At 56.8% G+C, this 115,343-nt stretch carries 109 protein-coding genes, 6 tRNA genes and 2 pseudogenes (1 of these 117 running past the window's edge); 48 read left to right on the top strand and 69 right to left on the bottom strand.

The window, feature by feature from the left end:
* From nuoL to EDC26_RS15765, 14 genes are all read right to left on the bottom strand, one after another.
* Positions 1–1,640 carry the 5' portion of an NADH-quinone oxidoreductase subunit L gene (gene nuoL, locus EDC26_RS15830; protein ID WP_132584384.1) on the bottom strand. Its footprint begins 373 nt before the window's first position, so 1,640 of the gene's 2,013 nt are visible here — the first part of the coding sequence; it begins with the start codon at positions 1,638–1,640; its stop codon lies off the left edge, out of view.
* Between the two features lie 11 nt (positions 1,641–1,651).
* Positions 1,652–1,960 carry an NADH-quinone oxidoreductase subunit NuoK gene (nuoK, locus tag EDC26_RS15825; RefSeq protein WP_132584382.1) on the bottom strand — a complete coding sequence of 103 codons (309 nt, stop codon included), beginning with the start codon at positions 1,958–1,960 and terminating at the stop codon, positions 1,652–1,654.
* The gene (locus tag EDC26_RS15820; protein ID WP_132584380.1) at positions 1,957–2,601 is read right to left on the bottom strand and encodes an NADH-quinone oxidoreductase subunit J; all 645 of its coding nucleotides are present in this window, start codon (positions 2,599–2,601) and stop codon (positions 1,957–1,959) included. The genes nuoK and EDC26_RS15820 overlap by 4 nt, the downstream gene beginning before the upstream one ends.
* A gap of 16 nt (positions 2,602–2,617) precedes the next feature.
* Positions 2,618–3,106: an NADH-quinone oxidoreductase subunit NuoI gene (nuoI, locus tag EDC26_RS15815; RefSeq protein WP_132584378.1), complete on the bottom strand. Its 489-nt coding sequence runs from the start codon at positions 3,104–3,106 to the stop codon at positions 2,618–2,620.
* A gap of 17 nt (positions 3,107–3,123) precedes the next feature.
* Positions 3,124–4,197: an NADH-quinone oxidoreductase subunit NuoH gene (nuoH, locus tag EDC26_RS15810; protein WP_132584376.1), complete on the bottom strand. Its 1,074-nt coding sequence runs from the start codon at positions 4,195–4,197 to the stop codon at positions 3,124–3,126.
* A complete protein-coding gene (gene nuoG / locus EDC26_RS15805; RefSeq protein ID WP_132584374.1) occupies positions 4,198–6,525 on the bottom strand; it encodes an NADH-quinone oxidoreductase subunit NuoG in 2,328 nt (775 codons plus the stop codon).
* A 14-nt stretch (positions 6,526–6,539) separates the two neighbouring features.
* Entirely contained in the window at positions 6,540–7,907 is a 1,368-nt protein-coding gene (gene nuoF / locus EDC26_RS15800; RefSeq protein WP_132584372.1) for an NADH-quinone oxidoreductase subunit NuoF, read from the bottom strand.
* Complete coding sequence (nuoE, locus tag EDC26_RS15795; protein WP_132584370.1) at positions 7,904–8,398, bottom strand: NADH-quinone oxidoreductase subunit NuoE; 495 nt, start codon at positions 8,396–8,398, stop codon at positions 7,904–7,906. The genes nuoF and nuoE overlap by 4 nt, the downstream gene beginning before the upstream one ends.
* Before the next feature lie 36 nt (positions 8,399–8,434).
* On the bottom strand, positions 8,435–9,691 hold the full coding sequence (locus tag EDC26_RS15790) for an NADH-quinone oxidoreductase subunit D (protein ID WP_132584368.1): 1,257 nt from the start codon (positions 9,689–9,691) through the stop codon (positions 8,435–8,437).
* Between the two features lie 3 nt (positions 9,692–9,694).
* The gene (locus EDC26_RS15785) at positions 9,695–10,312 is read right to left on the bottom strand and encodes an NADH-quinone oxidoreductase subunit C (protein WP_132584366.1); all 618 of its coding nucleotides are present in this window, start codon (positions 10,310–10,312) and stop codon (positions 9,695–9,697) included.
* A 45-nt stretch (positions 10,313–10,357) separates the two neighbouring features.
* Entirely contained in the window at positions 10,358–10,834 is a 477-nt protein-coding gene (locus tag EDC26_RS15780) for a NuoB/complex I 20 kDa subunit family protein (RefSeq protein WP_132584364.1), read from the bottom strand.
* 75 nt (positions 10,835–10,909) lie between these two features.
* The gene (locus EDC26_RS15775) at positions 10,910–11,269 is read right to left on the bottom strand and encodes an NADH-quinone oxidoreductase subunit A (protein ID WP_132584361.1); all 360 of its coding nucleotides are present in this window, start codon (positions 11,267–11,269) and stop codon (positions 10,910–10,912) included.
* Positions 11,270–11,915: 646 nt separating this feature from the next.
* Positions 11,916–13,046: a porin gene (locus EDC26_RS15770; RefSeq protein ID WP_132584359.1), complete on the bottom strand. Its 1,131-nt coding sequence runs from the start codon at positions 13,044–13,046 to the stop codon at positions 11,916–11,918.
* 773 nt (positions 13,047–13,819) lie between these two features.
* A tRNA-Leu gene (locus EDC26_RS15765) sits at positions 13,820–13,904 on the bottom strand.
* 276 nt (positions 13,905–14,180) lie between these two features.
* Between EDC26_RS15765 and EDC26_RS20595 the strand changes: the two genes are divergently transcribed.
* Positions 14,181–14,495, top strand: a complete 315-nt coding sequence (locus EDC26_RS20595; protein WP_425012779.1) for a type II toxin-antitoxin system HigB family toxin — start codon at positions 14,181–14,183, stop codon at positions 14,493–14,495.
* Positions 14,483–14,905, top strand: a complete 423-nt coding sequence (locus EDC26_RS15755) for a helix-turn-helix domain-containing protein (RefSeq protein ID WP_132584355.1) — start codon at positions 14,483–14,485, stop codon at positions 14,903–14,905. The genes EDC26_RS20595 and EDC26_RS15755 overlap by 13 nt, the downstream gene beginning before the upstream one ends.
* 164 nt (positions 14,906–15,069) lie before the next feature.
* Here EDC26_RS15755 and secG read toward each other — a convergent pair whose 3' ends face one another.
* The 3 genes from secG to EDC26_RS15740 all read right to left on the bottom strand — a co-directional run bounded on the left by secG (position 15,070) and on the right by EDC26_RS15740 (position 17,609).
* Complete coding sequence (gene secG, locus EDC26_RS15750) at positions 15,070–15,636, bottom strand: preprotein translocase subunit SecG (RefSeq protein WP_132584353.1); 567 nt, start codon at positions 15,634–15,636, stop codon at positions 15,070–15,072.
* 16 nt (positions 15,637–15,652) lie between these two features.
* Complete coding sequence (gene tpiA, locus EDC26_RS15745; protein ID WP_132584351.1) at positions 15,653–16,414, bottom strand: triose-phosphate isomerase; 762 nt, start codon at positions 16,412–16,414, stop codon at positions 15,653–15,655.
* A 217-nt stretch (positions 16,415–16,631) separates the two neighbouring features.
* Complete coding sequence (locus tag EDC26_RS15740; protein WP_132584349.1) at positions 16,632–17,609, bottom strand: NAD(P)H-quinone oxidoreductase; 978 nt, start codon at positions 17,607–17,609, stop codon at positions 16,632–16,634.
* Positions 17,610–17,838: 229 nt separating this feature from the next.
* Here EDC26_RS15740 and EDC26_RS15735 point away from each other — a divergent pair.
* Both EDC26_RS15735 and EDC26_RS15730 read left to right on the top strand, forming a co-directional pair.
* A tRNA-Ser gene (locus EDC26_RS15735) sits at positions 17,839–17,928 on the top strand.
* Positions 17,929–18,128: 200 nt separating this feature from the next.
* A tRNA-Leu gene (locus EDC26_RS15730) sits at positions 18,129–18,214 on the top strand.
* A 198-nt stretch (positions 18,215–18,412) separates the two neighbouring features.
* Here the strand turns inward: EDC26_RS15730 and pnp are convergent.
* Together pnp and rpsO are read right to left on the bottom strand one after the other, a co-directional pair.
* Positions 18,413–20,566 (bottom strand): polyribonucleotide nucleotidyltransferase, encoded by a 2,154-nt coding sequence (gene pnp / locus EDC26_RS15725; RefSeq protein ID WP_132584347.1) that lies wholly within the window; start codon positions 20,564–20,566, stop codon positions 18,413–18,415.
* A gap of 91 nt (positions 20,567–20,657) precedes the next feature.
* Positions 20,658–20,927: a 30S ribosomal protein S15 gene (gene rpsO, locus EDC26_RS15720; protein WP_132584345.1), complete on the bottom strand. Its 270-nt coding sequence runs from the start codon at positions 20,925–20,927 to the stop codon at positions 20,658–20,660.
* Between the two features lie 267 nt (positions 20,928–21,194).
* Here rpsO and EDC26_RS15715 point away from each other — a divergent pair, with 267 nt between their 5' ends.
* Positions 21,195–21,731 (top strand): hypothetical protein, encoded by a 537-nt coding sequence (locus tag EDC26_RS15715; protein WP_425012777.1) that lies wholly within the window; start codon positions 21,195–21,197, stop codon positions 21,729–21,731.
* A gap of 153 nt (positions 21,732–21,884) precedes the next feature.
* Here the strand turns inward: EDC26_RS15715 and pssA are convergent, their stop codons facing one another.
* The 5 genes from pssA to EDC26_RS15690 all read right to left on the bottom strand — a co-directional run bounded on the left by pssA (position 21,885) and on the right by EDC26_RS15690 (position 26,864).
* Positions 21,885–22,688: a CDP-diacylglycerol--serine O-phosphatidyltransferase gene (pssA, locus tag EDC26_RS15710; protein WP_132584343.1), complete on the bottom strand. Its 804-nt coding sequence runs from the start codon at positions 22,686–22,688 to the stop codon at positions 21,885–21,887.
* Between the two features lie 4 nt (positions 22,689–22,692).
* Positions 22,693–23,355: a phosphatidylserine decarboxylase gene (locus EDC26_RS15705; protein WP_132584401.1), complete on the bottom strand. Its 663-nt coding sequence runs from the start codon at positions 23,353–23,355 to the stop codon at positions 22,693–22,695.
* A gap of 179 nt (positions 23,356–23,534) precedes the next feature.
* Positions 23,535–24,551, bottom strand: a complete 1,017-nt coding sequence (ilvC, locus tag EDC26_RS15700; RefSeq protein WP_132584341.1) for a ketol-acid reductoisomerase — start codon at positions 24,549–24,551, stop codon at positions 23,535–23,537.
* Positions 24,552–24,638: 87 nt separating this feature from the next.
* Positions 24,639–25,130, bottom strand: a complete 492-nt coding sequence (gene ilvN / locus EDC26_RS15695) for an acetolactate synthase small subunit (RefSeq protein ID WP_132584339.1) — start codon at positions 25,128–25,130, stop codon at positions 24,639–24,641.
* 12 nt (positions 25,131–25,142) lie between these two features.
* Entirely contained in the window at positions 25,143–26,864 is a 1,722-nt protein-coding gene (locus EDC26_RS15690; protein ID WP_132584336.1) for an acetolactate synthase 3 catalytic subunit, read from the bottom strand.
* A 452-nt stretch (positions 26,865–27,316) separates the two neighbouring features.
* Here EDC26_RS15690 and EDC26_RS15685 point away from each other — a divergent pair, with 452 nt between their 5' ends.
* A complete protein-coding gene (locus tag EDC26_RS15685) occupies positions 27,317–29,545 on the top strand; it encodes an FUSC family protein (protein ID WP_132584334.1) in 2,229 nt (742 codons plus the stop codon).
* A gap of 131 nt (positions 29,546–29,676) precedes the next feature.
* Here EDC26_RS15685 and yaaA read toward each other — a convergent pair whose 3' ends face one another.
* Together yaaA and EDC26_RS15675 are read right to left on the bottom strand one after the other, a co-directional pair.
* A complete protein-coding gene (gene yaaA, locus EDC26_RS15680) occupies positions 29,677–30,444 on the bottom strand; it encodes a peroxide stress protein YaaA (RefSeq protein ID WP_132584332.1) in 768 nt (255 codons plus the stop codon).
* A 53-nt stretch (positions 30,445–30,497) separates the two neighbouring features.
* Positions 30,498–31,280 (bottom strand): 3-hydroxybutyrate dehydrogenase, encoded by a 783-nt coding sequence (locus EDC26_RS15675; RefSeq protein WP_132584330.1) that lies wholly within the window; start codon positions 31,278–31,280, stop codon positions 30,498–30,500.
* 160 nt (positions 31,281–31,440) lie between these two features.
* On the opposite strand from EDC26_RS15675, the gene EDC26_RS15670 reads away from it, so the two are divergent.
* A tRNA-Ser gene (locus EDC26_RS15670) sits at positions 31,441–31,530 on the top strand.
* A gap of 62 nt (positions 31,531–31,592) precedes the next feature.
* Here EDC26_RS15670 and EDC26_RS15665 read toward each other — a convergent pair.
* Positions 31,593–32,297 (bottom strand): SDR family NAD(P)-dependent oxidoreductase, encoded by a 705-nt coding sequence (locus tag EDC26_RS15665; RefSeq protein WP_132584328.1) that lies wholly within the window; start codon positions 32,295–32,297, stop codon positions 31,593–31,595.
* 175 nt (positions 32,298–32,472) lie between these two features.
* Here EDC26_RS15665 and EDC26_RS15660 point away from each other — a divergent pair, with 175 nt between their 5' ends.
* The 3 genes from EDC26_RS15660 (at position 32,473) to EDC26_RS15650 (ending at position 34,076) form a co-directional block, all read left to right on the top strand.
* Complete coding sequence (locus EDC26_RS15660; protein WP_132584399.1) at positions 32,473–33,393, top strand: LysR family transcriptional regulator; 921 nt, start codon at positions 32,473–32,475, stop codon at positions 33,391–33,393.
* 85 nt (positions 33,394–33,478) lie between these two features.
* Positions 33,479–33,757 carry a type II toxin-antitoxin system RelE/ParE family toxin gene (locus EDC26_RS15655; RefSeq protein WP_132584326.1) on the top strand — a complete coding sequence of 93 codons (279 nt, stop codon included), beginning with the start codon at positions 33,479–33,481 and terminating at the stop codon, positions 33,755–33,757.
* A 13-nt stretch (positions 33,758–33,770) separates the two neighbouring features.
* Complete coding sequence (locus tag EDC26_RS15650) at positions 33,771–34,076, top strand: HigA family addiction module antitoxin (protein ID WP_132584324.1); 306 nt, start codon at positions 33,771–33,773, stop codon at positions 34,074–34,076.
* Between the two features lie 61 nt (positions 34,077–34,137).
* Here the strand turns inward: EDC26_RS15650 and EDC26_RS15645 are convergent, their stop codons facing one another.
* The 4 genes and pseudogenes from EDC26_RS15645 to EDC26_RS15630 all read right to left on the bottom strand — a co-directional run bounded on the left by EDC26_RS15645 (position 34,138) and on the right by EDC26_RS15630 (position 35,729).
* Entirely contained in the window at positions 34,138–34,617 is a 480-nt protein-coding gene (locus EDC26_RS15645; RefSeq protein WP_132584322.1) for a VOC family protein, read from the bottom strand.
* Between the two features lie 47 nt (positions 34,618–34,664).
* Positions 34,665–35,111, bottom strand: a complete 447-nt coding sequence (locus tag EDC26_RS15640; RefSeq protein ID WP_132584320.1) for an SRPBCC family protein — start codon at positions 35,109–35,111, stop codon at positions 34,665–34,667.
* A 254-nt stretch (positions 35,112–35,365) separates the two neighbouring features.
* Positions 35,366–35,473, bottom strand: a pseudogene (locus EDC26_RS20415) (AraC family transcriptional regulator); the annotation flags it as partial.
* A 58-nt stretch (positions 35,474–35,531) separates the two neighbouring features.
* Positions 35,532–35,729, bottom strand: a complete 198-nt coding sequence (locus tag EDC26_RS15630) for a hypothetical protein (RefSeq protein WP_132584318.1) — start codon at positions 35,727–35,729, stop codon at positions 35,532–35,534.
* 407 nt (positions 35,730–36,136) lie between these two features.
* On the opposite strand from EDC26_RS15630, the gene EDC26_RS15625 reads away from it, so the two are divergent.
* From EDC26_RS15625 to EDC26_RS15610, 4 genes are all read left to right on the top strand, one after another.
* Positions 36,137–36,454, top strand: coding sequence for a virulence factor (locus EDC26_RS15625; protein WP_132584316.1), 318 nt, complete (start codon positions 36,137–36,139; stop codon positions 36,452–36,454).
* A 457-nt stretch (positions 36,455–36,911) separates the two neighbouring features.
* Positions 36,912–37,304 (top strand): outer membrane protein assembly factor BamE domain-containing protein, encoded by a 393-nt coding sequence (gene bamE, locus EDC26_RS15620; RefSeq protein WP_132584314.1) that lies wholly within the window; start codon positions 36,912–36,914, stop codon positions 37,302–37,304.
* Between the two features lie 64 nt (positions 37,305–37,368).
* Positions 37,369–37,752: an MDR/zinc-dependent alcohol dehydrogenase-like family protein gene (locus tag EDC26_RS15615; protein ID WP_132584312.1), complete on the top strand. Its 384-nt coding sequence runs from the start codon at positions 37,369–37,371 to the stop codon at positions 37,750–37,752.
* Positions 37,753–37,959: 207 nt separating this feature from the next.
* Positions 37,960–38,271 (top strand): virulence factor, encoded by a 312-nt coding sequence (locus EDC26_RS15610; protein ID WP_132584310.1) that lies wholly within the window; start codon positions 37,960–37,962, stop codon positions 38,269–38,271.
* A gap of 170 nt (positions 38,272–38,441) precedes the next feature.
* Here the strand turns inward: EDC26_RS15610 and serS are convergent, their stop codons facing one another.
* From serS to EDC26_RS15590, 4 genes are all read right to left on the bottom strand, one after another.
* Positions 38,442–39,788, bottom strand: a complete 1,347-nt coding sequence (gene serS / locus EDC26_RS15605) for a serine--tRNA ligase (RefSeq protein ID WP_132584308.1) — start codon at positions 39,786–39,788, stop codon at positions 38,442–38,444.
* A gap of 162 nt (positions 39,789–39,950) precedes the next feature.
* Positions 39,951–41,288 carry a replication-associated recombination protein A gene (locus tag EDC26_RS15600; protein WP_165931052.1) on the bottom strand — a complete coding sequence of 446 codons (1,338 nt, stop codon included), beginning with the start codon at positions 41,286–41,288 and terminating at the stop codon, positions 39,951–39,953.
* 5 nt (positions 41,289–41,293) lie between these two features.
* On the bottom strand, positions 41,294–41,914 hold the full coding sequence (gene lolA / locus EDC26_RS15595) for an outer membrane lipoprotein chaperone LolA (protein WP_132584304.1): 621 nt from the start codon (positions 41,912–41,914) through the stop codon (positions 41,294–41,296).
* Positions 41,904–44,261 carry a DNA translocase FtsK gene (locus EDC26_RS15590; RefSeq protein ID WP_132584302.1) on the bottom strand — a complete coding sequence of 786 codons (2,358 nt, stop codon included), beginning with the start codon at positions 44,259–44,261 and terminating at the stop codon, positions 41,904–41,906. The genes lolA and EDC26_RS15590 overlap by 11 nt, the downstream gene beginning before the upstream one ends.
* Positions 44,262–44,305: 44 nt before the next feature.
* Here EDC26_RS15590 and trxB point away from each other — a divergent pair, with 44 nt between their 5' ends.
* Positions 44,306–45,265, top strand: coding sequence for a thioredoxin-disulfide reductase (trxB, locus tag EDC26_RS15585; RefSeq protein WP_132584300.1), 960 nt, complete (start codon positions 44,306–44,308; stop codon positions 45,263–45,265).
* Complete coding sequence (locus EDC26_RS15580; protein WP_132584298.1) at positions 45,252–45,917, top strand: Smr/MutS family protein; 666 nt, start codon at positions 45,252–45,254, stop codon at positions 45,915–45,917. Before trxB ends, EDC26_RS15580 begins: the two co-directional genes overlap by 14 nt.
* A 211-nt stretch (positions 45,918–46,128) precedes the next feature.
* Here EDC26_RS15580 and EDC26_RS15575 read toward each other — a convergent pair whose 3' ends face one another.
* The 4 genes from EDC26_RS15575 to icd all read right to left on the bottom strand — a co-directional run bounded on the left by EDC26_RS15575 (position 46,129) and on the right by icd (position 50,747).
* A complete protein-coding gene (locus EDC26_RS15575; RefSeq protein ID WP_132584296.1) occupies positions 46,129–47,289 on the bottom strand; it encodes an acyl-CoA dehydrogenase family protein in 1,161 nt (386 codons plus the stop codon).
* A 24-nt stretch (positions 47,290–47,313) separates the two neighbouring features.
* Positions 47,314–48,480: an acyl-CoA dehydrogenase family protein gene (locus EDC26_RS15570; RefSeq protein ID WP_132584294.1), complete on the bottom strand. Its 1,167-nt coding sequence runs from the start codon at positions 48,478–48,480 to the stop codon at positions 47,314–47,316.
* 246 nt (positions 48,481–48,726) lie between these two features.
* On the bottom strand, positions 48,727–49,395 hold the full coding sequence (locus EDC26_RS15565; RefSeq protein WP_132584292.1) for a PA3715 family protein: 669 nt from the start codon (positions 49,393–49,395) through the stop codon (positions 48,727–48,729).
* 95 nt (positions 49,396–49,490) lie between these two features.
* The gene (gene icd / locus EDC26_RS15560) at positions 49,491–50,747 is read right to left on the bottom strand and encodes an NADP-dependent isocitrate dehydrogenase (protein WP_132584290.1); all 1,257 of its coding nucleotides are present in this window, start codon (positions 50,745–50,747) and stop codon (positions 49,491–49,493) included.
* 175 nt (positions 50,748–50,922) lie between these two features.
* On the opposite strand from icd, the gene EDC26_RS15555 reads away from it, so the two are divergent.
* Positions 50,923–51,351 carry a DUF1841 family protein gene (locus EDC26_RS15555; RefSeq protein ID WP_132584288.1) on the top strand — a complete coding sequence of 143 codons (429 nt, stop codon included), beginning with the start codon at positions 50,923–50,925 and terminating at the stop codon, positions 51,349–51,351.
* A gap of 122 nt (positions 51,352–51,473) precedes the next feature.
* Here the strand turns inward: EDC26_RS15555 and EDC26_RS15550 are convergent, their stop codons facing one another.
* Together EDC26_RS15550 and EDC26_RS15545 are read right to left on the bottom strand one after the other, a co-directional pair.
* Positions 51,474–51,836: a c-type cytochrome gene (locus EDC26_RS15550; RefSeq protein ID WP_132584286.1), complete on the bottom strand. Its 363-nt coding sequence runs from the start codon at positions 51,834–51,836 to the stop codon at positions 51,474–51,476.
* Positions 51,837–51,848: 12 nt separating this feature from the next.
* Positions 51,849–52,205, bottom strand: a complete 357-nt coding sequence (locus EDC26_RS15545) for a c-type cytochrome (protein ID WP_132584284.1) — start codon at positions 52,203–52,205, stop codon at positions 51,849–51,851.
* 141 nt (positions 52,206–52,346) lie between these two features.
* Here EDC26_RS15545 and EDC26_RS15540 point away from each other — a divergent pair, with 141 nt between their 5' ends.
* From EDC26_RS15540 to EDC26_RS15525, 4 genes are read left to right on the top strand one after another with little or no spacing between them, the layout of a single operon-like run.
* Positions 52,347–53,219: an AAA family ATPase gene (locus EDC26_RS15540; protein WP_132584282.1), complete on the top strand. Its 873-nt coding sequence runs from the start codon at positions 52,347–52,349 to the stop codon at positions 53,217–53,219.
* A gap of 18 nt (positions 53,220–53,237) precedes the next feature.
* The gene (locus EDC26_RS15535) at positions 53,238–53,858 is read left to right on the top strand and encodes a GNAT family N-acetyltransferase (RefSeq protein WP_132584280.1); all 621 of its coding nucleotides are present in this window, start codon (positions 53,238–53,240) and stop codon (positions 53,856–53,858) included.
* Positions 53,848–55,020 (top strand): vWA domain-containing protein, encoded by a 1,173-nt coding sequence (locus EDC26_RS15530; RefSeq protein WP_132584278.1) that lies wholly within the window; start codon positions 53,848–53,850, stop codon positions 55,018–55,020. Before EDC26_RS15535 ends, EDC26_RS15530 begins: the two co-directional genes overlap by 11 nt.
* A gap of 18 nt (positions 55,021–55,038) precedes the next feature.
* On the top strand, positions 55,039–57,786 hold the full coding sequence (locus EDC26_RS15525) for a M16 family metallopeptidase (protein ID WP_132584276.1): 2,748 nt from the start codon (positions 55,039–55,041) through the stop codon (positions 57,784–57,786).
* 151 nt (positions 57,787–57,937) lie between these two features.
* Here the strand turns inward: EDC26_RS15525 and dnaJ are convergent, their stop codons facing one another.
* From dnaJ to hrcA, 7 genes are all read right to left on the bottom strand, one after another.
* Entirely contained in the window at positions 57,938–59,056 is a 1,119-nt protein-coding gene (gene dnaJ, locus EDC26_RS15520) for a molecular chaperone DnaJ (RefSeq protein ID WP_132584274.1), read from the bottom strand.
* 105 nt (positions 59,057–59,161) lie between these two features.
* Complete coding sequence (gene dnaK, locus EDC26_RS15515; RefSeq protein ID WP_132584272.1) at positions 59,162–61,087, bottom strand: molecular chaperone DnaK; 1,926 nt, start codon at positions 61,085–61,087, stop codon at positions 59,162–59,164.
* A 155-nt stretch (positions 61,088–61,242) separates the two neighbouring features.
* Positions 61,243–61,641, bottom strand: coding sequence for a thioredoxin family protein (locus tag EDC26_RS15510; protein WP_132584270.1), 399 nt, complete (start codon positions 61,639–61,641; stop codon positions 61,243–61,245).
* Between the two features lie 3 nt (positions 61,642–61,644).
* Complete coding sequence (gene grpE, locus EDC26_RS15505) at positions 61,645–62,232, bottom strand: nucleotide exchange factor GrpE (protein WP_132584268.1); 588 nt, start codon at positions 62,230–62,232, stop codon at positions 61,645–61,647.
* A gap of 90 nt (positions 62,233–62,322) precedes the next feature.
* Complete coding sequence (locus EDC26_RS15500) at positions 62,323–62,883, bottom strand: LbetaH domain-containing protein (protein WP_132584266.1); 561 nt, start codon at positions 62,881–62,883, stop codon at positions 62,323–62,325.
* A gap of 214 nt (positions 62,884–63,097) precedes the next feature.
* Entirely contained in the window at positions 63,098–64,222 is a 1,125-nt protein-coding gene (gene hemH / locus EDC26_RS15495; RefSeq protein WP_132584264.1) for a ferrochelatase, read from the bottom strand.
* A gap of 60 nt (positions 64,223–64,282) precedes the next feature.
* Positions 64,283–65,293 carry a heat-inducible transcriptional repressor HrcA gene (hrcA, locus tag EDC26_RS15490; RefSeq protein ID WP_132584262.1) on the bottom strand — a complete coding sequence of 337 codons (1,011 nt, stop codon included), beginning with the start codon at positions 65,291–65,293 and terminating at the stop codon, positions 64,283–64,285.
* Between the two features lie 112 nt (positions 65,294–65,405).
* Between hrcA and EDC26_RS15485 the strand changes: the two genes are divergently transcribed.
* Entirely contained in the window at positions 65,406–66,305 is a 900-nt protein-coding gene (locus tag EDC26_RS15485) for an NAD kinase (RefSeq protein ID WP_132584260.1), read from the top strand.
* A 4-nt stretch (positions 66,306–66,309) separates the two neighbouring features.
* A complete protein-coding gene (recN, locus tag EDC26_RS15480) occupies positions 66,310–67,956 on the top strand; it encodes a DNA repair protein RecN (protein ID WP_132584258.1) in 1,647 nt (548 codons plus the stop codon).
* On the opposite strand, the gene fur is transcribed toward recN, so the two are convergent.
* On the bottom strand, positions 67,949–68,386 hold the full coding sequence (fur, locus tag EDC26_RS15475) for a ferric iron uptake transcriptional regulator (protein ID WP_132584256.1): 438 nt from the start codon (positions 68,384–68,386) through the stop codon (positions 67,949–67,951). The two genes, recN and fur, sit on opposite strands and share 8 nt — an antisense overlap.
* Positions 68,387–68,597: 211 nt before the next feature.
* Here fur and EDC26_RS15470 point away from each other — a divergent pair, with 211 nt between their 5' ends.
* Complete coding sequence (locus EDC26_RS15470; RefSeq protein ID WP_132584397.1) at positions 68,598–69,059, top strand: outer membrane protein assembly factor BamE; 462 nt, start codon at positions 68,598–68,600, stop codon at positions 69,057–69,059.
* 9 nt (positions 69,060–69,068) lie between these two features.
* Entirely contained in the window at positions 69,069–69,860 is a 792-nt protein-coding gene (dapB, locus tag EDC26_RS15465; protein WP_132584254.1) for a 4-hydroxy-tetrahydrodipicolinate reductase, read from the top strand.
* 1 nt (position 69,861) lies between these two features.
* Here dapB and murB read toward each other — a convergent pair whose 3' ends face one another.
* The gene (gene murB / locus EDC26_RS15460; protein WP_132584252.1) at positions 69,862–70,887 is read right to left on the bottom strand and encodes a UDP-N-acetylmuramate dehydrogenase; all 1,026 of its coding nucleotides are present in this window, start codon (positions 70,885–70,887) and stop codon (positions 69,862–69,864) included.
* 193 nt (positions 70,888–71,080) lie between these two features.
* Between murB and EDC26_RS15455 the strand changes: the two genes are divergently transcribed.
* A tRNA-Gly gene (locus EDC26_RS15455) sits at positions 71,081–71,156 on the top strand.
* Between the two features lie 67 nt (positions 71,157–71,223).
* A tRNA-Cys gene (locus EDC26_RS15450) sits at positions 71,224–71,297 on the top strand.
* Between the two features lie 1,031 nt (positions 71,298–72,328).
* Here the strand turns inward: EDC26_RS15450 and EDC26_RS15445 are convergent.
* The 8 genes from EDC26_RS15445 to EDC26_RS15410 all read right to left on the bottom strand — a co-directional run bounded on the left by EDC26_RS15445 (position 72,329) and on the right by EDC26_RS15410 (position 81,064).
* Positions 72,329–72,778 (bottom strand): helix-turn-helix domain-containing protein, encoded by a 450-nt coding sequence (locus tag EDC26_RS15445; RefSeq protein ID WP_132584250.1) that lies wholly within the window; start codon positions 72,776–72,778, stop codon positions 72,329–72,331.
* Positions 72,766–73,299 carry a type II toxin-antitoxin system HigB family toxin gene (locus tag EDC26_RS20410; RefSeq protein WP_243700940.1) on the bottom strand — a complete coding sequence of 178 codons (534 nt, stop codon included), beginning with the start codon at positions 73,297–73,299 and terminating at the stop codon, positions 72,766–72,768. The genes EDC26_RS15445 and EDC26_RS20410 overlap by 13 nt, the downstream gene beginning before the upstream one ends.
* A gap of 406 nt (positions 73,300–73,705) precedes the next feature.
* On the bottom strand, positions 73,706–75,070 hold the full coding sequence (locus tag EDC26_RS15435) for an acetyl-CoA carboxylase biotin carboxylase subunit (RefSeq protein ID WP_243700939.1): 1,365 nt from the start codon (positions 75,068–75,070) through the stop codon (positions 73,706–73,708).
* A gap of 12 nt (positions 75,071–75,082) precedes the next feature.
* Positions 75,083–75,304: an acyl-CoA carboxylase biotin carboxyl carrier protein subunit gene (locus tag EDC26_RS15430; protein ID WP_132584248.1), complete on the bottom strand. Its 222-nt coding sequence runs from the start codon at positions 75,302–75,304 to the stop codon at positions 75,083–75,085.
* A gap of 131 nt (positions 75,305–75,435) precedes the next feature.
* The gene (locus EDC26_RS15425) at positions 75,436–76,482 is read right to left on the bottom strand and encodes a TrmB family transcriptional regulator (protein ID WP_132584246.1); all 1,047 of its coding nucleotides are present in this window, start codon (positions 76,480–76,482) and stop codon (positions 75,436–75,438) included.
* Positions 76,483–76,497: 15 nt separating this feature from the next.
* Positions 76,498–78,699, bottom strand: a complete 2,202-nt coding sequence (locus EDC26_RS15420) for an acetate--CoA ligase family protein (RefSeq protein WP_165931051.1) — start codon at positions 78,697–78,699, stop codon at positions 76,498–76,500.
* Positions 78,700–78,745: 46 nt separating this feature from the next.
* Entirely contained in the window at positions 78,746–80,278 is a 1,533-nt protein-coding gene (locus tag EDC26_RS15415; RefSeq protein WP_132584242.1) for an acyl-CoA carboxylase subunit beta, read from the bottom strand.
* A 9-nt stretch (positions 80,279–80,287) separates the two neighbouring features.
* Positions 80,288–81,064, bottom strand: coding sequence for an enolase C-terminal domain-like protein (locus EDC26_RS15410; protein WP_165931050.1), 777 nt, complete (start codon positions 81,062–81,064; stop codon positions 80,288–80,290).
* A 386-nt stretch (positions 81,065–81,450) separates the two neighbouring features.
* Here EDC26_RS15410 and EDC26_RS15405 point away from each other — a divergent pair, with 386 nt between their 5' ends.
* On the top strand, positions 81,451–82,305 hold the full coding sequence (locus EDC26_RS15405) for an HpcH/HpaI aldolase/citrate lyase family protein (RefSeq protein WP_132584238.1): 855 nt from the start codon (positions 81,451–81,453) through the stop codon (positions 82,303–82,305).
* On the opposite strand, the gene EDC26_RS15400 is transcribed toward EDC26_RS15405, so the two are convergent.
* A complete protein-coding gene (locus EDC26_RS15400) occupies positions 82,292–83,314 on the bottom strand; it encodes a Bug family tripartite tricarboxylate transporter substrate binding protein (protein ID WP_132584236.1) in 1,023 nt (340 codons plus the stop codon). The two genes, EDC26_RS15405 and EDC26_RS15400, sit on opposite strands and share 14 nt — an antisense overlap.
* 476 nt (positions 83,315–83,790) lie before the next feature.
* Entirely contained in the window at positions 83,791–84,720 is a 930-nt protein-coding gene (locus EDC26_RS15395) for a LysR substrate-binding domain-containing protein (protein ID WP_132584234.1), read from the bottom strand.
* A gap of 99 nt (positions 84,721–84,819) precedes the next feature.
* Between EDC26_RS15395 and EDC26_RS15390 the strand changes: the two genes are divergently transcribed.
* From EDC26_RS15390 to EDC26_RS15300, 18 genes and pseudogenes are all read left to right on the top strand, one after another.
* A complete protein-coding gene (locus EDC26_RS15390) occupies positions 84,820–85,833 on the top strand; it encodes an ABC transporter substrate-binding protein (protein WP_132584232.1) in 1,014 nt (337 codons plus the stop codon).
* A 515-nt stretch (positions 85,834–86,348) separates the two neighbouring features.
* Positions 86,349–87,731, top strand: a complete 1,383-nt coding sequence (locus EDC26_RS15385) for an amidase (protein ID WP_132584230.1) — start codon at positions 86,349–86,351, stop codon at positions 87,729–87,731.
* Between the two features lie 127 nt (positions 87,732–87,858).
* The gene (locus EDC26_RS15380) at positions 87,859–89,544 is read left to right on the top strand and encodes a M28 family peptidase (RefSeq protein WP_165931049.1); all 1,686 of its coding nucleotides are present in this window, start codon (positions 87,859–87,861) and stop codon (positions 89,542–89,544) included.
* A 196-nt stretch (positions 89,545–89,740) separates the two neighbouring features.
* Positions 89,741–89,941, top strand: a pseudogene (locus tag EDC26_RS15375) (IS5/IS1182 family transposase); the annotation flags it as partial.
* A gap of 3 nt (positions 89,942–89,944) precedes the next feature.
* Positions 89,945–90,466 (top strand): LysR substrate-binding domain-containing protein, encoded by a 522-nt coding sequence (locus tag EDC26_RS15370; RefSeq protein ID WP_341802619.1) that lies wholly within the window; start codon positions 89,945–89,947, stop codon positions 90,464–90,466.
* Between the two features lie 1,126 nt (positions 90,467–91,592).
* Complete coding sequence (locus tag EDC26_RS15360; protein WP_132584222.1) at positions 91,593–92,618, top strand: ABC transporter substrate-binding protein; 1,026 nt, start codon at positions 91,593–91,595, stop codon at positions 92,616–92,618.
* 8 nt (positions 92,619–92,626) lie between these two features.
* Positions 92,627–93,409 (top strand): ABC transporter ATP-binding protein, encoded by a 783-nt coding sequence (locus tag EDC26_RS15355; RefSeq protein WP_132584220.1) that lies wholly within the window; start codon positions 92,627–92,629, stop codon positions 93,407–93,409.
* Complete coding sequence (locus EDC26_RS15350; protein ID WP_132584218.1) at positions 93,406–94,188, top strand: ABC transporter permease; 783 nt, start codon at positions 93,406–93,408, stop codon at positions 94,186–94,188. The genes EDC26_RS15355 and EDC26_RS15350 overlap by 4 nt, the downstream gene beginning before the upstream one ends.
* Position 94,189: 1 nt before the next feature.
* Positions 94,190–94,930: a TetR/AcrR family transcriptional regulator gene (locus EDC26_RS15345; RefSeq protein ID WP_132584216.1), complete on the top strand. Its 741-nt coding sequence runs from the start codon at positions 94,190–94,192 to the stop codon at positions 94,928–94,930.
* The gene (locus EDC26_RS15340; RefSeq protein WP_132584214.1) at positions 94,927–95,742 is read left to right on the top strand and encodes an SDR family NAD(P)-dependent oxidoreductase; all 816 of its coding nucleotides are present in this window, start codon (positions 94,927–94,929) and stop codon (positions 95,740–95,742) included. Before EDC26_RS15345 ends, EDC26_RS15340 begins: the two co-directional genes overlap by 4 nt.
* A 12-nt stretch (positions 95,743–95,754) precedes the next feature.
* Complete coding sequence (locus tag EDC26_RS15335; protein ID WP_132584212.1) at positions 95,755–96,933, top strand: thiolase family protein; 1,179 nt, start codon at positions 95,755–95,757, stop codon at positions 96,931–96,933.
* A 3-nt stretch (positions 96,934–96,936) separates the two neighbouring features.
* Entirely contained in the window at positions 96,937–98,406 is a 1,470-nt protein-coding gene (locus tag EDC26_RS15330; RefSeq protein WP_132584210.1) for a hypothetical protein, read from the top strand.
* A 17-nt stretch (positions 98,407–98,423) separates the two neighbouring features.
* A complete protein-coding gene (locus EDC26_RS20405) occupies positions 98,424–98,927 on the top strand; it encodes an acetyl-CoA carboxylase biotin carboxyl carrier protein (RefSeq protein WP_165931048.1) in 504 nt (167 codons plus the stop codon).
* 10 nt (positions 98,928–98,937) lie between these two features.
* Entirely contained in the window at positions 98,938–100,329 is a 1,392-nt protein-coding gene (accC, locus tag EDC26_RS15320; protein WP_132584206.1) for an acetyl-CoA carboxylase biotin carboxylase subunit, read from the top strand.
* Positions 100,326–101,876, top strand: coding sequence for a class I adenylate-forming enzyme family protein (locus tag EDC26_RS15315; RefSeq protein ID WP_132584204.1), 1,551 nt, complete (start codon positions 100,326–100,328; stop codon positions 101,874–101,876). Before accC ends, EDC26_RS15315 begins: the two co-directional genes overlap by 4 nt.
* Positions 101,877–101,888: 12 nt before the next feature.
* Entirely contained in the window at positions 101,889–102,425 is a 537-nt protein-coding gene (locus tag EDC26_RS15310) for a PaaI family thioesterase (RefSeq protein ID WP_132584202.1), read from the top strand.
* 21 nt (positions 102,426–102,446) lie between these two features.
* Positions 102,447–103,265, top strand: coding sequence for a uracil-DNA glycosylase family protein (locus EDC26_RS15305; RefSeq protein ID WP_132584200.1), 819 nt, complete (start codon positions 102,447–102,449; stop codon positions 103,263–103,265).
* Positions 103,262–103,981 carry a cytochrome b/b6 domain-containing protein gene (locus EDC26_RS15300; protein ID WP_132584198.1) on the top strand — a complete coding sequence of 240 codons (720 nt, stop codon included), beginning with the start codon at positions 103,262–103,264 and terminating at the stop codon, positions 103,979–103,981. Before EDC26_RS15305 ends, EDC26_RS15300 begins: the two co-directional genes overlap by 4 nt.
* An 8-nt stretch (positions 103,982–103,989) precedes the next feature.
* Here the strand turns inward: EDC26_RS15300 and EDC26_RS15295 are convergent, their stop codons facing one another.
* The 4 genes from EDC26_RS15295 to EDC26_RS15280 form a co-directional block, all read right to left on the bottom strand.
* A complete protein-coding gene (locus EDC26_RS15295) occupies positions 103,990–104,448 on the bottom strand; it encodes a CHRD domain-containing protein (protein ID WP_132584196.1) in 459 nt (152 codons plus the stop codon).
* 179 nt (positions 104,449–104,627) lie between these two features.
* Positions 104,628–105,581: a Bug family tripartite tricarboxylate transporter substrate binding protein gene (locus tag EDC26_RS15290; protein ID WP_132584194.1), complete on the bottom strand. Its 954-nt coding sequence runs from the start codon at positions 105,579–105,581 to the stop codon at positions 104,628–104,630.
* Positions 105,582–105,658: 77 nt separating this feature from the next.
* A complete protein-coding gene (locus EDC26_RS15285; protein WP_132584192.1) occupies positions 105,659–106,069 on the bottom strand; it encodes a cupin domain-containing protein in 411 nt (136 codons plus the stop codon).
* A gap of 77 nt (positions 106,070–106,146) precedes the next feature.
* Positions 106,147–107,235 carry an Ldh family oxidoreductase gene (locus EDC26_RS15280; RefSeq protein ID WP_132584190.1) on the bottom strand — a complete coding sequence of 363 codons (1,089 nt, stop codon included), beginning with the start codon at positions 107,233–107,235 and terminating at the stop codon, positions 106,147–106,149.
* A gap of 120 nt (positions 107,236–107,355) precedes the next feature.
* Here EDC26_RS15280 and EDC26_RS15275 point away from each other — a divergent pair, with 120 nt between their 5' ends.
* A complete protein-coding gene (locus EDC26_RS15275; protein ID WP_132584188.1) occupies positions 107,356–108,276 on the top strand; it encodes a LysR family transcriptional regulator in 921 nt (306 codons plus the stop codon).
* Positions 108,277–108,306: 30 nt separating this feature from the next.
* Here the strand turns inward: EDC26_RS15275 and EDC26_RS15270 are convergent, their stop codons facing one another.
* The 5 genes from EDC26_RS15270 to EDC26_RS15250 all read right to left on the bottom strand — a co-directional run bounded on the left by EDC26_RS15270 (position 108,307) and on the right by EDC26_RS15250 (position 114,170).
* A complete protein-coding gene (locus tag EDC26_RS15270) occupies positions 108,307–109,833 on the bottom strand; it encodes a tripartite tricarboxylate transporter permease (protein ID WP_132584186.1) in 1,527 nt (508 codons plus the stop codon).
* Positions 109,834–109,835: 2 nt separating this feature from the next.
* Positions 109,836–110,420 (bottom strand): tripartite tricarboxylate transporter TctB family protein, encoded by a 585-nt coding sequence (locus EDC26_RS15265; RefSeq protein WP_132584184.1) that lies wholly within the window; start codon positions 110,418–110,420, stop codon positions 109,836–109,838.
* Positions 110,420–111,442, bottom strand: a complete 1,023-nt coding sequence (locus tag EDC26_RS15260; protein WP_243700938.1) for a tripartite tricarboxylate transporter substrate binding protein — start codon at positions 111,440–111,442, stop codon at positions 110,420–110,422. Before EDC26_RS15260 ends, EDC26_RS15265 begins: the two co-directional genes overlap by 1 nt.
* A 279-nt stretch (positions 111,443–111,721) precedes the next feature.
* Positions 111,722–112,450 (bottom strand): cysteate racemase, encoded by a 729-nt coding sequence (gene cuyB, locus EDC26_RS15255; RefSeq protein ID WP_132584182.1) that lies wholly within the window; start codon positions 112,448–112,450, stop codon positions 111,722–111,724.
* Positions 112,451–112,511: 61 nt separating this feature from the next.
* Positions 112,512–114,170 carry an acid phosphatase gene (locus EDC26_RS15250; protein WP_132584180.1) on the bottom strand — a complete coding sequence of 553 codons (1,659 nt, stop codon included), beginning with the start codon at positions 114,168–114,170 and terminating at the stop codon, positions 112,512–112,514.
* 188 nt (positions 114,171–114,358) lie between these two features.
* On the opposite strand from EDC26_RS15250, the gene EDC26_RS15245 reads away from it, so the two are divergent.
* Complete coding sequence (locus EDC26_RS15245; RefSeq protein ID WP_132584178.1) at positions 114,359–115,027, top strand: thiopurine S-methyltransferase; 669 nt, start codon at positions 114,359–114,361, stop codon at positions 115,025–115,027.
* Positions 115,028–115,343 lie beyond the last annotated feature (316 nt).

The following is a 115,343-nucleotide window of genomic DNA, read 5'->3' as shown; positions in this document are numbered from 1 at the left end:
AAGCCATGCAGGCCGTAGGCGACCCAGCCGTGCCAATGCTCGGCCAGATCGGCCATGGCCGGATGCTGCGGCAAGACGGCAATCGCGTTTTTAAAGTAGCCGCCAAAGAGCAGTGGATCGATATACATCGCCCCCGCAACCACCGACGGGATGGCCAGCAAAATCAAAGGTATCGTCACCACCCAGGGCGACTCGTGCGGCGGACCGCCGTGATGATCACCCTCTTCGCCGTGCGCATGACCCGCCGCCTCATCGTGATGATGCGCCTTGGGAAAATTCTCCTTGCCGTGAAAGACCAGGAAATACACGCGGAACGAATACAGGGAGGTCACAAAAACCCCGAACAACGTTGCATAGTAGGCAAAACCCGCGCCCCATATGTTGGCGGCTCCCGCGGCTTCAATAATATGTTCTTTGGAATAGAAGCCGGCAAAGAACGGCGTGCCCACCAGCGCCAGCGTCGCCAACAGGAAGGTGATGGCGGTTATCGGCATGTATTTGCCCAACCCCCCCATATGGCGAATGTCCTGATCATGGTGCATGCCGATAATCACCGAGCCGGCGCCCAGGAATAACAGCGCCTTGAAAAAGGCGTGCGTCATCAGATGGAAGATGGCCACCGAGTACGCCGAAGCACCCAGCGCCACTGTCATATAGCCCAGCTGCGACAAGGTGGAATAAGCGATGACCCGCTTGATATCGTTTTGCACAACCCCGAGTATGCCCATGAACAAGGCGCCGATGGCACCGATGACGATCACAAACGACAGCGCCGTGGTCGATTGCTCGAAGACCGGCGAGAAGCGCGCCACCATGAAGATGCCGGCCGTCACCATCGTGGCGGCATGGATCAGGGCCGAGATGGGGGTCGGGCCTTCCATCGAATCGGGCAGCCAGGTGTGCAGCGGGACTTGCGCCGATTTACCCATGGCACCCACGAACAGCGAAATGCACGCCACGGTCAGCATGCGCCAGTCGGTGCCTGGAAACGCCACGCCGGCCAGTTTGTCGGCCTGGCCGAAAATATCGCCGTAGTGCATGCTGCCCGAATAAGCGAACAGCAGCCCTATACCCAGAATAAAGCCAAAGTCCCCAACACGATTCACCAGAAACGCCTTCAGGCTGGCGAAAATAGCCGTCGGCCGCGTGTACCAAAAGCCAATCAGCAGATACGAAACCAGGCCCACTGCCTCCCAGCCAAAGAACAGCTGCAGCATATTGTTGGACATGACCAGCATCAGCATGGAAAACGTAAACAGCGATATGTACGAAAAGAAACGCTGGTAACCCGGATCATCGGCCATATAGCCTATGGTGTAGATATGCACCATCAGCGACACGAAAGTCACGACCGCCATCATGAGCGCCGACAGGGGGTCGATCAAAAAGCCGATGTTCAGTTCGGCATGGCCGATCACGCTCCAGGTGTAGATGGTGCCATCGAAGGTATGACCGCCGAGCACCTGGTAGAGCACAATAATTGAACCGATAAACGAAATCAGGACCCCGGCGATGGCGACAGTGTGCGAGGCCGCGCGGCCTACCTGACGCCCACAGAAACCAGTGCCGAACAGGCCGGCCAGCAAAGCGCCTGCCAGCGGCGCCAAAGCAATAAGAAGATAAAGAGACGGTGAGTTCATGTGTAATCCCATCAGCCCTTAAGATGATCGAGTTCTTCGACATTGATCGTATTCAGGTTGCGGAACAGCAGCACCAGAATCGCCAGGCCGATCGCCGCTTCGGCCGCGGCCACCGTCAGGACAAAGAAGACGAACACCTGGCCCGCCGCGTCGCCCGACCAGCTGGAAAACGCCACGAAGTTTATGTTCGCCGCCAGCAGGATCAGCTCGATCGACATCAATAAAATAATCAGGTTGCGACGGTTCAGAAAGAAGCCGAAAACGCCAATGGCAAATAAAATGGCGCCCAGCACCAGATAATGGGCTAAGGTAATAGTCACTTCGATTTCCCCTGTGCCGGATCGGACGCGGCGGGCGCCGCCTCGGGCACCTCGGTTTGCGATGGAATATTCAACAGGCGCACGCGATCTTTGGCGCGCACCCGAACCTGGTCGGCCGGATTCTGGTATTTCACGTCGCGACGGTGGCGCAGCGTCAGTGCAATGGCCGCAATCATGCCCACCAGCAATATCACGGCCCCCACTTCCACGGCATACACGTAATGGGTATACATGGCCACGCCCAGAGTGCGCGTATTGTCGTAACCCGCGGCCACCGGCGCAGGCGGGCCCGCCCCAAGCCAGGTCTTGGTCAGCACGAACGACATCTCGAGCACCATGACCACACCGATGGTCAGGCCCAGCGGCAAATACGCCTTGAGGCCCGCGCGCAGCGCATCCATGCGGATGTCGAGCATCATCACCACGAACAGGAACAGCACCATCACGGCGCCCACATACACCAGCACCAGCAGCAACGCCAGGAACTCCGCGTCGAGCAGCATCCACAACATTGAGGTCGTAAAAAACGCCAGGATCAAATGCAACACCCCGGTGACGGGATTGGCGGCGGTAATGACGCGAAAGGCCGCAATCACCAACACCACCGACAGCAGATAAAACAGGACTGTAGTAAAAATCATAAGGCGGTCCGAAGGTTCAACGATAAGGGGCGTCGGCGGCGCGACGACTCGCGATTTCGGACTCGTAACGGTCCCCCACCGCCAGCAGCATATCCTTGGTGAAATACAGGTCGCCGCGCTTTTCACCGTGATACTCGTGAATATGCGTTTCAACGATCGAATCCACCGGACAGCTTTCTTCACAGAAGCCGCAGAAAATACACTTGGTCAGGTCGATGTCGTAGCGCGTCGTGCGCCGCGAACCATCTTCACGCTCTTCGGACTCGATCGTGATGGCCACCGCCGGGCACACCGCTTCGCACAGTTTGCAGGCAATGCAGCGCTCTTCGCCATTGGGGTAGCGGCGCAATGCATGCAGCCCGCGAAAACGCGGCGAGGCGGGTGTCTTTTCCGCTGGATAGCGCAAGGTGATTTTGCGCTTGAACAAATACTTGCCCGTCAGGCGCATGCCCTTGAGCATTTCCGACAGCATCAAACTGCCGAAAAAATCCTTGATTGCTTCCATATCCAGCCTCCGAAGCCTTATTGCCAAATGTTCCAGGGCGTCTGCATCCAGATCGCAACGATCAACAGCCACACACCCGTAAGCGGAATAAACACTTTCCAGCCCAGGCGCATGATCTGGTCATAGCGATAGCGTGGAAACGTCGCACGAAACCAAATGAACAGTGACACCACAAAAAACGTTTTAAGGCCTAGCCATATCCAGCCGGGCACCCAGGTAAGGGGAGCGACTTCGATGGGAGCCGTCCAGCCGCCCAGGAACATGATGGCGGCCATGCACGAGAGCAGGATCATGTTGGCGTACTCACCCAGGAAGAACAGGGCAAAACCCATGCCTGAGTATTCAACCATGTGGCCCGCCACAATTTCCGACTCACCCTCGGCCATGTCGAACGGGTGGCGATTGGTTTCCGCCACCGCCGAAATCACATAAATGACAAACAAAGGCAACAGAGGCAGCCAGTTCCAGGACAGGAAAGTAAGGCCATGGGACGCGAACCAGCCGTGCGTCTGCCCCACCACGATGCCGCTGATATTCAGCGTGCCCGACACCAGCAGCACGGTGATCATCACAAAACCGACCGCCAGCTCGTAAGACACCATTTGCGCCGAAGCCCGCAAGGCCGCGAGAAAAGCATACTTGGAGTTGGAGGCCCACCCCGCCACAATTACGCCATACACGCCGATGGAGGTAATCGCCATCACATACAGCAAGCCGGCGTTGACATTGGCCAATACCACGTCGGGGCCAAAAGGAATCACCGCCCAGGCGGCCAGCGCCGGCATCAGCGTCACCACCGGCGCCAGAACATACAAGACCTTGTTGGCCTGGCTGGGAACGATAAGCTCTTTGGACAACAACTTGAATACATCGGCAAAGGGCTGCAACAAGCCCTTGTAGCCCACACGCGTGGGTCCCAGGCGCACGTGCATGGCGCCTATCAGTTTGCGCTCCCAGTAGGTCAGATAGGCCACGCACAAAATAATAGGCACGGCGATCACGATAATCTTGATCAATATCCAGATGACCAGCCAGGCCGTCGGCCCCACCAGGTTCGTGCCGGCGTTTTCAAGAGTCTGCAGCCATTCCATTTAGGCACGCTCCACGGAAAGTTGGCCAAAGGCGCTGCCCAAAGCAATCGTTTCGGTAAAGGCCGTCGCCACGCGCACAGCGCCTTGGGCGAGCGTGTCGTCGTGTTGCGCAAGCAGCGTGATTTGCCCCTGAGCCGAACGGATACGAACCGAATCACCCGACTGCAGGCCCAGGCTCGTCAGCGTCGCTGAATGCATGCGGGCCGTGGGAGGTTGCGACGCCAAAGTGGCTTGCAAAGGCTCGGAGCGGCGCACCAGGGCGTCACTGCGATAAATAGGCACATCGGCCACCCGTTCCAGGCCGCCGGGCGCCGCGGCCAGCCCCATTTCGCCGCGCACCTCGTTGCCCAGGCGGCTATCGGCGCCGCCCACCATCACCGTGTCGCGCACCGATTCGGAGGTTTCATCGTCAAAACCCGGCAACTGAAACAGATTGCCCAGCACACGCAAGACTTTCCAGCCGGGCCGGGTATCTCCATAAGGCGCAGTGGCACCCTTGAAACTCTGCACCCGCCCCTCGGCATTGACGAAACTGCCCGAGGTTTCCGTGTAAGGAGAAATCGGCAACATGATATCGGCCCATTCCTGAGCGGCCGAGCGATAAGACGTAAGCGCCACCGTAAAGTCGGCCGCCTTGAGAACATCGACAGCCAAAGCGCCATTGTCGGCGTCGCAGGCCGGCTCGGCGTGCACCACCAGATAGGCCTTGAGCGGCTTGGACAGCATTTGCGTGGCGCTCAAACCGCCATGCCCGGGTGTGGCACCCGCCAGATAGCCGCCTACCGTATTGCCCCCGGGAATCAAAAACCCGAACTTGCCTTCCAGGGCATGGGCCAGCGACGACGCATTGGCGGCGATCAGCGTGGCCTTGTCCGACGCGACGGCCATATTGCCGACCAGCACACCCACGCGTTCGCCCGAAGCCAGACTGGCCGCGATGCTACGCGCCGCATCCGTGGGCTGCACCTTATCGAGCACAGCGGGCAGAGGCTCCCCGCGAGCCTGCGCCAGCGCCACCAAAACCTCGGCGACCGCGTTGGGAATCTGGCTGGGTACGACGGTGATGCGGCCACTGACCGGGAACAACGGGTCGTCGCCCGCGCTATCAATAAAGCTGATCTGCGTGCCGTGCTTGGCCGCCTGGCGCAAACGCTGGGCCATCAGAGGGTGATCCTTGCGCAGGAACGAGCCTACGACCAGCACCCGGTCCAACTGGGCCATTTCGGCAATGGACATGCCCAGCCACGGTACGCCGGTCAGCGCATGATCCAGGTCGGGGTCGATATTGCGCAAACGGAAATCCACATTTTCCGAGCCCAGGGCACGCGCCAAGCGCGCAAGCAAGGCCAGTTCTTCGGTCGTCGCCGTTTGGCTGCCCAGGGCGCCGATCTGATCCGCGCCATAATGTTCGCGCACATGATTGACGCCGCGCACAACGGCCTGCAGCGCGTCGCTCCAGGACGCTTCGCGCCATTGGCCATCCTCACCCTTGACCATGGGATGTTTCAGGCGGTCTTCGGTATACAGGCCAGCGTAAGCGTAGCGATCGCGATCGCTGATCCAGCATTCGTTGACGTCTTCGTTTTCAAAGGGCACAACGCGCATCACGCGGTCGCTCTTGACCTGCACCACCAGATTGGCGCCCAGGCTATCGTGCGGGCTGACCGAACGGCGCCGCGCCAGTTCCCAGGTGCGTGCGGTAAAGCGGAACGGCTTGGACGTAAGCGCCCCCACCGGACAGACATCGATCATATTGCCCGACAGTTCGGACTCGACCGCACGGCCCACGAACGAGGTAATCTCGGCGTGCTCGCCGCGATTGAGCATGCCCAGTTCCATGATGCCGCCGATCTCCTGGCCAAAGCGAATGCAGCGCGTGCAATGAATGCAGCGCTGCATTTCTTCGGCGGACACCAGGGGGCCCATTTCTTTATGGGCCACGACCCGTTTTTCTTCCTGGTAGCGCGAGGCCGAGGCGCCATAGCCTACGGCCAGATCCTGCAACTGACATTCCCCGCCCTGATCGCATACGGGGCAATCCAGGGGATGATTGATCAGCAGGAACTCCATCACGCTTTTTTGCGCCGCCACCGCTTTGGCCGACGCCGTGTGCACCACCATGCCGTTGCTGACAGGTGTCGCGCACGCCGGCATGGGCTTGGGCGCTTTTTCGACTTCGACCAGGCACATGCGGCAATTGGCCGCAATCGAGAGTTTCTTGTGATAGCAGAAATGCGGCACGTACAAACCCAGCTTGTGGGCGGCATGCATGACCATGCTGCCCTCGGGGATTTCTACCTTGTTGCCGTCGATGGTGATCTCAACCATTAGCTGTCCTGACCCTACAGATATTTAGGCACCACACAGCATTTATGCTCGATGTGGTGTGCGAACTCGTCGCGGAAATGCTTGATGAAACTGCGTACCGGCATCGCGGCGGCATCGCCCAGCGCACAGATGGTGCGCCCCATGATATTGAAGGCCACCGAATCGAGGACTTCCATATCTTCGGGCCGGCCCTGCCCGTGCTCGATGCGATTGACCATGCGGTAAAGCCAGCCGGTGCCTTCACGGCAAGGCGTGCACTGGCCGCAGCTCTCTTCGAAATAAAAGTACGACAGGCGCAGCAGCGACTTGACCATGCAGCGCGTCTCATCCATGACAATAACCGCGCCCGACCCCAGCATGGAGCCGGCCTTGGCGATCGAATCATAGTCCATATTGGTGTTCATCATGATGGCGGCCGGCAGCACCGGCGCGCTGGATCCGCCCGGGATAACCGCTTTCAGCGCCCGCCCGCCACGCATGCCGCCCGCCAGCTTCAACAGCTCGGAGAACGGTGTGCCAAGAGGAATTTCGTAATTGCCCGGACGCTCGACGTCGCCCGAAATGGAAAACAGCTTGGTCCCGCCATTGTTGGGGATGCCGACTTCCAGATACTCTTTGCCGCTGTGGCGAATGATCCAGGGCACGGCGGCAAAGGTTTCGGTGTTGTTGATGGTCGTGGGCTTGCCGTACAAACCAAAGCTGGCCGGAAACGGCGGCTTGAAGCGCGGCTGGCCTTTCTTGCCTTCCAGCGATTCCAGCAAAGCGGTTTCTTCGCCGCAAATATACGCGCCATAGCCATGAACGGCATGCAGCTGAAAATTGAATTCGGAGCCAAGAATCTTGTCGCCCAGAAAACCTGCGGCGCGCGCCTGCTCAAGCGCCTCTTCAAAGCGCTCGTATACCTCGAAAATTTCGCCATGTATGTAGTTATAGGCCACATTGACGCCCATGGCGTAGGCCGCAATCGCCATGCCCTCGATCAAGATATGCGGATTGAAACGCATGATATCGCGATCTTTGAAGGTGCCAGGCTCGCCCTCATCGGAATTGCAGACCAGGTATTTCGGACCCGGAAACGTGCGCGGCATGAAGCTCCACTTCAGGCCCGTGGGGAAACCGGCGCCTCCACGACCCCGCAAACCCGAAGCCTTGACCTCGGCAATCACGTCTTCGGGCTTCATGCCCGTGCTTAGAATTTTACGCAAGGCCTCATAGCCACCGCGTTTCACGTAATCGTCCAGCCCCCAGTTGTCGCCGTCCAGGCCGGCCACAATTTGCGGATTGATGTGACGGCCATGGAACAGCAGGCTGCGTGACAAGTCATTGTCGGGCGCAACCACCAGGCCTTGCGAAAACTGATCCAACAGGCCAGACGCGCTCATGCCGACTCTCCGTGCTGTTTAAGTTCGGCCAGCATGGCATCAATCTTGTCTTCGGACATGCGCACGCACATATGCTTGTTATTCACCAGCAAGACCGGCGAATCGCCGCAGGCGCCCATGCACTCGCCTTCGATCAGGGAAAACAAGCCATCGGCCGAAATCTCGTTAAAGCCCACACCCAGCTTTTGCTTGAGGTAATCGGCCGTCTTGACGCCATCGCGCAAGGCACAGGGCAGATTCGTGCATATGGATAGCGTGTAGCGGCCAGTGGGTTGGGTATGGATCATGTTGTAAAACGTGGCCACCTCTTGCACCGCGATGGGCGGCTCGCCCAGATAGGCCGCCACGTCTTCAATCACCTCGGGCGATACCCAGGATTTTTCGTCCTGTGCGATAGTCAGTGCCGCGAGGGTGGCGGAACGTTTTTGATCACCGGGGTATTTGGCGATCTCCCTATCGATCTTCTGGTAGGCTTGTTCAGAAAGCAGCATAGTTTGAATCCGGTTGTTCCTTTAGCTTGGCGGCCATCAACGGTCGATTTCGCCAAACACAATATCTTGAGTCCCGATAATGGTGACCGCATCGGCGATCATGTGGCCACGCGTCATTTCGTCCAGGGATTGCAAATGTGCAAACCCCGGCGCACGGATTTTAAGACGATAAGGTTTATTGGCGCCATCTGAAACCAGGTAGATGCCAAACTCGCCCTTGGGATGTTCGATCGCGGCGTAGGTTTCGCCCTCGGGCACATGAAAGCCCTCGGTAAACAGCTTGAAATGGTGGATGAGATCTTCCATGCCGGTTTTCATGCGCTCGCGGCTGGGCGGCGCTACCTTATGGTCATCCACAATCACCGGGCCGTGGTTGTTGCGCAACCACTCGACGCACTGGCGAATAATGCGATTGCTTTCACGCATTTCGGCAATGCGCACCAGATAGCGGTCATAGCAATCGCCATTGACCCCTACCGGAATTTCAAAATCGACCCGGTCGTACACCTCGTAGGGCTGCATCTTGCGCAAATCCCAGGCCACGCCCGAGCCGCGCAGCATGGGGCCGGTAAAGCCCAGCGCCATGGCGCGTTCCGGGCTGACCACGCCGATGCCCACCAGGCGCTGCTTCCAGATACGATTATCGGTCAGCAGTGTTTCGTACTCGTCGACGCAGTTCGGAAAACGGTTGGTAAAGTCTTCGATGAAATCCAGCAAAGAGCCCGAACGCGCCTCATTCATGGCCGCGAGCTCTTTGGCGCTGCGGTATTTGCTGGTATCGCCATAGATAGGCATGGAATCGGGCAAATCGCGGTACACCCCGCCCGGGCGATAGTAGGCCGCGTGCATGCGCGCGCCCGAGGCCGCTTCGTAGCAATCCATCAGGTCTTCGCGTTCGCGAAACGTGTACAGGAACACGGCCATCGCGCCCACGTCCAGCGCATGCGAACCCAGCGACATCAGGTGATTGAGCAGGCGCGTAATTTCGTCGAACATGACGCGTATGTATTGCGCCCGCAGCGGCACCTGTATGCCCATCAGCTTCTCGATGGCCATCACATACGCATGCTCGTTGCACATCATGGACACGTAGTCCAGGCGATCCATGTAGGGGAGCGCCTGCAGGTATGTTTTATGCTCGGCCAGTTTTTCAGTGGCCCGATGCAGCAGGCCGATGTGCGGATCGGCCCGCTGGATGACCTCGCCGTCCAGTTCCAGCACCAGACGCAATACGCCGTGCGCCGCCGGGTGCTGCGGGCCAAAGTTAAGGGTGTAGTTTTTTATATCAGCCATGTCTTAACGCCCTATTCCGTAACCTTCCTCGCGCACGACACGCGGGGTAACCTCGCGCGGCTCGATGGTGACGGGTTGATACACCACACGCTGCTGCTCCGGGTCGTAACGCATTTCCACTGTACCCGACAAGGGGAAATCCTTGCGGAACGGGTGCCCGATAAACCCGTAGTCGGTCAGGATGCGGCGCAAATCGGGGTGCCCTTCGAACACGATGCCGTACAGATCGAAGGCCTCGCGCTCGTACCAGTTGGTGCTGGGCCAGACTTCGAACAAGGTGTCCATAACGGGAAATTCGTCGTTCGCCACCCAAGCGCGCACGCGCAGGCGCCAGTTATGCTGAATCGACAACAGATGCGCCACCACCGCAAAGCGTTGCGGATGGCGGGCCTGTTCCGGGTCTACCGCAAAAGTGGGCGCACCCCAGGCCGAGTAGTCCACCCCGCACAAGTCGATACAGGTCTCGAACCCCAGGCTGGGCGTATCGCGCAAAACGCGGCAAACATCCACCCACTGATCGGCGGCAACTTCAAGCGTCAGTTCGTCCAAGGCGCCGACAAGCGCACTATCCGGCCCGAACTGGGCCAGCAAATTTGTTTTTAGCGTTTCAAGCCGAGTCATAATACTGAGCGTATAAACGTGAATGAAAGGCTCGCGCGAGCGAGCCTAGCGAGCAATGGTATTGGTCAGGCGGATTTTGTTCTGCATTTGCAGCAGGCCATAGACCAGAGCCTCGGCCGTCGGCGGGCAGCCCGGCACATAGACGTCGACCGGCACAATGCGATCGCAGCCGCGCACCACTGAATACGAATAGTGATAATAGCCGCCGCCATTGGCGCACGAGCCCATCGACAGCACCCAGCGGGGTTCGGGCATTTGGTCGTAAACCTTGCGCAACGCCGGCGCCATTTTATTGCACAGGGTGCCGGCCACAATCATCAGGTCGGACTGCCTCGGGCTGGGCCGGAAAATAATACCGAACTGATCCAGATCGTAGCGCGCTGCGCCCGCGTGCATCATCTCAACCGCACAACAGGCCAGACCGAACGTCATGGGCCACAAAGAACCGGTTTTAGCCCAGTTCAGAAACTTGTCTGCGCTGGTGGTAATGAAGCCTTCTTTTAAAATACCGTCGATAGCCATGATCTTGTTGCCTAATTACTCGTGAGTGCCAAAAGCCCAACATAGTAGCGCCCGGCCGCCATTGCGCGAAAGACCTTACTCCCAGTCAAGCGCGCCTTTTTTCCACTCGTAGATAAATCCAACTGTCAGCACCGCCAGAAACACCAGCACCGTCCAGAAGCCCACCATGCCCACCGAACCACTGGCAATCGCCCAGGGAAACAGGAACGCAATTTCCAAGTCGAACATAATAAACAGAATGGCGACCAGGTAATAGCGCACGTCGAACTTCATGCGCGAATCGCTAAACGCCGGAAAACCGCATTCGTACGGAGACAGTTTTTCGGCATCGGGCCGATTCGGCCCGATCAGCCTGCCTGCCGACATCAAGGCAAAACCCACCAAGGTGGCAAAGACAATGAAGAGCAGTACCGGAAAATACTCTTGCAGGTTCATGCAAAGCATCCAATCGCAATATGTAAACTCATAGATTGTAGCATTTTGAGAGTGTCATCCGGCTGAACAAACCCGGGTTTATGTAGGGTATCTCATCTCGGAATTCTGGCGATTGCCGGGCGACTGCAGATGCCGCCTTGTGCATCCAGGATATGGCAGCCACAAGGGCTGCCCCCACAAAACGTGCGCGTGAATTTTGCAGCGACAGGGAATTTTGTAGCGACAGGCCTTGTGCCTGTCATCAACGCCGAATACCGTCATGGTGGTCGTCCAGTGTGGCTGCAGTGGCGAACGTTAGCAAGGCGTTTCATGCGTTCTCGAGCGTCCCGACCTAGCTTGACCGCAACGGGCCGGATATCGGTGGCTGTCATGATGTTCTCTACCAAGGCATAAGAAGGTAATACTTCAATCTACTTTAGAGCCGGCACCCAACGCAACCAGCCCTTACGATGATCGTATTCTGCAGACACGCCTGGCCATCGACGATATGGCAGCCACAACCGCAACAACTCCCTTCGCTGCCGAAATCAATAAAAAAAACCACCCCGAAAGGTGGTTTTTTTCATACGAACCGAAGTCCGCATCAATTCATGTGGCAACCCGGCAAGCCGGGCCGCCTCGGTGCATAGGCTAGCTATGCAACCGATTAGAACTGGTGACGGATACCGACCATGGCAGCGGTCGATTTCAGGTCGCTTTGGAAGTACGCATTTTTCATGTACGAAGCAGTCGCGTACACGTTGGTGCGCTTGGACAGGCTGTACTGATAACCCAAGCTGAAGCTTTGCTGTTTGGCACGATCACCAATGCTATCGTCGCTGCTATGGGGATCAGCCATTTGCCAGGAAGCCATCACCAGGCCGTTGCCGACAGGAGCGGTCAAGCCAACCAAGTAGGAGTTAAACTTCAACCCGTTCACGAAGCCGAACGAGGGGAAGGAGGTCACACCGGTGGGGTTGATGACGCCTTGAGGAGCAAAGAAACCGTTGCGGGTTTGACCAAACGCCAACGATGCCTTGACCACTTCGAAGTCGTACGCACCAGCAATCATCCATGCGGACACATTGTTGGGTTCGCCATCAGGATTGTTGCTTCTGTTCAGACGATCGTAGGCTGCACCCAAACCGATAGGACCATTGGTGTAACGCAAGCCCACGGTGATGTCGCGAACGTTTCTGTCGGAGCCATCAAAGCCGGGAGTCGACGATGAGAGCTTAGGCAGTTGGGAACCATCAACGTTGAACGAATAGCCAACGCCGAACTGGAAGCCCGAGAAGTTCGGGGTTTGGTACATGATCATGTTGTCGAGGCGCACGGTGTTAGCCGATGTGAACGACGTACCATAGTTGGCCTGACCCCAGCCTGCCGCGAACGGATCGGCAAAAGCCATGTACTTGGAAGCAATGTTGGTTTGACGACCAAAATCCAATTGGCCCCAAGCATCAGAAGCCAGACCGATAGTGGCTTGACGACCGAACAAACGGCCACCTTGAGCCGATTTGCCATTGGTGCTGTCAAAACCGCTTTCCAACTGGAACACAGCGCGCAGGCCGTTGCCCAGATCTTCAGAGCCTTTCAGGCCCCAGCGGCTGCCGGACTGATTACCAGAGGTCAAACCAAACTGGCTGGCTTTAACGTCAACACCACCAACCGTGCCTTTGACTTGTTGATATTCGATGCCTGTATCGATAATACCGTAGAGGGTAACCGATGTTTCTGCTTGAGCAACGCTGGCAAAGCCAGCAATTAGAGCAGCAGCGAGCAGAGTCTTTTTCATGTAAGAAATCTCCGTAGATTTGAGTAACGAGAGCGGCGATCACTTTTAATACGTCCTGCCACTCTTTCTAACTCCGCGATGGGAAGTTGGTGCTATTGCATCAAAATTCGGGGCCGCTGGCTATTGCCGTGAGGGCAAAAGCTTAACTTTTCCTGATAATTGTTGGATTGAAACAACAAAGCGGTGTTTTAACCACAAATTGATAGGGGTTTACCCGCTAATTTTTGTGGTGTACCAGCCACAGTATTTTTTGTGCTTAAACGATTTATTTAAATCTAGATTTATTCGAGATAAGCGAAATAATCAATTGTTTCTATTTAGGTTTTCCTGGCTTTGATTTGAAGGTTTTATTCTTTGGCGAGCAGGATTTGAATGCAGGATCAGACGTGTTTAGCTGGGGTGGGATGGCGTCGGATGTGTTTAGCTGGCGTAGATGGCCTGAGGTGCGTTTGGCTGGCGTGGGATGGCCTGAAGTGTGTTTAGCTGAGGTTAGATGGCACCCCTTGTGGGTGCCATTTCTGTTTTCGTGCCAGCACCTCTTATTGGTACCATCAACTATTAGCGGCGAACACGCTTTTCCTGGCGGCCAACCAGGCGACCACAAGGGTCACCCCTACGAAATCGCGTAGGCATTGCAGCGCGAACTGCCTTCGGCCATCGCACCGCAACCCATTCTCAGCTAAATCGCACCAAAGCCCAGAAAGCAAAAAACCCGCAAAAACTAATGTTCATGCAGGCTTTGGGACGATCTGAGACTTCCTGGAACTTAAACTTGGTGCCGACGGCGAGACTCGAACTCGCACAGCTTTCGCCACTACCCCCTCAAGATAGCGTGTCTACCAATTTCACCACGTCGGCTTGATTCTGCCGGCAATACACACGCGTTATAGAGCGCCGCCTGCCGCAAAGAGGGGAATTCTAGCATGAAAACCAAAGCCCTCCAGGCAAGCAGGCAGAGGCCCTCTTTGTCTCAAATTGGCACCCACAAGGGGTGCCGCTACAAAACCTTGATGCGCAAGATCGACATAAAACGTATTCGTAAATTTAAACGCATCCGTTAATTTTGTAGTGATGCAGTAATTTCCCATGAAACCGAGGTGATGAATTCAATCGACCAATGCAATATCTTGACCAATGTTATATCTCAAATTGAGATATAATACCAATATGCGCGTCATATCCAATAAAGCTCTTATCGACTTTGCAGCGACTCACCCTGGCGCCGACAACCCGATGCAGGCGTGGCGCAAGATTATTGAGTCCCGAACATTTACCAGCTTCTCGGATATTAAAACGACGTTCAATACGACCGACAAAGTTGAGGAATATTACGTTTTCGACATTGGCGGTAATAAATACCGGATTGTCACCGCTATCCATTTTGATTATCAGAAATTGTATATTCGGTATGTCTTCACTCATAAGGAGTACGACAAATGGAAGCCGTAATGGATAAAACAACGATCGCCGAGATCACCTCCCATTTTCAAGCGTTATCGTCAGTTGTTCCTCTGCACTCGATTCATACCGCGCATGATTACGACCAGGCTGTTGTGGTATTGAATCAATTGCTTGATGCAGGAGCTGCGAGCGAACAACATCCACTGGCCGAACTTGCCAATACCCTTGGCAGCCTGATTGGCGAGTTCGATCACGCCCATTATCCGGCACAGGAGGTCTCGCCCTTGGCTATGCTGCGATTTTTAATCGAACAACATCATCTGACGCAATCGGACCTTCCAGAAATCGGCACCCAAGGCGTCGTATCGGAAATTCTGCACGGCAAGCGTGACTTGAACGTTCGGCAAATCAAGGCGCTGTCCAAACGGTTCCACGTTCCACCAAACGTTTTTGTTTAATAGTTGGAAACGGTGGCGGTGGTGGCACCCACAAGGGGTACCGCTACAAACACATACCGTTGCGTTGAACTATAGAATCTAATCTAGTGGCAGCCCTTGTGGCTGCCATTTGCGCAGCAAAAATCCGTCAAACTGCCGATCGTTCAGAATCAGCGCTTCGGCAATTACTTGGACTGGGTCGAGCCGCCAACCGGCGCAACAGGCTTGGACTGTCCGGCCGCATTCGGGACAACCGGGACAGCGGGCATGGTAGTGCCCGATGCAGATGGAACCGCAGGCGTGCTATTGCCCGCCGCTGCAGGAGCGGCGCTGCCTGGTACAACAGTACCCGCTGCCGAAGGCGCAGCCGGTACAACTTTGGCGGGAGCGGACGGAGTGCTGCTGGCCGGCGCCGAGGGAACGGCCGAACCCGTTGCAACAGGGGCCGGGGCGGCTGGCGCAGGCGCCTGCTTGAACCCCTGCATAATGCCGCCTTCCAATATAGACGAACCAGGGTGGTGTGCAATATAGGCTAGGGCAGCTGTCGACGAAAAGAACACAATTGCCGCCCACTTGGTGGCGCGCGACAAAAAGTTGGCCGCCCCAGTGGCGCCAAACAGGCTACCGGCCGAGCCGCCGCCAAAGGTGGCGCCCATGTCGGCGCCCTTACCTTGCTGCAGCAGAACCAGCACAATGATGGTGATCGAGGAAACGACTTGAATCGTCAGGAAAGTGGGAGACAACCATTGCATGAAAAAACTCCGAAGCCTATGCGGCTGCAATACGTAAAAATTCTTGCGCTACAAGCGACGCGCCGCCCACCAGGGCACCGTCAATATCGCTCATGGCAAACAAACTGGCGGCGTTAGACGCCTTGACGCTACCGCCGTATAAAATCTGGACTTGCCCGGCACCTGCCCGGGCCAGGCTGGCACGTATGAACGCGTGCACATCCTGCGCCTGCTCCGGCGTGGCGCTGCGGCCCGTGCCTATGGCCCATATCGGCTCATAAGCCAGCACCATTTTAGCAAGCGACGCAGCCCCCCGCGCCAACACAGGGGCCAACTGTCGTGCAATCACGGCATGAGTTTCCCCTGCCTCGCGTTCGGCCAACGTTTCACCTACGCACACCACCGGCGCGAGGCCCACACCAAGCGCCGCCTGCGCCTTGTCGGCTACCTGCTGATCAGTCTCGCCATGCAAGGTGCGGCGTTCGGAATGCCCGGCCAATACCCAGCAACAGCCAAAGTCGGCCAGCATGGTGGCGGATACTTCGCCCGTAAATGCGCCCTGCGCCTGGCCGCTGACATCTTGTGCGCCCCAGGAAATCGGGCTGCCCGCCAGCGCCACACTGGTTTGTGCCAGATAGGGAAACGGCACGCAGACAGCCATTGCGCTGTCGGCCACGTCGCCCGCGCCCGCCCGCAAATCCGCCAGCAAGCTGGCATTGGCCGCCAGACTGCCGTGCATTTTCCAGTTGCCTATCACCAGGCGCGGTCGAGACTCAGTGCTTGTCTGAATGCTAGTCATAGTGTGTAAAGGACCAGCCGGGTAGAGAGCCGGTAAAAAATGGGGTAAACCCAGCATTGTATCGTGCGACAGGTACGAATGCCTAATTCTAGTCTTTTCTAATTTGTAGATGCCGTGTTGCTGGCCAAGGATTTTGGCAGCCACAAGGGCTGCCGCTGCGTGAGCAACGGGTACGTATTTGTAGCGGCAGCCCTTGTGGCTGCCATTTTCACACAGACTAAACCGTCAAGACAATCTTGCCGATTTGCTCGCCGGCTTCCATCATGGCATGGGCGTCGCAGGCACGGGCTAGCGGGAAGGTGGCATGCACGATAGGTTTGATTTTCTTGGCGGCAAGCAAGGGCCAAACGTGCTGCTTCAACGATTGCGCTATGGCCGCCTTGAAAGCGACGGGCCGCGGGCGCAGGGTTGAACCGGTAATCGTCAGACGACGCCGCAGCACCTGCCCGCCATCAATAGTGGCCTTGGAGCCTCCCAGCAAGGCAATGATCACAATGCGGCCGTCATCGGCCAGACAGTTCAGGTTGCGATTGATGTAGTCGCCCGCCACCATATCCAGCACCACGTCCACCCCTTTGCCGCCGGTGACCTTTTTAATTTCCTCCACATAATCCTGACTGCGGTAATTGATACCCAGGGCGGCGCCCAGCTTTTCAATGGTGCGCGCGCGTTCGTCGCTGCCCACCGTGGCATAGACGGTGTTGCCCATGGCTACAGCCAGTTGAATAGCCGTCGTGCCAATGCCGCTCGCGCCCCCGTGCACCAGCAGGCTTTCACCCGCCGACAGCCGGCCGCGATCAAACACATTGCTCCACACCGTAAAGTAGGTTTCGGGCAAGGCCGCCGCTTCGACCTCGGTCAAGCCCGCCGGGATGGGCAGACATTGCACCGCCGGCGCAACACAATATTCGGCGTAGCCACCGCCGGCCACCAGCGCACACACATGATCACCCTGCTTGAAGCCGCCCGAAGCTGCGTCGCCGCCCACGATTTCTCCGGCAATTTCCAGGCCCGGCAGATCGGACGCCCCCGGCGGCGGCGCATAGCTGCCTTTGCGCTGAAAAACGTCAGGACGATTGATGCCGGCCGCGGATACCTTGATCAAAACCTCGCCGGCCTTGGGCTCAGGCATGGGCCGATCGGCCAGCACCAGAACCTCAGGGCCACCAGGTTGCACAATTTCTACAGCTTTCATAACGGCTCCCTTGCATACATTATCGAATTTCGCATTATCGCCTGCGTGGGGGATTTTATGCTTTTGAAGCCAGATTGTCGGCCACGCCCGGCCCTCCCGCCCAGACTCGGGCCATAGCAGAAAAGGCCGCGACCCCACAAACCCCCGCACATAGGCTAAACTGGCGACCTTCCGAAGGGCGGCGTCCATGCGACAGCCGGGCCTTGCGGAAACCATAGTCAGACAATACGGAAGCGTGCCAGAGCGGTTGAATGGACTGGTCTTGAAAACCAGCGACGGGGCAACCCGTCCGTGAGTTCGAATCTCACCGCTTCCGCCATAAAAAAACAAGTCGCTGACTCTGCCTATCTGCCATTCCCTTCGACATTTCCACAACGGCCATGGGAATAGCTTTATCAAATTGCGGTATGGCGCCCACCAGGGCTGCCGCTACGCGACGGGCAGGTTCTGTAGCGGCACCCCTGGTGGGTGCCATGCGCCTTTGGATCGATTAGCGTTTTATGCCATAATCTGCCCCGCGCACCCATGGCGGAATTGGTAGACGCAAGAGACTTAAAATCTCTCGATCATTGATCGTACCGGTTCGATTCCGGTTGGGTGCACCAGTATTTCGAGCTGACTCGCCACGCGTGAATCACTCCGGGCGGGTCTTGCAGCGCATTAAAGCAAAATGGCACCCACAAGGGGTGCCGCTACAACGACATACCGGTAGCGTTGTAGCGGCGACCCTTGTGGTCGCCATATTCTCACAAAAAAACGGCATCCGAAGATGCCGTTTTTCAATCAAAGACCAGCTGCCTCGATCAGGCCACGGCCTCGGGGGACGCAGCCGGACCTTGCGGGCCGCCCTGGGCTTCGATGCCGCCGATAGCCTTTATGGACAGGCGCAGGCGGCCCTTGTCGTCGGCCTCGATGACCTTGATGCGCACAACCTGCCCCACCTTCAACACATCGTTGATATTGGCGATGCGATAGTTGGCGATCTCGGAAATGTGCAGCAAACCGTCGCGGCCGGGCAGAACCTGAACGATCGCGCCGAAATCCAGCAGGCGCAATACCGGGCCTTCGTATTCCTGACCCACTTCCACGTTGGCGGTCAGTTCTTTGATGCGGCGCTCGGCATCGCGGGCGCGATCCAGATCGGCGCTGGAGATGGTAATGGTGCCATCATCGCCGATATCGATTTGTGTACCGGTTTCTTCAGTCAGCGCACGAATCGTCGCCCCGCCCTTGCCGATGACGTCGCGGATCTTGTCGGGATTGATCTTGACGGTCAGCATGCGCGGCGCAAATTCGGACAACTCGGTGCGCGAGCCTTCGAGCGCGGCCTTCATCTTTTCCAGAATATGCAAGCGGCCTTCGCGGGCCTGAGCCAGCGCCACCTGCATGATTTCCTTGGTGATGCCCTGGATTTTGATATCCATTTGCAAAGCGGTAATACCGTTGACCGTGCCGGCCACTTTGAAATCCATATCGCCCAGGTGATCTTCATCGCCCAGAATGTCGGTCAACACCGCAAACTTGCCGCCTTCCTTGATCAGGCCCATGGCCACTCCGGCCACGTGGTCCTTGACCGGCACGCCGGCGTCCATCATGGCCAGCGAACCGCCGCACACCGATGCCATGGATGAAGAACCATTGGATTCGGTAATTTCGGACACCACGCGTATCGTGTACTGAAAGTCGGCCGCTGCAGGCAGCAAGGCGATCAAAGCGCGTTTGGCCAGGCGGCCATGGCCGATTTCGCGGCGTTTGGGCGAGCCGAAGCGGCCTGTCTCGCCGGTTGCAAACGGAGGCATGTTGTAGTGCATCATGAAGCGGTCGCGATGCTCGCCCATGATCGAATCAATAATCTGCTCGTCCTGCTTGGTGCCCAAAGTGGCCACCACCAGAGCCTGCGTTTCGCCGCGCGTGAACAAGGCGCTGCCATGTGCGCGGGGGAGAACCCCCAGGCGAATACTGATGGGGCGCACGGTGCGGGTGTCGCGGCCGTCAATGCGCGGCTCACCACCCAGGATCTGGCCGCGCACGATTTTGGCTTCCAGGTCGAACAGCATATTGTCGACTTCGACGCCATCGGGCGCGGGCTCGCCTTTGGCCGTAGCGGCCTCAAGCAGCGTGGCCTTGACCTTGGAATAAACGTCGCGCAATTGCGTAGTGCGGCTTTGCTTTTCGCGAACCTGATAAGCGGCTTGCAGCCCGCCCCCGGCGGCTTGTGCAACCGCGGCAACCAGCGCTTCGTTTTTAGGAGCGGCCTGCCAGTCCCACTCGGGCTTGCCTGCTTCGCTGACCAGGTCATGGATGGCATTGATCGCCGCTTGCATCTGTTCGTGGCCAAACACCACGCCGCCCAGCATCACTTCTTCGGACAACTGCTGCGCTTCGGACTCCACCATCAGCACGGCCGCTTCGGTGCCGGCCACCACCAGATTCATTTGCGACTCGCTCAGTTGCGTAACGGTGGGGTTGATCACGTACTGATTGTTGATATAACCCACCCGTGCGGCGCCAATCGGGCCGTCAAACGGAATACCCGAGATGGCCAGCGCGGCCGATGCGCCAATCAAGGCAGCGATGTCGGGATCGATCTCGGGATTCACCGACACCGTATGGATAATGACCTGAACTTCGTTGTAGAAGCCTTCGGGAAACAAGGGGCGCAAGGGCCGATCGATCAGGCGCGAGGTAAGTATTTCTTTTTCGGAAGGCCGGCCTTCACGTTTGAAAAAACCGCCGGGAATACGGCCGGCGGCATAGGTTTTTTCGACATAATCGACAGTCAGCGGAAAAAAGTCCTGCCCGGCTTTGGCTTTCTTGGCTGCAACCACGGTCGCCAGCACAACGGTATCTTCAATTGAGACCAGCACTGCGCCGGAGGCCTGGCGAGCCATCTCGCCCGTTTCAAGCACCACTGTGTGCTGGCCATACTGAAACGATTTCGTCACTTTATTAAACATAGCGGAATATCCTTGCAATAAAAAAACCGTGGCCACCGCGAATCGCTATCGCCGTGTCCACGGTTGCATCGTGGGGAGCCAGCCCCGAGTATCACTTGCGCAGACCGAGCTTTTCGATCAGGGAACGATACGAATCAGGGTTGCGGCCTTTGAGGTAATCGAGCAATTTGCGGCGGCGGCTGACCATGCGCAGCAGGCCACGACGCGAGTGGTGATCTTTCAGGTGGGTCTTGAAGTGGCCGGTTAATTCATTGATACGGGCCGTAAGCAGCGCCACTTGCACTTCTGGAGAACCGGTATCGCCTTGAGCACGTTGGTATTGCGTAACGATATCGGATTTTTTGATGTCAGCAACAGACATTATTAAGCCTCTTTAACAAGCGTCAGAGCCGAGGTGCCCTGACGTGACGGTTGAATATGAATAGGCCTCAAAGCCGGCGGCGCAACTGCGCCATAAACTCGAAGCCTGTGCATTATAGCGGATTGCCTCGGCATTAGCTGAACGGCGGTTTGTAGCGGCACCCCTTGTGGGTGCCGGTTGCCGGACCATTCCAATTCCAGAATCCCTTATTCTGCAGGCCATCGAATGAGCGATAATGATTTCGTTGTACAGACAGGAGTTCCCATCATGGCTTCGAACATGGTTTATTTATCCGCAACGGCCCGCTTGGTGCGCGTGGGCCTGGCCGTGGCGGCGCTGGGTGCACTGGCCGCCTGCGCCAACATGAACAACATCCCGGCAGGCACATCGCTTGCCCAGGTAGAAGCACAATTCGGCCAGCCCAACTTTTCGTGCCCGGACCAAGCCGGGGGCCGGCATCTGATCTGGACCCAACAACCCATGGGACAGTATGCCTGGGGTACGCACGTCGATAGCGCAGGCCAGATCGGCCGCGTCACGCCCCTGCTCACCAATGAGCATTTCCGGATTCTCGCCAAAGGAACCTGGACCCAAGACCAGGTGCGCTGCGAATTCGGGCCGCCGGCCATTATCGATAGTGTCGGCATGCCCTCGGTCAGCCAGCACGTCTGGAGCTATCGATATCGAGAGAACGGCGCCTGGAATTCGCTAATGTATGTGTATTTCGGCCACGACGGATCGCATGTAACCCGCTTTCATCCCGGTCCCGACCCCATGTACGAAGTACATGACACTCCCCTGTAATTTTCACACACGCCCATACCGGCCGGGATATTGGGGAGATACCGTTGAATCTGCGAAAGTGGCACCCACAAGGGGTGCCGCTACAAGAGTGTGGCCGCGAATAAGGTAGCGCCACCCCTAGTGGGTGGCATTTTTTGACGGAACGATGTATCGCTATTCCGGCTTACCGACATCGCTATCGGCCAACCCATCCGGGCCATGGCGCAGGCGGCTTCGCAGCTTGCGCGCTCGGCGCCAGCGCCAGAACATGGTGATCCAGCCCGACACGCCATACACCACAAACAGGCCGAACAATACGACCGGAGGGTCGCTGGACACAAAAACGAATACGGCCACCAGCAGTAAAATCACCCAGAACGGCACGCTGCGCCCCAGAGCGAACGATTTCCCGCTATAGAACGGCGCATTGGTCACCATGGCAACGCCCGCATACACCGTGATCACGAAGGCCAGCCAGGCGATGGTGCTGTTTTGCAGCATGAATTTATTATCGACCGCCAACCACACGAAGCCGGCCACCAGGGCCGCCGCCGCCGGACTGGGCAAGCCCTGGAAGAAACGCTTGTCGACAATACCGATATTGGCGTTGAAACGCGCCAGGCGCAAGGCTGCCCCTACCACGTAGATGAACGCGGCCAGCCAGCCCCATCGCCCCAGGTCGTGCAACATCCATTCGTAAATAACCAAGGCCGGCGCAATACCGAACGAGGCCATATCCGACAGCGAGTCGTATTGTTCGCCAAAAGCGGATTGAGTATTGGTCAACCGCGCCACGCGCCCATCCATGCCATCGAACACCATCGCCGCAAAAATCGCGATGGCCGCAATTTCGAAGCTCCCGTTCATGGCCTGTACAACAGCATAGAAGCCGGAAAACAAATTAGCTGTCGTAAACGCGTTAGGCAGCAAATAAATGCTGCGCCTACGCGTACGTTCGTCAAGCGGAAAATTAGGCATTGATTTACTCTTGGTTGGCCGCAGGCAGCTCGGCCAGCACCGTGCTGGTGGCGTGCACCTTGTCGCCTATTGACACCCGGGGCCGTGAGCCCAGCGGCAAATATACATCTACGCGCGATCCGAAACGGATAAAGCCATAGCGCTGTCCACCATACACTTTATCACCCGGCTTGATATAGCACAGGATGCGCTTGGCAATCAGGCCGGCGACCTGCACACAGGTGACCACATGGCCGCGCCCGGTGCGCAGCACCGTAGCGTTGCGTTCGTTTTGAGTGGACGCTTTATCGAGCGCCGCATTGAAAAACTGCCCGGCAAAATAATCTATGGATACGACCTCGCCCGCGACCGGCGCGCGGTTCGAATGGACGTTGAATACATTCATGAAGACACTGATTTTCAGTGCGTCGCGTTGCGCGTACGGGTCTTTGGTTTCTTCGACCGACACCACACGCCCGTCGGCGGGCGACAGCACATTATGCTCGCCATCGGGAGCCACTCGGGCCGGGTCGCGGAAAAACTGCAACACAAACAGCGTTATCAGCCACAAAGGCAGCGAGCCCCAGGGTGACCAGAAGGTGGAGAGGATGGAAATGAGCACCATAGCGGCCAAATACGGCCAGCCTTCACGTGCAATAACAGGGTGCGGGTAAGCGGGTTTATTCATCGTAGGGAGAAGAATAACCGAATTAGACGAACCAGTGGGTGACGCCATGAAGACGTGCCCGTGAATTTGTAGCGGCACCCCTTGTGGGTGCCATTTCCGCGCTAGAAAAAAAATGGCAGCCACAAGGGCTGCCACTACATTAGCGACCAGTACGTTTTTTTAGCGGCCGCTTCGGCAGCTTAGTTCTTGGTTTGATCAACCAATTTGTTCGCTGCGATCCAGGGCATCATGGCGCGCAATTTGCCGCCCACCTGCTCGATTTGCGACTCGGCGTTGATCCGGCGGCGCGACAGGAGCGTTGGCGCACCGGCGGCATTTTCCAGGATGAAGTTCTTGGCATAGGCGCCCGATTGAATATCGTCCAGGGCGCGGCGCATGGCCTTGCGGGTCTCGGCGTTGACGATCTTCGGACCCGTTTCGTATTCGCCGTATTCGGCGTTATTCGAAATCGAGTAGTTCATGTTGGCAATGCCGCCTTCATAGATCAGATCGACAATCAGCTTGAGCTCGTGCAGGCACTCGAAATAAGCCATTTCCGGCGCATAGCCGGCTTCAACCAGGGTTTCGAAACCGGCCTTGATCAGTTCCACCGTACCGCCGCACAACACCGCTTGTTCGCCGAACAAATCGGTTTCGGTTTCTTCGCGGAAATTGGTTTCGATGACGCCCGCGCGGCCACTGCCGATGGCGCAGGCATACGACAAGGCCACATCGCGGGCGGCGCCGGATTTGTCCTGATGCACGGCAACCAGCGACGGCACCCCGCCGCCCTGGCGATAGGTACTGCGCACGGTGTGACCCGGCGCCTTGGGCGCGATCATGATGACGTCGATATCGTTGCGCGGGATGACCTGGCCGTAATGAACGTTAAATCCATGTGCAAAGGCCAGCGCAGCGCCCGCCTTGATGTTGGCGGCAACGTGATTGCGATAGACCTCGGCAATGTGCTCGTCGGGCAACAGCATCATGACCAGATCGGCGCCTTTGACAGCCTGATCCACTTCCTGAACAGCCAGGCCGGCATTGACGGCCTTGCTCCACGATACCCCGTCCTTGCGCAAACCTACGACTACATTCACGCCCGACTCATGCAAATTCAGCGCATGTGCATGGCCTTGTGAGCCGTAACCGATGATGGCGACTTTCTTGCCTTTGATCAAGGACAGGTCACAATCTTTGTCGTAAAAAACTTTCATTTATAAAACTCCAGGATTTAAGAAATTGTTGTTGCTTCTAATTCAAAAAATGGTTGCTGCCCACAGACAGTTGCTGCTTTATATGCTTTATAGCTTGAGGACACGTTCTCCGCGGCCTATGCCCGAAACTCCGGTGCGCACGGTTTCCAGAATCGCGCTGCGATCCAGGGCGCCGATAAAGGCTTCGATTTTTTCTTGCACCCCCGTCAATTCAATGGTGTAGACCTTGTCGGTCACATCGATGATACGGCCGCGAAAGATATCCGCCATGCGTTTCATCTCTTCGCGTTCCTTGCCTACCGCCCGGACCTTGATCAGCATCAGCTCGCGCTCGATGTGCGGTCCTTCGGACAGATCCACCACCTTGACCACATCCACCAGGCGATTCAGATGCTTGGTGATCTGCTCGACGACTTCGTCCGAACCCTCGGTCACGATCGTCATGCGCGACAGCGTGGAATCTTCGGTAGGGGCCACCGTCAAGGTTTCAATGTTGTAGCCGCGCGCCGAAAACAGCCCCACCACACGCGACAGGGCACCAGGCTCGTTTTCCAGAAGGATAGAAATGACGTGTTTCATTATTTTCTCTCCTTACAGGTCTTCTGAGCCGAGCAGCATCTCGGTCAGGCCACGGCCCGACTTCACCATCGGCCATACGTTTTCGGTCTGGTCGGTAATGAAATCCATAAACACCAGTCTATCCTTGTATTTGGTAAAGGCCTCGCGTATTGCGGGCTCCACATCGGCCGGCTTATCGATGCGCATGCCCACGTGACCATAGCTTTCAACCAGCTTGACGAAATCCGGCAAGGCATCGACGTAGGACTCTGAATAACGCGAGCCATAATCGATTTGCTGCCATTGCCGCACCATGCCCAGGTAACGGTTGTTCAGGCACAGCACCTTGGGCGTCAGGTGATACTGCTTGCAGGTGGAAAGCTCCTGGATATTCATCTGAATCGAGCCTTCGCCGGTAATCACCGCCACATCGCTGCCCGGATTCGCCATCTGCACGCCCATGGCGTAGGGCAACCCTACTCCCATGGTGCCCAGCCCGCCCGAATTGATCCAGCGCCTTGGCTCATCGAACCGGTAATATTGCGCGGCCCACATCTGATGCTGCCCCACATCCGAGGTCACAAACGCTTGTCCGCCCGTGACTTCCCACAATTTTTCAACCACATATTGCGGCTTGATGATGGTGTCAGACCCCTCATACTTAAGACACTCGCGACCGCGCCAGGTGGTGATTTGCTGCCACCATTTGGCCAGGGCCGGTTTATTGGGAGGAGTGTCCGCACTGGCCTGTTCATAAAGAACATACAGGTCTTGCAACACGTCTTTCACGTTGCCCACAATAGGCACGTCGACGCGCACACGCTTGGAGATGGACGACGGGTCGATATCGATATGTATGATCTTGCGCGGATTCTGGGCGAAATTCTTGGGGTTGCCGATGACCCGGTCATCGAACCGCGCGCCAACGGCCAGCAACACGTCGCAATGCTGCATGGCCATATTGGCTTCGTAGGTGCCATGCATGCCGGGCATGCCCATGAACTTGTCATCGCTGGCCGGAAACGCCCCCAGACCCATAAGGGTATTGGTGCACGGGGCACCCAGCAACTCCACGATCCGGCGCAATTCGGGCGCTGCATCGGAGAGCACGACGCCGCCGCCCGAATACACCATGGGGCGCTCGGCCGCCAACAACATCTGCACCGCTTTCTTGATTTGCCCCTGATGCCCTTTGGTTACCGGAGCGTAAGAACGCATATGCATTTCGCCGCGTGGCGGCGTGTATTTGCAGCTCGCTACGGTAATGTCTTTAGGGATATCGACCAGCACGGGGCCCGGCCGGCCGGTTCTGGCGATGTAAAACGCGCGGCGCATGGTTTCGGCCAGGTCTTTCACGTCGCGCACCAAAAAATTGTGCTTGACGCAGGGCCGCGTAATGCCCACGGTGTCGCATTCCTGGAAGGCATCCTCGCCTATGGCGTAACTGGGCACCTGGCCGCTGATGATCACCATCGGGATGGAGTCCATATAGGCGGTGGCAATGCCCGTTATGGCATTGGTCACGCCCGGGCCGCTGGTCACCAGGGCAACGCCAATCTTGTTCGAAGAACGCGAATAGGCATCGGCCGCATGCACGGCCGCTTGCTCGTGACGCACCAGAATATGCTGAAATTTGTCTTGTTTGTAAATGGCATCGTAGATGTACAGGACCGCACCACCGGGGTAACCAAACACGTGGTCAACACCTTCTTCGGCCAGACAACGCACGACGATATCGGCGCCATTGAGTTCCATGTTGTATTCCTTTCATAACCGGCACTGATATCCCGATTGGCCAGATTAGGCCTGAGCTTGAGCCGGTTGCGGCAACATAATCCGGCGCTTTATGGCTCACGGAGCCATGCCACCCAGACACCTTGCCGTCCCGACACGCACTCATCGAAACGCAGTACGAGCGTTCATCATGAACGCGGGAGGTAGAAACGGATGCTTTGGCAACACACGCTTGTGGCGCGGCCAACAGCCAATAAATGCAGGCGCAAAAAACCGGGCGGATAACCCGGACGACGTAGCCCTTGACAACCCGCCCTGGATAGATGGACGAGCCGGACGGATACTTTACCGCGTTGCAGCATCAGAATCAAATCGCCCGGGTTTATAGATCGGCCCCGCGCCATGCGAGAAATAGAAGGATCCAGCGCCGTCTGCCTCTATACTTCGCATAACTTCCTTGTGTCGGACTTTGCATGGCGCTACGTATCCCGCAGCTGCAGCGTTTCTTTTACAGCCATTATTTTTTTGGCGGCCTGCGCCAGGCCATCGGCGTGCTGCTGCCGGCGATACTGATGGGAGGCCTGTTCAATCGTTACGACATCGGCATGACTGCGGCGCTGGGCGCCTTGTGCGTGGCCATCATCGATCAGCCCGGCGGTCCCCGGCGCTACCGGACCAACGAAATGCTGGGCGGCATCGTGCTGGGGTCCCTGACCGTTGCCATTACCGGCATGGCCTCGTTGAACCCGCTGCTGATCTGGCTCATCGTCCCTCTACTGTGTTTCGCTCTTTCAATACTCACAGTGTTCGGCAAACGTGGCGGCCTGATCGGGTTCGCATGCCTGCTGCTCATGACGCTCACCATGCACACGCCGCTGCAGCCTCAGCAGGTGTTGGGCCACACCCTGTACTCCATGCTGGGCGGCGTGTTCTATTTTATTTTCAGCTTCTGCCTGAGCAGCGTGCTCTGGTATCGCATCGAGCAGCAAGCACTTTCCGTAGCGCTCTTTGCCACGGCCGACTACATGGCGGCGCGATCGCGGTTCTACGATGTCGCCACCGACCTCGATGCCAACTACCGGCAACTGATCCGCACCCAGGCCGACATGACCGACAAACATCAGGCAGCGCGCGACATGGTGTTGCGCGAATTGCCCAAAGGACATGGCCGCGGCGACCATCATCGGGTGACGCTGCTGAATATCTTCGTGGATATGATCGACCTGCTCGACAATCTGGTCGCCACTCATACCGACTATGCAACGCTACGCCAGCGCCTGCCCGATAGCGACATTATGCTGTTCTGCCGCGATGCCCTGTACAAGCTGTCGATCAGCATCGGCCGCGTCGCACTTAACATCGCGCGCAACAAGCAAGTGAAGGAACGCAGCAGCGTCAAGGCCGAACTGCGGGCCATCGAGTACGAACTGGAGCATTTCCGCCGCCAGGGCCTGGACACCCATGAACCCGAGGTCTACGCCCTTTTGGTGCAAGTGCTGCGCCGCCTGCGCAATGCGGCAAAAAGCATCGATCGCATGGCCGAACAAACACAGCGCGGTACGACCGAAGCCTCGGTCAACCTGCGCCTGAACAAATCCCTGCTGCCCTTCCTATCGCGCCAGGAATTGCGCTTTGGCATGTTGACCAGCAATTTTCGCCTGAGCTCTCCCCACTTCCGCTACGCCTTGCGGGTGGCGATTGCGGTGATTGCCGGCATGGGCCTGACCGCCGTGCTAGGGCTATTCATGACGCAAGAGGGCATGACCGTCACCCTGGCAGGACACAGCTATTGGATTATCCTGACCATTCTTATCGTCATGAAACCGGGCTTTGCCCTGACCCGGCAACGCAACGGCTGGCGCCTGACCGGAACCCTGATCGGCTGCGCCCTGGCCTTTGTGCTGTTCAACCTGACTCACAACCTAGGCATCTACTTCGCCGTGCTGGTCGTCGCCTACGTGCTGGGCAGCAGCCTGGTCCAATTGAACTACACGGTATCAGCCATTTTCAACACCCTGTTCGTGCTGCTGGCTTTTCATTTCTTATCTCCAGGCACCAATTTCGTCATCGGCGAGCGCGCGGTCGACACGGTGATCGGCTGCGGCCTGGCCCTGCTTTGCAGCTATATCCTGCCGTGGTGGGAACGCAGCTATATGGATCCGCTGGCGCGCGCGGCCAAAGCCGCCAACCAGGAATTCCTGAAGTCCGGCCTGCACTACGCCGCGCTGCGCCGCACCCAACTTGGCCAAGGACTGCTGCCCGCCGCACCACAGGCCAAACAGGACGCCGAACTGGAAGAGGCCGATTTCGCCCTGCGCCTGGCGCGTAAAAATGTGCACATCACCTTTGGCAATTTTGCCGCAGCGTTCTATCGCATGATGGGCGAACCCGTATCGCACCAGAAAGACGTGCCGGAACTGAACAACCTGCTGATCCAGAACCACGTACTGGCCTCGCAGATCAGCGCCGCCGTCCCCATCCTGGCCACCCTGCCCGTCGTGCCCGACGGCGTGCAGAAAATGCTCGACGCCATTTCGCAGCTATTGTCGGACCAGGATGCGACGCCACCCGCCTCGATCGAGACCGAAGGCGAGTTGGCCACCCTCGCCTATCCGCTGAAACAAATGGCCAAGGCCGCCCAGCTGATCCGCAAGGAAATGCGCGGGTTGGAGAATGTGCGCGCCGTGCCAGCGAAAACGTGACCGTGAATTATGAAACGCGGCCGTGAATCATGAAACGCGGCCGTGAATCATGTAGCGGCACCCCTTGTGGGTGCCATTGTTGCTAAACGGAATGCACGTTACTGCGCCGATGGCAGCCACAAGGGCTGCCGCTACACCCGCCGGAACACTAACTTATCCGGCGTGGAAACCTCCGCCGCATACGCGTACCCCTCGCTGGCAAACGCCTGCAACGCCGACGGCTTTTTAATCCGTTTCTCGATCACATACCGCGCCATTAGCCCCCGTGCCCTTTTTGCATGAAAGCTGATCACCTTCCAGGCGCCGTTCTTGTAATCCTGAAACACGCACTGCACCACCTCCACGGTCAGCGCCTTGCGGTCGACCGCTTTGAAATATTCTTCCGACGCCAAATTCAACAACACCGTTTCGCCCTGCTCGGCCATGCGCGTATTCAGGTATTGGGCAATCGAACTCCCCCAATAGTCGTACAGCGTTTCGCCTTGTCTGGTAGCAAGCCGCGTACCCATTTCCAGACGATAAGGCTGCATTAGATCAAGCGGGCGCAACACGCCATACAAGCCGCTCAGTATCGCCACATGATCCTGCGCCCAATCCAGTTGCTTGTCCGACAGGGTTGCCGCATCCAGCCCCCCATACACATCGCCATTGAACATCAGCGCCGCCTGCCTGGAATTGGCCTGCGTAAAGTGCGGCTGCCAATGCGCATAGCGCTCCACATTCAACTGCGCCAGCTTATCGCTCAAGCTCATGAGCGCCGCCACCTGCGTGGCTGATTTTTTCTTCAGTATCTTGATCAGGCCAGCCGCCTGCTCGATAAACAAGGGCTGGGAATGCAGCGTCGTGCGAACGGTTGAATCAACATCCAGTTTTTTAGCGGGAGACAATACCAGCAGCATTTTTTTTCCTGTTAGATGTGGCACCCACAAGGGGTGCCGCTACAAGCACACTCCTACCGCGCCGTCCATCCACCATCCAGCGACATGGTCGTGCCGGTCATTTGTTCCGCCGCGTCCGACGCCAGAAACACCGCCGCGCCCCCCAACTGCTTGGGTGTGACGAACTGCAGAGACGGCTGCTTTTCGGTCAACAGCTCTTTCGCCGCGACCTCGGCCTCAATACCCTTGCTCTTGGCCAACGCCTGGATCTGCTTTTCCACCAGGGGCGTGCGCACCCAGCCCGGGCAGATCGCATTGCAGGTCACGCCATTGCCCGCATTTTCCAACGCGGTCACCTTCGTCAAGCCCACCACGCCATGCTTGGCCGCCACGTAGGCCGATTTATTGGCCGACCCCACCAGGCCATGGGCCGACGCAATATTGATAATGCGCCCCCAGCCTTGCTTCTTCATATACGGCAATGCCGCTGCCGTGCCATGAAATACGGCCGAGAGATTCAAGCCGATAATCGCGTCCCAGCGCTCAACCGGAAAATCCTCGATCAGATCGGTATGCTGGATGCCCGCGTTATTCACCAGAATATCGATGCTGCCCAGGGCTTTCACCGCTTTGTTGATGAACTCGCGCGTGTCGGCGGCCTTGGACAAATCCGCATTGATGTAATACGCCTTCACCTTGAAATCGTGCTCCAGCCCGGCGCGCTCTTTTTCAATCGCGGCCGCATCGCCAAAGCCATTGATCACCACATCGGCACCATTGGCCGCAAGCTCGCGCGCAATCGCCAGACCAATACCACTTGTCGAACCCGTCACTACGGCATGTTTACCTGTAAGCATAACGTTCCTTTTCTCGTCAATATCGTCCAAAATCGATTCATTTCTGCCGCATTAGTGTAACGCTGTAACGCGTACGCGCCAGCGCACGGACGGCCACTTGCGCGTGAGCAGGTTTTTAATTTACTTGCTAGAATAGCGGACTTGCTTTATCGACCCACCCGGACAGGTGGCAGAGTGGTCGAATGCGCTGGACTCGAAATCCAGTGTACGTTTAGGCGTACCGTGAGTTCGAATCTCACCCTGTCCGCCAGTTATCCGCATAAACCCGCACGGCCAAAGGCTTCGCGGGTTTTTTGTCGTGGGAATGCCCTTTCACCAAGGAACGACTCTCCCCAGATAGTCCAGGTAATGCAATCCGGAACGACCTTCGTAAGCCTCGATCGTGTTCAGCAAGTTCGGGATGCTTTCTTCGATGCTTAGACGCGCTTGCGGACCGCCCATGTCCGTCCGCACCCATCCAGGCGCCATCAGCAACAAGGTTTTCGCGTCGTCTCGGTGGCGCGCAGCAAAGCTGCGCATGAACATGTTGAGCGCGGCCTTACTGCCCCGATAGACCTCATGGTTGCCGTTATCGTTGTTTGCCACGCTGCCCTGCCCGGACGACATGACGCCAATCGTTCCGGTCGGCTGCACGAGATCCTGAAGCGCCTCGATGACTCGCAGTGGACTCAACGAGTTCGTCACCATTACGCGCACAAATTCCTCGGTCGAGACATCCGCGATCGTTTCACGATCGTCGTTTTTGACACCTGCATTCACGAAAAGTACATCCAGTCGCCGAGCCTCAAGACGGCTGCGTAGTGCGGCGACCTGCTCCGGAATCGTGATGTCGACTGTTTCCACTTCAAGCGCTCCGTGCGAAGTTTTCGCGAGTTGACGAAGCTTTTCTGTAGAGCCATCCCTCCCGGTGGCGATGACTCGCCAGCCACGCTTGAGAAATTCCTCGACCATTGCGAAGCCGAGGCCACGAGATGCACCGATGAGGAGGACGGTTTTCTGCGGAGATGAGTTTTGCATTGATAGCTCCCTGTGAGTGAAGCTGATTGAACGTGGCATTGACGCACCACGCGCTCAGTCGTGAATCAGCCTGGAAAGTATATCGATGCGGCACATATGGCGGAAGGCGCAACGATTGCACTTATAACATGCATCAAACGCCATGCCACGACGGTTAGTGCTACGATCGGACGACATGCCCGAACCCGATTTGAACCTACTCGTTGCACTCGACGTATTGCTCGCTGCGGGCAGCGTGGTTGGCGCTGCGCGCCGGCTGGGATTGAGCGCCTCGGCAATGAGTCGAACATTGACCCGGCTGCGCGAGACGACCGGCGACCCATTACTGGTTCGCGCGGGGCGCCGCATGGTGTTGACACCCCATGCGGAGGCACTTCGCCCGCGTATTCAAAATGCGATTCACGAGGCGCGTGCCCTACTTCGCCCTTCAACGACAGAGCCGGATTTCCCGACGTTGCAGCGAACCTTTACCATCCGCGCCAACGACGGCTTTGTGGAGGCCTTCGGCGCTACTCTTATCACTGCGGCGACGGCGATCGCGCCGCTCGTGCGCTTGCGCTTCGCACCCAAGACCGAGAAGACGGCCGCGTATTTGCGAGAGGGTTCAGCCGACCTCGAGATCGGTGTCTTAGGCGAAATGGGGCCGGAAGTCCGCGTGCAGGCTCTCTTCCGGGATCGCTTTCTCGGTGTTGTCAGAAAAGGCCATCCACTCGAATTGGAGCTCGAGGTCACAGCCGAACGGTATGTCTCGTTCGGCCACGTTGTGGCTTCGCGCCACGGGCGCAGCAATGGACCGGTCGATGAGGCGCTGGCTGCTTTGGGGTTAGAAAGAACGATCGTCGCCATGGTTCCCAGCTTCACCGCCGCGCTGGTCGTGGCTCGAGCCTCCGATTTGATCGCACTCGTGCCCGCGTCGTTTCTGGGCAGTCAGCCTGAACATCAGCAATCGCCCTTGTCCGTCACTACCTATGCTTTCGAGCTGCCTGTGGCGACCGAAAAAATCACGGTGTCGCAAATGTGGCATCCTCGTTTAGAGGTCGACCCCGTTCATCGTTGGCTGCGGCAACTCGTGCTAGCGGTATGTCGGCAAACGTAGGGGCGACCCTTCGATATAACTTCCGCTGCAAAGACTCCAATAAATAGAATTTGACGTTTAACGTTAAGCGTTATAGACTTTACACATGATCAAAGGTTTCCGATGCCCCGAGACCCAAGCCCTTTACGAGGGACGCCGCACCACTCGGTTTGCGAATTTCAAGGGGGTCGCCGAACGTAAGCTACAGATGCTCGACAGTGCGAATACGCTCGGTTTTCTGCGCTCGCCACCCGGCAATCGGCTGGAAGCACTCAAGGGAAGCCGAGCTGGACAGCACAGTATTCGCATCAACAATCAATGGCGCATCTGCTTCATCTGGACCGAGGAAGGGCCCTGGAATGTTGAGATCGTCGATTACCACTGAAATGGAGCCTATTATGTCCAAAAATGGCATGCGCCCGATTCACCCGGGCGAAATCCTGCGAGAGGAATACCTCACCCCGCTAAATATGAGCGTCAATGCTCTGTCTACTATGCTGCACGTACCGACGACTCGCATGAACGAGATCGTTCGCGAGCGCCGAGGCGTCTCCCCCGACACTGCACTGAGGCTGGCCGCTTTTTTCGGCGGAGATGCAACGTCGTGGCTAAACCTGCAGCAAGCCTACGACCTCAAAGTAGCAGAGGCGAAAGTGGCCAAACTAATTGCCGAAGAAGTCCAGCCTCTTGAACACACCTCGTAGGGGCGACCCTTGTGGTCGCCCGTCAACTTGGATACCGCGAGGTGGCCCAACACCGGGAGCATCAGCCGCGTCGCGCCGCTTCGATCGCAGCGATGTCGATCTTTCCCATCCCCATCATGGCTTCGAACGCGCGCTTGGCCGCGGCCCGATCAGGATCGGTGATCGCGGCCACCAGGGTGCGTGGCGTGATCTGCCACGACAGCCCCCATTTGTCCTTGCACCAACCGCATGCGCTTTCCTGGCCGCCGTTTCCGACAATCGCGTTCCATAGGCGGTCCGTTTCGGCTTGGTCGTCGGTCGCTACCTGGAACGAGAATGCCTCGTTGTGCTTGAACCCCGGCCCCCCATTCAGGCCGAGACAAGGGATGCCCATCACTGTGAACTCGACCGTCAAGACATCACCCTGCTTGCCCGCGGGATAGTCGCCAGGCGCACGATGGACCGCCCCCACCGCGCTGTCCGGGAACGTTTCCGCGTAGAACTTCGCGGCGTCCAACGCGGTGCCGTCGTACCAGAGGCAAATCGTGTTCTTGCTGACCATCTTGGCTCTCCTCGGTTGGAACAGACACGTGCACTCAAGCCGCGCGGTCAGTCAGGAATTTCGGGCTCCACCAGCTTTGCCAGTTGAACAAGCGACTCCTGCCAGCCCAGGTAGCACATCTCCACAGGAATGACCTCGGGCACGCCTTCCTGCACGATGGTGAGCTCGACCCCGCAGGACACCTGCCGCAATGAAATGGTGGCGTGCATCTGGCCAGGCAGGTTGGGGTCGTCGAATTGGTCCGAGTAACGGATCTTCTCGAACGGCACCAGTTCAAGATACTCTCCGGCGAACGAGTGGCCGTTGCCCGTGCTGAAATTACGAAAGGACATCCTGTAAGTACCACCCACTTTGGCATCCATATGGTGGACCTCGCAAGTGAACCCGTAGGGCGGAAGCCACTTCGCTATCGCATCGGGCTCGAGGAAGGCGCGATAGACGCGTTCGGGGGTTGCGCGCAAGACGCGGTGGAGATGAACGGTTCCGGTAGTCATTGTGTTAGCCTTTCAGTAGAGAAGTTGGAGGTTCTCCTACGACCCGCAGCCGTCATGCTCAAGCAGGCGCAGCGTAAAAAAGCGGCCGCGTGACCAGGTAGCGTGCCCTTGGCTTCGCCGCCTACCTTCTTTTTTACCACTTCATTCCAACTGAGGAAACACGTAGCGGCGCGGGCGACCACAAGGGTCGCCCCCACGGGTGTTTCGATTCCGCGTCCGCCCCGGCCGTTGACATGGGCCGAACGGAGTTCCCCCTACAGGCGTTGCGATTCCATCTGCTCCTGCGTATAACGCGTTGGCGGCAGCCCGACATGGCGGGTGAATGCGACGCTGAAGGCGCTTGCGGAACTGTAGCCGACCCTTGTAATCGCCCCTACGAGATGCGATATTGATGCCACAGCATACCGTGATATCGATGTTTTACTTTTGAGCATCTTTTGCTGCACCCTGGATATTGTCACCCACTTTTTGAATTTGCTGGCCGGCCTGACTTATTGCGTTGTCAATTTCCTTGCCGGCTTTTTCTGCCGGACCTTCGTGTTTTTGGCAACCGGACAGGGTTAAAGCGAGAAGTCCCATCGCGACAAGGGTCACAGCACCGCGTTTATTTTTGAGCATTTTTATTTCCTTTAATATCGATTTTTAGCCATTGGGCTTTTTATTCCTTGCACATTACCTCGTACTTTAACCTGCCAGCTTGCTGTCATGGATCCGAGATGAGCCTCGGAACGTTGAGATCGTCGATTGCCACTAGAATGGAATGGCGCAAACGGGCGACCACAAGGGTCGCCCCCTACGCAGTGTCATCATCCAGTAGCCATTCGGGCGACGATTGTGGTTAGCACAGGGGCGCTGTGTGGCGCGGAACCGACGGCATAAAAAGCAGCAGGCGCAAACGGATGTAACAAATACGCCTGAAAGAACCGAAAAGTTGCTTTTTGATGCGTATTGGACAACCCAGCTTACGTTTGCACCTGAAAAATAGCCGACAATGGCTTCACTAACTTAAACGAGCAGGTGTGAATATGAAACGACTGTTATTGGCAGGTATCGCAGCCGTGGCTTTACTCGGTTCCAGCGCGGCCATGGCTCGCGTCGATGTCGGGATTTCCATCGGAGTCCCCGGGGTTGTGTTCGGCGGGCCCGCTTACTATCCGCCAGTCTATGTCGCCCCACCGCCGGTGGTTGTGGTGCCGGGGCCGATCTACGCACCAGTACCTGTATATGGTTATGGCCCACGCTACTACCGTGAGGGCTTTGTCGAGTACCGTGGATATCGTCGCGGCCACGGCCGTGGCCACTGGAAGAACCATCGCGGCCATGGTCACGATTATCGCCGCTAAGAGGCTCTGACAAGTTTGAGCAAGTAGATGAGCAATTCGGACCCCGCTGCTTAGCGTTTAATCCGAACTTTGAGCAAGGCCGTGCATGCACGGCCTTTTTTTGCGCTTGCGATGCATTGCCGATTTGCAGAAGGCGTGGGGTTATGGCACCCACAAGGGGTGCCGCTACATGATTCACGGGTAGGTTTTCGTAGCAGCAGCCCTCGCGGCTTTTTTTGTAGCAGCAGCCCTTGTGGCTGCTATTTTTTTGTAGCGGCGGCCCTTGTGGCTACCATCGTCCACGCTTCCGGACCGTTGAAAACAAGCGCGATCCAGTACTGCACGAAAAGGTCGAAAAACACCATACCTATTTTATTCATGTGGTTATTCCGCGACGACATGAATCAATCCCATAAAACTTACATAAATCTGAACGTTTTGCTGATATATTTTTGCAAATTAACCAAAAGGGGACAAAATGAAACTGAAAATATCGGCAGCGATTATCCTGGCAAGCACCACATTGAGCGGCTGCATCCCATTCTATTCGGGTTACAGCGAAGCCAATATGTACGCGCCAGGCGGCGCTTTGGCGGACAAGGGTACCGGTTCGCCGCTTTTAGCGTCCGCAACGGAAGAGAGTGTAAACACCATGTTCCCCAAAGGGACATCGAAAGCCGTCGTCATGCAACAGCTGGGCACCCCTATGTCTTCGTCGACAAGCTCGAATGGGACATCGTCACAGGTGTACACGTACTCCTTCACCAGCTACCAGCGCAAGGTGGTCCAGTCGCAGACCGTTGTTATGCAATATGACAAGGCCAATTTGTTGACCAGGGTGGATTTCAGCACCTCGAAAAGTACGTGGTAATTAAACGGCCCTTCCCATTAGCTTGAGAAGGGCCGGAACTTTCAGCAACATATTGGACATACAAATGAAACTGCGGACAACGATCAGTGCACTATGCGCATGTATCGCCCTAACCGGCTGCAACGCGATATTCGAGACGATTGCCACCCAGCCCGGCAATGCCCTCGCAGACAAACAAGCCGGAACGGTACAGTTAGCAACGGCCACTCAGGAAAGTTTGACAAGAATGTTCCCTATCGGGACGGATAAGGCGGCCATTATTCAAGCGCTAGGTGAGCCGCAAACCACGACGAACAGTTCCGACGGCGCCTCGCAACAGTTTTATAGCTATACATTCACCAGTCATCGGCAAAAACTGATAGCTAGCCGGACGGCGGCAATGGAGTACGACAAGGCATCCAAACTAACCAAGCTGACACTGACGGTTATGGATACCCCTATTCAGTAGCTCGCAACTGAAAGTACGCACTCCTGTAACTTTGAGGTCACCCAAAATACGGTGGCCTCCACGCCACACAAATGTAAACAAATGTTATAGCGCCTGCGAAAGCGGCCGAAACAGTTGCGTTTCGACGCGTATTAGGCCGCTCGCTTACGTTGCCCCCCTCCATTTGGCCGACAATGGGGCATCGCGTTAAAAGTGCAGGAGCAAAATATGAAACGACTACTACTGGCAGGTGCCGCAACCTTGGCTCTACTCGGATCAAGCGCTGCCATGGCTCGCGTGGATGTAGGCATTTCCATAGGTATTCCAGGTTTGGTATATGGAGTGCCCGAATACTATCCACCGGTAAGTTATGTAGAACCCCCCAGAGTCGTAGTGGTGCCCGAGCGCGTTTATACGCCGGTATATGGTTACGCTCCTCGCTACTATCGCGACGGCCATTACGAACGTCGCGACTGGCGCGGCGAACGCGGCCGCGGACACTGGAAACACCACGGCGACCATGGCGACCACGACGATTAACTTGCCTTCATAGCACGCTATGAATAGCAAAGAGCCACTTAGTGTGGCTCTTTTTTTGGCAGCCACAAGAGCTGCCACTACATTTTATGGCACCCACAAGGGGTGCCGCTACATGATTCACGGGTCGGTTTTTGTAGCGGCAGCCCTTGTGGCTGCCATTTTTTTTAGAGCTAGCTCGACAAGACGGTCAGCCCGCCCATATAGGGCCGCAATACCTCGGGGACAACAATGCTGCCGTCTTCTTGCTGATAGTTTTCAAGCACGGCAACCAGGGCCCGGCCTACAGCGAGGCCTGAACCGTTCAGGGTATGCAGGTATTCGGGCTTGCCTTTTTCGGGGCGATAGCGGGCCTGCATGCGGCGCGCCTGAAAGGCCTCGCAATTGGACACCGACGAAATTTCACGCCAGGTATTCTGCGCCGGCAGCCAGACTTCCAGATCGTAGGTTTTGGCCGATCCGAACCCCATATCGCCGCCGCACAGCAAGACCACCCGATACGGAACACGCAGTTTTTGCAGCACGGCCTCGGCGTGGCCCACCATCTGCTCGAGAACATCGTAGGATGTGTCGGGATGCACGATCTGCACCATCTCGACCTTGTCGAATTGATGCTGGCGGATCATGCCGCGTGTGTCGCGCCCGCCGCTGCCCGCTTCGGAACGAAAGCAAGGGGTGTGCGCAGTGAGCTTCATCGGCAACGCCGACAGCGGCACGATGGAATCGCGCACCGAAGCGGTCAGGGGAATTTCAGCCGTGGAAATAAGATACAGATCTTCGCTCGCCACGGCATTGCCATGCTCGTCGAGGTTAGGCTCGTCATCCGCGCCACCCTTGGTCACCCAAAACATATCGTCTTTGAATTTGGGCAACTGGCCAGTGCCGAACAAAGTGGAACTATTGACGATATACGGGGTGTAGCATTCCAGGTAGCCATGCTCGGTGGTTTGCAGATCGAGCATGAATTGCGCCAGTGCGCGATGCAGACGGGCGATGGGACCGCGCAACATCATGAAGCGCGCGCCTGAAAGCTTGCGCGCCGCGTCGAAGTCCAACCCCAGCGGCTCGCCTAACGATACGTGGTCTTTTGGCTCGAAGGGCAAAGGCTGCGGGTTGCCATCGGCGGCCGCCGCCGCGGGCAGCCAGCGCCGCACTTCGACATTGTCGTCGGCGGACGCCCCGGCCGGGACACTGGCGTGCGGCAGATTCGGCAAGGTCATCAGCCATTCGTTCAGTTCGGCCTGCACCGCGGCCAGCTCGGCCTCCAATTCTTTAAGGCGGGCGGGAATAGCCTGCGATTCGGCGAGCTCCTGGCTGGCGTCCGCGCCTTTGGATTTCAGTTGCCCGATCAGTTTGGATACGGCATTACGGCGCGCCTGCAGGTTCTCGGTTTCCACCTGAACGGTCTTGCGGCGCGCCTCAAGCCGATTGAAGCGTTCGGCATCGAACACCATACCGCGCAGCGCAAGCCGGTCGATGACGGTGGCCAGGTCTTTGCGTAATTGATTGGGATCTAACATGGTTGATTCAGCAGATTTATTAAATTAAGAAAAAAAATGGGGTGGCACTGATAAGATAGGCGCCGGCAGGCATGGCACCCACAAGGGGTGCCGCTACATGATTCACGGGTACGTTTCTGTAGCGGCAGCCCTTGTGGCTGCCAAAATCGTTGATAACCAAGATCAACTCTTGGCCTCGTCATCCAGCTTTCTAAGAAAGGCCAGCTTCTCGGCAATTTTACCTTCCAGGCCGCGGTCGGTGGGGCGATAGAATTTGGCCTTCAGTCCATCGGGAAAATAGTGTTCGCCTGCCGAATAGCCGTGCGGTTCGTCGTGCGCATAGCGATAGGCTTGCCCATGGCCCAGTTGCTTCATGAGCTTGGTGGGCGCATTGCGCAAGTGCAGCGGCACGGGCGCGCTGCCGTTTTCCTGGGCATAGGCACGTGCCGCTTTGTAGGCGGTATACAGGGCATTGGACTTGGCTGCACAGGCCAGATAGACCACGGCCTGGGCCAGCGCCAGCTCGCCCTCGGGCGAACCCAGCCGTTCGTAGATATCGGCGCCGTTAAGAGCAATTTCAGTGGCCCTGGGGTCGGCCAGGCCAATGTCTTCGACGGCCATGCGCACAATGCGGCGCGATAAATAGCGCGGGTCGGCGCCGCCATCGAGCATGCGGGCAAACCAATACAGCGAGGCGTCGGGATCCGAACCGCGCACCGATTTATGCAAGGCGCTGATTTGATCGTAAAACGCATCGCCGCCCTTATCGAAGCGCCGCAAATTCTGCGAAAGAGAGGTTTCGAGCCATTCCGAATCAATGACACGGCGCGCGGCACCGCGTGCCGACTCGGCCACGACCTCGACGGCATTGATCAGCCGCCGCGCATCGCCATCGGCCCAGGCAGCCAGTTGCGCTTGCGCCGATTCATCGAACTGCAGTGTCTCGGACTCGGGCAGCGCCGCGTTGATCATGGCCATCGCGCGTCGCAACAACTCTTGCAACTCGGCGACGCCGAGCGACTCGAGCACGTACACGCGAGCACGCGACAACAGCGCCGAATTGACTTCGAAGGACGGGTTTTCGGTGGTGGCCCCGATGAACGTGAACAGCCCGCTTTCGACATAGGGCAAAAACGCGTCCTGCTGCGCCTTGTTGAAGCGATGCACCTCGTCGACAAACAGAATCGTGCGCCGGCCCTGGCCTTGCGCCACCTGTGCCGCCACAACGGCCTCGCGTATATCTTTGACTCCGCCCAGAACGGCCGACATTGCCAAAAACTGAGCATCGAATCCCGCCGCCATCAAGCGAGCCAGCGTGGTTTTTCCAACCCCGGGCGGTCCCCAGAAAATCATGGAGTGGGGCCGGCCCGACTCGAACGCTACGCGCAAGGGCTTGCCGGGACCCAGCAGATGAACCTGGCCCGCCACCTCGTCGAGTGTCTTGGGGCGCAAGCGCTCGGCCAACGGAGCGTTGGCCGCTGTCCCGCCGGGGAGATTGAAAAGGTCCTGGCTAGTCGCCATAGGCATCACATCTTGACGACATCGGTGCCTTTCGGTGGAACAAACGTAAATTCGCCGGCCGGAAGTTTGGGGTTGGCCACCATATGGCTTAAATCAATGCGCGTGGTTTGGCCAAACGAATCCTTCAGTTCCAGACGCGCTGGCATATCGTTTTTAAAACCGATGTCGGCATAGGCGAACCCGGCGCCCGTGTCGCGCGGCACGGCGCGCAGCCATTGCAAGCCGTCGCGATCAGGCTGGGCGCTGACGATAAAAGCGTCGTCCAGCGAGCCCGAGCCAAACAGGATGGCCGCCGGAGAAGCGCCGATGGCCTTATCGACCGTGCGCTCGGTGACCTGGCTTAAATCGGGATCGTATTGCAATACTTTCGTGCCGTCGGACACGATCAGTTGTGCATAGGGTTTTTGCACCTGCCATTTAAAATGGCCAGGACGCTGGAACGAGAACACGCCTGACTGCGGCGGCTTGGCCTGGCCCTGCTGGCCCAGGGTTTGCTGAGTGAATTCGCCCGTAGCAGACGCCACCTTGGCCACGAACTGCCGCAATTGCGTCGGCGCATCGGCCGACCAGGCCAGCACCGGGCTCGCCGCCAACAACACGGCGGCCAAAAAATGTTTACTCTGCATTTGAACCTTCTCCGGCAGGAACCAGGATTTCACGGTTGCCATTGGACTGCATGGCCGAGACCAGGCCGGCGTTTTCCATTTGTTCAAGCAAGCGCGCCGCGCGGTTATAGCCTATACGCAAATGGCGCTGTACAGACGAAATCGATGCGCGCCGATTCTTCAGAATGACCTCGACCGCCTGGTCGTACAAAGGATCGGACTCGGCATCGGCAAAGCCCGTAACACTGCCCACGCCATCGCCGGTCTCGCCTTCCAGCGCACCTTCGAGCAGGCCCTCTACGTAATTGGGTTCGCCCTGCTCTTTAAGCGAATCGACTACCCGATGCACCTCATCGTCGCTGACATACGCACCGTGCACCCGAGTCGGAAACCCCGATCCAGGCGGCATATACAGCATATCGCCCATGCCCAACAGAGCCTCGGCGCCCATTTGATCGAGTATCGTGCGCGAGTCGATTTTGGACGATACTTGAAACGCAATGCGGGTCGGGATGTTGGCTTTGATCAGGCCCGTAATCACATCGACGCTGGGGCGCTGAGTGGCCAGAATAAGGTGGATGCCCGCGGCCCGGGCTTTTTGCGCCAATCGAGCAATGAGCTCTTCAATTTTCTTGCCCACGACCATCATCAGGTCGGCCAGCTCGTCGATCACCACCACGATCATCGGCAGGGTCGACAAGGGTTCGGGCGCATCCGGAGTCAGGGAGAACGGATTGGGAATGGGCTCTTCACGTTTGATGGCCTCGCGTATCTTGACGTTATAGCCGGCGAGATTGCGCACCCCCATCTTGCTCATGAGCTTGTAGCGCTTTTCCATTTCGCCCACGCACCAGTTCAGCGCGTTGGCCGCATGACGCATATCCGTTACGACGGGCGCCAGCAAATGCGGGATCCCTTCATAAATGCTCATTTCAAGCATTTTCGGGTCGATCAATATAAGGCGGGTCTGGGTGGCGTCAGCCTTGTACAGCAAGGACAGAATCATGGCATTGATGCCTACCGATTTACCCGAGCCCGTAGTCCCCGCCACCAGCAGATGGGGCATTTTACCCAGATCGGCCACCACCGGATTGCCGGCAATATCCTTACCCAACGCCATCGTGAGCGGCGAGGGGTTGACGTGATAGGTTTGCGAACCGATGATTTCGGAAAGCCTGACGATCTGGCGTTTAGGGTTAGGAAGCTCCAGCCCCATTAAATTCTTGCCAGGAATCGTTTCAACCACCCGGATACTCACCAGGCTAAGCGCGCGCGCCAGGTCTTTGGCCAAATTGACGATCTGGCTGCCTTTGACGCCGGTGGCCGGCTCGATCTCGTAACGCGTGATCACAGGGCCGGCCTGGGCCGCCACCACCACGACCTTGACACCGAAATCGGATAGTTTTTTCTCGATCAGGCGCGAGGTGAATTCAATTGTTTCAGGCGCCACGGTTTCTATGCTTATACCCGGCGGGTCCAGCAGGCTGATCGCCGGCAAATCGCCCGAAGCACCGGGCTCGATGGGCGCCACAAACAGCGTTTTCTGCTTTTCTTTTTCGACCCGCGTGGATTTGGGAATGCTGGTAATGGCCGGCTCGATGCGTATGGGCTGTTCGTGCACGAATTGCTCATGCTTGGCCTCAACGAGCTCGGTGCGCTCGGCGCTTTTGACTTCGCCTACCTTGCGGTCTTCTCGCGCCGCCTTCAGCTCGAATACGCGACGCACCGATTTTTCGATGGCCGACCCGATGCGCTCGGCCAGAAACAGCCAGGAAAAACCGAAGAAGAGGCTCGCCCCCACCGCCATCAGAACCAGCAGCAGCAGCGTGCAGCCGGTGGTCCCGACCGACAGGGACATGGCATGCGACAGCAGCTTGCCTAGCTCGCCCCCGGCACCGCTGGGCAAATGAGCGCCCAAGGCCTTGAGCTGCATGGCTTCGGTGCCCATCGCCCCAATGAACAGCAGGAAGAATCCAATCCCGATTTCCCAGTGAACCCGCGGCAAGGTGTCTGTTTTAAGGCTGGGCAACAACATGCTGGTCAGCCGGTAAAACCCGACCGCCACACGCTGCACCAGCAAAACCACCCATAACCAGGCCGAATAGCCAAACAGGAAAAGCAGCAAATCGGATACATAAGCGCCCAGCCGCCCTCCCCGATTCAGAGTGACGCCGGCGCGCACCGAATGCGACCAGGCCGGGTCGGAAGCGTGCCAGGTCGCAAGAACCAGGCCTAACCATACTGCCAGGGCAGCGAACACGATCCAGCGTGCCTCGCGCAGCAATCCGGAAACCCGGGATTGCAGGAGTGAAGGACCGTTGCGCACGTTGCGCGATGAGCGGGGAGATGTCGCAGGTATTCTAGCCATGGACTCATTATAATTGCCTGTTCACTATTTTCGGATTTTCTGTGATGACAACACCCAAACACGCCAAGGTTCTCATTCTAGGATCGGGCCCGGCCGGCTACAGCGCGGCGGTCTACGCCGCGCGCGCCAACCTTTCCCCCGTCCTGGTCACCGGCCTGGAACAGGGCGGGCAATTGATGACCACCACCGACGTCGACAATTGGCCAGCCGACGTGCAAGGCGTGCAAGGCCCCGACCTGATGCAGCGCTTCCAGGCGCACGCCGAACGCTTCAACACTGAAATGGTGGCCGATCACATTGCCAGCGTCGACCTGTCCAAACGCCCGTTTACCCTCTCCGGAGACACAGGCGCCGCCTACACGTGCGATGCCCTGATCATCGCCACCGGCGCATCGGCCCAATACCTGGGCCTGCCCACCGAGCACGAATTCATGGGGCGAGGCGTTTCGGGCTGCGCCACCTGCGACGGTTTTTTCTACAAGAATCAAGATGTTATCGTGGTCGGCGGCGGCAATACGGCCGTGGAAGAAGCGTTGTACCTGTCGAACATCTGCCGCACGGTGACCTTGGTGCACCGGCGCGATAAATTCCGCGCCGAACCCATTCTTATCGACAAAATGATGGAAAAGGTCAACAACGGCAACATGCGCCTTAAATTGTTCTACGAACTCGAACAGGTGCTGGGCGACGCCTCCGGGGTAACGGGCGCACGCCTGCTCAACAATCAAACCCAGACAAGCGAAGATATGGCGGTTACGGGCGTTTTCATTGCTATCGGGCATCGCCCCAATACCGAGATATTCAGCGGGCAGCTTGAGATGGAAAATGGCTATATCGTGACCCAGGGCGGCCTGAAGGGAATGGCCACCATGACCTCGACGCCCGGTGTATTTGCGGCCGGCGACGTGCAGGATCACGTGTATCGCCAGGCCATCACCAGCGCCGGCACCGGCTGCATGGCGGCCCTTGACGCACAACGGTGGCTGGAGAATGCGGGCAACTAAAGGCGGCCTGGCCGACCTGAAGCGGCTGCGGCAAAAAGCGGCGGCGGCCCCCGAACCCCCCGCATCCAGAACCGCCCACCAGCCTCCAACGACCCCGGCATTGCAAGCGCCTGCTCCAGACGCCGAAGACCAGCGCGTATTCCGGCAGGCCGTCAAAGGGGCGGCGCGGCTCCATGGCTCCCAACGGGCCATTTTGCCCCCGGTGCCAACCGCGCCTGTCGCGCAACTACGTCAGCGCCGCCAAGCGGCCATAGGTGCGCAACACGCTCCGGCAACACCCGTATCTGATCTGTACACCAGCGCCCGGCAGGCGCAGGATGAATCAGAGTTTGTACGAGCCGGCAGCGGCCCGGACCTGCTCAAAGGCCTGAAACGCGGCAAATGGCCCATTGGCGCCACTCTGGATTTGCACGGCGCCACACTGGACGAAGCTCGTGAGCGCCTGGATCAGTTTTTGCAATCGTGCCTGACGCACCACCTGCGATGCGTCTGCGTCGTGCACGGCAAGGGACATGGCTCGAAGAACGGCACGCCGGTGCTTAAAGAGAGCGTGCGGCGCTGGTTGACCCAACTGGCATACGTGCAGGCCTACGCCGAATGCCGGGAACAGGACGGCGGATCGGGTGCGGTACAGGTCCTGCTGCGGCAATGACAAACGCCGACAGCAATGCTGTCGGCGTTTGTCATTTATACTTTTTTTGGGGACCTGCTTTGTAATGCACCGTTTGATCGGCTGCCCATGCAGGGCTTTGTCTCCTCACCTGCATGCCAAGCATTGTGCACGAACTTCCACGCTGGAACACTTAGGGAATACACTTGGTTGGAGCTTTTTTGCTCAGGCCTGATGGCGCGGCCCACATTTTTCAGCGGCGCTGATCGAATCGCTTGTCGACCAGGGCCGATGCAATATTAATTTTCTGGATATCGATAGCACCTCCGGCGATGCCCCAGCCCCACGCATCGCGCAAGCGCTGTTCCATCGGATACTCCTTGTTGTAACCATAGCCACCCATCAGCTGCAACGCCGATCCGCATACTTCGCGCACCATCTCATTGGCAAAGCATTTGGCCATGGAACTCTCCTTGGCCGACGGCAAGCCCTCCTGGGCATTGATGACTGCCCGATAAAGCAGCAAGCGTGCCGCATCTACCCGCATCGCCATTTCAGCCAACTTGATCTGCACCGCCTGAAATTCGACTATCGGTTTGCCGAACTGCTGGCGTTCCTGCACATAATCGAGTACATATTCCAGCGCTCCGGCAGCCAGCGCCAGGCTCATGGTGGCGTTGCCGCAACGCTCCAGATCGAAGGCTTCCATTAGTTTCTTGAAACCGCCCGCCGGAACGATCAGATGAGCCAACGGCACTTCGACGTTATCAAAATACATATCAGCGCTGGCAATGCCGCGAAAACCCATCAAACGCTCGCGTTTTCCGAACGTCAAGCCAGGGCTTCCTTTTTCCACATAGACCGCACCAATACTTTTGGCACCGGGTTCGTCTGAAAGGCGACAATAGACCACATAGGCATCTGAATGGCCGGCGCCCGAGCACCAGCGCTTTTGGCCATTGATGATCAGTTTATCGCCGAGGACGACCGCCCGGGTTTTCAGATCGGTGAGCGCGCTGCCTGCGTCAGGCTCGGACATGCTGACGGCCACAATCCATTCTCCGGCGCACACTTTGGGGATGACGCGTTGCTTGAGTTCTTCACCGGCAAAATGCTGGATCGCCAGCATGGGGCCAAAACAGGACTCAAAAATTGGAAAGGCGACTGCCGGCGATATTTTGGCGACTTCTTCCAAAACCAGCACCGCATCAAGATGGCTCAACCCCTGCCCGCCGTACTGCTCTTTAATGTTGATGCCCAGAAAACCCACGGCGGCAAATTTTTTGACCCAGTCGCGTGATACGGGTTCGTCGTCTTCTTCGACTTGCCGCGCCACGTCACGCAATGATCCTGCGGCAAACTTGCGCGCCGCTTCGCGCAACTGCTGCTGCTCGTGAGTCAGGGTGAAATTCATGGCGTTATCCTTTAAACGGCATGCCTAGTACGATTTCGGCAAACCAAGCACTTTTTCCGCGATATAGCACAACACCAGCTGCGGGCTGACCGGCGCAATGCGCGGGATCAGCACCTCCCGCAAATAGCGCTCGACATGATATTCCTTGGCATAGCCGAAGCCGCCATGCGTCATGACCGCCGTCTGGCAGGCGTTGAAACCCGCCTCGCCCGCCAGATACTTGGCTGCGTTGGCCTGGGCGCCGCAAGGCTCGCCGCGATCGTAGAGCGACGCGGCGTGGAACACCATCAGGCTGGCCGCTTCAAGCTCCATCCAGCATGCCGCGAGCGGATGCTGGATCCCCTGGTTCTTCCCAATCGGGCGGCCGAACACGATGCGCTCTTTGGCGTAGTCGGTCGCACGCTGCAGGGCGACGCGCCCAAGCCCCACGGCCTCGGAAGCGATCAAAATCCGCTCGGCATTCATCCCATGCAGAATATAGTGGAATCCTTTGCCCTCCTCGCCAATCCGATCGGCCGTAGGCACCTTCAAGCCATCGATGAACAACTCGTTGGAGTCCACCGCCTTGCGCCCCATTTTCTCTATTTCCTGCACCCGGACGTGGCGGCGATCCAGGTCGGTATAGAAAAGGCTTAGCCCATCGGTATGTTTCTTGACCTGTTCAAGAGGCGTGGTGCGCGCCAGAATAAGCATTTTCTCGGCTACCTGGGCAGTTGAAATCCAGACCTTGGCGCCACTTAATAAATAATGATCGCCATGGCGCTCCGCTTTCGTTTTCAGCTCGGTCGTATTTAAACCCGTGTTGGGCTCGGTCACGGCAAAACACGCCTTCTCGCGCCCCTGAACCAGCGGCGGTAGCATCCGCTGCTTCTGTTCTTCGGAGCCAAACTGCACCACCGGATTCAATCCGAAAATATTCATGTGCACGGCCGAAGCGCCAGTCAGCCCCGCGCCCGACTGGCTGATCGTTTGCATCATGATGGCCGCTTCCGTAATCCCCAGCCCCGCCCCGCCATATTGCTCGGGGATGCAGATGCCCAGCCAGCCGTCGCGCGCCAGGGCCTGATGCAAATCATGCGGAAACCCGCCGTCCCGATCTTTCTCAAGCCAGTACTGGTCGTCGAATTGTTCGCAGATTTTCGCTATCGCGGCGCGTATGGCGTCTTGTTCGGGGGTGAAGGAAAAATCCATTTTTGGTGCCTCGAAAAGAATGGGCGCAGGGGGAAGTAGAGTCGTAAACACAGTCGCAATTATGACCGTAAATACGTAGAGCGACCCTTGCGCTCGCTTGTGCGCCTCGGCGCCAGCCCACCTATTATTAACGAAAATGGCACCCACAAGGGGTGCCGCTACATTTAGATATCCGCGAAGTTTGTAGCGACAGGCCTTGTGCCTGTCATCTATGCAAAACACCCTATTGCCCGAAGACCAAAACAGTCATTGGTCGAAGGCCAAGGCGGCCGGGACGCCGTAGTGCGCACCGTCGTAATTCAGTGTCGCATTAGACTGCCTGGACGGTTTGTTCTTCGTCACGCATTGGCCTGCGGCCTGGGCATGGGTCGCATCGACGGTTTTTTCTTTGACCTGCAGCGTTGCATAACCGCCCCGACCGGCGGGGCCGATTGATATGACGCGGGCGATGTCGGAGAATTGGCCGGCGCAATTGCCGTCCCATTCTCCATTGCTTTGCTGTGTTGTCAGGTTGGCGAGCACCCTGCGCAGCCTGGTTCCGTCGACAACGTAAAGGCTGAGCGTGGTCGCGGCGAAGGGGTTCACCCGCGACGAACCCTCGTAGCTCTTCCTCACGCCGAAAGCCAGCGCCTGAGGCGCAAGCTGCCAATGCGCCGTGTCGAGAGCCATACCCTGCAAGCCGACTGCATCCGACGTAATAGAGGACGGTTCGTAGCTATGCGCAATAATCGCCCCCGATTTGCTGTCTGCCACCAGTACCTCGACATCGTAGACCGTTGCATCCGCTGTTGCGCCTTTCTGAGGCAAGGGCAAAACAGCCAGCGTTTGTGCCGGATTTTCGGGCCAGACCTTGCAAGCGGCGTAATCGGTGCTGATAGCACGGCCGGGGTGCAGCGTCTGGGTCCACTCCTTCAAGCTTGTCGTGCAATCCGCGTGTGCGAACAAGGGAAAGCATAGAACAAAGGATGCAAGAAGCGGGCGTGCGAACACAATGTCGAGCGCGGCAATGATTACATGTTGTTGATCAAAACCTGACCGAAGCCCGAGCACGAAACCTGGGTGGCGCCTTCGAGCAGGCGGGCGAAGTCGTAAGTGACCTTTTTCGACAGAATCGATTTACCCATGCTGGCGATAATCAGATCGGCCGCTTCGGTCCAGCCCATATGACGCAGCATCATTTCGGCGGAAAGAATCTCCGAACCCGGGTTAACGTAATCTTTGCCGGCATATTTGGGCGCCGTGCCGTGCGTCGCCTCGAACATCGCGACCGAATCCGACAGGTTGGCGCCCGGGGCGATACCAATGCCGCCTACTTGAGCGGCCAGAGCGTCAGAGATATAGTCGCCATTAAGGTTAAGCGTGGCGATCACCGAGTACTCGGCCGGGCGCAACAAAATTTGCTGCAGGAAGGCATCGGCGATGACATCCTTGACAATGATGTCGCGACCCGTTTTGGGGTTCTTGAATTTGCACCACGGGCCGCCATCGATAGGCTGCGCACCAAACTCTTTTTGCGCCAGTTCGTAGCCCCAATCGCGGAACCCACCTTCGGTGAATTTCATGATATTGCCCTTATGCACCAGAGTGACCGACGGACGGTCATTGTCGATGGCATACTGCATGGCTTTGCGAACCAGGCGCTGCGTACCTTCGCGCGACACGGGCTTGACGCCAATGCCCGATGTGGCCGGGAAACGGATTTTTTTCACGCCCAGCTTGGTCTGCAGGAATTCGATCAAGGCCTTGGCCTGCTCGGATTCGGCCGCAAATTCAATACCGGCATAAATATCTTCGGAGTTTTCACGGAAAATAACCATATTGGTTTTTTCCGGTTCGCGCACGGGCGAAGGCACACCTTCGAAATAGCGCACGGGCCGCAGGCAAACGTACAGATCCAATTGCTGGCGCAAAGCGACGTTCAGCGAACGGATGCCACCGCCTACAGGCGTGGTGAGCGGGCCCTTGATCGATACCACGTAATCTTTGACGGCATCGAGGGTTTCTTCAGGCAGCCAAACATCAGGGCCGTAAATTTTGGTGGACTTTTCACCGGCATACACTTCCATCCAGTGAATTTTGCGTTTGCCGCCATAGGCCTTTGCAACCGCCGCGTCCACCACTTTGAGCATGACGGGGGTGATATCGGCTCCGGTGCCATCGCCTTCGATATAGGGGATGATCGGCTCGTCGGGTACGTTGATCGAAAAATCGGCATTGACCGTAATTTTTTGGCCCGCTGCCGGGACCTTGATGTGCTGGTAGGACATGAATGCTCCAATGTCTCCGATGGGAGGGGGGTTCGGTAAAAATCAGTCTTATATAAGAGTAGTTTAGCCTAAATAGGGAGTGATTTTAGCCGCTCTGGTAAAAAACAGCGGCCAAAGCGTCGCGAACACCCTGCCCGGGCCAGTTAAAATACCCGTTTTTAGGCATACACATCCCATGTTCAATCCGTCTCGCGAGCAGGTGCGGCAGTTTTTCACCGAGGCCTGGCGCAAACATCGCAATGCAGAGCTTATCAGCCCTCTGGAAGCCATGGCCATTGATGTGATCGTTCAGCATCCTGAATATCATGGCGATCTGGAAAGTGAAAATGCGGTAGGGGCGGACTATACCGTCGAGCAAGGCAAGACCAATCCGTTTTTGCATCTCTCCATGCATCTGGCCATCGCCGAGCAATTATCCATAGATCAACCGCCCGGCATCAAGGCGGCCTGGGAGCAATTGCAGGCTGTGCGCGATGCGCACGAGGCGGCCCACGAAATCATGGAAAGTCTGGGGCAGGTGGTGTGGGAAGCGCAGCGTCTGGGGACGCCGTTCGACAGCGACACGTATCTGGAATTGATCAGGCAGCGCGCTACGCGGGGGTAGCGCGCTCTTGCGCTGGATTGTGTTGCGGCGCCAGGATTTATGGCACCCACAAGGGGTGCCGCTACAAAGCGTGCCCGCGAATCATGTAGCGGCACCCCTTGTGGGTGCCACCTTCGCAAAACCTATTGCTGAACCGACAAAGGCGACGGCAGAGTAGCTAGCCAGGCAGTGATGTTGGCGATGTCGGCATCGGTCAGTTGCGCAGCCATGGCGCCCATAGTGGCGTTTTTACGCAAATTGGACGAGGCGGGCGCATTGGCCTGCCCACGCTTGTAGGCGTGCAGCGCATGGCTGAGGTAATCTTGGTGCTGGCCGGCCAGAATCGGATATGCAGGGCTGATCGGTGTTTTGGCATCGGCGCCGTGGCACGACGCACAGCTAAATTTTGCGAACGCGGCCTGGCCTGCGGCCAGATCGGCGGCCTGAGCCATTGAGCCTGCACATAACAGGAGTGCGCCCACCAAGGCGAGAGACAAATTTTTCATGGGAGCCCTCGATTATTTAAAGCTGGAATAATGTGCGGCCAGATCGGCCATGTCTTGCGGCGACAAGCTCCTGGCGATGGCTTCCATGGTGGGGAACGTACGCGCGCCGCTGGCGTATTCTTTTAAGGCGGCGACAATGTAGTCGGCATTCTGGCCGGCAATTTTCGGCACGTGATAGACCTCGGGGAACGAGGCCTTATAGTCGCGAATGCCGTGGCAACCTATACACATTGAGGTTTTGTCCAGGGCCGCCTTGGCGTTGCCCACTATCGGTGCGGCATCGGCCGCCCAGGCCTGCCCAGCGACTGCACAGGACGCCATTACGGCTAGCGCAGACAACGTACGCGTCATAGAAATTCGCAGCTTCATGTTAGCTCTTGATTTAGCGGTAAATAAAAAACGGTCAATAAAATACAGACGGGTAAACCGTTGGATTGTACGATAATTGTATGATCCTATCTAGAAACTGCTGTCAGCATTGTCTCGCTGCCTATAAACACGGACCGCAAAATGAGCTCGACCTCCCCCGCTTTTTCTTCCGAACGCTTCACCGGTACCGAGCGCTATGTCGCCACCGATGACCTGAAGCTGGCGGTTAACGCAGCGCTGACACTTCAGCGGCCCTTGTTGATCAAAGGCGAACCAGGCACTGGCAAAACAATGCTGGCCGAAGAAGTTGCGGCGGCACTGAACCGCCCCTTGCTGCAATGGCATATCAAGTCCACCACCAAGGCGCATCAAGGCCTGTACGAGTACGACGCCGTATCGCGGCTGCGCGATTCGCAACTGGGCGACGAAAAAGTGCGCGACATCGGTCATTACATTATCCGCGGCGTGCTGTGGCGCGCTTTCGACGCCGACGAGCCCGGGGTCGTGCTGATCGACGAAATCGACAAGGCCGATATCGAATTCCCCAACGACCTGCTGCAGGAACTCGACCGCATGGAGTTCTACGTCTACGAGACGCGGCAAACCATACGAGCCAAACATCGTCCGCTCATCATCATTACGTCCAACAACGAAAAAGACTTGCCCGACGCCTTCTTGCGGCGCTGCTTTTTCCATTACATCACCTTCCCCGACCAGGACACCATGCGCCAGATCGTGGCGGTGCATTACCCCAACATCAAGCAGGACGTGCTGGGCGCAGCGCTGACCACCTTCTTTGCTTTGCGCGACGCGCCGGGCCTGAAGAAAAAACCCTCCACGTCCGAATTCCTGGATTGGCTGCGGCTGCTGATGAATGAATCCATCAGTGCAAGCCAGATCAACAGTACGGCAGCCGACCTTCCCCTGATGGCAGGGGCCTTATTGAAAAATGAACAGGACATCTCCCTCTTGCAGCGCCTGGCGGCCATGACCCGTGCCGGGCAACGTCGCTAACCTTCACCACGAGACGCCATGAACCAGGACCAAGGATTTCGACAGGCTCCGGCCCCCGCTACATTGCAAGGATACGGCGTGCGGCTGGTCCCGCTCGCGCCCGCTCATGCCCCCGAACTGGAGGCCGCTGCCGCCGACGGCAAGCTCTGGCAGCTACGCGTGACATCGGTGCCCGAACCGGGCGCCGCCGCCGCGTACATCAGCGCCGCCCTGCAAGGGTTCAAAGAGGGCCATATGCTGCCCTTTGCGGTGGTCGATGAAAGCAGCCAGAAAGTCATTGGCACCACGCGCTATCACGACATCGTTCCTGCCGTGGCGCGGCTGGAAATCGGCTACACCTGGTACGCACGCAGTTGGCAAAGAACCCACGTCAACACCGCTTGCAAGCTCTTGTTGCTGCGCCATGCGTTTGGCGCGCTGGGCGCACAACTGGTGGGATGGCGCACCGACAACTTCAACCACGCGTCGCAGCGCGCCATCGAACGGCTGGGCGCGCGCAAAGACGGTGTTTTACGCCACCACGCTTTGCGCCGCGACGGCACCGTGCGCGATACCGTCATGTATAGCCTGAGCGTGGGCGAGTGGCCTGAAATCGAAAAACAACTGGAATACCAGTTCACCCGGCACCATGCTGACTGATTTTTTCTACCATCTGCGCGCCCACAAGCTGCCGGTGTCAGTGCAGGAATACCTGACGCTGCTCGAGGTATTGCGCAGCGATGTCATGGCGCCCACGCTGGATGATTTCTATCAACTGGCGCGCATGACCCTGGTCAAGGACGAGACGCTGTTCGACCGCTACGATCTGGCCTTCGCCAGTTTCTACAAGCAGGTCGAAGCGGCGTTTCCGGCCGATAAGGAAATCCCTCTGGACTGGCTGATCAAGCAGTTCCAGAAAAATCTCAGCCCGGAAGACAAGGCGGCCATCGAGAAGCTGGGCTGGGACAAACTGATGGAGCTTTTCAAAGAGCGTCTGGAGGAACAAAAGGAGCGCCACGCCGGCGGCAGCAAATGGATAGGCACGGGCGGCTCGTCGCCCTTCGGACACGGCGGCTACCACCCGGAAGGCATACGCGTGGGCGGCCCGTCGGGCGGCAACCACAGCGCCGTCAAAGTATGGGAAAAGCGCGAGTTCCGCGACTACGATGACCAGCAAGAGCTTGGCATACGCAATTTTAAAATGGCCCTGCGGCGGCTGCGCCACTTTGCGCGCGAAGGCGCCGAACTTGAGCTCGACCTGGACCACACCATTCTCAAAACGGCAAAAAACGCCGGCTTTCTCGACCTGCAAATGGTTCCCGAACGCCACAACACCGTCAAAGTGCTGATGCTGCTGGATGTGGGCGGCAGCATGGATGAACACATTGCACGCGTTGAAGAATTGTTTTCAGCCGCGCGCAGCGAATTCCGGCACCTGGAGGTGTACTACTTCCACAATTGCCCATACGAGTCGCTGTGGCAAAACAACCGCCGGCGTTATAGCGAGCGCTTTGACACGTGGGATATTTTGCGCCGATATAATGACGATTGGCGCCTGATCATTGTGGGCGACGCCACCATGAGCCCCTACGAAATTCTGCACCCGGGGGGCTCGGTCGAACACAACAACAAGGAAACCGGCGCCGCCTGGTTGCAGCGCCTGCTCGATACCTGGTCCAAGGCCGTGTGGCTCAATCCCGAACCTGAAGGTTACTGGCAGTACCGGCAATCGATCGCACTGATCAAAAATATCATGCACGACCGCATGTACGGCGTTACCGTCAGCGGACTCGAACGCGCCATGCAGCATCTATCGAAATAAACACGGATACCTAAACGCATGTTTCTACGTTCCATTAAAGCCCTTGGCCTGAGTGCCCTTCTCGCCGGCGGCCTGGCGGCCACTTCCGCCCACGCACTGACACTGCCGGCGGGCATCGCGCAAGGCCCCGCCGTCGAAGGCGTGTCCGAATACACCTTGCAAAACGGCCTGCGCGTTTTACTGGCGCCCGACGATTCGAAACCGTCTACGACCGTCAACATGACGTACCTGGTGGGGTCGCGCAACGAAAACTATGGCCAGACGGGCATGGCGCACCTGCTCGAGCACATGCTGTTTCGCGGCACACCTACCCTGCATAACGCCATGGCGGAATTTTCCAGACGCGGGCTGCGAGCCAATGGGTCCACCTCCAGCGACCGCACCAATTTTTTCGCCAGCTTTGCCGCCAACCCCGCTACGCTCTCATGGTTCCTGGGCTGGCAGGCCGACGCCATGGTGAATTCACTGATCGCCAAAAGCGATCTGGATTCGGAAATGACGGTGGTCCGCAACGAAATGGAAAGCGGCGAAAATAATCCGTTTCAAATTCTGATGCAGAAAATGCAGGCCACTGCGTATCAATGGCACAACTATGGCCACAGCACCATCGGCGCGCGCTCGGACGTAGAAAACGTCGACGTCGGACAGTTAAAGGCGTTCTACAAAGAGTATTACCAACCCGATAATGCAGTGCTGATTGTTTCGGGCAAGTTCGATCCCGCGACGACCTTGCAAACCATCGCCCAGGCCTTCGACAAAATCCCCAAGCCCGCCCGAAGCCTGCCGGCCGAGTATACGGTCGAGCCGGTGCAGGACGGGGAGCGTGAAGTCACGCTGCGCCGCCCCGGCGGCAGCCCCTTGATTGCGGCCCTATACCATATACCGGCTGCAGCAAGCGTGGACTACACCCCCATCAACCTGGGCGTGGCCATCCTCGGCGACACGCCTTCCGGCCGGCTCTACCATGCCTTGGTCGACAGTAAATTAAGCACGGGGGTTTTTGCATTCGCCGCCAGCATGAAACAACCTGGCTATGCTCTTTTTGGTGCGGAACTGGAGCCGGGAATGGATCAGCCCAAGGCGTTGCAGGTACTGAACGACACGCTGGAGTCGCTGTCCAAAAAACCTTTCACACAAGCCGAGCTGGATCGCATCCGCAGCAAATGGCTGACCGATTGGCAACAAACGTACGCCGATCCGCAAAGCATGGCGGGCGCGCTTTCAGAAGCGGCGGCCGATGGCGATTGGCGCCTGTTCTTCCTGCAACGGGATCAGGTCGAGAAAACAACCCTCGCCCAGGTCCAACAGGAAACCCAGGCCTATCTGGTGCGCAGCAATCGCACCAACGGTGTGTATATACCCACCGACAAACCCGTACGCGCACCCACTCCTGGAAAGATCGACCTGAGCGCCTTGTTCCAGGATTACAAGGGCGGCGAAGCGCCTAAAGCGACCGCTGCCTTCGACCCAAGCCCCGCCCATATCAATGACAGCACGCAGCGCACGCCCCTGGTTTTGCCCAACGGCACGATCAAGCTTGCCCTCTTGCCCAAGCCCACGCGAGGCGATCGGGTCCAGGCCAAATTGATGATCCACTTCGGCAATGTCGATGAACTGAAAGGCCGGCGCACCGCCGCCAATGGCGTTGCAGCCTTGCTGGATCGCGGCACCGATAAACTGTCGCGTCAGGAAATCCAGGACAAGCTGGATGCGCTGCAGGCGAGTGTCAATTTCGATGGCGCGGGCGGCGCGGTGGCTGTCGGTATGTCGACCACCCGCGATCATCTTCCAGCCTTGATTGAACTGGTGCTGGACATCGTGCGCAATGCCGACTTCCCGGCCAAAGAGGTGGCCGATTATCAACTGGAAATGGCCACCTCCATTAAAAATGCGATGTCCGAACCCAGCGCCCTGGCCTCACGCACGTTGACACGCCATACCGATCCCTGGCCCGGCGACGACATCCGCTATACCCCTACATTTGCTGAGTCGCTAAGCCGTATTGCCGCCTTGAAACGGCAGGACTTACTGGACTTTCATCAAAAATTCTACGGTGCCGGAAACATAGAATTCGCCGCGGTTGGCGCCTTCGATGCGGACGCGGCCAGGGCGGCATTGACCAAGGGTATCGAAGGCTGGAAAAAGGCTCCCGCCTACACCCGCGTTCCGGATCCTTATCATGCGGTAAACGCCAAGACCTTCAATATCAATACCCCCGACAAGGCCAACGCGTTTTTCCTGACCACTCTGCCAATCAACGTCCAGGATACCGATCCGCGCTTCCCGGCTCTGTACCTGGCCAACTATTTGCTGGGCGGGTCGGAGACCTCGCGCCTGTGGAACCGCGTCCGGGTCAAGGATGGGTTGTCCTACGACGTCCGCAGCGTGTTGGACGCGTCGGCCTACGAACCCTCGGGTGACTGGTCCATCTACGCCATACAAGCGCCGCAAAACAGCCAACGCCTGCAGAAAGCGGTGCATGAAGAGTTGGCGCGCGCACTGAAGGACGGGTTCAGCGCCAAAGAAGTGCAAGAAGGCATCCACGCCCTTCTGAATTACCGCAAGCTGGCCCGAGCACAGGACGGCGTGCTGGCGCGTACATGGATCGGCTATCTGCAGCAGAATCGTACGTTCGAATGGTCGGCGCAAATGGATAAAAAGCTGGCCGGCCTGACCGCCGACGATGTGAACGCGGCCTTGCGGGACGTGTTAAAGCCAGCTGATTTCAGCACTGCGGTGGCGGGCGATGAGGCGAAGATGCAGTGATTTTGCGCTGGGGATGGTAATGGCACCCACAAGGGGTGCCGCTACATTAGCGACCGGTAGGTATTTGTAGCGGCACCCCTTGCGGGTGCCATTTTGTTTTTTGGGATACAGCCACCGAACAACGACGGACGACCGCAAGGGTCGCCCCCTGCTAGCTAAAAAAATTCTTCACGCGATCGGTCCAGGATTCGCTCTGGGGGGAATGTTTTTCTCCGCCTTGCGACAACGATGCCTCGAACTGGCGCAAAATTTTCTTTTGCTCTTCGGTGAGGCGCACCGGGGTTTCGACCGACAGATGGCAGTACAGATCGCCGGGATAGCTGGCCCGTATGCCGCGTATACCTTTGCCGCGCAGGCGGAAGATCTTGCCTGTTTGCGTGCCTTCGGGAATGGTGATTTCACCCTTGCCCGCCAAGGTGGGAACCTCGAGCGTTCCCCCCAGCGCTGCGCTGGTAAAGGGAATCGTCAGCTCGCAGTGCAGATCCTCGCCGTCGCGCTGGAAGATGCCGTGCGGCTTTAAGTGGATTTCCACATAAAGGTCGCCCGAAGGGCCTCCATTGACGCCCGGCTCGCCGTTGCCCGAGGAGCGGATCCGCATGCCATCGTCGATGCCGGCCGGGATCTTGACCTGCAGGGTTTTGTTCTTGCGCGTGCGGCCCACGCCATCGCATGCGCCGCAAGGGTCGGTAATTTCTTTGCCGGTGCCGTGGCAGGTGGGACACGTTTGCTGCACGCTGAAAAAACCCTGCTGCATGCGCACTGCGCCGCTGCCGTTGCAAGTGTGGCAGGTCTTGGGATGCGTGCCCGGCTTGGCGCCCGAGCCGTGACAGGTGTCGCAGGTTTCCCAGCTGGGTACGCGAATCTCGGTGTCAAAGCCGCTGGCCGCCTGCTCCAGGCTGATATCCAGTGTGTATTTAAGGTCGGCGCCCCGATAGATCTGCGGGCCGCCGCCGCGGCGGCCCGCACCACCAAAAATCTCGCCGAATATATCGCCAAAGGCATCGGCAAAGCCGGCTCCACCCATGCCGCCCGCCCCTGCGTTGGAATCGACGCCCGCATGGCCGAAACGATCGTAGGCGCTGCGCTTATCAGGGTCAGAGAGCATCTCGTAGGCCTCTTTGGCCTCTTTGAACTTCTCTTCCGCTCCCTTGCTATCCGGGTTACGGTCCGGGTGGAACTTCATTGCCAGCTTGCGATAAGCCTTTTTAATCTCATCGTCGGAGGCGTTTTTCGCCACACCCAGAATTTCGTAAAAGTCGCGTTTTGCCATGTCGATTGCAGGCGTACAAGGCGCCTATTTTTATACTGGAACAAGAACGCCCGATCTCCGGCAAAACGCCAGAAACCGGGCTTGGAGGCCGCTAATACCTAGGCCTTATTGGTCGCGTTTGACTTCTTTGAAGTCGGCATCGACCACGTTTTCGTCGGCAGGAGCCTCAGCCGCCCCCGCAGCACCCTGCTGCGCCGCCGCCTGCGCCTGCATATCGGCGTACATCTTTTCGCCCAATTTCTGCGAAGCGGTGGACAAGGCCTCGACCTTGGCGTCTATGGCCGCCTTGTCGCCGTCCTTCAGGGTTTCCTGAAGCTCCTTGATGGCGTTTTCGATCGACTCTTTCTCAGCCGCGTCAAGCTTGTCACCATATTCGTCCAGCGACTTGCGCGTGGAGTGCACCAGCGCGTCGGCCTGATTGCGCGTCTGCGCAAGCTCGGCCACACGGTGATCTTCCTCGGAGTTGGCCTCGGCGTCTTTCACCATGCGTTCGATCTCGGCGTCGGTCAAGCCGGAGTTGGCCTTGATCGTGATCTTGTTTTCCTTGCCTGTGCCCTTGTCTTTGGCCGACACGTGCAAAATGCCATTGGCGTCGATATCGAACGTCACCTCGATTTGCGGCGTGCCGCGCGAGGCAGGCGGAATGCCCTCAAGATTGAATTCGCCCAGGCCCTTGTTGCCTGCAGCAATCTCGCGCTCGCCCTGGAATATCTTGATCGTGACCGCGGGCTGATTGTCATCGGCCGTGGAAAACACCTGCGAGAACCGGGTCGGAACCGTGGTGTTCTTGTGGATCATCTTGGTCATGACGCCACCCAGGGTTTCAATGCCCAGCGACAAAGGCGTGACATCGAGCAGCAGCACGTCTTTGCGATCGCCGGCCAGCACCGAGCCTTGAATCGCCGCACCGGCAGCAACCGCTTCATCGGGGTTGATGTCTTTGCGCGGCTCTTTGCCAAAGAATTCTTTGACTTTTTCCTGCACCTTGGGCATGCGAGTCATGCCGCCGACCAGGATCACGTCGTCGATCTCGGACACTTTGACGCCCGCATCCTTAATGGCAATGCGGCACGGCTCGATCGTGCGCTCGATCAGCTCTTCAACCAGGGCTTCCAGCTTGGCGCGCGTGATCTTCAGGTTCAAATGCTTGGGACCCGACGCATCGGCCGTGATATACGGCAGATTGATTTCGGTCTGCTGTGCCGAAGACAGTTCGATCTTGGCCTTTTCAGCCGATTCCTTCAAACGCTGCAACGCCAGCACGTCTTTGGACAGATCGACGCCGCTTTCTTTCTTGAATTCACCAATGATGTAATCGATGATGCGTTGATCGAAATCCTCGCCGCCCAGGAATGTATCGCCATTGGTGGAGAGCACTTCGAACTGTTTTTCACCGTCGACGTCGGCAATTTCAATGATCGACACATCGAAAGTACCCCCGCCCAGGTCATAAACCGCAATCTTGCGATCGCCCTTTTCGGCCTTGTCCATACCAAAGGCCAACGCTGCCGCGGTGGGCTCATTGATGATGCGCTTGACTTCCAGGCCGGCAATCCGGCCCGCGTCTTTGGTCGCCTGGCGCTGGCTGTCGTTGAAATAGGCCGGAACGGTAATCACCGCCTCGGTGACTTCTTCACCCAGGTAGTCTTCGGCCGTTTTCTTCATCTTGCGCAACACATCGGCTGACACCTGAGGAGGCGCCAGTTTCTTGCCCTGCACCTCAACCCAGGCATCGCCATTATCGGCCTTGATGATGCTGTAAGGCATCAGATGCTTGTCTTTTTGCACGGCTTTTTCGTCGTACTTGCGGCCGATAAGACGCTTGACGGCGTAAAGCGTGTTTTTGGGATTGGTGACCGCCTGCCGTTTGGCCGGCGCGCCCACCAGCACTTCGCCGTCCGCCATATAGGCGATGATGGAAGGCGTAGTACGTGCGCCTTCTGAATTTTCTATGATTTTGACCTGGGTGCCCTCAATAACAGATACACAGCTATTGGTGGTGCCAAGGTCGATGCCGATAATTTTGCCCATAATCTCTAACTCTGAAAAGTAAGCTGAATGATTGAAATTGAACCAGAATGAATCCTAACTGGGGGTAGCCGGGCTAATTTCAAGCCCGGCGACCGATTTTTTATGCGGGTAAATGAGGGCACAACAAGGGGTGCCGCTACATTAGCCGCCAAAACCTACGCCCCCGCGTTCAAACGCGCGACGGCGCCACTAAACTGCGGCAGGCCGGGCCAGCCGGAAATCCGGCCCAAGCGCTTGCCTGCCCGATAAAACACGAAAGCGGGCACGCCATGTAAGCCAAAACGCCGCCCCAAGGCCTCGTCCTGATACACATTGGCGTGAAACCAGGCCAAACCCAACGCCTTGATCTGGTCCTGAAGCATTAATGCTGTATTTTTGAACAGCATGCAGTTATAACAATCGTTGCCCCAAAAGAAGACACAACGCAGATCCGATCCCGGAGCATTGACGACGGCCGCATCAAAATTAGCACTATCGACCTCTCGCATGGCAAATAGCCCGAACACCTCCGCCGGGTCGAATTCGCCGGCCTGGGGCTCAGAGGCCTGAGACATGACTTACGCTGCCTGGCCCGGACCTGCCGATACAGTCACCAATGCCGGGCGCAGGACGCGATCGGAAATGGTGTAGCCTTTTTGCAGGGCTTGCGCCACGGTTCCCTCGGGCAGGTCTGATGGAACCGACGAAATGGCCTGATGCAGATGCGGATCGAACTTATCGCCGACAGCCGGCCAGACTTCTTTGAGCGCATTCCGCTCGAACGCCGAACTCAACTGGCGCAGGGTTACTTCCACCCCTTCGCGCCAGGACTCTACCGTTTGGTCAGCCTGCGCCAAAGCAGCCTCGAGGCTATCTTTAACCGGGACCAGGCTTTCAGCAAACGACTCCGTGCCGAATTTTCGGGCACGGGCAATGTCTTCTTGCGCCCGGCGGCGTATGTTTTCAACCTCGGCCTTGGCGCGCAACAACTGATCATGATATTGAGCGACCTGCGACTGAGCGTCGGCCAGCAAACCCGCCAGATCGTCGGACGCGTCTGCAGCAGCATCCAGATTGTGCTGCGCCTCGTTCACTTCAAGTTGCTCGGAGGTGTCCACAGATGGGTTTTCCTGTTTGGGATCGCAAGGTTCGTTCGGCGCCGGCATAGGGCTTTCTCCACACTAAATTAATTAACGAATTCACCAACAGATGGGGGCCCGAGCGCCTATTTCAAGACCTGATGGTGGGTACGTTTATCAGAACTCGTTCTGAATGCGCCGGTAGGCTTGTGCCAGGGTGACATTGGTATGCACCACTGATTCGGAAAACTCGCGCGCCGATTGCGGCACGCTTTGAAGCACGCTTAGATCGGTAGCGCCGGTCACCACTGTAGCGGAAGTCAAATAAAAGCCTTCGGGTATATCGTGGCCGTCGACCACGCAATTATGGCGCACCACGGCATTATCACCTACCACACAGTTGAACAGAACGGAATTAAAACCGATGAATACGTGATGCCCCACCTTGCACGGGCCATGGACGATGGATCGATGGGCGATCGAAGTGTGCTCCCCAATCGTAACGGCGGCCCCATCTTTGGAGTGAATGACCACCCCATCCTGAATATTGGAGTTGGCTCCGATAATAATAGGCTCCATCCCTCCATCCTCATCGACTTCATCGGCACGAATCACGGCATAGGGGCCGATAAACACATGTTCGCCCACCGTAACCAAGCCGCACAACACGGCGGTTGGATCCACAAATGCAGTTTCGTGCACAACCGGATAATCACCACGGGGATTTTTTCTGAGCATAGGAGCAATCAGCTTTAAATGAGAGAAGCAAGCCTTTTTAGTTTATGCCAATCGGCAAGCCCCGTCATCTTCGGGTGGGCGGAGTTGACCTGGAACCGCCTGCTGGGCTGCGGGGGAAAATAAGGGGCGTCGGGATGGCAGCCACAAGGGCTGCCGCTACATTCGCGACGGGCACGTTTTGTAGCGGCACCCCTTGTGGGTGCCATGCCGGCGATCAAACAGACGACCCATCCAACCAGCCGCCGAGGTTGCGCGTAATCAGGCGGGCAAGGCCGGAGATCCACGCGGGGTCGTCGTTCAGGCATGGCAGATAGTGGAACTGCTCGCCGCCGGCGGCCATGAAGGCATCGCGGCACTGCTGCTGGATTTCTTCCAGCGTTTCCAGGCAATCGGCCAGAAACCCGGGGCACATGACGTCGACACGGGTGATGCCTTGCGAGGCCCAGGCCTGCAAGGTCGGCAACGTATAGGGTTCGAGCCATTTTTCGGCGCCAAAGCGGCTCTGGAACGCGACTTCGACCAGGCTGGCATCGGCGCCCAGGCTTTGCCTGAGCAGGGCCGCCGTTTCCATGCAGTCACGGTAATACGGGTCGCCCTGCAACACCACGCGGCGCGGCAAGCCGTGAAAACTGAGCAACAGTTTCTGCGGCCGGCCATGCGCCTGCCAATGCGCCCGCACTTGCCCGGCCAGCGCCTGAATATAGGCCTGATCGGTATGAAAACGCTTGATGAATCGCAACTCGGGCTGGTTGCGCAAACGCGCCGCCACAGCCGCCACCTGATCGACCGCCGTGGCCGTGGTGCTGGCCGCGTACTGCGGATACATGGGCACCGTCAGAATTCGCTCGCAACCCTGGGCACGCAGCGCATCCATCGCACCGGCAACCGACGGATTGCCATAACGCATGCCGAGCTCGACTCGAACAGCCACCCCCGCCTCATCCAGAGCTGCCCGCGCGTCACCTTCCGACCGAGCCGCCCTCTGCGCATCCAGCACCCGCTGCACGCCGCTCGCCTGCGCACGGCTATAGACCAGCAGCGGCGACCCCTCGTCCATCCATATTTCTTGGTAGCGCGGGGCCAGCTTGCGCGGGCGGCGCGTCAAAATAAAGCCCTGCAAAATAATCTGCCAGAGCCATCGCGGGATTTCGATTACCCGCGAATCGGACAAGAACTCCGACAGGTAACGGCGAATCGATGCCGCGGTGGGGTGGTCGGGCGTACCCAGATTAACGAGCAGCACGCCCACCGGGCCCGGCCGACGCAACGGCCTGGCGGCATCCAAAGCCTGAGGATCGACCGGTTCAGATTGAAAACGCGGAGCAAATAAACTCGACACTGGGCTTACTCTTGATGTTTAAAAGATAGCGTCGCCTGCAACCGGCACAGCGACGAGGCTTCAGGACTGATTATGACTCAGCGCATTGGACAGCAGGCGCGCCGTAATATCGACGATGGGAATGACGCGTTCGTAGGACATGCGTGAAGGGCCTATCACCCCCAGCGTGCCCACCACCTTGCCATTGACGCCATAAGGCGCGGTCACCACCGACACGTCCTCCATGGGAACCAGCCGTGAATCGCCGCCTATATATATCTGCACGCCCTGCGCGCGGCTGGACACATCAAGCAATTGCATCAGATCGGTTTTCTTCTCGAACAGGGAAAACATGCGGCGCAGACGATCCATGTCAGAAGCGATGTCGCTGACGTTCAGCAGCTTTCGTTCGCCCGAAATGACGACCGCGTCGTCGCTATCGCCCGGCGCCGTGCCGGCCTCGACCGCCGCCTGCATCAGGCGCGAGATATCAGCCTGCAAGGACGAGAGCTCGTCAGCCAGCGAGAGGCGCACCTGATCGAACGACATGCCCGCAAAATGCTGGTTGAAGAAATTGCTGGCTTCCAGCAGTTCCTGTTCCAGATAATCGCGCGACACAAACAGAATGCGATTTTGAACATCGCCGTCGGGCGTGATAATAATCAGCAGCACTCGCTTTTCCGACAAGCGAATAAATTCGATCTGGCGAAACACCTGCGCGCGCCGGGGCGCCAGCACGACACCGGCGAATTGCGACAAATTGGACAGCAGCACGGCCGCGGCGTTCACGGCCCGGCTGGGGTCGGCCGCCGGCAACATCTCGCGGATCTGCGCCGGCTGCAAGACCTCGAAGCGCTGCACCGCCAGCAACCGATCGGCAAAAATGCGGTAGCCGCGCGGCGTGGGCACCCGCCCCGCGGAGGTATGCGGGCTGTGTATCAGGCCGAGCTCTTCAAGGTCGGCCATCACATTGCGGATGGTCGCAGGCGATAGGTCGAACATTTTGGAGAGCGTGCGCGACCCTACCGGCTGTCCGTCGGCAATATAACGTTCGATAAGCGCTTTTAAAAGCGCATTGGCTCTGTCATCCATACCTATATTTTAAGTAATCTGGCGAAAAGTGGTTTTTTTATCCACAACGCCAGGCCGCAGCCCCCATATAATCGATTTATCGGCATCATCTCACCCAACAAGGCCTGAACCCATGCACTTTAAAACCGTAGCCATTATCGGCCGGCATCAGGACAGCGGCCTGGACGCACCCTTGCGCCACCTAGTCGACACTTTACAGGCAGCTGGGTGCAATGTGCTAATTGAAGCCGACACCGCCCGGCACACGAGGATTACCGAATACACGATTGCGTCATACGAAGAAATCGGCCAGCGCGCCGACCTGGCCGTTGTCATGGGGGGCGATGGCACAATGCTGGGCGCCGGACGCCAATTGGCCCGCACGCGCGTGCCGCTCATCGGCATCAATCACGGGCGGCTGGGATTTATTACCGACATTCCGTTGCACAGCGCCCAGGACGCACTGACCAGCGTCATCAACGGCAATTTCGAGGCCGAAGAGCGGGTGCTGCTGGAAGGCCGCGTTGTGCGCGGCGATGTAGTCATGTTTTCGGGGGTCGCGCTAAACGACGTAGTCATCAACCGCGCCGGACGCGGGGGCATGATCGAACTGCGCGTCGAACTCGACGGCACGTTCATGTACAGCCAACGCGCAGACGGCCTGATCGTGGCCACTCCCACAGGGTCGACCGCTTATTCCCTCTCGGCCAACGGCCCCATCCTGCATCCCCGGCTCAACGCCATCCTGCTGGTGCCGGTGGCGCCGCAAACCTTGTCCAACCGCCCTATCGTCATTCCCGACAGCGGCACACTCAGCATGACCATTACCGCTTTGGGGCGCGTCGAATCGGGAGCAAGCGTGCACTTCGACATGCAGACCTGGTCGGACTGTCAGCCGGGCGACCGTATCGACGTGCGCCGCGCCAAGGACACCGTGCGCTTCCTGCACCCCACCGGCTATAGTTTCTTCTCCACCCTGCGCCGCAAGCTGCACTGGAACCTCATGCCTCAACCCTCGGACAACGTCGAGTAAACCCATGCTACGTACGCTGCACATTCGCGACTTTGTGATCGTGGATCAGGCCGAGATCCCGTTCGAACCTGGCTTCACGGTCTTTTCTGGAGAGACGGGCGCGGGCAAATCGATCCTGATCGACGCCTTGTCGCTGGCGCTGGGCGCACGCGGCGACGCAAGCGTGGTACGCGACGGCGCCGCGCGTACCGACATCAGTGCCGTATTCGAAATTCCCGACACCTTGCGGCCATGGCTGCAAGAACATGAATTCGACGCCGACGACGCGCTGGTGTTGCGCCGGGTCATCGACACCCAGGCGCGCAGCCGGGCCTTTATCAACGGCCTGCCGGTCGCACTGGGGCAATTGCGCGAATTGGGCGAACTACTGGTCGACATACACGGCCAACACGCCCACCAAAGCCTGCTGAAAACCGCCAGCCAGCGCGATCTGCTCGACGCCCAGGGCAAGCACCAAAGCCTGGCCAAGCAGACCCAGCAGGCCTGGCACGATTGGCAACAGGCGCAAAAGGCGCTGCTTGCGGCACAAAAAAGCGCAGCCGTCCTGAAGGAAGAACGCGAGCGTCTGGATTGGCAGATCGCCGAACTGGGCCGCCTGGACCTGCGCCCCGGCGAATGGGACGCCATCAATCAAGACCAAAACCGCCTGGCCCACGCCCAATCCCTGCAGGACGGAGCCACCGCCGCCCTGGCCGCGCTCGACAATGAACAGGATTCGGTCGAACAATACCTAAGCCGCGCCGCGCATCAAATCAAACAGCTGCTGCATCACGATAACCGCCTGCAAGGCGTCTACGACGCCATCGAATCGGCTCGTATCGCCGCGGCCGAGGCCGCTTCCGACCTGAACAGCTATCTGGACCGGCTGGAGCTCGACCCCGAACGCCTGGCCCAGGCCGAGCGGCGCCTGGGTGCCATTTTCGACGCGGCACGTAAATTCAAGGTCGAACCCGAAGAGCTCGACGCCCTCCATGCCAGCCTGCTTGCCCAGCGCGAGGCCAGCGACGCCGCCGCCGATATCGGCGCATTGACCCAGCACGTCGAGGCATCCCAAAACCTGTACAGCAAGGCCGCCGAAGCGCTCGGCAACGCCCGTCGCAAAACCAGCAAGACGCTGGCTGCGCAAGTCACCCAGGCCATGCAAACGCTCGCCATGCAAGGCGGCCGGTTCGACATCACACTGCACCCTTGCGAGCCCTCCGCCCACGGCAATGAAAGCGTGGAATTCCTGGTGGCGGGACACAGCGGCGTCCAGACCCGGCCCTTGGCCAAAGTCGTATCGGGGGGCGAGTTGGCGCGGCTATCCCTGGCGCTATCGGTCATCGCCAGCCGGGCGGCGCGCGTGCCCACCCTGATATTCGATGAGGTCGATACAGGCGTGGGCGGGGCGGTTGCCGAAGTCGTGGGCCGTCTGCTGCGAGAATTGGGCGGTCGCCACCAGGTACTGTGCGTTACCCATCTGCCGCAGGTCGCGGCTCGCGGGATGCATCACTACGAAGTCAGGAAAACAAGCACCGACGGCACTACGCTATCGAGCATCGCAGCCCTGAGCGAACAAGACCGCGTGCACGAGGTCGCGCGTATGCTGGGGGGTCTGACCATTACCGAGACCACCCGCAAACACGCCCGAGAAATGCTGGCCGCTATTTAAGATGATGATGCGCCTGCTTGGGCGAGCAGTCGGAGCAGATGCCGTACAGCATCATGGTGTGGCTTTCGAGCAGGAAATTATTTTCCTTGGCTATCTTTTGCTGCCGCTTTTCAATTTCGGCATCGGTGAATTCCGCCACCTTGCCGCAATTGGTGCAGATCATGTGGTCATGATGATCGCCGTCGTTGAGCTCGAAAACCGCCTTCCCGCCATCGAACTGGCTGCGAATCAGGATACCCGCCTGCTCAAACTGAGTGAGCACCCGGTATACGGTCGCCAGCCCGATTTCCACATCTTCGCCGATCAGGGCCCGATATACATCTTCGGCACTTTGATGGCGTTGATCAGCCTTGCGAAAAATATCCAGGATTTTGAGGCGCGGGAATGTCGCCTTCAATCCCATATTTTTCAGTTCACTTTGGTCGTTCATAGATAAAATGCCTCGGCGTATATGGAGACTGATGTTCGCTTGAGTGCATTATGGCAAACAAGAAACCGTAACAAACGCTATGATGCGTCTGTTCTGGAACCTTTATGATAACGGTTTTATTCAAATTGAATAACAGGGGCGCTTCGTGTTGACGACCGCAAAACCACTCTTTTCCAAATTACGCTGCGGGCTGGCCCTGGGCGTTGTTGCGATGGCGCTGTCGGCCTGCGGCACCACCAACTGGGGCCTGCCGTACCGGTCCGACGTTCAGCAAGGCAACTGGATTACTTCCGAACAGGTCGCACAACTGCAAAAAGGCATGACGCGAGACCAGGTGCGTTTTATTCTCGGCACCCCAACGCTGCAAGACATCTTCCGCAGCAATCGCTGGGACTACCCCTATTTCAACAAGCCCGGCTACGGCAAAACGCAGGAACGCAAATTCACTGTCTTCTTCGTCAACGATGTCCTGGATCACTGGGTAGGCGATAAGCAGCCCGACCGCCAGCCGTTCCAGAAAGCCGATACCGGCATGACCCCGGCAGGCAAGGCTGACACCGGTCCGGCGGCCAAGGCCCCCACGCCCCCACCCGCCCCGGCTACCCGCTCCCCCGTCGAGATTCAACCTGTCAATCCCACGGCCGGCAGCCCGAGCCCCCAACCATTGCGCTAGAGGGTCATCATGCGTATAGCGATAGCTGGAGCAAGCGGCCGCATGGGGCAAATGCTGATCGAAGCCGTCCTTGACGCCAGCGACCTGAAACTGACCGCCGCCCTGGTTCGCGCCGGCTCCCCGGCCGTGGGCCAGGACGCCGGCGCCTTCCTGGGGCGAGATACAGGCGTACGGATTACCGACGACTTGAAGGCCTTGGCGCAGGCCGAATGCCTGATCGACTTTACCCGGCCCGAAGGCACCCTGGCACACTTGAAGGCCTGCACCGAATACGGCGTCAAATGCGTCATCGGCACCACCGGCTTCGACACCCAGGGCAAGCAGGCCATTCACGCCGCCAGCCAGAAAATCGCCATCGTGTTTGCACCCAATATGAGCGTGGGCGTCAATGTCACCTTCAAACTGCTGGAAGTGGCCGCGCGACTTTTAAACAGCGGCTACGACGCCGAGGTTTTTGAAGCGCATCACCGCAACAAGGTCGACGCGCCTTCGGGCACTGCACTGGCGATGGGCCAGGCTGTTGCTCACGCCTGGAACGAGAACCTGGACGATATTGCCGACTGGGCGCGCCACGGCCATACAGGCGTGCGCCAAACCGGCCGCATCGGTTTTTCGGTCGTGCGCGGGGGCGATATCATCGGCGACCATACGGTGTATTTCTGCGGCACCGGCGAACGCATCGAAATCACTCATCGCGCCAGCAGCCGCGCCACTTACGCGCAAGGCAGCCTGCGTGCGGCACGCTACCTGGCGCGCAAACAGCACGGGCTATTCGATATGCAAGACGTGCTGGCCATCTGAGTCAAACCACGGCCACAGGCTCTTGCTCGAGCATCACGCCATAGCGCGCGGCCACATCGGCGCGAATGGCATCGGCCAGATTCCTGATATTTTCGGCGTTGGCGCCGCCATAGTTCACCAGCACCAGCGCCTGGCGGTCATGCACCCCCACCGGACCCACGCGCCGCCCCTTCCAGCCCGTGTGCTCGATCAACCAGCCCGCCGCCAGCTTGTAAAAACCGTGCTCCTGCGGGTAGGCCACCAAGCCCGGATGCTCCGCCTCGATCGAATCATGACGGCCTGCGCTGACGATGGGGTTTTTGAAAAAACTACCCGCATTGCCCAACACCGCCGGATCGGGCAATTTGCGGCGGCGAATCTCGCACACCGCGTCAAAAACCTGCCGGGCCGTTACCGCACCGGCCGACCGCGCCAACAGCGGATGACGCTGCAAGTCAGGATACGTCGTCACCGCCCGCCAGGGCTTGGGCAAACGAAAACGCACCGCCACAATCAGCCACCGCCCCGGCTGGGCATGCTTGAAAAAACTGTCGCGATAAGAAAACCGGCACTCCCCAGCGCTCATTTCCACCTGACGCCGCTCATGCAAATCCCACGCCACCAGGCTATGGAAACGCTGATCCAGTTCCACCCCGTACGCGCCAATATTTTGCACCGGTGCCGCCCCCACCGTGCCGGGAATCAGCGCCAGATTTTCCAACCCATCCCAGCCCTTGTCCACACATTGCGCAACAAAATCATGCCAGACCTCGCCCGCTTGCGCCTCGATGACCAGTTCGCTGTCCGTCTCTGACCAAAGCTGCACTCCGCGCGCCTCTACCTTGACCACCAGGCTATCGAGTTGCGAAGCCAGCACCACATTGCTGCCACCGCCCAAAATAAACACCCGGCCAAACCGATCGGCCACATCGGACAACGCCGATAGCTCGCTGGCCGATTCATGGCGCACAAACGCCGCCGCCCGCGAGCGCAGGCCCAGCGTATTGAACGAAGTAAGATCTTGAAAGATGGGTTGAAGCAAAGCCAGCCTTGACGATTAGCCGAATTGACAGAGGCGGGGATGCCTATGCTACTATCTCGGTCCTCGCTAAATGTTACTTGATTTTTATGGGCTCGGTGGGACGTTGGCCGGGCTTATGAATTTGCGCGGCGCTAAAAATCCAGATATACTGCGAGGCTGTTTTCCACTTAGGCAAATATGCCGCAGTGCAGAAAACAATGCGGGAATAGCTCAGTTGGTAGAGCGCAACCTTGCCAAGGTTGAGGTCGCGAGTTCGAGACTCGTTTCCCGCTCCAAATTCAAGAGGGAAGCGCTGGCGCTTCCCTCTTTTTACATGTACTGACGTGTAGTATACGTACCTACGGCGCAATGGCAGAGTGGTCATGCAGCGGATTGCAAATCCGTCCACCCCGGTTCGATTCCGAGTTGCGCCTCCATCGGCTAGTTTCAGCCTGATTCATCACTCCCGAAAATGTTATCTTAAATGCGCGAAAGGCCCTGTTTATGGGGTACCTTCGGCGTTGTACATGGGACATCCGACACGCTGGCCGCTTCAGGATGGTACAAAAGACGTCGTACATCTGTTTGTACCTGGGCCACAATTCCTAGGATTCCTGGAAAATGTACAACATCTGAGGCCGCGTATGGCGACAACGCTCAATAGCTTGACCGAAAAGCAGTTACGCCATGCGATCGCCAGGGAAAAGGACTGACGGCTGAGTGATCGTGGAGGTCTCACCCTCCTGGTTCGCACCAGCGGCCGAAGGTATTGGCAGCATATGCAATAAATAGCATCCGATCACTACTAAGGCCTTGCGCACCCTGCCCCTGGGCACCTATCCACGGTATTGCTCCCTTCGTGCAGTATCAGACTGAGATCGGAGCGCATCAAGTCCGGCGGGTGTTGAATAGTCTAGAATGGGGTGGAATTGTCTGGTTACAGACTGGGCTGTTCAGGCATTTAAAATACTTTTCCAGCCTCACGCCGCGGCTTGCTGAAGACCTTGACATCACTGGTCAAGATAGTTGACGTTAAACACCAACCGTTACTAATCATCTTCATGGTAACCAGGCCGCTGTCGGCCTATGTGACCAGCACACTGGCACGTGAGCCACTGGCCGCTAGGCTGATCACTTCGTTCGTATAAGAACTACGTGTCTCGGCTGGCCATATAGGATCCCCAGCACTCGTTGCTTGCTACCGGAAAAGAGCGCGTTGGAAAATTGAGTTTGTGCGACGGCGGGCAATAGCTTCAGCAACCGTTTCGCCTTCTCGTAGCCCGAACACAGTTTTCGGGTATTTGGTGTGGAAACATGAAAAGGCGACGTGTCGCCGACATCAGGCTTTGCAAAACCCTCGCACGATAGACGTTTGAATATTTTTTTGTTGGCTCGCCGCGCTCACGCAACGTTTTTAAGTGAAGTTCCATTGCGCGCTTCGAATTGCTCTTGTTTCTTCTGGCTTTGGTTAATGTGCGTCGCGACGTTCTATGAAAGCATCAGCGCTAACATGGAAGCGCTCGACCAAGGCTGTAATCTGGCGTGTGTTGGGCATCCTGCGGCCCGCCAGAATCTCGGAAATCACGCTTTGGCTACCGACCTCGGGCAGGTCGGATTGGGTCAGCGCGTGCTGGTCCATCAGAAAGCGCAGCACATCTCGGGGGGATGAGGCCGGGATGGCATGGTGGTCGGCCTCGTACTCATGCGCTGCCGCCGTCAGCAAGTCCAGCAAGTCAGCCAGCGGATGCATGGCATCCTCCCGCGCAGGTGTGTCGCGAGTTTCGTCCAGAATCGCCTCAATCAGTGTCAGGGCGCGATCGTAGTCCGCTTCATTGCGGATGGCGCCCACGCCTGCTACGGCGCGGAACTCCCCATAGCTGCGGGCCACCTTGGTCAGGTCGGGGATCACGGCTTCCATGAGTCGTACTCCTTATGCGTAAAGATGTGCTTGATAAAGACCGTCTGTGATCGGAACACCACATCGGCAACGATGCGGTACTTGTTGCCGCCTACGTCGAAAACGACATAGCCACTCACCCAGTCTACCGTGTTAAACACCGCCTTTAGCACCGAGAAATCGGCTGCCTGAGCATGTGCCAGCGTGGTGTGCCAATGAAGCAGAGCATTGGTGGACCCCGGGTGGATTGCCCAGAATTCGCGCAACCGCCGCCTGGAGATGATGTGCATAGGTTTGATTATTGCAAAAACAAATAAATATTGCAATAACCGATTTTTTTGGATAAAAGATCTGTTTAAGCGGTTCGGATAATGTGTGCACTTCCCAAGGCTGCACAGGCTCTCAAATGCCGAGGTCACTGCTGCTCTTCTATGATCCATATCTTGGGCCTCGCAGTTTAACGGCACGGCAGGCGAGCAAACGGATTCTGCGTACGGGGTGCCTTGGTTGGACAGCGATGAGCTCTTTTCAACCTTTCCCACTTGGCTGATCCGCGGCAACAGCAGTTACGATGCAGCTCGTCCAGCGACCATATACTGATTTTGAGCGGGCACTGATAACCGATCCTGTGCAAAACGAGTCTTGGCATTAATCATCGTCACAGTTTGATACAAATAATGATCGGGTACTGCGGACGTGCCCGAATGGTGAAATTGGTAGACGCAGGGGACTCAGAACAAATTGAGTCCTCAAGGGAAAAACCCTTGAGATGAAGTCCGTCAAACTCGGCGAAGGCCCTGGATCAACAATCCAAGCTAATACCGAGTCAAGCCTGAAGTGATTTAATGCCAGGAAGGTGTAGAGAGCAGGCGGCGGGCAACTAAGGTTGCTAACTAAGTCTAAGTCGGTATAGCCCTTAATACTACGACAATCGTCATGCACATTGCATTAAGTCAGACTCGTAATATTTTCAGCCACAAAATTGGTCGTGATCTTGCCTTGCTGGAATAACGGATCCTTCAAGCAAGCAATCAGAAACGACAGATTGCTTTTGATCCCTTCCACCCTGGCATTTTCCAGGACTGCTAGCAGCCTGTTAACAGCGTCTTCCCGGTTGTCCCCATATGCAATTACCTTTGCAATCATGGGATCATAGAAAGGCGTAATCTCGTTTTGCATCTCATAGCCAGTTTCAATGCGAATGAACGCGGGATTGGCATAAGTAAAATCGAACTGCTGTAGTACACCAGGTGACGGCATAAACCGCTTTGCCGGGTTCTCTGCATACAAACGGCATTCTATGGCATGACCCATTTGGCGAATCGACGCTTGATCAATCAACACCAAATCGCCCCGTGCGAGTTGAATCTGCATTGACACAAGGTCCGAGTCTGTAGTCATTTCCGTTACCGGATGCTCGACCTGAATGCGAGTATTCATTTCCAGAAAATAATACGCGTCTGTATCAACATCCAAAATAAATTCAACTGTGCCCGCACCTCGATAGTGGACGCTGTTGGCCAAACTGACTGCAGCTATCACCATGCCGTGCCGGACTTCCTGGCTTAGGTTGGGCGCTGGCGACTCTTCAATGATTTTCTGAAAACGACGCTGGGTCGAGCAATCACGTTCATAGAAATGAACAGCTCCGCCTGGAAAACCAAATATTTGAATTTCCACGTGTCGCGCGTTAGGTATGTATTTCTCTAAAAAAACGTCTGCATTGCCGAATGCACTTTTGGCTAAGGACTGGGTGGCGACAACCGCCGCCTGAAGGTCTTCCGGTTTCGATACATGCTTCATCCCAATTCCACCGCCGCCTGCCGCCGCTTTCACCAGTAACGGGAAACCAACCCTGTTGGCTTCGACATGGAGCTTATCCATATTATCGGATCTAAATCGGATACTCCCGGGGACGACCGGCACATGGGCTGCAACCGCAATGTCGCGCGCCTTCTGCTTGTCGCCCATGTTCCTAATTGAGGCTGGATCAGGCCCTATCCAAACAATGCCGCTTTCTATTACCGCAGTCGCAAATTCAGCATTCTCAGACAGGAATCCATAGCCAGGATGGATCGCGTCTGCGCCGACCTGCTTAGCCGCTGCAAGAATTTTTCCTATGTCCAAATAGCTATGTGCACTTTTGGATGGGCCGATATGAACGCTTTCATCGGCCTGCTTCACATGGAGCGCCTCGGCGTCCGCATCCGAATAAACAGCTACGCTGGATATGCCCAGTCTCTTGCATGCGCGAATGACGCGACACGCAATTTCACCGCGATTAGCAATCAACAGCTTCTTAATAGGTTTCATGTCTGCTTCCTATCACGCGGTAATGCGGGCAACGACTGATCCTTCGCGTACGGTATCCTCTTCACTCACCAAAATTTCCTTCACGATTCCATTTTCGACGGCCACAACAGGGATTTCCATTTTCATCGATTCCAGGATCATCAGCGGTTCGTCTTCAGCAACCGCGTCCCCAATCTTGACCAGAATTTTCCATACATTGCCTGTGATTTCCGTTTTGATGTCTACAGTTGCCATTGCCCGCTCCAGTTCATCTGAATAGTTGCTCTACTGCTTTATTTGATATAAATAATAGATGAAATTGATAGTAGTTGCAATAGCAACCACATAATCAGAGAGGACGTCCAATCACATTATTAACGTCGCCGTTAATCACGAATCTGCCCACGGCCATTTCGACTTCGACCTCGACCATACGACTCTGTCAACGAGCCCACCCGGGGTTTAAGCCCTGTGTTCTCATAAAATGAATTCACCTGATCCGCAGTGTAGGCATTCAACCTCAATTTCATTAAATACTGACCAAACTCTTCTGTGATTTCATTGCCAAATTTTTGAAAAATTTCTGCCATATAGTAATCATGACGAATTAACGAAAGCGCCATCGTCACGACGGGAGGACTCTGTGTTCTGGCACCGATAAATTCACCATCAGCATTCACGGTAATCATCTCGTTGTGGTCAACGACGATTGTAAAAAGATTGTCTGCCTTGCCCATGCGGGTGCCGTCGTTCTCGTGGATATAAACTCTACAATTATCGTTGTATTCAAATTCTGCCTTATCAGTGCCGAACAAGATAATGACGACTTTCATTCCCTTTTTCTGCGCAGCTTTTTTCAATGCCGCTGCATGCTTACGCAACACGGTGTCCGAAGCTTTAATCCAGATTGATTCCTTGGGGGACTTAAGCAATTTTTGAATCTCGATGTCGATATTTTCCTCGCCGCGAAGAATCCATACATACTGATTTTCGACCTTAGGTTCGAGACTTTCAAGACGGGCTACTAGTCGTTCACATAATTTGTTGGTCTGGGTCGCTACTTTCTCAAAGACCACTTTAGCGCTAGCCGCAACGTAGCTAGTGGGGTTTTCGGTAACAGGCAAAACCGCACCTTTGCGTGTCAGAACGTCCAAGGCACTGTAGGTATTGGTTCGCGGCACCCCTGACATCTTGGCAATTTCGTATGCTGTTTTGGGCACGCCGGCTGCCTGCAAGGTCTCAAGATAAATTTTGGCCTCATATACCGTAAAGCCTAAGGCCTGCAAGTCATTAATCATAAGTCCCGATCTACCATTATTTAGAATCACTTTTCCCTCGACTATAGAATCACTTTTTTCTTGATCGTCGATTTTAGACGACTCCGTATAGTGAGCACGCTGCAAGCCGCGATTCAAACAAATAGGTAGCTGCAAAAAAGCCGTCTAGAATTACGCGGGTATGGAAAGCAAACCGACGTCTTGAGGATCGGCCCAAACCTGACTACTGTGCAAAATCATCTTGCGCTCCAGGTTACTGACAATTCGCAACGCTTTGGCCATATCGACAATTTCATCGTAAACAGGAATGCCGGCTATTCGGGCCAATTCGATATATTCGCGTCGCAATGCATCAAGCTCTTCAGAACGATCACTTCGAAGCGCCAGAACAAAGTGCGTGTCCGCACCGCGCACTCGCTTGGTCTGAGTGATGATGTCGATCAAGTTCTGTAGCGGATTGCTCGTACCGCGTCCGGAAAACGCTGCCAAGTTCAAATGCATCGCAACGGCATCCGGCTTCGCTTCGTCGTAAACGATGTCAAGGATTTCCTTGGCGATAAAACCTTCCTTTTCTTGCAACGTACGCACCGGAGTATCGATCGGATTGATAACACTGGTTCCCGGCGGGAAACCAATTTCTTCCAACTTGGTAATTGTTTCAAGCGCGAAAGGCGACACATCCAAGCCCGAGCGCGCAAAACAATCGGCCCCCAATACGCTGGAACCGCCTCCGTTACCGAACAGCACTACCTTGTGGGTAGGTGCCATGGTACGCAATTGCAGAAACTGTAGAGCAAGTAACGCGTTAATGAATTCATCAACCGTATCGACAAGTTCCACAACAGTCTGTTCTGATAAAGCGACCCACGCCTCGTCGCCCGATGCCAGCGCCCCCGTGTGCGATTGAGCAGCCAGACGCCCTTGCCTGGTTGCGCCGCCGCGCAAAATAACAATCGGCTTAAGATCGCGAGTATTCCTTAATAGATCGAACACGGCCCGACCGTCCTTAATATCTTCAATATATAGGCCTATAGCGTTGGTAGCCGGGTCGGACAGGAAATACTCGAGCAATTCCACCGGCTTTACGTCAATGCTATTGCCAATGGTGACCAGCCCGCTAAAACGTAAGCCGCGCCATTGTCCACGCTTAATGATGTCTGTTGATAACCCCCCGGATTGGGACACCACTCCTATGGTTCCACCGTCTGTCGGCGCGTCTTTTGGAAACGTAAGCTTTCCTACAGGGGAATAGGTTCCAAGGCAATTCGGGCCCAATAATCGAATTTTCGACCGGCGTGCAACGCGTAGCAATTGCTCTTGTTGCTGCCAGCCTTGTTCGGTTTCAGCGAAACCAGAGCTGATAATTTGAATGAATTTACATTTCCCCGATGGAAGATCGATGGACTGCAATATGCGCTCCGCGCTAATTGCCACATATGCATAATCAATGTCGTTGGGCGCGCTAGACAGGCTTGGATATGCCTTCAAGCCTTCAATTTCTTCCGCTTTCGGGTGAATAGGATAGATGTTTCCTGAAAAACCAAATTCTTTCAAACGACGGATGAACGTGTTGGCGATGATTACATCTTTAGCCGACGCACCTAATACCGCCACGTTTTTCGGAAAAAACAACGGCTTGAACTTCTTGACCACGTCAACATCGGTACCAGCCACACTACCGACAGGTGACATTTCTCTTGTCTCGTTTGGATTTTTTTGAATAATTCGTGCGTCTACCGCGACAAGGCGAGAACCGGTAAGAATTAGCGGATTAATATCAAGCTCAGAAATCATATTCTGATGCGTCATGAACAGACCGCCCTTGCCGCCAATCTTAAGCAAGCCCTGAACTAACAGCTGTTTGTCGTAAACAGTACCCCCACGAAAGCCATCAAGCAGCTTTCGCGTCTGAAGGCTGTCGATCATTTCCCATGCGTCCTGCTCGGTAATGGGGCAGATTCGGAAAGTAATGTCCTTCAATAGTTCGATATAGATACCTCCCAGGCCCAACATTAGTATCGGCCCGAATTGACGATCATAAAAGCCGCCGATCGCAACCTCCATGCCCGAAGGAATCATTTCTTCCACAAGCCATCCATCAATACGCGCCGCAGCAATAACGGGGATCGCTTGCATGCGCCTGATGGCCTCGACCACTTCGAACGCCGTGTTCAAATTAATCGCTACCCCCCCCGCGTCCGATTTATGAAGAATGTCTTCAGAGACGACTTTGACAACAAAGGGTGCGGTTAACGAGCCGATTTTCCGCGAAACACATTCAACACTGTCAGCAATAAATGATTTGGGAACATCCACGCCAAACTTACTTAACAGCGATTTCCCCTCTTTTTCGTTCAGAAATGTACTTTGCATGGTTCGAGCCCTATTCTTCAATTCCATAACTGGTTACAGCGCCCTTTCAGTAGCTGGTGGGCCAGGAACGCATTAACCGTTCGCTAATGCCTCCCGACTTGCGGCGTTGATGAATCTCCAGCATACGGATTAGGAACTTACGGGTTTCCTGAGGTTTGATCACATCATGGGCCGAAAAAATACGTGCCATATCCCAAATCTCCAAATCTTTTCGAATTTCAGCCAGAGCATCCTCAAACCCTTCGTCCTCTGCCGTTTTATTGTGGACAATGGTTGTCGCAAAGACGGGGTCCATGAAACTGACCTCGGCGTTGGGCCATGCAACCATGGTGTCGTTATGCGCACCGCCGCCCATCGCCACATAGGCGCGTCCATAAGCCTTACGACATAAAACGGTAATTTGCGGCACTGTGGTGAGGCATGTAGCATTCATGAAATTCATAATTTGTCCCGGTGCCCCTTTGCGTTCCGCCTCGGCGCCCACAACGAACCCAGGGGTATCCACAAAGCGAATGATAGGGACATTGAAACTATCGCACAAAACAGTAAAATCAATAGCCTTGCGACATGCTTCTGCTGACAGCGCACCTCCACCCGTCAATGGGTTATTGGCAATGATGCCAACCACATGGCCATCAAGTCGGGCCAGACTGGTGACAACCGACTTCCCAAAACGGGACTTTAATTCCAGCAGGCTGCCATTATCAAACACGATTTCCAGAATCTTCTTCATGTTGTAGACCTGGGTTCTGCTCTCGGGAATGATGTCCAGAATTCTTTCCTGGTCTGCATCGGAACCCTCGGGCACTTCGCCACGCGGAGCCAACTCGTTCGCATGTGACGGCATATAGCTTAGGAAGCGCCGAATAACCATCATGGCTTCTTGATCGGAATCGACAAAATAGTCGATCAGGCCGGTTTGCTCGGCATGCAGGCGCCAGCCTCCCAATTCCTCCAGATCTATTTTTTCACCAATAGCCATTGATACGAGCCGCGGACTGGACACCGCCATAATCGAACCCTTCTTCATAACGGAAAAATCCGCGCAACAACATAGCCAAGCGGACGACCCAAAAGAAGTACTCAAGGCAGCCGCAACCCATGGCACTTCGCGAATGCGTCTGAACTGGGAGGTATCGTTGCCCAGCATTTGCCCCATCCCCTTGGATCCCATGGCGTCAGGCAGCCGCGCGCCGGTGGACTCTCCTATATGCACAAAGGGTATCCCACGCTCGTTACATGTTTTTCGGATATATCCCATTTTTTTTGAGTTTGTGGCGCTGGTCGAGGCACCCTTCGTTGTGAAGTCATTGACCACAACGCCGACATCACGCTTGTTGATCTTCCCGAAGCCAACAATTTTCCCGTCCCGCGGAGTGGCTTCCCGATCCTGATCAAACACTGAGGCCGCCAAAAGACCCAGTTCGATAAAACTATCGCCGTCAACTAGAACATCGAGCCGCTCTTGCGCGTTCAAGTCGCCGGTTTCTTTTCTTTTCTGCAGTTTGCGCTCGCCCCCCATTGCCGCCGCCGCCGCTCTTTTTTGATCCAATGTGTCCAGCAATGCTTGATGCTTCATGACTTATCCTCAATATTCAATTACTTTCTTTTCTACGGTGATGCGCTCAATGACGTCGGCATCCAAAATTGGCACATAGCCTTTTTCCAACGTGATTCGGCCATTGGCGAAAGGCAAAGGATTTTTGAACAACTTGTCGATGTGCTTTAAAAATCCGTTGAACTCCCCTTTAGTCTTGATCAAACGTGCGGCTACCGACGCTTCCATCCAGTTATTGATTTCGCTACCTAAACCGTCGCCCAACACGGCCAGCATACCGTTGCGATGGATCAACTCAATGCCTTCGGCCAAGGCGTCCAGACTGCCAAAGCGCTTCAATTTCACTTTGCAATATTTCACGTTGGCGATATCAGAGGCACGTTCGATGTCGCGCAATGAACAAATGGGCTCGTCCAGCATGAGCGGTATCGGGCTATTGCGTGCAACGTTGGCGTTATCGTCCCAGGCATCGGCATCGCAGGGCTGCTCAAACAGATCAACGCCGCTGCGGGTAATGCTGTTTACAAAAGTAATGGCGTCGCCCACGCTGTATGCCCGATTCGCGTCCAGCCGAATTGATCCACGACCGTCAAGCACTTTTAGAATGGTATTGGTGCGCTTTATATCGGACTGCACGTCCTTGCCAACCTTAACCTTGAACGTGGAAAACCCGTTTTGGAATAGCGTTTCCAACTCTAATTCAATTTCGCTCTGATCCGTCCCGCTAATAGGAACAATCAGCTCTTGTTCCGAGCGCTCCACAACTTTTAGCCAGCCGGTCCGCTCTAACGCTTCCAGCGCGGTCACCAGTAGTGTCGTGGCCACCTTGCTTTCGCCGAGGCTATACATTAACCGCGCTTTAACCCCATGGAGGGTATCGCTGTTTATTTCGTTAAGCTTGGCCAGACAATAGGCCCACGCTCCCGCACGAGTCTCGGAGCTGGAACCCGGCGAAACGTGCGCGTCCGAAAACGCAGAGCGTCCATGATCATCGGTCAATTCAAGGAAGAAGGGTTCGAACTCGGTAAAGGTTCGATAAGACAACCTATATGGCCTGTATAGAGGCAACCTGAGCTGCCTTAATGTGGCTTTGGCAATTCTGGTCAATTGGCGTCTCCAGTAGTGGTTGTTATTAACACTTCTAGATGTTATTGTAATACAATTCGGATATCAATTGTTATTTGAACAACACCATGAATCTCCGATTGCGTACCCTTCTCTATGTCCCAAGCATTAATTTAAAGGCCATGCAAAAGGCCATCAATCTGCCGGTCGATGTAATTATTTTCGACCTGGAAGACAGCATTCTGGAAAGCCAAAAAGCCCAGGCACGCATGGCGTTAAAGTCGTTTTTTGAAAAACAAGCAAATCATACGGCCGGCCCTAGAAGGGTTATTCGTATCAATGCCGTGGAATCAAATTTTTGGGACGACGACCTTAAACTGGTAAAAGAGTTACGCCCACAAGCCGTCCTTCTTCCCAAGGTTGCAAACGCGAAAACAATCCACTTGGCTAACAAGTATTTGAATGGGTTACCGGAGCCGGTAAAAATCTGGGCCATGGTCGAAAACCCGTTGGGCATTTTAAAACTAGACCGTATCGTCGAAGACTCTTTAGCCGAGAACCTGGAATGTCTGATTCTCGGCACGAACGATTTGATCAAGGATACCGACATAGATCCAGGCGAAAACCGCGTGAACCTTACACCGTGGTTCACCCGGATCATTATGGTCGCTAAGGCATATGGCGTGCCTGTCATCGATGGTGTATTAAACGATATACACGATCAAAATATGTTAGAACTGGAATCCAAAGCGGCCAAGGCAATGGGCATGACTGGGAAAACCATTATTCATCCCAATCAGGTGGATACCGTCAATTCGGTATTTAGCCCAACACCCCAAGAACTGACGTGGTGGACCAAAATTGTGGACGCCTACACACTGCCCGAAAATATCGACAAAGGCGTCATCAACGTGGACGGAATCATGGTTGAACGTTTGCACCTGGAAAGTGCCATCAGGAAGTTGCGACTTACGGCTTGTTAAGCTCCAACCGATCAATTATTACCCCCCACTTCTTGGTATCCCCTTCCACCTGAGTAACGAAGGCCTGGCGCGACTTTGCATTCGTTGACAAGCCTTGTTCCAGCAATTTCCGTTTGACTTCGGGGTCGGCAACAACCTTATTCACTGCTGCGTGCAGCTTCGCAAGAATCGATTCCGGCGTGCCCCGCGGAGCGAAAATACCATACCACGGTTCATAAACGAAATTTTTTATTCCTGCTTGGGCAAACGTGGGAAGGTTGCTTAATGCCTCCGGCCGGGCCGTACCGCTCGTGGCAACTGCCCGTACCTGCCCGTTCTTGATATTACCCATGACGGCCGGAATGGTCAGCAGCATGGCCTGGATTCGTCCGCTAATCAAATCGACCAGCGCAGGTCCCGAGCCTTTATACGGAACATGCGTCATTTTTATACCCGCTACCGACTGCAAAAGCTCCATCGACAAATGCCCGGCGCTGCCCACCCCGCCCGAGCCATAATTGATAGCCCCTGGATGCGCTTTTGCGTACGCGATGAATTGTGGCAAGGTTTTTACAGGCAGGCTGTTGGTTACGGCCAGCACATTCGGGGTGGAGCCAACGAATGCCACCGGGACAATATCTTTTTCTGGAACCGACCCTTTATTTTTGTACAACGATTGGTTGAACGAAAAACCTATGTGATCCATTTCTATCGTGTATCCATCTTTCGCCGCATGAGCAACATAATTGGCTGCGATCTCGCCCCCAGCCCCACCTTTGTTTTCGGGCACAACGTTTACCTTCAATATTTCGGACAATTTTCTACCAACAATCCGGCTGATAATATCGGTGCTCCCTCCCGGCGCGAATGGAATAACTAGCGTAATAGTACGATCTGGCCAAGTTTTCGCCGTGGCTTTTGGAGCGCCCAGTATTGCGCCACACGAGGTGACGACCAGCAACGCCGCCAATAATTTTTTTGTTTTCCAGGCCGTAAAACAATCTGCTCTGCACATGACTATCTCCTTCATCTTCAACACCTTCGAATTTTTATAAAGATGCGAGCTGACGACACAAATGCTACTGACTGACTGGGCAGAACACACCCGTTGTCCGACCTGGCCATAACGCAGAATACTCAAAAGTTGCTGTTTTTGCAACCACTATATTCTGCCCGTAGTGCTGGGACACTGTGGCGAATGTTGGTCCCTATGGGCGGCTATTAAATCAACTGCCTCAAGAGTAGATGTACGCCCCAGACCTTGAACGACTGGGGGCGCAGGAACAAGGTCGATACGGAGCAGCACGACGACGTTACGACGACCGAATATGAACGCGAGTAGAACAAACCGATCGGGCTGGAAATCAATAAGGGCAATCGAATTTATACGAAACGGTTTAATCAGTGGAACAAGAATGCGGCACGCTTATGCGAAGCTTCACATAATCGAAATAAGGCGAACTCATGAATGTTTTCGATGCTTCAACACCGCTCGCCGCGAGCCTGCTATGCACGAGTGTCGTGAAACGCAGCCTCAATCTCGGAATCATTTTCAACACAGGCTATAACTTTCAGGAGATCCCGCATATAGCTCGTGAGAAACGTTCTTCGGCGGATCATTGCAACCACGGTCACTGGTTCAAAAAGATGGTCTGCCGAGATCGCCCTGATCCCGCTATCCTTGCGCTTGTCGAACGCAAGCTCCTGAATGACCGCAATGCCGAGACCCGCCGCGGTATAGGCCTTGATCACTTCTGCTCCCGCCGCACTAAGAACGATTTCCGGAGAAAGCTTATGCGCGGAGAACGCTTCGGCGATGCGCCAACCTGCAGAGACATCCTGATCATAAGTGATGATCGGATATTGGGCGAGGCGCTCGAGTGATGGTTTGCGCACGCGCAGCAACGGGTGCCCGGGCGGCACAATAATGATGCGATGTATCTCGAAGCACGGCAATGACACGAGCGCGGGGTGAATATCGTCACGGCCCACGCAGATGCCGATGTCCGCATGTCCCGACGTCACTGCGCGTTCAATAGCGTCCATGTTCCCAGAAAGGATCGAGAACGAGATTTTCGGGTGGCTCGCTCGAAGCTTCTTGATCGCATCCAGCAGCGTGTACCGGGCATGAAAATGGGTTGTAGCAATAACCAGCTTACCGGAACCGTTGTTATGTAACTCGTCGCTGAGGCGTTGCAGCTGCCGGGATTCGTGAACGATTTTTTGAGCCCTTTCGTAGACCGCGTGCCCTTGCTGGGTCAGCCCACCGATCCTGTTTCCCCTGCGGGCCAGGATCTCGAATCCCAAGTCTTCCTCCAGAAGCTGCAATTGCCGCGTGACGGTCGGCTGGCTCGCGCACAAGTTGTGCGCGGCATGGGACAGGTTGTAGCCGGACGAGACAACCTCACACAGACACTCCAATTGGCGAAATTTCATAACTATTCGTAAATCGTATAGTTTAATCTGATAATTTCATTTTACCGCATACTTGGCTTATGGTAATTTTCCCCCATCGAAGCTAACCGGAGGTGTCTGATGACTCGCATGCGAATTTCAGCCGTTTTGGCAGCAAGCATTCTTTTTTGCGCTCTCCCCCGATTCGCCGGCGCCGAGGTCAGCGAAGTACGAATGTCGCGCGGACTGTCGTTCGGTTTTCTGCCGTTGATCGTAATGGAAGATCAGAAGTTGATCGAGAAACATGCGCGCACCGCCGGACTCGGCGACATCAAGGTCACGTGGCACAGATTTTCCGGCGGCGTCATGATGAATGATGCGCTGCTGTCTGGACAGGTAGACTTCGCAGGAGGTGGCCCACCGCCTTTCGCCGTGCTGTGGGCGAAAACACAGGGATCGAACGTCGAGGTGAAGGGCGTTGCGGCAATGTGCACATCGCCCATGTATCTGCTGACCCACAACCCCGCGATCAAGTCGATTAAAGATTTCGGCCCCCAGGACCGCATACTGATGCCTGGCGCGAACATTTCCAATCAGGCGGTGGTACTGCAAATGCTTTCAAAGCAGGCATTCGGAGATCCACACAAATTGAATCCGCTCACGGCCGTGCTCTCGTTGCCGGACGGCTTCGCAACCTTGCTTTCTCGCGGGGGTGCCAACTCGCAGTTCTCAGGACCGCCTTTTCAATATCAAACCGAGCTGTTGAAGCAGCATCATATCCATAGGGTACTGAGCTCAGACGATGTGTTGGGTAGTGCCACGACTTTCATCATGATGTGGGCCACCACCCGATTCTATGATGCCAACCCGAAGACCTATGCAGCGGTGTATGCCGCGCTCGGCGATGCAATCAATTTGATCAACAGCGATCACAAGAAAGCTGCGGAGATTTTCCTGAGGGTTACAAAGGAAAAGCTTTCTCTTGCTGAGGCGGAGCGCATTCTCGACGAGCCCGACCTACGTTATTCCCTCACTCCTGAGAACATTATGAAATACGTCGATTTTCTGCATAGTACCGGCACCATCAAGAAACGCCCTGCGTCTTGGAAAGGGCTGTTTTTTCCGGGGCCAATACAAGACGTTCCGGGAAGCTGAGAATGAAAGGAACGCCTCCCGCTCTGCAAGTGATAGCGAATTTTGATAAGGAGATGGGTCCTCGCGGGCCGACGGCAGCGAGGTGTTAAAGGAGTGAAAGGCACGGAATTTTGACAGGCAATCCGCAAGGATCCATCATGAAGATGATACCAGTCGGGTATCTGTGCAGTGCTTGCTCATGACCATGCGTGCCAAAAAGGATACGTCAACGTCCGACCAGCCTGATCGGTGGGCCGTGATGTATGAAGATTAACGTTTATACAGGATGATCGTCGAAAGGTTGCGTGGGCAATCATGAGTGATGACAACACAGGTTGGATCGGGGCTTGCCAAGCCTGAATGATGCCTAGAACCCTGGGCTCGCCAGGAGAATGAGGCAGCGAGTCAGGGGATTTCATGGGGGCCTGTAGCGTATCAGGCTGCAATAAGGCCAGATATAGAGCTGCAACCCACATCGGTGTCTGTCGGAACAAACGATAACCCTTGCAAACAGAGAGGCGTTCATTTAGACGATTATGGACATAGCTGCAACGTTGCCGGAAACCATCGATGAGGCTGGAAGACGATTCCGCGACGGATCGCTCACTATCGAGGGACTAACCCAGAGTTATCTCGAACGCATTCAGAAACTTCAGCCACAGTTGAACGCGTTCATCACTGTCACTGACTGTCAGGCGCTGGAAATGGCCCGCCGCCTCGACGCGGAACTTCGGGCGGGGAAAGACCGCGGGCCTCTTCACGGCATTCCGATAGCTTACAAGGACAACATTGATACGCGCGGAATTCCGACGACGGTCGGTTCCGAATTCCTCCGCCACCGCGTGCCCGACCGTGACGCAGCGATTGTGCGCCGTCTCACTGACGCCGGCATGGTCATGCTGGGCAAGCTAAACATGAGTGAATTCTCGTCTGGATCCTCCGGGGTGAATGTGTTCTACGGTAACGTGCACAACCCGTGGGATCTGTCACGGGCGCCCGGCGGATCGTCGAGTGGCACAGGCGTCGCGGTGGCCGCGGGAATGACACTCACTGGCATCGGGACAGACGCCGGCGGATCGATTCGTCAGCCAGCCAGCCGCTGCGGTATCTTTGGACTACGCCCCACTTTCGGCAAAGTTGATCTTTCTGGGGTCTGGCCACGCACCCGTACGCTGGGAGCGGGCGGACCTATGACCAGATGCGTACGCGATGCCGCACTGATGATGAATGCGCTGACCGGAGATGATGATAATTGCGCTGAAGATTTTACGTCGCAACTCGACCGCGGTGTGGCGGGACTCAAACTCGGCATTATCGAAAACTACACCTTCAGCGATATAGACCCAGAGATCGAACAGGTTCTACGCAATGCGGTTGACGTACTCACGCAATTGGGTGCTGAGATCGTAACAGTCAGGATACCCGAGCTTACCGGCGGCCTAGAATACTCGTCGCTGTTCAGCAACGTGCTGTTGTACGAGTTTAACGAGGTTCTCGGAGCCCAATATAGAAACGCGGATAAATCACTGTTCGGCCCCGCGGTTCATTCGGACCTTCAGCGCGGAGCGCAGGTACTTCCGGATACATATCAACGTATTCTCCAAGAGCGTCCGGCACAATCAATGGCGGTGAAGAAGATATTTGAGACGGTCGATGCATTACTCGCCCCGGTGTTACCCAATGTCACGCCGCTCCAAAGCGCCGGGCCGGAAGTTTGGGCTCGCGGACGCCAGTTCAATCTGCCTTTCAGCTTTATCGGCGTTCCTTCGGTATCCGTACCCTGCGGGTTTGCGTTGGATATGCCGGTAGGACTACAGATCGTCGCCAACGCCCAACAGGAATTGCTGCTGCTACGTATCGCGGCCGCGTTTGAAGCAGCAACCGATTATCATCGGCGCTATCCACCATCTATCGTCTAGAAGGCAGCAAGCCATGTCAGAGCATTTAGTCGTCGATTCCGTATCCGCCGAAAACGTTCGCGCCCGCGTCACGTACATCTGCGAGAACATCCCGTCGCGATTAGCGGGATCCGATAACGGACGGCGCATGGCCGAAGATAACGCCGAGGCATTGCGCGCGGTCGGTGTACCGGCGGAAGTTCACGAATTGCAGGGGCTAGTCAGCTTCCCGCAGCCGGGCAAGCTGCAGGTGCTTGCACCCCTCGCAATGTCGATCGAAGCCTACACGTCAGGCCACAGCCTGGTGACACCACCCGGAGGCATTTCGGGTGAACTGATCTACGTTGGATCCGGAAGCATCGACAATTACCGGGATAAAGATGTCACGGGCAAAATCATTCTATGTGAAATATCGTATTCGCCAGCACGGATGGAGAAGCAGCGTATTGCCGCGCTGCAGGGTGCCTGCGGCGCCGTCATGATGAACTGGGGAAACCCCGACGACACAACGTTGCCATTCGGCTCGATCAAACCGGCATGGGGTAATCCGACACCCGAAACGCTGCGCGATGAGATGCCGCGTATGCCTTCGGTCGGCGTGTCGCGCAGTTCCGGTCTGAAGCTCAAGGCCCTTTGCGAGCAGGGCCCGGTACAAGTGACAATCGAAACTAACGTCGACAATGGTTGGCGGCCGGTACAAATCACTATAGGCGAAATTCAGGCGCCGGGGCGCGAAGATTTTGTGATCGTTGGCGGCCACCAGGATTCCTGGTACGGCCCCGCCGCCACCGACAATGCGGCCGGCAATGCCTGCATGGTCGAGCTCGCGCGAGTTTTCAATGTACAGCGCCACCATCTCAAGCGCGGCATCGTGTTCGGGTTTTGGACCGGACATGAGACCGGCACGATGATTGGGTCGACTTGGTACGCGGATCAGAATTGGGATCGCCTACGCAGCCATGCCATCGCCTACCTGCTTATCGATCAACCCGCATGCACCGGCACGACACGATGGCGAACAACTTCCAATATTGAAATGCGCCGCTTTCACCAACAGATCGAACAGCGCTATCTGACGGTTCCCCGCGACTGGAAGCCACAGAAAAAGGGAGGCGACGCCTCGTTCTTCGGCCTCGGCGTGCCGATGCTCTATGGCATGGGTGCCTTCACGGAAACCGATCTGCACAACACGGCGGACGCAAACCTCGGCTGGTGGCATCATTCGATGGAGTGCACTATCGACAAGGTCGATTTCCAATGGATGCAGCCACACTTGCGGGTGTATGCGGCATGGCTATGGGAACTTTGCACCGCCCCGATTCTGCCATTCGAGTTTACTGCGGTAGCGCGTCAGTTCGCGGCACGGTTGGAGGAACTGGACAGTAATCCGGCAGTTGCGTACCTGGAACTTGGTGTGGTCGCAAAACAGTCGTGGCGCCTGGAACAACTGGCGGCACGACTGGACGTATGCGCTCAAGACTGGCGAGTCCGCTATCGCACGGACAACCCGGATTCGGAACACGCTGCGGACATTCTGAACCACTGCTTGAAACGACTTTCGAATATTCTAATCCCCATTCAAAGCACCGTAAAAGGGGTATACGGTCACGACCCGTACGGATTTACGCCTCAGCTCAGCACAATCCCCTGTTTGTATGAAACCCAACGGCTTGCCGAACTCGCGTTGGGATCCGAGGAACAACTCATTCTCGAAACACATCTTCGGCGGCAACGAAATCGAGTCGCCGACGCAGTATCGGATGCTTGTAACACGGTCGAAGACGCGCTCGCGCAATTGAACAACGGCTCAGCGCACTCACCGCGATGCTCCTGAACCAGTCGCACAACACGTGCGCGCACTTCCAGGGGAAATTTGTTCTGTTTGTTCATGGCTCCATTCTCTCGTAAGCACCCGGTCTGGGCCGTGTTGACGACCGACCGGATTCTTGTCGGCGTTTAAAGTGTCACGTTCCAGGGTAACAGTTCGTCAACCCGATTCACCGGCTGTTTTCCTGCCCAAGGCCACACCGCGCAGTGCCATTGAGCCGACCATCGGGCACATGAAATCCGAAGGAAAGCTGGGCCGCAATTGGCTCAAAGAAGCACTGGGCGATGCGCTGCACGCCACTCTGTGTGGCGCGAGTCACAACCTCCGCCTGCGGCTTTTTTACGCCCCGATGCGAGTGCTGCTGTTAGGCATGGGTGGTCAGCAACAGTGCCTAGCACGGTAGTCACTGCCTTGCCTATTTCAAAAACTGATTTGTTCAGGTCCGACTAATTATCTGCATCAGGACCTCTGCGACGTGGCTCTGACGACCGGGACGATGGATCAGGGCTTTCATCCTAGGGGCATTAAAACGTCCAGCGCCGTCTGCGTTCTGCCCCTCGATCATCCCTTGAAAGACGCCAACATCATCGATCTAAAATTGCTAAAAGGCGATCGAGTGCTGTCTTTAAGCGATAATGAAGAAATGACCATGCGGATCAAGGCGCACCTGGCCAACTGCAAGGCCTCGGATGACCTTGTTACCGAGACAAACTCGTCGCTCACCATTTGCGCACTGGTTGCGGCCGGAAACGGCATCGCCATCGTCAACCCTTACGTGGCTCATATCTTTGCCGGCCAACCTCGGATCAAAGAACTCGCACCAGCCATCAACATCCCTATGCAAATGGCCCTGCCCGCACACACGGCCCCGTCCTTGTTGACAAACTATTTTATCGAAATTATGCTGGCACACCTTGAAAGGCCGTAATCCTGTAAACATATTTGCTGTCCGCACCGTGAACACAAGGGCTAGCTGACCTCTCCGGAGCGTTACTCTTACTATGTCATAAAAGATGGCATAACTTGTGCATCATGGATTCTATCTGGAAGCGTGATGGGTATAGTCAACGAACTCGCACATTACATGGAGCACCTAGCCAAAGAGCTGGGACACGCCGACCGACACGCGAGGTTGAATGGGTATTGCACCGTTCTGATGCTGCCGTTGTCGCGCAAAAGCGCAGTCATCTGCTCAATAAGGAGTCCCCAGACACTGCGTGCCAGCCGACGCGGACTTATGACATCGACTAGCCGCAATCGCTGTCTGTGCAATAGCTTCGGTCGTGATTGCGGCCGCACGTGGGGTTTGGGCATGCACAGTCGTCTCTCGTGTGTGAGAAACGGCCCCCCTCCCTGACGCACCGTAAAATTTATGCCGCTATTTTTATCGTGTCCTGACAATGGCCAGGTTGGCGGCAGCCACTCGGGAAGTGATTTAAACCAAGTTGATGCGGCCACGTTATCAAACGAGTAACTGAAACACAAGCAGTCTCAGGCCTTGAAACTAGCCAATAGCCCCATTGTGCAGCGTTATATTGCCTAGTGCTGTATCAAGTGCTGTGCCATGATTGTTTCATCAGTCTTTAAGCCCTTTATCTATAATGCTTTTCGAATATAGTTGGAAGTCAAGTTGCGCCTCCAGTATCCATGCGGACCTCAAAGAAGCTCGAACACCTATTCAGGTCGTAAGCTTTGGGAAAATCCGATATCCGACACTATTCACCCCATCCGTTAGACGGGCTTTTCCATTTTCCGGTTTGATCCCGAGCCACATCTAAGTCAGCGCTAATCGGATCAATTGCACTGCCGGCCGCAAAAGCATTTAACCGAAGCTGGTCGGCCTGTTTTCCTGAAGTGCCAACCCTCCTCACATCGTTCCCGTTGCAACAAAAAAACTATCCAAACCCTAGGGTTTGTCTGGATAGTCGCGTCATGGCCGACCCCGTATTCTTTATCAGAACAAGAATCCTAATTCTAATTAATAGGACAAAAGACAAAGCAACCCCTTTATTCACCAGGGCGGCGCCTACGGCCCATTCCAAAGAGAGAGAGACATGAAAAAGATTGGCCTCATCCACAGCTTTCTAGCCCCGCTGGCTCTTTGCAGCGGACTGATTACCATCCCCGCCCACGCCGACACTCAGGTCGTCCGGTACCAGGAATACCCAGGTTCCATCCTGCACCTGTCCAACTGGGTCATGCGAGAAAAAGGCTTCTGCAAGAAACAAGGGCTGGATTGTCAGCCCATCATGCTGGCAAATGGGCCACTGGCCCAGCAAGCTGCAGCTGCCGGCAGCGTAGATCTGATCGTTAGCTCCATGGACGTCATGCTTCAGGCTGTCGCAAAAGGGAACGATCTGATGGTGATCGGCCCACTGGTAAAGAATAATATCTACTCCCTCTCGGTCGGCGCGAAGGTGGAACGGCCCAACGCCGCGAAGGGCTACCCCGAAAACATGAAAGACCTGGCCAATAAACGGATTGGCGTCACGGCGCGCGGTTCGGGCACCGAAATGTATGTCAAGTCGCTGATGCGCGGTGCAGGCGTTCCCCTCGATAACGTCACTTTCATCGGTGTTGGGGCGCCCTCATCCGCTTACGCCTCATTGGTTGCCAATCAGGTGGACGCCATCCTTAGCTGGGATCCGATCCCCGCAATATGCAATGCAACAAAGCAGTGTTCGGTCGCGGTCGATATGCGCAAGGGCGAAGGGCCGGACGTAGTCAAGGCTATGAACGGGGGGTTTGTCGTCTGGCAGGCACGACGCGAATATGTACAAAAGCACGGCGCCGTGATCGATAAGTTCATGGTGGCGCAAAAAGAAGCATTTGACTGGCTCAAGGACCCGAAGAATTTCGAAGAAGCAAAGACACTGGCTACCGAACGATTCAAGTTGGGCGATGTGCCCAATCGCGATAAGGTTGTTAACCAGGTGGTGCACGACATGATCGGGCAATACGACACCACACTGAATCCGCAGGTCGTCGACGGCTTCAATCAGTTCCTGCTGAGCAACAAGCTGATTGCCAAGCCGGTAGACAAGACAAATCTTATCTACAAAAGCAAGAACGCTTCGTGAGGCAAGCGATGCAAGCAACAGTCAACGCGCCCATGATAGATATCGACCACGTAAATCACCGATTCTTCGGAAACATCCATGCGGTTTCGGATGCCTGCCTGCAAATCAAGCAAGGAGAATTCGTTTCAATCGTGGGTCCTAGCGGATGCGGCAAGACGACCCTGCTGAATCTTATTGCGGGCCTCTTGCCTTTGCATGAGGGAAAGATAGTTCTAAACAATGAGCCGCCCAAGCCGGGCAGGCACGACGTTGCATACATGCTGGCGCGCGACTGCCTTTTCCCCTGGCGAACTGCGCTTTCGAATGTGATGCTCGCAGGAGAGTTTCGGGGCAAGCCTGGCAGTGATCACCGTAACCGTGCCCTGGATTTGTTGTCTCGTGTGGGACTGAAGGACTTCACTAACCACTATCCGAAGGCGTTGTCGCATGGCATGCGGCAACGGGTTGCTCTGGCACGCACGTTCTCGATGACCTCGCCTGTCCTTCTTATGGACGAACCATTCGGTGCCTTGGATGCCCAGACCAAACTCCAGCTCGAGGACGTATTGCTGGATCTGTACGCGGCAGAGAAACGCACCGTCGTCTTCATCACCCACGACCTGAACGAAGCCGTTACCTTGTCCGACCGCGTCATCGTCATGTCGCCGCGTCCGGGCAGGATCCTGGCCGACATCCCCATTCCTTTGCCACGCCCTCGCTCCGTCAGAGCACTGCAGAAAGACCCCGAGTTCCACAGTTTATACACTCAGCTGTGGTCTTGGCTGGAGCAAACATTGGAGGACACCGTATGACCTCGCCGGCACAAACCGCAAGACGGCGCGAAACCCTGGTCATCTTCGCGCTGCAAATTATCGCCCTTGTCGCGTTGTTTCTTGTGTGGGAGCTCGTTTCAGAGCGCAAGTGGATCGACCCTCTGTTTATAGGCCGGCCGTCGAAAATATTTGAATACCTTTACACCGCGACGTTCGTAGACCAATCACTGTTTAAAGAGGCTGGATGGACTTTGTGGGCGACGGCCGCCGCATTCGTACTGGGCAGCATCGGCGGCATTGTCTTTGGGCTTCTCTTTGTTGTATACCCGCCCGTAGAGCGCTTTTTCGACCCCATGTTTTCGGCCTTGAACGCACTCCCCAGGATTGCGTTGGCCCCCTTATTCATATTGTGGTTTGGATTGGGGTCTTCATCGAAGATCGCGCTGGGGTTTTCGCTGACGTTCTTCATTGTTTTGAACAGTACGGTAGCTGGGGCACGCAGTGTTGATTCAGACTGGCTGATTCTATCGCGGATGCTGGGTGCCAGCCGGGCGAAAATATTCTTCAAGGTTACGCTCGTGAGCGCCGTGCCAACCATCTTTGCGGGCCTTCGCCTGGGAATGATTTACGCCTTGCTCGGGGTAATCGGCGGCGAAATTATCGCTTCACAGCATGGCCTGGGGCAACTGCTCACTTATCTGGCCGGTACCTTCGATACCAACGGCGTATTTGGTGTGCTGTTCTTCCTGGCCCTCCTTGGCGTCATGCTAATCAAGCTGATGAGCATGCTCGAAAACTACCTCTTGAGATGGAAATAATGTGAAGGAAAATAACGTTGACGAGGCTACCCAAATGGATGCCTCGCGCCAAGCCGATAGCACTAGATCCTTTGCCAGTGGGGTCAGGCCTGCGCAACAGGCCCGAAGCAAAGCAACGCTGCTCGCACTCTTGGAGGCGGGACGTGAATCGCTGGAAGAAGGGACCCTGGAAGAACTGAAAATTAGCGAAGTGGCCAGCCGTGCGGGCACCTCGGTGGGCGCCTTTTACGGACGGTTCGAGAACAAAGAGGTTTTCTTTTACGCCATCCAGGAAAAAATCCTCTCTGAGCTTGGAGTTCAGCTCGATGAAATGTTTGCGCGTTTGCAAAAAACGCAAGCCGATGCCTATCAGTACATCAATACGCTTACGACCTTCTGGGTTTCCATATTTCGCAATAATCGCGGCTTGTATCGAGCGGCCTTCAAGCACTCTTCTGCAGTGCCCGGCGTCTGGACCCCTTTCAAGCGCCTGGGCTACCACGGCTCGGAATTGCTTGTAGAAACACTGCTGCCGGCTCTTGCGGATCAAGGCGTGAAAAGCGACGAGAAGCAAATCAGGGTAGCGATGCAGTTCGTTAACGGCCTGCTTGTGAACGCGACCATTAACGACCCCGGACCGGTCAGGCTGGATGATAAGGATATGCAGGGTTACGTGTCACGGTTCTTATGCACCTTCCTAGGCCTCGAGCCGCCTACCGGAAAACGGGGCCGGCCAGGAAAAAAACATAAAGGTGAATCATGAATCGCTTTGCGGCCAAGTCAGCCATTATTACGGGCGGCGCGTCCGGCATCGGACTATCTACAGCATTGCGACTGTCAGCAGAGGGCGCCCAAGTGGCTCTTGTGGACCGCAGCGCCGAAACTCTGGATCAGGCCATCGCGTGCATTGAAGCGCAAGGTGGGTACGCAGTCGCGGCGGTCGCCGACGTTACGGACTCGGGCGCGGTGGATCGGGCATTTACCCAATGCGCCAACAAGCTCGACGGCATATGCGTAATCATCAATAGCGCAGGAATCATTGCCCGGGGCAGCATGGAAGAAACCAGCGACGAGGAATGGCTTCGTGTTCTGAATACCGATCTGTCTTCCATGTTCTACACCGCTCGCGCAGGGGCCAGGCTGCTGCGGCAAGGGGGAGGTGGTTCCATTGTCAACATTGCATCCATTGCCGGATCTCGCGGCGCTATCAATGTTGCCTACGCTGCCGCCAAGGGGGGAGTCGCCTCGATCACGCGCCAGCTCGCCAACGAACTGGCGCCGGATAGCATACGCGTAAACGCAGTCTCGCCGGGCTTTACCCGCACTCCCCTGAACCAAAAACTGCGCTCGTCCAATGCTGAAGCGTCCTGGACGCGTCAGATCCCATTGGGTCGCTATGCCGATTCCGAAGAAATCGCAGCCGCCTGTGCATTCCTCGCATCGGGCGACGCGTCTTACATCACCGGCATCGACCTTGTCGTCGATGGCGGACTGTGCGCCGTATTGCGTCCCTACTCGCCTGCAGACGCCCTTGATACAGACGTTTCTGCTATCGCCTTTCATACATCGTTGTAATCGGAGAACAAGATGACTACCGTCGCAATCGTCGAAGCCCTCAGGACGCCTTTTGGCAGACTTGGCGGCAAACTGAAGCAGTATTCCGCCGTGGAACTGGGCAGCATGGCTGCCTCCGCGGTTCTGGGCCGCTCAGGTATCGCGCCAGAAGAGGTCGGCGAAACTATTTTCGGCTCTGCCATGCTGGCTGCGGCTACGTCGGTGGCGGCCAGACAAATCAATTTCAAAATCGGCTTGCCCGACGCCACGCCGTCACTGACGATAGACCGAGCGTGCTGTTCGGCCATGACGGCCATAGGCCTTGGCGCGTCAAAAATCCGGGCCGGCGATGCAGGCATCGTACTGGCGGGCGGTGTTGAAAGTTGCAGCCAGACACCCTTTCTGATGCGCGGTACCCGGTTCGGCAAGCGTCTGGGCGACTTTCTGGTCGAAGATCCAATACAGATTCGCAATCCGATCACCCACCAATCCATCGCAGCCGTTACAGGACAACAGGCACTGAAGTTTGGCGTGAACCGGCAGCAGCAAGATGAATGGGCTCAGCGTAGCCATGAAAAATATTTCGAGGCCTATGACAAGGGGGTTTATCGCGATGAGCTCGCTCCGATCACCTTCGAAGACCAGGACGTCATGGACATCGATGAATCGCCTAGAAGGAACACAACGTTAGAAAAGCTCAGTTCGCTGCGAACTGTCTATGACGGCCCCACGGTTACCGCAGGCAACGCGCCAGGGCTCAACGACGGCGCCGCAGTGGTCGCCCTTATGTCTGTCGACGAGGCTCGCGGGCGCAATATCGACGTAATGGCCCAGATTGTGAGCTATTCGCAGATGTCCGGCGCGCTGGACTCGTCGGTATTCCTGCCTGGGATGGCAATCATGGAAGCACTGCGGAAAGCCGGCCTCAAGCTCGAGGACCTGAAGCGCATCGAGATTAATGAAGCGTTCGCCGCGATGCCGCTGGTTTCGACCCTGCGTATGGCTGACAACGATATGCCCAAAGCCATGCGGCTACGCGACATCACCAACGTCAACGGTGGCTCCGTCGCCATTGGGCATCCTACCGGAGCCAGCGGGGCTCGCGTCGTCATGGCACTGATACGCGAACTGAAGCGCTTGGGCGGAGGCTATGGCGCAGCAGCAATTTGCGGCGGGTACGGCCAGGCCGATGCGCTCATTTTAAAGGTGTGAACCATGCTGGGATTCGTTGACGAAACGTTTCGTGATGGGCCGCAGTCGCTTTGGGCCACACGAATGAAAACAGAAAGCATGCTTTGTGCGGCCCAGATGATGAACCGGTCTGGTTTTGCCAAGGTCTGCGTCGCATCGGGCGCGTCTTTTGAAACAGCGGTGAAATTCCTGCGAGAAGACCCGTTCGAGCGCGTGCGTTTGCTTAACGACTACATGCCGGACTCGCCGATCGACATCCTGATTCGCAGTCGGAACTTATTCGGCTGGGAGCGTTACCCGGATGAAGTCATAGCCCTGTTATTCAAGTGCCTGCAGAAAGCCGGCACACAGACCATCAAGGTATTCGATGGCCTTAACGACATCGAGAACATCGAGGCGGCATTTCGGATCGGCAAGCAGCTGGGGTTGAAAACCTCTGGCTTCCTGGCTTTTTCCATTAGTCCGGTCCACACCGACGAACACTTCGCCTTGAAAGCGCGCGAGCTTATTGCCGCAGGGGTCGACTCGATCACGATGGGCGATGCCAGCGGCCTGCTGACAGGCGAGCGTACGCGATCCTTGATCGCCGCGCTGAAAGCCGAAACACAGGGGCGGATCCCCATCGAATTCCTGGCACACCACACAATGGGCCTGGCCCACGAGTCGTATCGCGAGGCCATGCTGGCTGGCGTGAGCACGGTTACGACAGCAGCCACCCCGCTTGCCAACGGGGAGTCTTTACCCAGCACGCTGGATATCCTGGCGATAGCCGACGAGCTAGGCATAGAAACAGCGCTTGATGTAGACGCGATTCGACGCACCGACGACTATTTTCAATGGGTCGCCTATCAGGAAAAACATCGCATTGAACCGGCCGTGCAGTTCGATCCGGCCCGCTTCCACGCGTTTGTCGGCCACCAGATTCCCGGTGGAATGATTTCGAATTTCAGGAACCAGCTATCTGAACTCGGGCTTATCCATCGTCTGGACGAGGTGCTGGAGGAAGCATCGCGCATACGCATGGAGCTGGGCTACCCCATTATGGTTACCCCGTTTTCGCAGTTTGTCGGGGTACAAGCCACGTTCAATATTATCCAGGGGGAGCGCTACAAGACGGTTCCCAACGAACTGTATCTCTATGCATTGGGTCACTATGGCAAGCCGCCCGGTCCGATCGACGCGAACGTGCTCGATCGAATCATTAATAGCCAGGATCGTTCCAGCGCGCCACAGAATCTGGACTTCGATGCATTAATACTGGACGACTTCCGCAAGGCTCACGGCCCCTTTCGCTCGGACGAAGAACTGCTGCTGACACTGTTTTACGGCGACAAACAAGTGAAGGCCATGCACCAAGAGCGAAAGATATTTACAGGCCTGCCTACGGTACACACGCCTCTTCGCGCGCTACTTGAAGAACTTGCGCGCGACACGTCGCTTAGCACCCTGGTGTTCGAGCGCAGCAATATGCGATTCAGTATCAACTACGAATGACTATTAGTGGACGAGAAATGAAAGACACAACGGAATCCGGAATCCATTACCCATTTTCGTACCAGGATGCGGTAGAAATTTTGAAACTAATACAAGAGTCGGCGCGCTGCCAGTCGCTGGATCTGAGTATCGGGGACATTCGCCTTAGTTTGACGAGGGCCACGCAAGCAGGGGCGAACGCCGCGCCGGCGTCCGCCATCGCACCACGCGATGTCACCGTTGGCGACTCTGCGAAGCCGCCGGCTCCGATGGCCGTGGCGAAATCCGCTCAAGTGGAGGGTGTGGTCGAAGTCATAACGCCGACATTGGGAGTGTTCTACCGCAGCCCATCGCCCGGCGCCGCGCCCTTCGTCAAGGAAGGCGATGAGGTCAGTCCCGAAGATCAGATCGGCCTGCTTGAAGTAATGAAGCTGTATATGCCGGTCACCGCCGGGGTATCGGGACGCGTCGTCCAAGTCCTGGCCCCAGACGGCGCGCTCGTCGAACATGGGCAAGTGCTGATGCTCATCGAAACCGATTAAGGGGATGGGTATGCCGACCATCCGACGTATTTTTGTAGCCAATCGCGGCGAGATTGCTGTGCGCGTCATACGTGCCTGCAAGGAAATGGACATTGAAGTTGTGATCGGCGTGTCGGAAGCAGACCGCGACTCGCTTCCCGCAAAGCTTGCCGACAAGGCCGTCTGTATCGGTCCGGCATCCTCGTCGCAAAGTTATCTGCGCCACGACTTGCTGATCACCGCCGCAACCGCCACCGGATGCGACGCGGTGCATCCCGGCTACGGCTTTTTGTCCGAACGCCCTGTCTTCAGTCAGGCGTGTACCGACAACGGCCTTATCTTCATAGGCCCCTCGCCCGAAGCCATTCAGGCCATGGGCGACAAGCTCAGCGCAATTCGACTCGCGAAAGAGGCCGGGGTGCCCGTCATTCCGGGCTCAGGGAAACTATCCTCGCCGGACGAGGCAAAAAAAGCCGCTAAACGTATCGGCTATCCATGCCTGATAAAAGCAAGCGCTGGGGGTGGCGGGCGCGGCATGAGGATCGTCAGAAGTGCCGCAGAGCTTCTTCCATCATTTGATAGCGCGCAACGTGAAGCACAGGCGGCATTTGGCGATTCCACTGTATACCTGGAAAAATTCATTGAGCAGGCCAAACATATTGAATTTCAGATCCTGGGTGACCAGCATGGTGGCCTCGTCCATTTATTTGAAAGGGACTGCAGCGTGCAGCGCCGACATCAAAAATTGATCGAGGAAGCCCCTTCGCCTGTCATCACTCCCAAGCAAAGAAAGGAAATGGGCGATGCCGCACTTTCTTTGGCAAAAGCGGTGGGCTACTACAGCGCTGGAACCATCGAGTTCGTGTATGACGTCCAGACCGGCCACTTCTACTTTCTGGAAATGAACACACGCATTCAGGTGGAGCATCCGGTCACCGAGCTGATTACCGGCATCGACCTGGTCAAGGAACAAATCCGTATTGCCGCTGGAGAACGGTTGTCATTCCGCGCGGAAGACCTGGAGATCCGCGGGCACGCCATCGAGTGCCGCATCAACGCGGAAGATCCTCTTCATGACTTCAGACCTGCGCCCGGTCGCGTAAAAACCTGGCGTCCTCCGGCTGGTAAGGGCGTGCGCCTGGATACGCACTGCTATGAAGGCTACTTGATCTCGCCTTTCTATGACTCCATGGTGGCCAAACTGATTACCTATGCGCCTTCGCGCGAGCAGGCACGAACCGAGATGAGTAAAGCGCTCGAAAACTTCGTCATCGAAGGCCCATGCACCACCATACCGTTGCACAGGGCAGTGATCGCAGATAAAGCGTTCGAAGACTCCACGGTCACCACTCGCTGGCTGGAAGGCGAGTTTCTTCCGCATTGGCACCCGCAAGATAACTCGACCATACAGGAACCTATATGAATCTGATTGATTTTTTTGACAAGAGCGCGCGTCTGTATCCAAACCGGGTAGCCGCAATATTCGAAGACCGTCAATGGCTATATCGCGATGTGTTGGATCTCGCAACTCGTATAGGAAACGGACTTCGCAGCGCGGACGTCAGTGCCGACACTAAATGCGCCGTCCTCAGTCGAAATGACCCTATCGCGTTCATCTCGATGCTGGGCATCCTTAAAGCCCAAGGCGTATGGGTACCACTCAATCCCAGCAACGCTAAGTCTCAGAGCATGCATATCCTGAACGCCTTCGATGTCGAAGTGCTGTTCTTCGAGAAAGAGGAAGAAGACTTCGCCCGGGCGGCGAAAGAGGAGTGCCCCGGGATCAAGCTCTTTCTGTGCGTGAACGGGCCCAGCACTCTCGGCGCCACGGTGGAGCCCTGGGCGGCGAGCCAGTCACCGGAGCCCCAGCCATCGCCCTGGGCGCCAGAAGCGCTGTGCTGGCTGCGCGGAACAGGAGGCACGACAGGGCTGCCGAAAGGCGTGATGAACACCAATCGCAACTTTGAAACAATGATGGCCAATTTTCGAGCCACGCTGTCCTTCGATGAAGCCCCTGTCTATTTAGCATGTGCTCCACTAAGCCACACAGCTGCGGTGCTGTCCATGGTCACTTTTGGCATGGGCGGGACCCTTATCATCCACCGCAAATTCGAAGCACAGGCAACCCTAAAGGCTATTCAGGCACGGAAGGTTTCCTTCGTTTACCTGCCGCCAACAGCCATCTATTCGCTGTTATCGCAGCCCAATGTCCACGAGTTCGACTATTCGTCGCTACGGCACTTCATTTACGGGGCAGCTCCCATCTCGTCGACTAAGCTCCATGAGGCCATCGATGTCTTCGGCCCTGTCATGACGCAGGTATACGGTCAGACCGAAGTGCCCACGTCGGTGACGTATATGAGCCCCGCAGACCATCTTTCCGAAGACGGGTCCGTCAATGAAAAGCGCCTGCTCAGTTGCGGAAAACCCGCGCCCTTCTCTCGGGTCGCCCTAATGGACGACTCGGGCAAGCTTGTGCCGCCAGGATCCATTGGAGAAATCGTGGTCCAGGGAGGGCTCGTTATGAAGGGCTACTACAAAAACCCTGAAGCAACCGCCGAGGTTTCCACATACGGGTGGCACCATACCGGAGACTTGGCCTATCAAGACGAAGACGGATTCATCTACATATGCGACCGCAAGAAGGAGATGATCATCACAGGCGGATACAACGTCTATCCCCTGGAGGTCGAGCAGGCAGTGCTTAGCCACCCTGCCGTTCAAGACTGCGCCGTTGTCGGTGTGCCTGATGAAAAATGGGGCGAAGCGATCAAGGCAGTCGTTGAAGTAAAAAAAGGTTTTTCGTTGACCGAAGATGAGTTGCTTGCGTTCTGCAAAGCGAAGGTAGGCAGCGTGCGCACGCCTAAATCCGTCGATTTCATCGACGAACTGCCACGCAGCGGCGCAGGGAAAGTAATGCGAAAAGAGGTGCGCAAGCACTATTGGACAGCGGAAACACGCAATGTGTAGGCCTGCTGACTCATGAAGAACACATTGCCCACCGCGACGCCGACCGACGCAAACAACACAGAGAGTCGTTCAAACCGCCTTCGGGACTACGAGATAGACCCCGTGGCGGTAAGAGCGGCATGTGAAAATGCCCTGGAAACCTGGCGGCCTGCCATGGGCGAATTCTTTCTGGCGCGTTTTCTGGGACTGGCGTTGCGTTATGACGACCAGCATTGCACTATCGACTTCGATGTCGCCGATTTCATGCTCAACCCCAAGGGCACTCTGCATGGTGGCATCATCGCTCTAACGCTCGATACATCCATGGGGCATTTACTGTCGCACCTATATGGCACAGCCTCCACGTTGGAAATGAAGGTGCAGTACCTGCGCGCGGTCGCCCCTGGTCCGGCCAAGGTAGTCGCCAGCGTACTCAAGAAGGGCCATAGCGTTTGTTTTTTGCAAGCCGATTTTTACGACAGTAGCGGAGAGATGGCGGCATTTGCCACGTCGACGTGGAAGTTATCCGCACGCCACAACCCTCAACCCCTGCCCGCGACCGCTTCATGAACCGGACATTCCTGCTTTGCCTTGACGCTTAACCTACCCTGCGACGTCGGAAAGCGATTTCCCCCGGGGCGGGCTCCCGCCCGAGACTCTAGCCCGGAATCGATTAATATCCTGAATATGGACACGGAAGCCGGCTCACGGGTACAGACCATCGATTACAGCTGTTTCAGCGAGCTGGCGGCGGGGCTCGCCCAACTGGACAGACCCGCTTACGCGGCGGCCGGAAAAGATTCCTTGGTACCGGTCATGGGCCTGGGGCTGCCCACCGCAACGCTATGCATCATGGGCCGGGATCCGGGCCGGGCAGAGATCGCCGCCGGCGCACCTTTCATGGGACCATCGGGCCGCGTGCTCAGACGCATGTTGACTGCGCAGGCCACCGCTCACTTAACTGACGACAAAAGCGCCGACGGCGAAGGCACCGGCTGCAACAGGCCACCGGCCTCGCTGTTCTGGCTCAATACGGTTCCCTACAAGCCCATCGCCAACCGCGCGTGGCCGCTGGCCGTGCAGCGCTTGTTCCAGCCACTGATCCGCGACATCATGCTGATGCAATGGCACGGCGACCGCGTCATTACGCTTGGCAACCAGGCCTTCCGTTGGTTTGGCATCGGTCAGCCCGCCGACGAACGGGCACGCATGGACACCTACTGGTCCGGCGATCGCCGCTACCTCGACCCGCTGCGCGTCCTGGTCGCCAATGCCAAACGACGGCGCTGGCTGACGCTCTATCCCCTGCCCCATCCCTCTCCCGCCAACGCCGTCTGGCGCGAGCGCTTTCCGGCGCTGCTGCAGCATCATCTCGATGCGCTGACGTCGGATCAGGAGGCAAGGCGATGACCACTTCGGACACATCCTCCGCTGCGAGGGATAAACAATCAGCCGACCTGGACACGCCGGCGCGGCATCGTCTTGTGCAAGTCTGGGACGCACCGATACGCCTGTTTCACTGGCTGGTGGTAGTCCTGGTGGCAGCGGCCTACCTGACATGGAAGCTCAACTGGATGGGCTGGCACGTCTTGATCGGCGAGACGCTGCTTGCGCTGGTGCTTTTCCGCTTGCTGTGGGGGTGTTTCGGCAGCGAAACCGCGCGATTCCGCCGTTTTCTGGCTTCGCCCGCCGCGGCGTTGCACCATCTGCGCCACCTGTTTCGCCGCGAACCCGACCTGCAGGTCGGCCACAATCCGGCGGGCGGCTGGATGGTGCTGCTGTTGCTTGCTTTACTGCTGGGCGAGACGTTAAGCGGGCTTTACATCAATAATGACATCGCCGACGAGGGGCCGTTCACCGAATGGGTCTCTGCGCCGATCGCCAATGCCATCACAGCGCTGCACGAAATCCTGTGGGATGCGCTGCTGGTGGCCGTGGCGCTGCACGTGCTGGCGATCGCGTTATACGCGGCAGCCAAGGGACATAACCTGCTGCGCCCCATGCTGACCGGCCGCAAGCGCCTGCCCGCGCGCATCGCCGCACCGCGGCTGGCGCCGCCGGTGCGGGCGCTGCTTCTACTGGCCATCGGCGCCGCCATGGCGGCGCTTCTTGCAAACTACCTCTGACGCAAGCGTCAATAACCCTTGGGCGGCAGCACTTGGCCGCGAATCTCGCCCGACGGATGATCCTTGGTGTGCACGTTGATATACATTTCACCGGCGGCAAACTCTTTCGCATCGGCCTCAGACAGTGTTGCCTCGCCCTTGAAGGGGCTGGTGACCGGTGAGCCTTTTTGAGACAGCCAAACTTTCACACCCGCATTCTTGCCGGACGCGGCAGGCCCGTGAAAATGCGCCATGGTGGGCGCACTGGACAAGCCGGTAAAACTGATCGTCCAGGTAACAACCCGCGTACTCGGATCGTAGGTGAGATTGGCAGAGCCACTGCCCTGGGTCTGGACGGGAGGCACTTGCTGCATACCGGCAAGCGGTACGGTAAACGAGACCGGCGCCGCCTGCGTCAGGGTCATCGACCCCGCACACACGAGGCCTGCGAGCACCACGAGGGCCCGCCGTGATATAGAAATATTCATTTGATTACTCCTATCAGATACGCCTGGCTGGAATAACAGCTGTTTGCTGTCGTTTCATGGAGGCAGAGGGACCAAAGGCCCGCCCTCAGGGAAGAACGGGCGCGGCCTGTTAATGATGCTAGCACAACAATTAGCGCCGCCGCGACAGAAATCGGAGCCGACGGCCGAACGCCCTATGCTTAATTGACGGCAATACCCGCATCGTGGATCAATTTGTGATAACGCGCCAACTGAGAGCGGGTTTCGGCACCCAGTTCCTGCGCCGTCGAGCCGCGCGGCGTCAGGCCAAAGTGCGCGTAGCGCTCGATTACCTTGGGATCCTTTAATGCTTTTACGACTTCGGCGTTCAAGCGGTCGATAATATTCTTGGGGGTGCCGGCCGGCGCGACAATGGTGAACCACGAATTGAACTGGAAGCCTTTCAGTCCGGATTCGGATATGGTCGGCACGTTGGGGTATTGAGGCATCCGGCTGGGCGTTGTCACGCCAATCAGCCTCACCTTCTCGGTGTTCACCAGCGCCGTGACTGTGGCCAGCCCCTGGAACGCCAGGGACACCTCATTGCCGGCGACCGCAACGGCGGCTTGCGTTGCCCCCTTGTAGGGCACATGCCGCAGGCTGATGCCTGCATCGGCTGAAAACAATGCCATCGCTATATGTTGCGGGCTGCCGATGCCGCCCGAGCCGTAATTGATTTTTCCGGGAGACGCCTTGGCCGCCTTGATGACATCGGCGGCCGATTGGTACGGAGATTCGCGTGACGCAACCAGTCCCCACTCCACCGTCGCGACCAGCGATACCGGTTCGAAGTCTTTGAGAATATCCCACGGCAGATGGGAGCGGACGTTAGGCAGCATGGTCATGATGCTGTCGTTGAAGCCGCCGATGGTGTAGCCATCGGGCGCGGCCCTTGCCACTTGACTGGCTCCAATCTGGCCGGATGCGCCAGGCTCATTTTCCAGGATGATGGATACGCCCATATTGGCCGACATTCTTTCAGCCAGGACACGTGCCGCATTGTCGACCGCACTGCCGGCAGCCAGCGGGATGATCATTCGTATGGTTTTGTCCGGATAGGCGGCATAAACCTGGGTCGCGGCGCAAAGCAGAGCCGTGCAAACAACAGTACTCATGAATCGAAACATCGTTAATCTCCTGAATTATTATTGGCCTGGGGCGCTGCTGCTCTGCGGCAGCAGATCAAGTTCCTTTACCGATTATGTTCGGCCGACACCGGACGCGTTTCGCCCGTTTCGACCAAGGTTCGGGTCGCGGCGGGCGAAGCATAAATCCACAGAATTTTCATCGGCTCCTCCGACGACATATTGCGGAAGCGATGAGGAATATTGGGTGGTATCCAAGTCGTGTCAAAAGGCTTTAGCTCGTGCTCCTGGCCTTCGATGTCGAGAAAGGCATGTCCTTGAAGCAGCATGACGCTTTCCTCGCAATTGTGACTATGAAACGGGATAGCCGTGCCAGGCGCAAATTCGGTAATGCCATTGATGAAAGAAGTGGCGCCGACACCCGGCGAAACCAAAGGCGTGGTTCGCGCCCCGCCGCCACGGTCATAGCTTTTAATCTGATCGGGCCGCATGACAATGGGCGCGTGTTGCTTATTCATAATTCAGGCTCCTTGACAAGATATCGTCGCAACTCCACGGCCCGGCCAAAACAGCTCCCGACGCTCGTGACAGAGATTTACATATGTGCGGCTTCCATAAGGGGTAAGGCACCAATGCCCATATCCCTCGCCAATTCGTTAAGTTCAATGACCAGGCCCGGCGCAAGCGGAATACCTGTCTTTACATAGCGTACGCGCTTCTCGGCACTCTGCTCTCCCGGCAACCAAATGCGCTCCACCCCGGGCAGACGCTGACTGCCGTGAATCTCGCGTGCCAGTTGGTCTACAGCCCCTTTGAAATCGTCGGGGTCGCGAAATGCCTTGAGATCAATCACCAAAATGGCCTGGCCGGTGTTGGTCGGCGTTGTGTGGTCATGATTGAAATCCACCACATCGCGGCCCATGGCGGCTCCGCCCAAGGTTCCTGCCAGCAACCCTACGACCAGCGCGAGACCATAGCCTTTATGCCCGCCTATAGGAAGCAGAAACCCTTCGCCCGCCCTGGCGGGATCCAGCAAGGGCTTGCCCTGGCGGTCGATCATCCAGCCTTCGGGCATCATTTCGCCGCGCTTGGCTTTCGCCTTGACCTTGCCGTAGGCGGCCACTGTCGTGGCCATGTCGAGCACCACGGCAGGTTCATTGCCCGCGGGGACGCCAACGGCAATCGGGTTGGTCGACAAAAGCATTTCCGAGCCGCCCCAGGGCGGAAGATGATTGGCACTGCCCACCGCAAAGTACAAGCCCAGCATATCGTGCTGCAAGGGCTTGCGCACATACAAAGAGGCCGGGCCGGCATGGTTGCTGGCACGAGTGCTGACCCAGGCCACCCCACATACGCCCGCTTTCTCTATGGCCAGATCGACAGCGCGCGAAACCACCAGATGCCCCATGCCGTTATCGCCATCGAGCACCGCCATGGCGGCGCGCTCGCTGACCACGCGGATATGGGGCCGGGTGTTAATACCTCCGGCCCGGATGCGCTTCACATACTGCGGCAAGCGAATGACGCCGTGGCCATCCGAGCCCTGCAAATCGGCCTCGGCCATCAGGCCGGCCACAATGCCGGCATCGTGCGCGGGCAAGCCGGCGCGCTCCAGGGCTAGGGCGATAAAGCGGGCCAGCTCCGAAACGCTGACTCGTGAAGATGAACTGTTTTGGTCAACCATGATCAAACCGTATGAACGTGATCAAAGTCTATGGGCATTATCCGGTAGCGTCCAATGCTGTATATTGACCGAGCTATATCACTTTGATATAGAGCGTCGAGAGGCACCCTGGAGAACGCGATGGACCTTCGCGCACTGCGCTACTTTGTCGCTGCCGCTGATGCGGGCAGCCTGAACGCCGCTTCCGCGGCGATCTCAATTGCCCAACCGGCGCTGACGCGGCAGATTCGCGAACTCGAGCGCGACCTGGGCGTAACGCTGCTCTACCGTACGTCGCGCGGGGTTCACCTGACGACATCGGGGGCGACCCTCTACACCGCGGCGCAGCGGATTCTTGCGGAAGCCGGCCGCGTCAGAAAGCAGCTTGAAGACCCCGGCAGCGTGGCTGAATCAACCGTGGTCCTGGGCGCCTCGCCAACCCTCGCGAGGATTCTTATCCCGGGGGTTTTCGAAACCTGCCAACGCACACTGACCCGCATGCCTCTTTCGGTGCGTGAAGCATTTACTCCCGCCCTGCTCGATTGGCTCGTCAAGGGCATCGTCGACATCGCCATCATCACAAAAACCGATGACTGCGCCGGGATGCCGATCACCCTGCAACCCTTTCTTGGAGAGCCGTTCGCCCTGGTTGCGCAAAAATCACGCAAGATCAAACCGGTTATAGAGGCCACCGATTTGCGGCAAATCCCGTTGTTGATGACCACCCTGCATCGGGGTCTTATCGAACAGCAACTCGCGCCGTTGGGGATCCCCCTGAATATTCATGCGGAAGTCAATTCGGTCGATACGATACGCGAACTTGTTCTTGGAGGAGCCTGGTCGACGTTAATGCCGATCTCGGTATTCAAGCCGATCATGCCTGGTTCAAAAATTACGCTATCGGAAATATCCGGGGTCCAGCTAAACAGGCAACTATTGATTGCGACACGGATTGAGCGAGCACAGAACCCCGCAGTTTCGGTGCTGAAGGACCTGATCATCACCGAGGCCGGCCGATTATCCCGGGATGGGGTATTCAGTTTCGGGGCGCCATCTCGATAGGAGTGTTGCCGGCAGCCACAAGGGCTGCCACTACAACGATTTCCAAGCGCTTTTTCTCATTCTTAAAAACGCAATATTCTGTTTGGCCACAGGATAAAGTATTGAAAAGAAAGCAGCGACCATCAAAACGCCGCTTAAAGGCTGCCGGAAAAAAACCGTCCAGTCATTGTGGCTGACAATCATGCTGCGCATGAAACTGGATTCTCCGATGGGGCCGAGAATGGCCCCCAGAACCAGCGGCGCAATCGGAAAATCCAGTTTTTCGAACAAATATCCCATCACGCCAAAAATGACGATCATCCAGACATCCTGCAGGCTGTTCCGGTTTGCATAGGCGCCCACCAGGCAAAAAAGCACAACGATGGTATTCAGAATGGATTGAGGAATCGTGAGAACTTTCACTACCAGCCCGATCCAGAAAAAGCCAAAAATGCACATCCCGATAATGCTCGCGAACATCGATGCAAAAATGGTATAGACCACGTCGTGCGACGCGGGATTGGTGAGCAGCATGGGCCCGGGCTGCACGCCATGCAGCAGGAAGGCCGCCAGAATCACGGCGGTGGCGGCGCTGCCGGGGATGCCCAGCAAAAGCATCGGTATCATATGGCCGGCCACCGACGCGGTGGAACCGATTTGCGGCGCCACGATACCTTCCGGTATGCCGGTTCCCAGCTTTGCGCGACGGGGGCCATATTGCCTTTCCGTTCCGTAGCAAATGAAGGAAGTGATCGTTGCTCCGGCGCCTGGGACAACGCCCAATAAGGTGCCGATGGTGCTGCTGCGCAGTACGGTTCCCTTTATCTTCCAGACTTCCCTGAACGACGGGAAGTGCGTCTTGACGGATTTTTTGCTTACGTGGGTATTGTCCAGCACAAGCCCTTGCCCTACCCGCTTGAAGACCTCACCCAATCCGTACATGCCGACCAGTATCGCCACGAGCTGTACGCCATCGCCAAGCATTGGAATCCCGAAGGTGAAGCGGCTTACGCCATAGGTACTGTCTACGCCTATGCTGGCCACCAACAGCCCCAGGCAAAGGCTGATCACCGCATTGATCAATGATTTTCCCGCCAGCGACACCACGGTCGTCAGGCCGAAAAATATCGCCGCGAAATAATCTTCAGCCGTAAATTTCAGCGCCACTGCCGTAAGCGGTTCAGCCAAAAGGACCATGACCACCGAGGACACCAGCCCGCCCACCAGCGCCGCAATCAGAGCCCACCCAAGAGGTTTGGCCGGCCCCTCGGTGCGCGCCATGGTGTACCCGTCCCAAAGCAGCGGCACATCATTGGGCTCCCCGGGTATTTTGTAAAGAATGGTGGTGAAGGCGCCCCCGTATGTGCCGGAAAAATAAATGGCCGTCAAGAGAATGATCGCCGGCTCGATCTGCATTTTGTAGGTGAAGGGCAGCGCCAGCACGACTCCCATGACAAATCCGAGCCCCGGCATAATCGAAACCGCCATGCCGACCAATATTCCCACCACCAGCATTAAAAAATCGGAAGCCTGAAAGATATGCGCAAATCCAATACCCAGATTGTGTAAAAGCTCCATGTTCAATGGATCCCCATGAGCGCCATCAAGGCCAGGGAAACCGCAGAAAAAGGCTCCTTGCCGATAGGCAGCGAAACATAAACCACCTTCATGAACAAAAACATGAAGAACAAGGCAAAGCCCACTCCCGCTATGCACAGGGTCGCAACCCGGCGTTGACGTCCCACCCACATTAAAGCGACGCTGTAGAAAATGGTCGCAATGAAAAAGCCCAAAATCGGCAATAGCCATACATAAGCGGCCGTTATCGCAACCGCCGCCCAAACCATCTTCGGATAAATTTCAGGCGGAGCCAGCACCGCGGCAACATCCTCGTCGATAACCTCCCGCTTGTCCGGCTCAGCCTGCCCGGCCCAGACCACTTTTATTATTCCGAGGCAAGCCGTAAACATCAACAGGCAAAGGACTATTTTGGGCCAGGCCCCCGGCCCTATCCGGCCGGACGATTCCGAAAATTCAAAATTGTCGGCCTGGTAATACAGGAAAAGCGAAATCACCACCATCGCCAGATAAGGCAATGCCGCGCTCAATCTTTTACCCAGGCTCGGCTCGAGTTCGCGAGCTGAAACGGACTCGCCGGGATGCATTATTTTTTGCTCCGCGCAATCACATCCTGGGCCTGTTTCAGCCAGTCGTCCATGAACGCATGGGCGCCTGCCAACGGTATGTAGCTGTTTGGATCGGCATATTGCTGGTCCAGATACGCTTTGAACGACGGGTCTTTAGCCACTTGCGCAAGCGCATCGGCCAGGATCTTTACCCGATCCGGCGGCGTTCCGGCACGAACCACGATGGCGCGGAACTGGGGCAAGGTCACGTCATAACCCAGTTGCGACGATACAGGCACTTTTGCAAAAGCCGGTATGTTGACGGGATGCGGGTAAAAGAACAGCAACGGCCTGATTTTTCCCGAATCGAAATAGCTGCGTACGTCGCCGGTTTGCTCATAAAGCACATCGCTGTTTCCGCCCAGAATCGAACTATATCGCAGGCCTGGACTGGCGTAAGGCACCGATTCGAACTTCAGCCCCTTACTTGCCAAATACCTTGTAGTGATATCGTCGGCGCTGCCAAAACCGGTCACCGCCACGGTCAGTGTTTTCGCTTTGGCGGCCTTTTCAAGATCCGCCCAGGTTTTATAAGGGCCATCCGCATTCACCCAGTACCCTGACGGCTGCTGAATCATGATAGCCAGGGGAATCACCTGATCCAGCGTGAACGGGGGGTGCTTTTTGGCCACCAAAGCATAGGTATCGCCAATCAGTATGGCCATGCTATAGCCATCGGCCGGCGAAGTCAGCAGCTTGGTCAAGCCGACCATTCCATCGGCTCCCGGAACGTTGATGACCGGTAATGACACTTTCAGGGATTCCGCCATGATCTTGGAAGCGGTTCTGCCAAGCAAATCGGCTCCGCCGCCCGCCCCCCAGGGAACAATGAAATCTATGGGATGATCGGGAAAGGCGGCATGAACCGGGCTTGCGCCTGCCATCAGCATGAACAACCCCAAAACAAAGCCACAGCTTGTCGTCAGGCCACGCACCTTGGCGCGGATGCCCTCTTTTATTTTGGTCTTGCAGGAATTTTGCTCAGAATCATTCGAACGCATAGTTGTCTCCTGATATTGTGCGAAATAACGAGCGCGCACAGTTTTTATTGACTATTGCTTCATAAATTCCATCTTTCGATAACGCGTGGTCAAGGCGCCACGCCCGCGGCATGATTCCCATCGAGTGGATCGAACCACTTCTCCCCAGCGCCTATTATTTTTTACAGTTTAGATGAGTGTCGAGACCTATTTGTCCCAATTTATGCATTTCTCTATTTTTTATATGGCATCTGGTGTCATTCAAACTTGAGGCAATGTGACGGCCAAACGCCGGGAAAACTATTCTTCGCTATGGCGGTACCATTCCAGGGCGGCCAGAGCCAATGCGTCGATGGAGTCTGTCATCGCAATGCCCAGTCCAGCCCGCCGCGCGTGCGGTATGGCCAGCGGCAACTCGGTGCAGCCTAGTACGACCGCATCGGCGCCGCGGCGGCGCAGCTCCGTGACGACTTCGGCCGCGGGCGCATAAGCCTGATCCAGGCAATTGGTTTTCACCAGGTGAATCGAATCGGCGCAACACTGTTCAAGCCGCACGCCGGCAGGCGTTATGCATTCATAACCTTGCGCCTCCAGCGCGCGCTGATAAAGCCCGCTTTTCAGCGTAGTGGCCGTGCCCATCACGCCGACGTGGCCCCGATCCACGCCTTGACGGCGTAAATCGTCAATGACCGCCTGCACAATATGCAGTATGGGCACGCCGCTTTCCGCGGCCAGCGGCTCGTACCAGAGGTGCGCCGTATTGCAAGGAATAACGATGGCCTGCGCACCCGCCTGTACCAGATGATTCACGCCATTTTGCATCCACGGCAAAGGATCGACGCCCTGTCCGGCGTGCCCCGCGGGGCGATCAGGCACGCGGGGGTCGCTCCACAAAATGACAGGCACATGTTGTTGATCGCACTCGCCTGGTGTCAAAGCAATTAGCCGCGTCATGAACGCCGCCCCCGCCATGGGCCCCATGCCACCCAGCACCCCCAAAAACCGGCCCTTGAACCTATCGTCATCCATCGACCTGGCACCCACGCTGTTCACCGAAAATTCGTTACTCGCGGTAACGAGTGGCACTACGCTACGCCAGATCCAGCGTCTGCGTCAAATCGCCAAGCGGCGCAAGCCCGTTGGCCGCAAACGCCTTGTCGCGGGCGGCCACGCCATCGAGCGGCGCCAGCCCATGCACGCGGCTGATAAAACGCAGAATCGAATTGGTGTCGTATACCGTGTGTTCGACATGGCCCTTTTTTGCCAGGGGAGAAATAACGATGGCCGGTATTCGCGAACCCGGCCCCCAGCGATCGCCTTTGGGCGGCGATACGTGATCCCACCAGCCCCCGTTTTCGTCGTGCGTAATGATAACGACCGTATTGGCCCACTGTGGCCCGCGCCGGATATGCTCGACGACATTGGAAATGTGCCGGTCGCCGGAGGCGACATCGGCATAGCCTGCATGCATGTTGAGGCTGCTCTGCGGCTTATAAAACGCGACGGCCGGCAACCGTCCGGCATCGATATCCGCAATCAGGCGATTGGTCGACGGATCGTCGCCCAGGCCCGCGTCGCGCAGATGAAGGCGGCGCGCCGCCGTGCCCGGCGCGTAGTTGGCAAAGTAGTTGAAGGGTTGATGATGATATTGAAAATCCGGCACCGGCCCCGTGCCTGTGTGATCGAGCGCATATTGCCACGCACCGCTATACCACGCCCAGGCAAGCCCTTTTTCCGAAAGGCGGTCGCCGATAGTGGCGTAGTGCTGGGGCGGCAGCACATGAATATTGGCGGGATCGGCGAAGGCCGGGTCGCCCCCCTCGGCCGGGCGTACATGGCTAGGCTGATAGGCCGCGGCCATGGTGTTGACGGCATAGCCGTCGGCCGTCAGCGCGCCATCCTTTTCAAATTTTGGCGGACCGTCGAGTGCCGAGGCGGGAGAGTTTCCGGCAAGCTTCAAGCGCGTTCCAGCCGGATCGTTGCCTTCCACGACGGAAACGAGTTTATGCGCGGGACTTTGTTGAACGTTGGGATAGAACGGGGCCTGCGCGGAGATCAGGAAGATGTGGTTAAGCCACGAACCGCCAAAGGCTGCCATGAAAAAATTGTCGCAAAGCGTGTACTGGCTGGCCAGTTGCCAGAGCCGCAGCGTTTGAGCCGAATCGCGATAATGCCCCATGACCATGCCGCCCGAATTGGCCCAGGCAACAAACTGATTGTTGCGCCCCGCATTGATCTGCATCTGGTTCTGATAAAAACGATGCCACAGATCGCGCGTAATGACGCCTAGCGGCAACGGCGCGCCGTGCGCATCGGCAAGGTGGAACGGGCCGTTGGGCAGGCCGTCGATCTGGTCTTGCGTAATCTCGAAATGCTTGCCGTCAACCTCTTGCGGGCGCGACACCAGGCCGCCCCATATCTTCGGCAGGCGGGCCAGCGGCGTGCGGCCATCGCGGTCGAGCTGCATGGAGTCCGAAGCAGGCACGGCCAAGAGCGGACTTTGCACCCCGGGAAAGTTGCTATACAGATTATTGAAGCTGCGGTTTTCCGCATAAATCACGACGATATTGCGCACTTGCGACCGCAACGCCTGATCCAGACGCGCATCAGCGCCCGTACGCGCGGGCGAGGTGGTTTCGCAACCTCCCAGAGCAAGCCCCATGCCCACCGCGGTGAGGCCTCCCAGCAATCGGCGCCGCGCGGGGTCCTGCGGCTCGTCGAGGTTGTGATCGTCGGCATCCTTATTCATACGCGGTACCTTCCTGAAGTCGGGTGGGCAAAGAATGGCTACGGCCGCACGAAAGGCACACGAAAGCCGTCAGCTCAGTGCATTATTCTATTCTTGCACTGTGACATTTACTGGCTCGCTCAGGTCAAGCCGTTGCGACGGCCCCGTTTCTTGCCTAAAATCCACGCAACATTAAAAGGGGAAAAGAGATGGAGGCTGATTTCTGGCTGCAACGGTGGCGCGAAGGGCAAACCCGCTTTCATCAAGACCGGGTCATGCCGCTGCTGCAAAAATACTGGCCGGGTCTATCGCTTCCCACAAACAGCCGTGTGCTCGTGCCGCTCGCGGGGAAGTCGCTGGACATCGTCTGGTTGGCCGAGCAAGGCCACCGTGTGTTGGCGGTCGAGCTTTCCGCCCTGGCGGTCGAGCAGTTCTTTGCCGAGAACAAACTGCATCCAGACACCCACGATACGCCTCTCGGGCGCCACTACATTGCCGGCCGCATCGAAGTGATTTGTGGCGATATCTTTGGGCTTGATGCCGCAACCTTGGCCGAGTGTACCGGTTTCTACGATCGCGCTGCCCTGATCGCCCTGCCTCCCGCCATGCGCGAACGCTATGTCCAGCATGTTTACGGGCAGCTTTCCCCCCAGTGCCGCGGCTTGCTCATCAGCCTGGACTATCCCCAAGCGCAAATGGATGGCCCGCCTTTCGCCGTCCTCAAGCCCGAAGTCGAAGCACTGTACGCCGGGCAATGGGAAGTTCAGACCATCGACGAACGCGATGTCCTGGCCAAAGAGCCCAAGTTTGCGGCGCGAGGGCTCACGCACCTGAATACCGTGGTGTATCGGCTGGATCGGCGGCCGCCGGCACGCTAGGGCATTTTCGGTTGACGTGTTTACGGAACTGAATGCGTTTCGCGTCGCTGTTTTTTTGGGTCGTTTTCGGTGGGCGGGTACTTCTATTAAAACGCCGCAGGGCGAGGGGTGGGTACCGTCCGGTCCGTCCAGCGGTCGTGGCGCTGCGCGCCCCGACTGCCCGGGTCTGCCTCGTCCAGGCGGGCGTCGGGCGAACTCGCTGCGCCTCGCGCGCGAGGCTGCGCTTGTATAGTTTCTTTAAGCGGTTTTGTTTGGTTTTTTATCTGGTTTTTTCAAGCACCTTTTAGTGGGACACTAAAAGGTGCTGGGGTGGAGA

The sequence above is a fragment of the Paralcaligenes ureilyticus genome, assembly GCF_004346225.1.
In the GTDB taxonomy this organism is placed as follows: Bacteria; Pseudomonadota; Gammaproteobacteria; order Burkholderiales; family Burkholderiaceae_B; genus Paralcaligenes; species Paralcaligenes ureilyticus.
Note: the sequence above shows the minus strand (reverse complement) of the source record. Positions and strands in the feature narration are given on the sequence as shown.

Bases quoted from the DNA above. Each gene is read 5' to 3' on its own strand.
- EDC26_RS15600 (WP_165931052.1), bottom strand. From the start codon at position 41,288: ATGGCGACTAGCCAGGACCTTTTCAATCTCCCCGGCGGGACAGCGGCC.
- EDC26_RS15535 (WP_132584280.1), top strand. From the start codon at position 53,238: ATGAACCAGGACCAAGGATTTCGACAGGCTCCGGCCCCCGCTACATTG.
- cuyB (WP_132584182.1), bottom strand. From the start codon at position 112,450: ATGGATGACGATAGGTTCAAGGGCCGGTTTTTGGGGGTGCTGGGTGGC.
- EDC26_RS15545 (WP_132584284.1), bottom strand. From the start codon at position 52,205: ATGAAGCTGCGAATTTCTATGACGCGTACGTTGTCTGCGCTAGCCGTA.
- EDC26_RS15245 (WP_132584178.1), top strand. From the start codon at position 114,359: ATGGAGGCTGATTTCTGGCTGCAACGGTGGCGCGAAGGGCAAACCCGC.
- EDC26_RS15430 (WP_132584248.1), bottom strand. From the start codon at position 75,304: ATGGCAACTGTAGACATCAAAACGGAAATCACAGGCAATGTATGGAAA.
- dnaK (WP_132584272.1), bottom strand. From the start codon at position 61,087: ATGGGCAAAATTATCGGCATCGACCTTGGCACCACCAATAGCTGTGTA.
- EDC26_RS15550 (WP_132584286.1), bottom strand. From the start codon at position 51,836: ATGAAAAATTTGTCTCTCGCCTTGGTGGGCGCACTCCTGTTATGTGCA.
- EDC26_RS15575 (WP_132584296.1), bottom strand. From the start codon at position 47,289: ATGAATTTCACCCTGACTCACGAGCAGCAGCAGTTGCGCGAAGCGGCG.
- EDC26_RS15280 (WP_132584190.1), bottom strand. From the start codon at position 107,235: ATGGTTGACCAAAACAGTTCATCTTCACGAGTCAGCGTTTCGGAGCTG.
- EDC26_RS15705 (WP_132584401.1), bottom strand. From the start codon at position 23,355: ATGAATAAACCCGCTTACCCGCACCCTGTTATTGCACGTGAAGGCTGG.
- EDC26_RS15390 (WP_132584232.1), top strand. From the start codon at position 84,820: ATGACTCGCATGCGAATTTCAGCCGTTTTGGCAGCAAGCATTCTTTTT.
- dnaJ (WP_132584274.1), bottom strand. From the start codon at position 59,056: ATGGCAAAACGCGACTTTTACGAAATTCTGGGTGTGGCGAAAAACGCC.
- EDC26_RS15665 (WP_132584328.1), bottom strand. From the start codon at position 32,297: ATGCAAAACTCATCTCCGCAGAAAACCGTCCTCCTCATCGGTGCATCT.
- EDC26_RS15715 (WP_425012777.1), top strand. From the start codon at position 21,195: ATGGCTTCGAACATGGTTTATTTATCCGCAACGGCCCGCTTGGTGCGC.
- EDC26_RS15540 (WP_132584282.1), top strand. From the start codon at position 52,347: ATGAGCTCGACCTCCCCCGCTTTTTCTTCCGAACGCTTCACCGGTACC.
- EDC26_RS15265 (WP_132584184.1), bottom strand. From the start codon at position 110,420: ATGCATCCCGGCGAGTCCGTTTCAGCTCGCGAACTCGAGCCGAGCCTG.
- EDC26_RS15580 (WP_132584298.1), top strand. From the start codon at position 45,252: ATGCGGGCAACTAAAGGCGGCCTGGCCGACCTGAAGCGGCTGCGGCAA.
- EDC26_RS15615 (WP_132584312.1), top strand. From the start codon at position 37,369: ATGAAACTGCGGACAACGATCAGTGCACTATGCGCATGTATCGCCCTA.
- EDC26_RS15355 (WP_132584220.1), top strand. From the start codon at position 92,627: ATGCAAGCAACAGTCAACGCGCCCATGATAGATATCGACCACGTAAAT.
- EDC26_RS15785 (WP_132584366.1), bottom strand. From the start codon at position 10,312: ATGACTCGGCTTGAAACGCTAAAAACAAATTTGCTGGCCCAGTTCGGG.
- nuoE (WP_132584370.1), bottom strand. From the start codon at position 8,398: ATGCTGCTTTCTGAACAAGCCTACCAGAAGATCGATAGGGAGATCGCC.
- EDC26_RS15300 (WP_132584198.1), top strand. From the start codon at position 103,262: ATGACCACTTCGGACACATCCTCCGCTGCGAGGGATAAACAATCAGCC.
- EDC26_RS15500 (WP_132584266.1), bottom strand. From the start codon at position 62,883: ATGCTCAGAAAAAATCCCCGTGGTGATTATCCGGTTGTGCACGAAACT.
- EDC26_RS15510 (WP_132584270.1), bottom strand. From the start codon at position 61,641: ATGTCTCAGGCCTCTGAGCCCCAGGCCGGCGAATTCGACCCGGCGGAG.
- EDC26_RS15340 (WP_132584214.1), top strand. From the start codon at position 94,927: ATGAATCGCTTTGCGGCCAAGTCAGCCATTATTACGGGCGGCGCGTCC.
- EDC26_RS15310 (WP_132584202.1), top strand. From the start codon at position 101,889: ATGAAGAACACATTGCCCACCGCGACGCCGACCGACGCAAACAACACA.
- hrcA (WP_132584262.1), bottom strand. From the start codon at position 65,293: ATGGATGACAGAGCCAATGCGCTTTTAAAAGCGCTTATCGAACGTTAT.
- EDC26_RS15270 (WP_132584186.1), bottom strand. From the start codon at position 109,833: ATGGAGCTTTTACACAATCTGGGTATTGGATTTGCGCATATCTTTCAG.
- ilvN (WP_132584339.1), bottom strand. From the start codon at position 25,130: ATGAAACACGTCATTTCTATCCTTCTGGAAAACGAGCCTGGTGCCCTG.
- bamE (WP_132584314.1), top strand. From the start codon at position 36,912: ATGAAACTGAAAATATCGGCAGCGATTATCCTGGCAAGCACCACATTG.
- EDC26_RS15285 (WP_132584192.1), bottom strand. From the start codon at position 106,069: ATGAATAAGCAACACGCGCCCATTGTCATGCGGCCCGATCAGATTAAA.
- EDC26_RS15330 (WP_132584210.1), top strand. From the start codon at position 96,937: ATGCTGGGATTCGTTGACGAAACGTTTCGTGATGGGCCGCAGTCGCTT.
- EDC26_RS15630 (WP_132584318.1), bottom strand. From the start codon at position 35,729: ATGCTCAAAAATAAACGCGGTGCTGTGACCCTTGTCGCGATGGGACTT.
- serS (WP_132584308.1), bottom strand. From the start codon at position 39,788: ATGTTAGATCCCAATCAATTACGCAAAGACCTGGCCACCGTCATCGAC.
- yaaA (WP_132584332.1), bottom strand. From the start codon at position 30,444: ATGCTGCTGGTATTGTCTCCCGCTAAAAAACTGGATGTTGATTCAACC.
- EDC26_RS15385 (WP_132584230.1), top strand. From the start codon at position 86,349: ATGGACATAGCTGCAACGTTGCCGGAAACCATCGATGAGGCTGGAAGA.
- dapB (WP_132584254.1), top strand. From the start codon at position 69,069: ATGCGTATAGCGATAGCTGGAGCAAGCGGCCGCATGGGGCAAATGCTG.
- EDC26_RS15315 (WP_132584204.1), top strand. From the start codon at position 100,326: ATGAATCTGATTGATTTTTTTGACAAGAGCGCGCGTCTGTATCCAAAC.
- EDC26_RS15435 (WP_243700939.1), bottom strand. From the start codon at position 75,070: ATGAAACCTATTAAGAAGCTGTTGATTGCTAATCGCGGTGAAATTGCG.
- EDC26_RS15690 (WP_132584336.1), bottom strand. From the start codon at position 26,864: ATGGAACTCAATGGCGCCGATATCGTCGTGCGTTGTCTGGCCGAAGAA.
- pssA (WP_132584343.1), bottom strand. From the start codon at position 22,688: ATGCCTAATTTTCCGCTTGACGAACGTACGCGTAGGCGCAGCATTTAT.
- pnp (WP_132584347.1), bottom strand. From the start codon at position 20,566: ATGTTTAATAAAGTGACGAAATCGTTTCAGTATGGCCAGCACACAGTG.
- EDC26_RS15740 (WP_132584349.1), bottom strand. From the start codon at position 17,609: ATGAAAGCTGTAGAAATTGTGCAACCTGGTGGCCCTGAGGTTCTGGTG.
- EDC26_RS15820 (WP_132584380.1), bottom strand. From the start codon at position 2,601: ATGATTTTTACTACAGTCCTGTTTTATCTGCTGTCGGTGGTGTTGGTG.
- EDC26_RS15530 (WP_132584278.1), top strand. From the start codon at position 53,848: ATGCTGACTGATTTTTTCTACCATCTGCGCGCCCACAAGCTGCCGGTG.
- EDC26_RS15525 (WP_132584276.1), top strand. From the start codon at position 55,039: ATGTTTCTACGTTCCATTAAAGCCCTTGGCCTGAGTGCCCTTCTCGCC.
- grpE (WP_132584268.1), bottom strand. From the start codon at position 62,232: ATGCCGGCGCCGAACGAACCTTGCGATCCCAAACAGGAAAACCCATCT.
- secG (WP_132584353.1), bottom strand. From the start codon at position 15,636: ATGCAATGGTTGTCTCCCACTTTCCTGACGATTCAAGTCGTTTCCTCG.
- EDC26_RS15775 (WP_132584361.1), bottom strand. From the start codon at position 11,269: ATGAACCTGCAAGAGTATTTTCCGGTACTGCTCTTCATTGTCTTTGCC.
- tpiA (WP_132584351.1), bottom strand. From the start codon at position 16,414: ATGACTAGCATTCAGACAAGCACTGAGTCTCGACCGCGCCTGGTGATA.
- nuoH (WP_132584376.1), bottom strand. From the start codon at position 4,197: ATGGAATGGCTGCAGACTCTTGAAAACGCCGGCACGAACCTGGTGGGG.
- EDC26_RS15420 (WP_165931051.1), bottom strand. From the start codon at position 78,699: ATGCAAAGTACATTTCTGAACGAAAAAGAGGGGAAATCGCTGTTAAGT.
- EDC26_RS15260 (WP_243700938.1), bottom strand. From the start codon at position 111,442: ATGCGTTCGAATGATTCTGAGCAAAATTCCTGCAAGACCAAAATAAAA.
- EDC26_RS15610 (WP_132584310.1), top strand. From the start codon at position 37,960: ATGAAACGACTACTACTGGCAGGTGCCGCAACCTTGGCTCTACTCGGA.
- EDC26_RS15290 (WP_132584194.1), bottom strand. From the start codon at position 105,581: ATGAGTACTGTTGTTTGCACGGCTCTGCTTTGCGCCGCGACCCAGGTT.
- EDC26_RS15485 (WP_132584260.1), top strand. From the start codon at position 65,406: ATGCACTTTAAAACCGTAGCCATTATCGGCCGGCATCAGGACAGCGGC.
- EDC26_RS15400 (WP_132584236.1), bottom strand. From the start codon at position 83,314: ATGAAGGAGATAGTCATGTGCAGAGCAGATTGTTTTACGGCCTGGAAA.
- EDC26_RS15660 (WP_132584399.1), top strand. From the start codon at position 32,473: ATGCCCGAACCCGATTTGAACCTACTCGTTGCACTCGACGTATTGCTC.
- trxB (WP_132584300.1), top strand. From the start codon at position 44,306: ATGACAACACCCAAACACGCCAAGGTTCTCATTCTAGGATCGGGCCCG.
- EDC26_RS15780 (WP_132584364.1), bottom strand. From the start codon at position 10,834: ATGGCTATCGACGGTATTTTAAAAGAAGGCTTCATTACCACCAGCGCA.
- lolA (WP_132584304.1), bottom strand. From the start codon at position 41,914: ATGCAGAGTAAACATTTTTTGGCCGCCGTGTTGTTGGCGGCGAGCCCG.
- nuoF (WP_132584372.1), bottom strand. From the start codon at position 7,907: ATGAGCGCGTCTGGCCTGTTGGATCAGTTTTCGCAAGGCCTGGTGGTT.
- EDC26_RS15570 (WP_132584294.1), bottom strand. From the start codon at position 48,480: ATGGATTTTTCCTTCACCCCCGAACAAGACGCCATACGCGCCGCGATA.
- ilvC (WP_132584341.1), bottom strand. From the start codon at position 24,551: ATGAAAGTTTTTTACGACAAAGATTGTGACCTGTCCTTGATCAAAGGC.
- fur (WP_132584256.1), bottom strand. From the start codon at position 68,386: ATGAACGACCAAAGTGAACTGAAAAATATGGGATTGAAGGCGACATTC.
- EDC26_RS15650 (WP_132584324.1), top strand. From the start codon at position 33,771: ATGTCCAAAAATGGCATGCGCCCGATTCACCCGGGCGAAATCCTGCGA.
- EDC26_RS20405 (WP_165931048.1), top strand. From the start codon at position 98,424: ATGAAAGACACAACGGAATCCGGAATCCATTACCCATTTTCGTACCAG.
- EDC26_RS15335 (WP_132584212.1), top strand. From the start codon at position 95,755: ATGACTACCGTCGCAATCGTCGAAGCCCTCAGGACGCCTTTTGGCAGA.
- EDC26_RS15685 (WP_132584334.1), top strand. From the start codon at position 27,317: ATGGCGCTACGTATCCCGCAGCTGCAGCGTTTCTTTTACAGCCATTAT.
- EDC26_RS15380 (WP_165931049.1), top strand. From the start codon at position 87,859: ATGGCCGAAGATAACGCCGAGGCATTGCGCGCGGTCGGTGTACCGGCG.
- EDC26_RS15645 (WP_132584322.1), bottom strand. From the start codon at position 34,617: ATGGTCAGCAAGAACACGATTTGCCTCTGGTACGACGGCACCGCGTTG.
- EDC26_RS15590 (WP_132584302.1), bottom strand. From the start codon at position 44,261: ATGGCTAGAATACCTGCGACATCTCCCCGCTCATCGCGCAACGTGCGC.
- accC (WP_132584206.1), top strand. From the start codon at position 98,938: ATGCCGACCATCCGACGTATTTTTGTAGCCAATCGCGGCGAGATTGCT.
- EDC26_RS15755 (WP_132584355.1), top strand. From the start codon at position 14,483: ATGGAAGCCGTAATGGATAAAACAACGATCGCCGAGATCACCTCCCAT.
- rpsO (WP_132584345.1), bottom strand. From the start codon at position 20,927: ATGTCTGTTGCTGACATCAAAAAATCCGATATCGTTACGCAATACCAA.
- EDC26_RS15360 (WP_132584222.1), top strand. From the start codon at position 91,593: ATGAAAAAGATTGGCCTCATCCACAGCTTTCTAGCCCCGCTGGCTCTT.
- EDC26_RS15625 (WP_132584316.1), top strand. From the start codon at position 36,137: ATGAAACGACTGTTATTGGCAGGTATCGCAGCCGTGGCTTTACTCGGT.
- EDC26_RS15250 (WP_132584180.1), bottom strand. From the start codon at position 114,170: ATGAATAAGGATGCCGACGATCACAACCTCGACGAGCCGCAGGACCCC.
- EDC26_RS20595 (WP_425012779.1), top strand. From the start codon at position 14,181: ATGTTATATCTCAAATTGAGATATAATACCAATATGCGCGTCATATCC.
- EDC26_RS15275 (WP_132584188.1), top strand. From the start codon at position 107,356: ATGGACCTTCGCGCACTGCGCTACTTTGTCGCTGCCGCTGATGCGGGC.
- EDC26_RS15295 (WP_132584196.1), bottom strand. From the start codon at position 104,448: ATGAATATTTCTATATCACGGCGGGCCCTCGTGGTGCTCGCAGGCCTC.
- EDC26_RS15555 (WP_132584288.1), top strand. From the start codon at position 50,923: ATGTTCAATCCGTCTCGCGAGCAGGTGCGGCAGTTTTTCACCGAGGCC.
- EDC26_RS15350 (WP_132584218.1), top strand. From the start codon at position 93,406: ATGACCTCGCCGGCACAAACCGCAAGACGGCGCGAAACCCTGGTCATC.
- EDC26_RS15770 (WP_132584359.1), bottom strand. From the start codon at position 13,046: ATGAAAAAGACTCTGCTCGCTGCTGCTCTAATTGCTGGCTTTGCCAGC.
- EDC26_RS15790 (WP_132584368.1), bottom strand. From the start codon at position 9,691: ATGGCTGATATAAAAAACTACACCCTTAACTTTGGCCCGCAGCACCCG.
- EDC26_RS15470 (WP_132584397.1), top strand. From the start codon at position 68,598: ATGGCGCTGTCGGCCTGCGGCACCACCAACTGGGGCCTGCCGTACCGG.
- nuoI (WP_132584378.1), bottom strand. From the start codon at position 3,106: ATGGAAGCAATCAAGGATTTTTTCGGCAGTTTGATGCTGTCGGAAATG.
- nuoG (WP_132584374.1), bottom strand. From the start codon at position 6,525: ATGGTTGAGATCACCATCGACGGCAACAAGGTAGAAATCCCCGAGGGC.
- EDC26_RS15415 (WP_132584242.1), bottom strand. From the start codon at position 80,278: ATGAAGCATCAAGCATTGCTGGACACATTGGATCAAAAAAGAGCGGCG.
- icd (WP_132584290.1), bottom strand. From the start codon at position 50,747: ATGTCCTACCAGCACATCAAGGTCCCGGCAGCGGGCCAAAAAATTACG.
- EDC26_RS15445 (WP_132584250.1), bottom strand. From the start codon at position 72,778: ATGGAAGCCGTGATCCCCGACCTGACCAAGGTGGCCCGCAGCTATGGG.
- recN (WP_132584258.1), top strand. From the start codon at position 66,310: ATGCTACGTACGCTGCACATTCGCGACTTTGTGATCGTGGATCAGGCC.
- EDC26_RS15405 (WP_132584238.1), top strand. From the start codon at position 81,451: ATGAATCTCCGATTGCGTACCCTTCTCTATGTCCCAAGCATTAATTTA.
- EDC26_RS15655 (WP_132584326.1), top strand. From the start codon at position 33,479: ATGATCAAAGGTTTCCGATGCCCCGAGACCCAAGCCCTTTACGAGGGA.
- EDC26_RS15675 (WP_132584330.1), bottom strand. From the start codon at position 31,280: ATGCTTACAGGTAAACATGCCGTAGTGACGGGTTCGACAAGTGGTATT.
- EDC26_RS15395 (WP_132584234.1), bottom strand. From the start codon at position 84,720: ATGAAATTTCGCCAATTGGAGTGTCTGTGTGAGGTTGTCTCGTCCGGC.
- EDC26_RS15640 (WP_132584320.1), bottom strand. From the start codon at position 35,111: ATGACTACCGGAACCGTTCATCTCCACCGCGTCTTGCGCGCAACCCCC.